Raw genomic sequence first — 115,343 nt, 5'->3', positions numbered from 1 at the left:
TGCTGAAGATATACTTCGAGATCAACGTCTCCTTGTGGTGACCGTGATCAGCGTGGTCGTGATTGTGTTCGTCGTGTAATGCTATTGTTGACATAATTCTTTTCGCTCCTGCTTAATATTATTTATTTAAAGCCATTTGGTTACCTTTCACAGCTGCCGAATCGGTTGCTGATGAATCTCCTTCTGCTGCTGGTTTAGCAGGCGCAGGTGCCACAGGCAAATTAAATTGTTTTCTTAAATCGTCGTTTAAGTATGTTTTCTGTTCTGCAATCCAGGTTTTGTACTCAGCCTCTGAAACTACACGCACATCTTTCTGCATGTTCCAGTGACCTGACCCACAAATTTTAGCACAGAAGAAAAGGAACTTAAAGTTAGGATCGTTTGTTTCCTCCTGCATCTGACGGGTAGTCTTAGTCGGAGTGAATTCGAAAATCGTTTGCATACCCGGTACAGTATTCAACTGCACTCTGAAGTGAGGCATGTAAAAACTGTGGATAACATCTTTACTGTTTAAGATTAACTTAACTGGTTTACCAACTGGAATAACCATTTCATCAGCCATCTCATCATCACGAGAGTTTAGGTCTTTGAAATCGATACCTAAGGTATTCGAAGAAGTAGTTAATTTATAGTTTTTCTTACCTACAATACCATCGGCACCTGGATAACGGATAGACCATTTGAACTGTTCAGAAGTTACCTCGATTTGAAGTGGCTTGTTATTCGGATCTTCAACTTTGAAGAAAATCGATCTCCAGGTTAAAAAACCCATCAAAACCAAAACGGTTAATACTAAAGCCGGAACAATTGTCCAGATTTTTTCGATTGTATTATTGTGTGGGTAATAGTATGCTTTTCTTTTTGCAGAATATTTGTAGATATAAGCAAATCCAAATAATAAAATGTGGGTTAAAATGAATACGATTGTAGTAATGATCAATGTTAAATTAAACATTTCATCAATTTTCTTTCCATGTTCAGATGCAGCATCAGGTAACAACATCGAACCATGAACCGTATACTCCCAATACACACCGTACAAACCCAGGACAAGAAACAACGCAAATAAACTTGCATGAACTCTGTTCCAGTTAATACCAACTGGCTTGCCTTGTGCTTCGCGGCTTAATTCATATACTTTTATTGATTTACCAATAATTGCGATGAATAAACATACGGCAAGAAAGATCAGAATATAAAATATTACTGATTTATAAACCTCGCCCATATCAACTTTCGGTGCCGCTGCAGCTCCTGCTGCTGCCTCTTGCGCAAATGCGCTGGTGTTTGCAAAAACAGTAAGTAATACTGCTAAAGCCGCGGTCGTTTTATTCGTGATAAACTTTCTTAAACTCATTTTCTTAAAAGTAGTACGCTGTACTTCTATTATAATAATAATTAAATATTTGCCCTATATATCATCTACTAAAGTTGATGATGCAAACTTTCTTGTAATAATGGGTGATTCTTTGCAATTAAAGGTTTCTTGCTTAAGTTGCCTAAAACCGTAAAGGTAAACAATCCTACAAATCCTAATGCAGTACCGATCTCAACAATACCAAAACCGTTGTGGCCATCTTCAACAGCTCCTGGCATAATCATTTGATAATAATCTACCCAGTGACCTAGCAGAACTACAATAGAAACGAATAACAATTTAACATCTGTTCTTTTATTATCTCTATCCATTAACAATAGAACCGGAGCTAAGAAATTCATTGCAAGGTTTAAGAAAAACCAGAATTTGTAATACTCAAAGCGTTTGTAGAAATAAACCGTTTCCTCTGGCATGTTTGCATAGTAAATTAATAAGAACTGTGCGAACCATACATAAGTCCAGAAGATAGAGAAACCAAAGATAAACTGACCTAAGTTATGTAAGTGGCTATTGTTAACCCATTGCATATAACCAGCTCTTCTTAATAAGATGATGATGATGGCAATGGTTGCTAAACTACTTACCCACATTGCAGCGAAGTTATACCAACCGAACATAGTTGAAAACCAGTGTGCTTCTAATGACATGATCGTATCGAAAGCGAATATCGGCGTAGTAAAACCGTAGATCACTAAGAAGATACAAGCATTTTTAAAGCTCTTTCTGTAAGAAACCAATCCACCAGCTAAATCTTCATTGTATGATAGTTTAGTAAAACTGATTGCAAATGCACTGTAAACACCCAAAAACACTACCATACGACCTAAGAAGAAAGGTACGTTCAGGAATACTGATTTACCTGCGATTAAAGAATCGTAGTTAGGGCTGTTCGGATCAGTTAATCCCTCAGCATGCCAGTGGTGATATAAGTTGTGTGTATATAAACCAGCAGAAATAATCACGATTAGGATTATAGAAGCGATAGGCAATGTTTTAGCCAGTGCCTGTGGTACACGTAAAATTGATGCAGACCATCCTGCCTGCGCAACAAATTGAACAGCAAGGAAAAACATACCTGACATACAAACGCATGCAAAGTAGTATCCCATAAGTAACAGGTTGGCAAAAGTACGCTCATGCATTACTTTATCTCCAGTAAAACCGTAACCAATAGCAATAGCACCTAATATGATACCAACAATGCTTAAGGTTTTTACTTTACCTGTAAACTCAAACTGTTCACTAAAATTAATATTGTGAGTTCCCATTTATATTCTGCTTTACTATTGTCCTTTTTGTAATTGTTGAACATACATCACTACTTTCCAACGATCTGTTGGCGTAATTTGTGAAGCATGCGAGCCCATGTTATTTACACCGTAAGTGATGGTGTGATAAATTTTACCAGGTGTAAGATCTACCATATTTCCACCACGTGATGAAGCGCCTGTTTGATAAGCCGGTACACCACTAAATTTCTCAATTTTAACTAAGTGACCTTGACCATCACCTTTTTCACCGTGGCAAGGGCTACAGAAAACACCAAATAAATGTTTTCCTTCTGCTAAATTTAAAGTATCAACAGGTAATGGATTTACCATGCTTACACCTGCAGCTTCATATCCTTCTTTTGTATTAGGATATTCATCATACTCTGTAAAACCAACCGGCTTTGTATTTGCTGGTGGCACCTGTGCGGTATGACCTTTGAAACTAGCCAATAACTTATTAGTAGTATCAACCGGCTGATCCGGATTTAATGCTAATGCATCATACATGTTTCTGGCATACTCTAAACCAGTACTGCGTTTATCTCTACAAGCGGATACTGTAGCTGCGAAAGCGATAGCTAAAAACGCCGTATAAACAAATTTATTCTTATTCATAGCTAATGTACTTCCTTTCATTATACTTTACTTCTAAAGCACCTGCATCTTTTAATAAACCATCAATAACAGTGTGCGCTGCATTTTCCCTTGCATCAACTGCAATCACAAAACGATCGTCAGTTGCACGAAGATCCATTACTCTTGGTGCTCTTCCTGGAAATAAATGCGTAGAGGCATAATAAGTTAAAACCATACCGAAAGCACAAAACAATACGGTAAGCTCGAACATTATCGGAATAAAATCCGGTAATGCAAATGATGGTTTACCACCAATGTTTACTTTCCAATCGATTACTGCGCAAAAATAAATTAAAGCAAAAGCTGCGCAAGTTCCGGTAATACCAAAGCAAAATGCTGCGATATCGATTCTCGATCTTTTAATTCCTAATTTGGCTTCTATTCCGTGTATAGGCATTGGCGTATAAACATCATAAATGCTTACACCATTTTCCTGAAGCTTTTCGATGCCATGCATCATTTCATCAGGATCACCAAAACTGCCTAAAATATATTTGATATCACTCATTGTTATATTTTTGCGTAATCTTCTTGTTTAACACTATCAAATTTCTGTAATGACTCTACGTATTCTGCAACGTACTCTTTATTCTCATGTCCTTCTTTAATCTGTTTCATTTTAGATTGCTCACTTGCAGTTTTCAATAATAATTTAACCTCTGCGATAGCAATTGATGGCAATACTCTTAAGAATAATAAGAATAAAGTAAAGAATAATCCAATTGAACCAACGAATACACTTACGTCAACCCAGGTTGGATAAAACATCGCCCAGCTTGAAGGAATATAATCACGGTGTAGTGAAGTCACGATAATTACGAAACGTTCGAACCACATACCTACGTTTACCACGATTGATAAAATCCAGGTAGCTTTAATGCTTAAACGGATTTTTTTGAACCACAGTAATTGTGGAGAGATTACGTTACAAGTCATCATCATCCAGTATGACCACCAGTAAGGACCAGTAGAACGGTTGATAAATGCATATTGCTCATACTCAGAACCTGAATACCATGCGATGAAGAACTCAGTTAAATAAGCCACACCTACAATTGATCCTGTTAAGATGATGATTTTGTTCATCGACTCAATGTGGAACATGGTGATATAGTTTTCAAGACCTAATACTTTACGTGCTACCAATAATAAGGTTAACACCATCGCAAAACCTGAGAAGATCGCCCCTGCTACGAAATATGGAGGAAAGATGGTGGTGTGCCATCCAGGAATTACTGATGTTGCAAAGTCCATTGATACAATCGTGTGTACAGAAAGTACCAGAGGAGTTGAAATACCAGCCAAGATTAATGATACTGCTTCGAAACGTTGCCATGTTTTAACACCGCCTGTCCAACCAAAAGAAAAGATGGTATAGATTTTTCTGCGTGTTCCAACTGCACGGTCGCGAATGGTTGCAATATCTGGCAATAAACCTGTGTACCAGAATAATAATGATACAGAGAAATAAGTAGAGATGGCAAACATATCCCAAACCAATGGCGAGTTAAAGTTAACCCAAAGTGATCCGAACTGATTTGGTAATGGTAATACCCAATAAGCTAACCAAGGACGGCCCATGTGTGATACAACGTAAGTTGCCGCACAGATAACGGCGAAAATAGTCATCGCCTCTGCCGAACGGTTGATTGAATTACGCCAGTTTTGACGGAAGAGTAATAGTACCGCTGAAATTAGCGTTCCGGCGTGACCGATACCTACCCACCATACGAAACCGGTGATATCCCATGCCCATCCAACTGTTTTATTTAAGCCCCAAGATCCGATACCGTTCCAAAAGGTGTAACTCACAGCTACAACCCAAAGTAAAGCACCTAATGCTGAAACGATGAAACCAATCCACCAAGCCTTGTTCGGCTTGTTTTCTACCGGTCCTAAAATATCGTCCGTAATTTTTGCATACGTGATATTATCGCCGGTAATTAATGGTTCTCTAAGTATTGATTCGTTATGTCCTGACATAATTTGTATTTTCTTTATACTAAAGCTTACGCTTGTACTGTTGTATCTGTGTTTCTAATTTTTGTCATGTATCCGATACCCGGTTTCACGTTGATCTCTTCCAATACGTAGTAGATACGCTCAGAACGTAATGCTTTTGAAACCTCTGAGTTAGGATCGTTTGAATCACCAAATATGATCGCATTTGCTGAACAAGCTTCCTGACAAGCCATTTTGATATCGCCATCTTTTAATGGACGTTTCTCTAATTTAGCTTGTAACTTACCACCTTGAATACGTTGGATACACATTGAGCATTTTTCCATTACCCCACGAGAACGTGTAGTAACATCAGGATTTAATACCAATTGAGTAAACTCATTATTTAAGTAGTTATCGAAACGAGAATCATTCCAGTAGTTGAACCAATTGAAACGACGAACTTTGTATGGACAGTTATTCGCACAGTAACGTGTACCTACGCAACGGTTGTAAGCCATGTGGTTTAAACCATCTGATGAGTGTACAGTTGCCAATACCGGACAAACTGTTTCGCAAGGTGCGTGATCACAGTGTTGACATAACATCGGCTGGTGAACAACAGAAACATGATCTAAGTCTTCCAACTTAGCGATTTCTTTTTCTTTAGTTACATCACCATCTTTAGTTTCGTAGCTATAGTAACGATCGATACGGATCCAGTGCATCTCACGACGACGGCGAACCTCATCACGTCCTACAACAGGAATGTTATTTTCAACGTTACATGCAACGATACAAGAACCACAACCTGTACAAGCATTCAAATCGATTGCCATTACCCAGTTGTTACCTGGTTTCTCATATTGATCCCAAAGATCATAATCTTTGTGTTCGCCTTTGTGGTTCCCCGCAGAAGCATCTTTCAAATATTCTTTGAATGTAGCTTCTTTAATTACTGCACGGCCTTCGAAAGAGTGGTGTGTTTGTGTTTGAGCCAACTCATAGTAACCCCCTGTTGGAGTAATGGTTATATTAGAGGCATATTGCATGGTTCCATTCACGAACGTTACAAAAGGGAAAGCATTTTTACCTACATCGTTACCCGCTTTACCAACTTTGGTACGGCCATAACCTAATGCGATAGAAGCAGTTCCTTGTGCTTGTCCTGGCTGGATCAATACAGGAAGATCAACTGAATATCCGTTGCTACCTTTTACAGTAACCACATCAAATTCTTTAATTTTTAATTTTTCAGCATGTTTTGGTGCTAAGGCAACATAGTTATCCCAGGTTACTTTAGAAACCGGATCAGGTAACTCTTGCAAAAATGCGTTGTTTGCATTTTTACCATCACGCATTGGGATGTTTTCGTAAACCTGTAATTCAATTTGATCACCACCTTTGGCTAAAGCTTTGCTTGCAGAAACAATTTTGCTAGCTACCTCAACAACAGATTGTGTGAAAGAATAAGCTGCTGCAGTTTTTGGAGTTACTGCAACTACACCTTTTTCTAAAACGTCATTCCATTTTAAACCAAGTGCAGGCAACATTTTGGTTTCCCAGTTGCTGCGAACAAACTGATAGTAATCTTTAACCGGAGCATCAGCCCAAACCAATAAACTCTCTTCAGCCTGACGGCTGTTGAAAACCGGATTGATGGTAGGTTGAACGATTGAATAATATCCCTCGTAAGCATTTGCATCACCCCATGATTCTAAATAGTTATGGTTGATGGCAATGGCATCACAAAGTGAAGCCGTTTCATCAGCACGATCTGAAAATGAAACTTTTGCAGGAACTTTAGCTAAAGCATCAGTAAAAGCCTTAACATTCATGAAATCGTAAGCAGGGTTGCTGTTTAAGAAAAACACCGCACCAACTTCGCCACGATTCATTTCAGCAACCAAGCCATTAAATTCGGCATCGTTACCAGCGTATAAATAGCAAGGATTATCTAAATCGATCGTAGTACCATAACTGCCGATAGCGGAGTTAATGGCATTAACCAAAATCTGCGTAGAAACATCATTAGAACCACAAACAACAAGGCCTTTACCTTTATTTTGTAGTAATTCTTTAGCTACTAATTTGATTACCTTATCAGCAGTTGCGTTGTTTCCTAAAGTACCACCAGCTAAAGACTGACCAGTAATGGCGTTATATAAAGCAATTAACGCAGGACCTTCTTCAGATAATTTCACAGGAACACGTGTATCTGCATTAGTACCTGTTAAGCTCATTCCACTTTCGAACTGAATGTGGCGGCTCATTTTTTTATTTTCTAAAGATTTATAGTTACGGTTAGCTGTATATTGAGCTGTAAACTCTTCACCACTAATCCAGGTACCTAAGAAATCTGCACTGAAACTTACAATTAAATCAGCTTTATCGAAATTGTATTTTGGTAATACCGCTTTACCAAAACTGTTTTGGTTGGCTTGAATAATACCTGTATAAGAAACAGCATCATACTGAACCAATTTAGCAGCAGGATATTTAGTAATAAATTGTGCTAAAACTGCATTTGTTGAAGGACTATTAACTGTAGAAGCCACAACACGGATTTTTTTGCCACCCGCTTGTGCCTTTGCCAGTTCGCCTTTCACAAAACTATCTAGCTTAGCCCAGGTTGTTTCTTCGTTTTTAAGAACCGGTGCTTTTAATTTAGATACATCATATAAATCTAACACTGAAGCTTGCGCTCTTGCATCTGTACCGCAATTGAACTCACCTGCATTAGGATTTGGTTCAATTTTGATCGGACGACCTTCTCTTGTTTTAACTAAAATACTCTGGCCGTTAAAGCTCGAAGTATAATAGTTAGGAATACCTGGGGTAACTTCTTCAGGTTTTACCAGGTAAGGAATAGATTTATGAACAGGGGCACTTTGACATGCAGCTAAAGTAACTGCACCTAAACCAAAACCTAACGCCTTTAAAAAGTCGCGGCGTGGGGTAACGGTACTTAACCCTGCTTCATTTAAAACATCTTCTATTGGAAGTGGCTCGGCAAATTCGTTTTTGTTATTCTTAACAAAATCGGGTGTATTGTTATACTCCTCTAAGCCTTTCCAGTATTTTTTGTTGCTTTCCATTTAAGCTATATTACTGTTTATTCGAACGTTCTTACTAAACTCTATCTATTAATAGTGGCACTTACCACACTCTAAACCACCCAATAACGCTGGTGTAACTTTCTCGCCTTTTTTAATTTTCTCATGCGCTTCGATAACCTTAGCGTAGAAAGCATTATTTTTCTGACCAGAAATATCTGTTTCCTTGTGGCAGTTGATACACCATTTCATGGTTAATGGAGAATATTGATAAATTTCTTCCATGGTATTAACCGGACCGTGACATGCGAAACATACAGGCTCTGTTGGTTGTAAACCTTTTGCTTTACGAATTGCATCTTCTGCAACCACTACGTGTTGAGAGTGATTGAAGTAAGCAAAATCTGGCAAGTTGTGTACACGTACCCACTCCATCGGTTTCTCCTTGCTCTTATCATATTGCTGAGTTTCCGGATCGTAACCTAACGCATTGTAGATTTTTTTGATCTCTGGAGAAATCTCACCATCATAATTATCTCTCGCCTGAACAGCTTTGTGGCAGTTCATACAAACATTTAATGATGGAATTGTAGCATTTTTAGATTTAAACGCACCGTTGTGGCAGTATTGACAATCGATTTGATTAATACCTGCGTGTAACTCGTGTGAGAATTTAATTGGCTGTACTGGTTGATAACCGGTGTGAACACCTGTATCCCACATACCCATCCAACCAAACGATCCTAAGCAAATGATCAAACATAAGATGAAGAACATCACGAACTTCTTGTTTTTGAACATTTTACGAACGCCTACCGTTAAAGGCACATCTTCTTCAATTTCAATACCTTGTTTTTGTAGAATTAAACGCTCTAATAATTTAGATGCACGACCTAAGATTACTAAAATGACAATACCTACTAATACAATAGCAATGATACCAGCGATAGATAAACCTGAAGTAGTGTCATCTTTCGGAGCGACAGCGCCTGCAGCACCAGCAGCTGGTTTTGGTTCACCTTCCTTGATATAAGCTAAGATGCTTTTTACTTTTTCTTCATCTAACTCAGGGAAAGAAGTCATTGCTACTTTTCCATTTTCGTTAAACAATTTCACAGCTTCCGGATTACCGGCAGCAATCATACCTTGTGAATTAGGAATCCATTTTAAAAGGAACTCTTCCGAGTGGCGATCGCTCACCCCTGTTAAAGCAGGACCTATTAATTTGGCATCTAACGCATGGCATGATGAACATTTAGCCCTGAAAAGCGTTCTCCCCTCTTTAGCATCTTGCGCATTTACGGTTGAAACCGCTATTACGGAAATTGCTGAAAATACGAATAACGACTTCCAAACGCTTTTTAAAATCATCGAGATATCTCTCATAATGAACACTTTATACTTATTTAATTTACTTTTTGTTGTGAAATTGATGCCTGAACTGATATAGCCCCATCAAAACTTGAACAAAAGTATAACTTATTAATAAATCCCATGACATAATACTGACGTGAAATACAATTTATAATCATTCTAAACAAATGCCCATTCGGGCTCGCCAGCTAAGAAAAATGCCCATTTTTGAATTTATCTCCAATGGGCATTAAGAAAACCAATTTGGTTTTACTAAGATTTATAATTATTGTTTTAATATCCACGCAAACATTAGCGGCGCTACAATTGTTGCATCGCTTTCTACAATAAATTTAGGTGTGTGAATATCTAATTTACCCCAGGTAATTTTCTCGTTTGGTACTGCACCTGAATACGATCCATAAGAGGTTGTAGAATCCGAAATCTGGCAGAAGTAGCTCCAAAACGGAATATTTTCCATTTCCATATCCTGATACAACATTGGCACTACACAAATAGGAAAATCACCGGCAATACCACCACCAATCTGGAAGAAACCGATACCTTTACCGCCACTGTTAGCAATATACCAATCGGCTAACCAACCCATATATTCAATACCGCTTTTCATCGTTGTTGCTTTTAACTCCTGTTTCATAACATAAGAGGCAAAAATGTTACCCATTGTTGAATCTTCCCATCCTGGAACAACAATAGGCAAATTCTTTTCAGCAGCTGCCAACATCCATGAATTTTTTGGATCAATTTCATAGTATTGCTCTAAATCGCCACTCAACAACATTTTATACATAAACTCATGCGGGAAGTATCTTTCGTCTGCGGTATCTGCATCTTTCCAGATTTTATGAACGTGCTTTTGCAAACGACGAAAAGCTTCCTCTTCAGGAATACAGGTATCCGTAACACGGTTGTAATGATTTTCTAACAAATCCCACTCATCCTGCGGGCTTAAATCGCGATAGTTAGGCACACGTTTGTAATGTGAGTGCGCTACCAGATTCATAATATCTTCTTCAAGGTTGGCACCTGTACACGAAATAATCGCCACTTTATCTTGACGGATCATTTCTGCAAGTGAAATTCCCAATTCAGCAGTACTCATTGCACCAGCAAGTGTGATCATCATTTTACCACCTTCATCTAAATGCGTTTCGTAACCTTTAGCCGCATCCATCATTGCCGCAGCATTAAAATGGAGGTAATTACGCTCCATGAACTGAGATATTGGTCCTCTTGTATTGCTCATTTTGTTTTGTATTGTTTTGCGCAAAAGTAGGCATTTAGCCCGAAAGGATAAAACATTAATAGTGTTTGGAGTTTGGGGCTTAGCGTTGTGAACTGATTAAGTAATTTTAATAATTGATAAATTCTCTACGCTATTTTCATCCTGAGTATAGTTGAAGGATCTTTTTTTGGGAAAGCAGTTGTTCTAAAATTATTAAAGTTAGTCCGGCTTTTTGATTCAAGGCCCAATGAAAAATTGGGCGCTTTCCCCGTCAATCCGGTTTAGGTGGCGTGGACACTGCCGCTGTTAGTGATTTCCAATCTACCGTCATAAAACACACGACCAACTTGCAGGAAATAAATCTTCAATAAAAATTCAGTTAATTTGCGGCAATGAAAAAATTTTGCTTGCTCCTGTTATTTATTGTACTATCTGGAAGCTCATTTGCTCAAATGAAGTTGATTAAAAAACTGCTTTCTAACGAAAAAGACACTTTGCGTAAGGCCAGCTTTTTACCCATTCCATCATTTGGTTATGCTCAGGAAACAGGTTTTCAATTCGGAGTTGGCGCAATTGTAGGTTTTTATGCAGATCGGCTGGATACCACCAACCGACCTTCATCATTAACACTTAACCTGAATTATTCTACATTGAAAGCCTATAACATGAGCTCGCTGATTGACATCTGGGGTAAAGGGAATAAGCTTCATTACATTGGCGAACTGCGTTTCAAACGCATGCCTTTTAACTTTTACGGAATTGGTAACAGTACAGATGAAGGCAATGAAGACAAGCTGATCCAGCAACAGATTAAAGTTTTGTTACAAGCCGAAAAACAGTTATTGCCAAAAGCTTATACCGGAGTATCACTAGGTTTCGAAAACTATGAATATAAAGATGTGGTTGCAGATGGGATTTTTAGTAAAGATCCATATTACAACAACAGAACCGGAAGCGTTTTATACCTCGGCGTTTCGCAAAGCTATGATGCAAGAAATAATAATAATTATACAACGAAAGGTTTCTTTATCAGGGGAACCTACCAATATGCGCCAAATATTTTTTCAGCAGGCAATTTTACCGGCAGTCAGATAAAAATTGATGCCCGAAATTTCTGGAGATTAAACAGAAGCTTCGCTGTCGGTGTGCAAGGACTCTACAATACTGTAATTGGCAACAGCACCCCAATTTATTTGTTGCCACAAATGGGCAATGACGAAATGATGCGAGGTTATTATGGCGGACGTTACCGCGATAAAAATTTACTGGCCTTTCAAGCTGAGCTGCGTTATCGTTATAGCAGCCGCTTTGGCGCCACTGTTTTTGGCGGTACAGGAACAGTCTGGGGAGTTGATGATTTCTCTAAAGAGGCTTTCAAACCCAACTATGGGGCAGGTTTTCGGTATTTCTTCGATCCTGAGAAAGGAATCAGCGTCCGCTTAGATTATGGAATTGGTGAAAAAAGACCAAATGAAAAACGACAAAGCGGATTTTATATCAGCATTGCTGAAGCGTTTTAAATGATGGAAGATCTTTGATGGAAGAGTCTAATCATCCCAAAAGATAATCTATAGATATCAGTGTATTTTTAGAGCGGTCGTCATTGCGAGGCACGAAGCAATCTCCCCTCAAAAAAATAGTTTTCACGATGAGATTGCTTCAATCAATGATCAAATTGATTTCGAAATGACGGGCAAATTGTCCATTTTCTATCATCCATCTTACCTCTCACATCAATTACTTCTCCTTCGCTCCTCTTCATTTCCGCCCTTTCTTTCCAGCTGTTTTATTTTTTCATTTCCAAAATTAAACCGGGCGGTAAAACGGATTTGTCTCGCATCGTAATAGTTATTGTATTCCTGCCTGATGTTATTGATCAAACTACTATACCGATATTTATTTGTCTTTAGAACATCATTGGCATTCAGCGATAACTGAAGTTTTTTATTCAGCAGCAAAGTTTTCACGCCAAAATCGAGGTTAGATTGGCTTTCGTTTTCATTCAGGCCATCAACTGTTGGAAATTGATACCAGAAATTAATATCGGCCAAAATAGTTTTCGATTTATTAAAGGTGAATTGATTTGATGTGGAAAAATACGCTCCAGCGCCTTTTAAGTTTGATAAGGTTTGGACAATACTTGAATTTGAAACACTGTAAAAAACATTAAACTGATTCGTTGTTTGCCAGTTTTTAAACGGAATTAATACAGCCGAATTGCTGAACTGATATTGATAACGTGTGATGAAATTAACAGGCTTCGATGCTTGTGTATTCGAACTCGCATCAATAAAATTCACATCATTAAATCCATCCTGCGTATTGCTAAAGGAGAAAGTACTGATGAATAAACTTTTGTAGGTATGTGAAATTTCGACATTGTTATTGTATGATGGCTGTAAAAACGGATTGCCTTCAGCATACACAAACGGGTTGCTGTACCAACGAAAAGGGTTTAATTTCCGGTAAGCAGGTCTGTTAATTCTTCTTCCATAGTTTATATTCCATGCACTTTGATCTGTTGCCCGATACACCACATATAGCGTTGGAAACAATTGAAAGTAGCTGTTTTCATTTCGCTGGTTAACAGACACACCATCAATTTGAGTATACTCTCCTCTTAGCCCAATCTGGAAATCCCATTTTCGAATGGTTTTATTGAGATTGACATATAAGGCCTGTGTGTTTTCGCGATAACTAAACAAATTACTTTGGTTTACATCGAGTTCGTAAATAGTATTTCGTCTTTTATAAAAAGCAACGTCACTTTCATTATTAATGAAACTCAATTTGGCTCCAACAGCAAACTTGAACGTTTTAAAAGGTAAATCAACATCTGCCTTAAGGGTATACAAGTTTATATTCTGCTTACTGGTTGATAAATATTCTGCAAATGAGTTTGGAATAAGCCCCCCATCCGTTAGATAACTTTGATTATTAAAAAATCGGTTTTTATCATCGGCAAATCTGAACCAATCGGCATTGATGATGAGTTGCTTTCCTGTTGAATCCAGCGACTGCTTTAGGTACAAATTTGTCGCATGAAAATTCGATCTGATTTTTGCATTCGCATCAGAATTTAAAAGGGAATCTAAACTGCTTTGATGATTAAAGACTTTCGTTTTAATATTTTCTTCAGAATGGAAATTAGTTAAACCCCCGTTGTAAGATAAGCCAAGCAACGCTTTCTTCGAGATCTGATAATCCAATCCAACTTGTGCACTTGGTACAGTTCTGAAATTCCGGTCCTTGTTAACCACATTCCAGGTTTGGTTGGGATAAAAAATAGTACTTTGCTCAAAGGGCACAATTGAACCTTTACGAACATTTAGGGTAGAATTTACAGTAATTTTATCTTTTCGATAACTGATATTTCCTCCTGCAAAAGCTGTGGGGTGCGTAGCTTGCGTAAATACCGTGTTTACCGATCCTTTAATCCCTTCAGCAGTAACCTTTTTCAGGACAATATTGATCAATCCATTGTTTCCCTGGGCATCATATTTAGCAGGGGGATTTGTAATCACTTCAATTTTTGAAATCTGATCACTGGAAATTGATTTCAGGTAATTTGATAAATCATCCTGACTAAGCTGAATGAGTTTATCGTTCATCATCACATTTACAGCACCTTTCCCCACTAATGAAACCTGATCATTCATCACGCGAACACCAGGAACTTTGGTGAGCAACTCAATTGCATCAGTACCAATTGCCGAAATGCTGTTTTCTACGTTAAAAATTGTACGATCAATTCTTTTTTCCACCAAAGGCTTTTTTGAGTTGATTTGAACATCAACAAGCTTTTGTGCATTTTCCATTAATTGGATGTTAATAGAAGTATCGCTTCGCAATTGAAAATTGCGTTGCTGACTGACGTAATTGATCGCCGAAAAAAAGATATTGTAACTACCAGATGGTAAGTTTAAGAAAATGTAATTCCCTAGACTATCTGATTGGGTGTAAACTGATTTGTTACTTGCGTTAGTTAATTTAATAGAAATCAAAGCCTGACCAATATTATTTTCGCCAAGTGATTTTCCGACGATTTTGAATTGAGCCTGAACGCCTGAAAAAGTTAGGATGAACAATAATGTGATTGCGAATAATAATTTATGCATTAGCGATCTAAGTCAGCGCCGAATAGTTTGGCTTTAGAAGTTCGTACATCGTAGTAAATACTATCTGCCTTAACATTTTTGCTATGATGATAAATGATGGCGTTCGTTGCCTTGAATAACCCCCTGCCAGCATCATAAATAATTTTAGATCCGGAAAGATTAACATCATCATAAGCAACCTTCGCATTTCCGAACATGTAAATGATTGATTTACTTTTATTAAATTTCACAGAATCTGCCCTGTATTCAACTTTTGGAGTTTTAGTTTTGTCGTAATTTATCATATCCAAATTATCTACCCTAAAATTTCCATTCTCTGAATATGCTTTAAAGTTTCCTTTATTTAAATTAAACACCACTAAACTAGCTACCATTTTTGTTCCGTCGAAAGTGGTCAGGGTTGCCTCTTTTGCAGTAAGGATATTTTTGTTTGTATCCCACTCAACCTTTTCCGCACTTAATACGTCTGATTTAATTTTAATCACAGCATCCTCCATTTTAGAAATATTGTTTCTTTTATCGACATTAAGTTTCGTAAAAGACATAATCTTTGGAACCACAGTCTTTTTTGAAGTATCGGCTTTTAAACCTGCCACCTTTTGATGACCATCTTCTTTGTAGAATTTGTAGAATAACCTTTTATTTTGAACACCAAATGTTTTCACATTTTTAGAAATGGAAATCCAATCCTTAACCAAATAAGATTTAGCTCCTGTTTTTACTTCATGTACAAATCTCAATCTGATACTGTCACCCTTTTTAAAATTATTTAAATAGGCTAACGCCGTCTGCGATTCATCGACTATCAATTTAAAATTGTAGCCATTCGAAATTACATTAAAAATCTTTTTAGCACCTGAAGGTGTTATACTTGAGATTAGTCCATCATTAAACCTCACGCTATTCACTTCGTACAAAAATGGATAGACTTTAGGTTCTGGCATTTGATAAATAAGTTTATCGCCGGAAAAAACCTGTTTTGGATTGAGATAAACAAATTTCTCTCCTCTGGTAAAACCGGTTGAAGCAACAACAATTTTCAATTCATCACCTGTTTTTAAAAGGTTTAGCGTTTGCTGCCCTAAATACATTTTTGGCAGAATATAAGTTGTGCCTTGCGATTTAAATAATTTACCATCATCGTAACCAATTGTAGACTTCGACTTATAATCTTTATTTATGATACCATTTAAGGTTTTTCCAATTGCGAGTTCAGAGATTTCCTTCAATTCCAAATATTCTTTGGAAGTAAAATAAGAATCGGTTTGTTTCACATTTGGCAAAGGCAATTCATGATATTTTGGTGCTTTATTTTGCAACGCATCTGGAGTAAAAACATCTTTCTTTGTTTCTGATTGTGCATAAACTACCTCAACTGCAAATAGCCAAACCAATCCAAATACTACTGGTAATGCCAACAAATACGTTAATTTCTTCATGTTTTTAGATTTTGAGTTAAACAACATTTTAATTCGATCTTTAATCGGGCTTTTCACAAAATTGTGAATCAACGGCATATCACTTTTAGCAACAGCCAGCTTTAAAAGTAAATTAGCATAAGTCTCACTACCACAACCTGAAGAGGTAATTTCATCCGCTTCATATTCATGGTTTTGCTCCACTGCTTTATCAAAAAGATAGATTACAGGATTGAACCAAAACAATACTTTAAATAGCATCAGTAGCATCTTATCTATTGAATGAAACTGTTGCACGTGAACCCTTTCATGCCTTAATAAAACTTGCAATTCGCTTTCGTTCAACTGATCATCGATAAAAACGTAATTAAAGAATGAGCAATTGGTAAAACCTTCAGTTTTCGAGATCAACTTTAACCCATCAATTTGTTTAAAACCTTTCGCATATTTCAACAGAGCAAACAAACGCCAGAAACAAACCAGCAACAGCATTGCAGTAATACTCAGGTAGGCGTAAAAGCCCATCATATTCCAGTCTATTTCAGTTGCCTGTTTCGGCTCGTATTCAACTGCCAAAGGCTGCATCATATTGAAAGGTTCGTCACTTAGTTTCTCAAGTTGAGGCTTCTCACTCCATTCCCTAGTTTCTATTACCATTATTTCGCGTTTAATCTCGAACTGCAAAGCCGGAATAATTAAACTACAAACCAAGGATCCCAGTAGGTAAAACCGGTTGAATTTGAAGAATGTAAGTTTCTTCAATACCAGTAGATAAACCGCAAAGAAAAAAACCGTGCAGACACTAACTTTAAGCAAATAGGTTAACCATTCCATCTTTTATATTTTAGCAGCCACGTTTAGAAAAACTTACAAAACCATCCAAAATCAAATTGCTGATTTTACGCAGGTTAGCCTCTTGTTTTAAAAAATCCAAACTCTTCTGATCAGTAATATTTCCCAGTTCAATTAAAACCGCAGGTGTTTTAGATTCTCGTAAAAGAAGCAGGCTGGCATTTTTTAACGAATCCTGAACAGCAATTCCATTCGCTTGTTTAAGCTTACTCAGGATACCCGCTCCCAGTTCTTCTGCATTTTTAATGTTCCTGTTCAGTTTAGAAACATAAACTTCTATCCCACGGAAAACCACCGGGGCACCTTTAGCTGTGGCATTATGATGGATGGAAATAAAAGCCGTGGCTGCCTGAAGTGGCAAACGATCACGAAGCGATACAAATTCATCACTGCTTCGGGTCAGGCGTACTTTGATACCTCTTTTAATGGCTTCCTGTTGCAGAATTTTTACCGCTCTCAGGTTCATATCTTTTTCCAGTTGGCCGTCTAACGCTACCGATGCGGCATCTTTACCGCCGTGTCCGGCATCTAAAACTAAAACCATATCGGCAGCTTTAAATGCGGGTTTAGCATTTGGATCCAGTACAATGCTGGTTTTATAGAATTTATCCTGGAAACCCGTAAGAGTTAAAACAGATTGACGTGCTTCATCCACATTTCGCTGCACAATAATTTCCTTGCGGTTAACAAAGGCTAAAGAACAAAGCAAAACAACAGGAACCACTAAGAAATAAAGTAACCTGCTCAAATTGGAATTCGGCTTTTTGTACATCATGGTAATTCTATTTTTAAGTGGGAGTTTGCTAAAACTATTTACGATTAGGTGAGTTGCTGGCGTGGCTAAATTCAGCAGAAGAGATGCATACAAACTTCGATCTGCTGATTTCAAAACAGCTTCATCTGCTAAAAATTCGTGGTTATGTGCTATCGCATTTCTCCAGAAATATATGATTGGATTAAACCATAAAATGCAGACAATAAAATTGATCAATAATTTATCAATGGCATGGGCTTGATCCACATGGGCCGTTTCGTGGCTAATGACTAATTGCTTTTCACGCTCCTCCAGAGATTCATCTACAATAATTTTGTTTAAAAATGAGCAGTTTTTAATGGCTGAATCCGCTGGAACATACAACAAAGGTCCGACCTTCGAAGAAATATTTCTCCGGATGGAAAAGCTAACATGGCCGATACTCCATAATGTCCGTACCATTAAGCCTGCCGCAATAAAAGAATAGAGAATGGTAAAAGTTTGATTCCAATCTATCGGATGATTTAGAGTAGTACTGGTGCCGTCAAAATCCTTCTCGGAAATTTCGCCTTCAGCATAAGCCACTTGGGTAATTAACGCTTGTTTTTGCACCACTACCTCTTTCTTGTTTTCTATAGTTAAAGCAGGAATCAAAAAACTAAAGAAAAGTGCCGACAGCAGGTATAAGCGATTGAGCTTAAAAAATGTAAGTTTTGATAGCAGAAACTGGTACGTTGCGAAGAAAACAAGTGTACAGGCTGAAACTTTTAATAAATAGATTAAAATCATGATTTAGCATTTTTACTGATGAGCTTTTTAATTTCTTCTATATCTTTTTCACTTAACTTTTCTTCTTTCACCATAAACGACAAAAGATTTGCCGGCGAGCTGTCGAAGTAGCCTGAAAACATTTTCGAAAAGGTAGTTTTGGTATATTCATCTTTCGTTATTGTTGGAAAATATTCGTAAGTTTTTCCGTAAGCCTTATAATTAATGTAGCCCTTTTTTTCCAACAACCTCACAATTGATGAAATGGTATTATAAGGTGGTTTTGGGTTTTCATCCAACTCATCGATTATGTCTTTCACAAAAGCCTTTTGCAGTTTCCATAAGACTTGCATAATGCGCTCTTCTGTTTTGGTTAATTCTTCCATACTCAAACTTATAACTTATTTTTCAGTTACACAACTAATTAAGCAGTTATATAACTTATTTTTCAGTTTTAAAATTCAATAACTTGATTTACAGAGTATTAATTTTATTTAGAAAATGAAAGCTTGTAGCTTTTGGCTACGAAAGCCCCGCCATTTGCTATAGCCCTCGTGAAAACTCGGGGCTGCCGCGGCTGTCGGGTTTAAAAATTGAGTAGGGAATTCTTAGGATTGTTTGCCCACCCCTTGTTTCACCAATTAACTTATGGCGAAGACGAAAATATTTATCCTTCGGCAAGCTCAGGATGACAAATTTGTTGTTTGTGAATGTTAAAAGAAGGTCTTCGACAGGCTCAGACTGACAATGGCTTCATAAGTAGCACTTAACTTCTGTCCGATGTCGAGAAACATCATAACCTCATTCCGGAATTTCGAGTCAGGCAGTAACTGCTATAAACCATGAAAAATCGTTTTTGTAATGACGAGCAGGCGATAAGCACCCCCCGCTGTACCTAAACCCGATCGAAGTGAATGCCACAATTTTTCATTGTGGCAGAAACGGGAGCGGGACGGCAGACCGCCATTCACTCAGAACCGTTAATTTCCAAAAACGATCGTAGACTTCAATTTAGTAGAAAGTATTACTTGCTCAAACCAGCCAGAGCGTTTATCGTTAATGCGACGATCACGGTGTTGAAAATAAAAGCAATGAGGCTATGCAAAAGGGAAAGCCGCCGGATTTTTCGAGAGGAAATTTCGACATCAGAAACCTGAAACGTCATGCCCAACACAAAAGAGAAGTAAGCAAAATCAATGAAATCAGGTTCATCATCCCCTGGAAAATCTAAACCTGAACCTTTATTGGTTTCACTATCACCATAATAAAGATGAGCGTAACGCATGCCAAAAGTGGTATGCACCAAAAACCACGACAGAAACATTCCAGAAATAGCTACAATGAGGTCAACAGGCTCGATATCTTTATTTATCAGCAATAAAACTACAGCCAATAATCCGGCAAAGGTTGATACCAGAACGATCGCGAAAATTTCCCCACGGGTTTCGTCCTGCATCCTTGCCTTAAGGTAAGTTTCGGATGCTGAGGTAGTAAAAAACATGTACCAATGCAAGGAAATGAGTAACAAGCAGAAAATATCCCAGCTAAACATCACATGTGTCAGTACATCCATGTTTATTGTTAAGGAAATAATATAGGCTAAAATCCCGGCGAAAAGACTAATTAGCAGAATGTATAAGGCAGATAGCTTTTGAATGCCATCAAGTTTAGGTTCAATTTTCATCCTGCATATTTCATAAAAGTTTATTGATTAAATTTCAACTTAAAATGTTCTTTGGCCTGGCCTTTCTTAAAGTACACCAGTCCGATCCAAAATAAATCAATAGTAACTGTAACATCGGGATGGTTTTTGATTTCTTCCCAGGCTTCTTTCATTCCCTGGCTCCAATAAATATCATCAAAAATCAGCAAAGAATTTTCCGTAACTTTTGGCAGGCACAACTTGAAATAATTTAAAGTAGCCTCTTTTCGGTGGTTTCCATCAATATAAACAAAATCCAGCGTCGGTTGCTTTGCGATGATATCAGGCAAAATCAAATCAAAATTGCCTACATGAAGCTCAATGTTGGTTAAATCTAAATCCTGAAAGTTGTGTTTGGCTACTTCAGCCGTTTGCGGACACCCTTCAATGGTAATAACTTCGCCATCAGGACAAGCTTTTGCCAGGTAAGATGAAGTAATGCCCAAGCAGGTACCCAATTCAATGACCGTTTTTGGCTGAGTATTTTGAGCTAAGCGGTAAATTAACTTCGCCAACCGCGGACTTTTCAATGCGTTTTTTGCAATTTGACTTACCTTTTTATTGCGGTTTTTATTGAGATGAGAACCTGCCCCCAGATCGGTAACAGTGATAGTAGAATCGTCAGAAAAAAGTTTTTTTCGTTGTTGTTCGATGCTTTGGTATGGAGATTTATCAGTAAAATCGTAAATTACCTCATCAGCTAGCTTGTACACAAATGGTGAGTGCGTCCCATGACGCGTTTTCGCTGTTAAACGGTGTTTAAGATAGTCGGTAATAAATTGAAATAGCATAATATTGCAAAAGTAATTAAACGCGGCAAACGTGTGTATGTTTTATGGAAAATATCGCTGAGATAAGTGCTTTGGTAAAATTGTTGGATGATCCTGATGAGGAAGTTTATCAACACGTGGAACAAAAACTGCTTGAATATGGTGGCGAGGTAATCCATTACCTTGAAAACGCATGGGAACAATCTTTTGATGGTCTTTTGCAAGAGCGAATTGAAAATATCGTTCATCAAATTCAATTTAATACCGTTAAGGAAGATTTACATCTTTGGTATTTAAGTGGTGCTTTCGATTTGCTTCAGGGTGCCTTAATCATCAACCGCTATCAGTATCCGGATTTGGATGAACAAAAAGTCATCAACCAAATAGAGGAAATTAAACGCGATATCTGGTTGGGCCTACAATATGAAATGAGTTCAGTTGAAAAAGTGAAACTGATTAACCACATTTTATATCAGCAATACGGTTTTGGCGGGAATACGAAAAACCACCATGATCCTCAAAACTCCTATCTAAACCAGGTTTTAGAAAGTAAAAAGGGTAATCAAATTTCATTGGCGATTATTTATTCTACACTGGCGCAGAAACTTGACTTGCCTATTTATGGCATTAACCTTCCGCAACACTTCATTTTAGGTTTTATTGATGAGAGCAAACAGGAGGGCACCGAATATGGTGTACTGTTTTACATCAATGCCTTCAACAGAGGAAATATATTTGGCAAACACGATGTAGATCAATTTTTACGTCAGCTAAACCTCGAATCATTACCAGAATATTATCGTCCCTGCAGCAATACAGATATTATCCGCCGTGTAATTAGAAATTTAATTTCTGCTTATGAAAATGCCGGCGCTACTGAAAAGGTTGCAGAGCTCACCGAATTACAAAAAATAATTGCTGAACCATAAAAAACAAATCAACCTTGAACCACCAAACAAACTCCCTATCCCAACTTTCTTCGCGAATTTTAATCTTAACAGCAGCGTTACTTCTATTTGGATTTAACCTCAAGGCGCAAAAAACCACAAAGCCTAATGTAATTGCATACTATACAGGTGGCGGCGGCACAGAAATTGAAAGTTATCCCATTGAAAAGTTAAGCCATTTGATTTATAGTTTCGGCCACCTGAAGGGCGATAGTTTGAATATCAATAGCGCAAAAGATTCTGCCTTAATTGCAAAAATGGTGGCTTTGAAAAGCCGCAACAAAGATTTAAAGGTAATGATTGCCATGGGCGGCTGGAGCGCCTGCGGCCCTTGCTCGGAAGTATTCAGCAGAAAAAACGGCCGAGAAACCTTTGCAAAAACCACTAAAGAGTTACTTGATTATTTCCATGCTGATGGAATAGACATCGATTGGGAATATCCTGCGGTGGCAGGTTATCCCGGGCACCGATACACGGAAGATGATAAACAAAACTTCACCTTGTTAATTCAGGAACTCCGCAAGAAACTGGGTAAAAAAGCAGAAATCAGCTTTGCTGCAGGCGGAACGAAAAACTGCATTGATTCTTGTTTCGAATGGAAAAAAGTAATGCCGCTTGTTGACCGGGTAAATTTAATGAGCTATGATTTGGTAAGTGGTTATGCTACCCAAAGCGGACATCATACGGCCTTATTCTCCACGCCTCAACTTATGTTATCAGCTGATTATGGCATTAAAGAAATGATCAAAAAGGGCGTTCCGGCAAATAAAATAGCTTTAGGTGCTGCATTTTATGCCCGAATTTTTCAAAATACCACCGATGCAAACCAAGGTTTATATCAGCCTACAAAATTCTTAAGTGGCGTTTCTTATAAGCACTTTTCTGATCAATTTACGGAAGAGAAAGGATTTAAATATTACTGGGATGATTCGGCTAAAGCGCCCTATTACTATAATGCTGCAACTAAGCAATTGGCCACTTTTGATGACCCTAAATCAATAGCGCTAAAAACCAAATATGTAGTTGATCATCAGTTGAACGGCATTATGTTTTGGGAATTAACAGATGACGCTTATTCAAATGGATTGCTTAGTGTTATCCACGAAACTTTGGCAAAATAAAAAAGAAGCCACAATGAGAATTGTGGCTTCTAAATATTTTGTGATTTAATTTTAAAAATCGCCCTTTACTTTAAACTTTTGAACTTTCATCCAGCCAGCCATCAAGTTAAACCAATCTGTATCAGAGGTTTTATTGATCAGGCCGAAACCATGCCCCCCTTTTTCATAATACATTAAATTGCTTGGGATTTTAGCTGCCAGTAAAGCTTGATGCATTAATTCACTATTAGCAACTGGCACCGTTTTATCATCTTTAGCATGAACAAAATACATTGGCGGCGTTTTCTTGTTTACATTTTCATTTGCAGAAAAGTATTTCTTTAATGAATCCGACGGATTTGGTCCTAAAAGATTTTTCATAGTCCCGGTATGCACAGATTCTTCAAAACTGATTACCGGATAAACCAATACCGCAAAACTCGGGCGAAGATCAATCTTTTCAGGATTCGCAATTTTTAAATCACTGTAATGTGAAGCCAGGGTGGAAGCAAAATGACCACCTGCAGAAAAACCCATAATACCAACCTTATTACTTTTGATGCCATATTTTTTCGCATCCTTTCTCACCAGATAAATAGCTTTTTGCGCATCCTGTAATAATGCATAAGTCTTATCCACCATAATCTGATCATTCGGCAAGCGGTATTTTAAAACGAAAGCTGTTACCCCAATGGCATTGAATCGCTTGGCTACATCGGTTCCTTCATGACTGAATGCCAAAGCTCCGTACCCACCACCCGGGCAGATAATTATAGCAGTACCTGTAGCAATGTTTTTAGGCGCTTCAAAAACGGTTAATGTGGGTATAGAAACCTTCGTTATACTTAAAGTTCCGTTTGTTCGCGTATCTGTATTTTCAACATACGATGATGGTGTTGGTTTAGCACCAGGAATGCTATCGGAATAGAGCGGTATAACTTCTTGCGCTTTTGAAAATTGAACCGTCATAAATATCAACACGAAAAGGATGCATGATTTTGCCATGATTTATTTTTAAAATTCCATTAAATATGCTTTTAAAAAGTCGTTAATATCGCCATTTAAAACCGCATCAGGGTTTGAAGTTTGATAATTTGTACGATGATCTTTTACCCTTCGATCATCCAGCACATAACTTCTGATTTGCGATCCCCATTCAATTTTCTTCTTCGATCCTTCCACTGCAGCGATGGCTTCGTTACGTTTACGTTCTTCAATTTCATACAATTGAGATTTAAGCAAACGAATAGCGTTTTCCTTGTTCTGAAGTTGAGATCTTGATTCCTGGTTTTTAATAATAATCCCTGATGGCTTGTGGTATAAACGCACTGCCGTTTCAACTTTGTTTACATTTTGTCCGCCGGCACCCCCTGCCCTGAAAGTTTCGAACTCAATATCAGCTGGGTTGATGTCAATCTGAATGGTATCATCCACTAAAGGATAAACATAAACAGATGCAAATGAAGTATGGCGGCGAGCATTGGAGTCGAAAGGTGAAATACGCACCAATCGGTGAACGCCATTTTCGCCTTTCAAATAACCATAAGAAAAATCGCCATCGAACTGAAGTGTTACCGATTTAATACCGGCAATTTCCCCTTCCTGACTATCCTGTTCGGTAATTTTGTAGCCGTTTTTATCGCCCCACATCATGTACATACGCATGAGCATGTAAGCCCAATCGCAGCTTTCTGTACCGCCGGCGCCAGCGGTAATTTGCACCACTGCCGAAAGCTGGTCTTCTTTATTTCGAAGCATGTTTTTCAGTTCCAGCTCTTCAACTGAAGTTTTACTCAACTCAAACTGTTCTTGTAGTTCGGCTTCTGATGCATCGCCAGATTGAAAAAATTCAAACATCACTGCCGCATCTTCCACCGCATTATGGGTTTGGTTGAAACCGTCTGTCCATTTTTTCTTCGAACTGATTTCAGCAAGAATTTTCTCTGCTTTTTTTGGATCATCCCAGAAATCGGGCGCCATCGTTAATTTTTCTTCTTCACGGATGGCGTATAGTAGCTCATCGACGTCAAAGATGCCTCCTCAGGGACGTTACTCTGTCCCTTAAATCCTGAATTTGTTCTTTGGTCATAATGGCAAATATATAAAATTGGGTTGATCAACCGGTATAAGCACTTCAATTAATGTAATGCGGTTCATGGCTAAGATCTATTTCTTCAGCCCCATATAATCCAGGGTTAAATTTGAAAGTAATTTTACCCCTAGTGTAAATCCACTTTCATCCAGGTAAAAATCCGGCGTATGATGCGAAGCAGTTTTAAGCGGATCTTTTCCCTTCGGCATGCCGCCTAAAAACACAAATAAACCAGGCACTTTCTCTTGAAAGAAAGAAAAATCTTCTGCACCGGTTACAGGGGGTTTCAGCATCACGTGATCAGCACCAGCTGTTGCCCGCATACTTGGAAGCATCTTTTCTGTTAAAGCGATATCATTGAAAGTTACGGGATAATGATTGCTGTAAGGAATTTTAACTTCGGCAGTACCACCACCAGCTTCAGCAGTTTTTGTAGCAATGGTTTTAATCCGTTCGATAAACATGGCTTCATCTTCTTTGCTGAAATTGCGGACAGTGCCCAGCATTTCGACTTTTTCAGGGATGATGTTCGAACGTACGCCACCGTTAATGGCCCCAATGGTTACCACGCCAGGATTTTCAGTTACATTTAAGTTTCTACTTACGATGGTTTGAAGGTTATTGATGATCTGGGCAGAAATTACCACCGGATCAATACTGCTCCAGGGATAAGCACCGTGTGCCTGCCTGCCTGTAACCGTAATTTTCATATCGTTTACCGCAGCCATGGTTCCACCCGGGCGATAGGTAACATTTCCAACTTCCGTTTGCGCATTAATGTGTAAACCAAATATAGCTTCTACCTTCGGGTTTTCTAAAACGCCTTCCTTAATCATTAATGCCGCTCCACCCTCTTCTCCTGCCGGAACGCCTTCTTCAGCAGGTTGAAAAATAAACTTTACTGTTCCGGGAATATCTTTTTGCATGGAGGCCAGCACTTCTGCAACGCCCATTAAAATGGCCATATGGCTATCATGCCCACAAGCATGCATTACACCAACTTCCTGCCCGTTATATTGAGTTTTTACTTTTGAAGCAAAAGGAATGTTCACTCGCTCGACAACAGGCAAACCATCCATATCGGCCCTTAACGCTACAACCGGACCAGGTTTGCCACCTTTCAAAATCCCAACCACGCCTGTTTTAGCTACACCAGTGGTTACTTTAATGCCTAATGATTCTAAATGTTTGGCAATTATCCCCGCTGTTCTTACTTCAGTATTTCCAAGCTCAGGATGTTCATGAAAATCTCTCCTCCATTCGATTACTTTCTTTTCTATTGCATCAGCTTTTTTTGTAACCGCTGAGCGTAAATCAGACTTTTGTGCAAAGGCATTAATCGATAATAAAGAAAATGCAGCGAGGTAAATTTTTTTCATGATTTCTGTTTGGATTTAAGGATGTACTAATCTAAGGATTTTCAGGCTCTACTCACACAAAAAAGCCATGCAATAAATTACACGGCTTATTTATCTCTTAAGTTAGTCAAATTTTAAGTCAACTCTACCTCTGTTGTTTCAGCTTCCAAAATCCTGCCATCGGTTAAGGTTATTGCAATTTTAAACTTATGTTTTTTGGCAATAGTTGGTGCAACTTGTAAAAAGATACCTTTTTGAAAAGGATAATTACTCTGATATTCAAGTTTTAAGGTTTTTAAATAATCATTTATAGAACTTAATTCATCATTATAATATCGTTTTACCATAAAAATCGAACTCAAATCACTGCCTTTCGGATAATTGGTGTCAAAATCATTATTGGAAATTATTTTTACCGACACAATTTCTTCTTTAGATTTTAAATAATCACTTTGACAGCTACAAGCATAAGCAGATTGTATTAAACCCCAATAAATTTGTGGCTTTCTTAGCGCTACTTCTTCTGTTAAATGCTGGACTTGAATACCATATTTTGCACTAGGAATTATTCCAGCACTTGTAACAGCGGGTTGTGGCAAATTACTATCTAAATTTTTGATTGATAAACCTTTATTTGTAAATAATATAGTTCTATAAGGTCCGCACTTACAATCAACACATGCTGTAATCAATTGCACCATTAGCGATAAAACAGAAATTAAAATGATTTTTTTTATCATGAGGTAGATATATTTAGAAGCTTGAAATTAATAAAAAGCCATCCGTTTGGATGGCTTTGCATATTGTTTTATTAATTGAACATGCCCTTAAGTTTGTCTAAAATGCCATTCTCAGCTGGAGCAGCACCTGCTTGGTTTGATTGCTGACCACCGCCATTGAACATGCCGATAACATCGCTCACATCGAATTTGCCATCGCTTCCGCCAGCCAAACTTCCCAAAACGTCTTTGATATTGAAAGAGCTGTCATTTGGATCAGCTGTTTTTTGCGTGAGCTTACCGATAATTACAGGAATTACAGTGGCAGCTAATTTCTTAGCGGTTTCTGCGTTAATACCTAAGCCAGCTAGTTTATCCGTAAAATTACCTGCGGCCTGTTGTGTTACGGCCGAACCTTCCGCATTGCCCGAATTGAAAATCTCGGCTAAACCGCCTACGTTTCCTGATGCAAGTTGGTCTTTTAAGCTATCGAAAATTGAGCCCGAAGCTGCTTGAATAACCTCTTCATTTTGTTCGTTTGGAACTTCGCTGTTGTTTACAACGGTATCCTGTACGTTTTCACGCACCAATTGATTTAAATTTTCTAACATAATTGTTTATGATTAATAATGTTGAATGCTCAGCATCAATAGGGACTTGCCTCAAAGTTACGCTCTAAATTCAAGAATAAAAATTCTTAATGATTTTGAACATTAAAAAGACAGTTTTAAAAGTTTGCTTTATTACTTTTACAAAAAACAAAGGATATGTTACCTAAAATAAATTTTACTGAAACAGCGGCATATAAATATTTGGCCGATCATTTTATCGATATTAATCAGAAAAGCATTAAAGATCTTTTTGCTGAAGATGCAGATCGTTTCAACAAGTTTTCTGTTTTTTTTGAAGACATTTTGCTTGATTACAGCAAGAACAGAATAAGCGATGAAACACTGGCGCTTTTAATGCAACTGGCTCGCGAATGCAAACTGGATGAAGCGATAAAATCGATGTATGCAGGTGATAAAATCAATGAAACCGAAGATCGTTCGGTACTTCATATTGCTTTACGTAATTTGAGCAACACACCTGTTTTAGTGGATGGAAAAGATGTGATGCCTGAAGTTAATGCTGTTTTAGCCAAAATGGAAAAGTTTAGCAACAGTATTATCAGCGGCGAATGGAAAGGTTACACCGGTAAAGCCATAACCGATGTGGTAAATATTGGTATTGGCGGATCTGACTTGGGTCCGGTAATGGTAACGGAAGCACTGAAACATTATAAAAACCACTTAAATATTCATTTCGTTTCGAATATTGATGGTACACACATAGCTGAAACCTTATCAGCACTAAATGCTGAAACCACTTTATTTTTAGTGGCGTCGAAAACGTTTACCACTCAAGAAACGATGACGAATGCCCATTTTGCCCGTTCATGGTTTTTAGAGAAAGGTGGTAAAGAGGATGATATTGCGAAACATTTCGCTGCTTTATCAACCAACGCAAAAGATGTTTCGGCTTTTGGAATTGATACTGAAAACATGTTTGAATTCTGGGATTGGGTTGGCGGTCGTTACTCTTTATGGAGTGCAATTGGCTTATCAATTTCATTAAGTATTGGTTTCGATAACTTTAAAGAGCTTTTAGCGGGCGCACATGCTACCGACAATCATTTTGCCACAGCAGAGTTTGAAAGCAACATCCCTGTTATTTTAGGTTTACTTGGAGTTTGGTATATCAATTTTTACAATGCCGAAACACAGGTTATTTTACCTTACGATCAATACATGCATCGCTTTGCGGCGTATTTTCAACAAGGTGATATGGAAAGTAACGGTAAACATGTAGATAGAAACGGTAACGAAGTTGATTACGAAACCGGACCCATTATTTGGGGTGAGCCAGGTACCAACGGCCAGCATGCTTTCTACCAACTGATTCATCAGGGAACCAGAATTATTCCTGCCGATTTTATTGCACCAGCACAAAGTTTAAATCCGCTAGGCGATCATCATCCGATTTTATTATCTAACTTCTTTGCTCAAACAGAGGCCTTAATGAATGGCAAAACGGAAGAAGAGGTAACTGAAGAACTGAAAAAAGATGGTAAATCAGCAGATGAAATTGCCAAAATAGCGCCGTTTAAGGTTTTTGAAGGGAACAGACCAACCAATTCTATTCTCTTAAAAAAAGTTACACCTTACACGCTAGGTAGCTTAGTTGCCATGTATGAGCATAAAATATTTGTTCAGGGTGTAATTTGGAATATATTTAGCTTCGATCAGTGGGGCGTTGAACTGGGCAAACAACTGGCAAAAAAGATTCTTCCTGAATTGGAAGGTGATCAAAAGGTGGAAAGCCACGATGGCTCAACCAACGGATTGATCAATCAATATAAAGCCTGGAGATAATCTTCGCAATTGTTACAATCTATTAATCAGATCCGTAACCAAATGAACTTAGTAATTGTTATATTGTTGTACACATAAATGAAACAAGAATGAAACAATTACTAATGTTTTGCCTAATTGCATACGCAGGCGTTGCAATGGCACAGAAAGAGATGTCTGAGGATATCCAACAAGTTTTGAAAAGTCAAAAATTCGCCTTTTTAGCGACGAAAGTTGAGAAAAAACCAGGCACAAACGGGAGTAGTGGTTACAACTTTGATGTTCCGAATTATTCAAATGTGAATCCTAGTACAGCGAGCATACAAACTAGCTTGTCTATAACGTCTCAGGATGGAAGATTCCCTGTAGCAGAAACAGATCGTTACTATCGATTAGCAAGTGGAGATGGAAGTTACTTCACAGCTTATAATATCAATAATAAAATCTCAAGAGATAAAAAGCTAGCGCTTGATGGGAAAGTTTTTCTGGCCCAAAATGAATCGACCTTGCAACTGGGTAAAATAAACAACAAGGAGATCGATTATCAATTGCTCACTACTCCGGAGTTCAAAGTGAAGTCGATTAAACAAAAAAGAACAAGACCATCATTACCTATAAAATTAAAAATGGAGACTTCTTTAAAACCGTTTTTTAGAAGTTGATCAGGACGGTAATGCGATTTTTCAAGACGAAGCGACTGCAGATTCAAGGTTGTATGTTTACGGACATGTAGTAGGATTAAAATAATAACTCACTCAATTTTGATCTGCTGATCATGCATTGAAGCATCGAATAAGGAATAATTAAAATTTTATTTATAAAGGCGCAATGTCATCTTGCGCCTTTCCCATTGAAACACATAGCTTTTATTAGTATTTGTTTATGGAATCAATGAAACTTGCACATCTTTAAATTGTTATACAATTAAAACACACATTATGAAACAATTAAAAGTATTATTAAGCATGGTTTTGATGGCATCGGCTTTGCCATTGTTTGCCCAGACAGATAAGGAAACAACAGATAAAATTATAAAAGATAAGAATTATGTCTTCATCGCAAATACTGCCATTCCAATGTCCAATATGGATATTTCAAGAATTTTGGAAAGAATACCTGGCAATGTTGGCGGTGGCGGATCAATAAATCTGACTGGTTCTAATTACGATTTTAGGGTGACTAAAGATAGCGTTGTTGCTTATCTGCCTTTCTACGGCAGAGCCTTTACTGCGCCCTACAATCCTAATGAAGGAGGCATAAAATTCACGTCTAAAGATTTTACTTACAATCAAACCATTAGCAAAAAAGGCAATTACACTGTACAAATTAACACTAAAGATGTTAAAAGGGAAAACTATCGCTTCACTTTAAGTGTATCGAAAAACGGCTATGCCACATTAATTGCAAGTGGAAATAATAAACAGCCCATTACATTTAATGGGGTTTTAGAGGAACCAAAGAAAAAGGAAGAGTAATTCTTTTAAGCCTTCTCTACTACAGTCGAAAACGTAGGGAATGATATGCTGCTCTTCATTTTGTCAGGTTGAGCTTGTCGAAACGATTAATAATTTCTTTCGACAAGCTCAGAATGACAATTGAATGAATTAGTTATTTCTTGCTGATCTGTATCTGGTAAATATGTGGCCATTTTTTCCCTGTTACAAAAAGTCGTTTGGTTGCCTGATCATAAGCAATTCCATTTAACACATTATTTGCTCTTTGATCTTCAGTTATGAAATAATCTGAAGGAAATATGCCAGTTAGATTTATTCTACCTTCTACGGCACCATTTTCAGGGTTGATGATTAGAATTTCATTGGTGGTATAAACGTTTGCATAAATTTTCCCATCAATCACTTCCAGTTCATTTAAATTCTGAATCGGCCCTTTGTTATCATAAACATCAATTGAACCAATCCGGTTGTATTTATCCTTATCCAGAAAAAATATGGTATTCGAACCATCTGTATTTAAAACTTTCTCACCGTCAAAAGCTAAACCCCATCCTTCTCTTCCGGTAGTATAAGAAAACTCAGAAAGTTTTTTTAACGTTGCTTTATCATAAACAAAGCCCACTTTTTCACGATAGGTAAGCTGAATAATTTTATCACCAATTATTGTAATACCTTCTGCAAAATATTGCTTATCAACAGGTGTAGATTGCACTATTTTTCCTGTTGAAGGCTCTACCTTACGTAAGCTAGAATGCCCGTAATCACCAGCACTTTCATAGAAAAATCCATCGTGGTACTCCAAGCCTTCTACATATGAAGAGGTATCGTGAGGTAAAGTTTTGATGACCTTGTAAGTGTACTCAACAGGTGCCTGAGCCGCTAAGACATTAATGTTAGTGGTTAAATCCTCGGCATATGTACCTTCATAAATTTTCGCCGTGATGATATGGCTTCCTAACTTAAGGCCTTCCGTTTTTAATTTAATCGCCGAAGTATCGGTTTTTGTAGCAACCTTTGTGCTATCAATTAAATAGATAACTGAATCTACCTTTTTCTCTTTGCCAAATTGAATTTTTGTTTCAAACTCATTCCCTACCGGAACATTTAATCCAATCATCGGCGATAAGAAGTTTCGGTAAACATTTGGTTTATCATCCTTACAGGCGCTTACAAAAGCAACAATAATTCCAACAAATAGTAGTTTTTTGATTTGATTAATCTTCAGGCCAAAAAGCATCTTCAATATGATTTAAGTTATAATTTTTATTTTTTTCAAAGGTAATGGCTATGATGTCAAAACGAATGTCATTCTGATGATTCATCAGCGCAATATATTCAGCTGAGGCCAACTCCATCTGTTTCTGTTTGGCTTTATGCACAAATTCTTCCGGCTGACCGAAAGCAACTGATGTTCGGGTTTTCACTTCCACAAAAACCATAATTCCGTTTTTATAAACAATTAAATCAACTTCAGCTTTACCAAATGTCCAGTTTTCATCCAGCACTTCATAACCACTGGCTTCCAGATATTGTTTGGCAATATCTTCTCCTGTTTTACCTAATTCGTTATGAGAAGCCATTTTATCAGTTTTTCAATTTACAGTTTTCTGTTTCCGGTTAACTGTTTAAATTCGAGTTTCAATTTCCGATTTCTTATTTTACTTTTTCCAAATATCAATTCAGGCAACTTCAAGTGCCTGAAACGCTACAATACTTATTTCACAATTACCGATCCCAAAAATTTAGAAATTTCGCGTTCTACTCCTTTAATCACTCCGTAACGTTGCATTAAAATCATCTGATTATCCGTATCTTTTTCTTCTTTGATCTCCTTTAGCAAATTGGTCAGAATCTTATCTACTTTACGTTTTTTCAGATGGAAAATCCCACCCAAAATTGTGGCTTTGAGATTCATACTCTCGTCCTTCACATAAATCAAATGTTTATTTAACCAATTCTCACTTAGAGCATATTCTGATGTGGAAAGGGTGATGGCTAAATCAGCGATGTCTCTATCTTCATGTTTGATAAAATGGTTTGCAGTAGGCAATCGCCCATTATCAATTTCCGTTTTATAGTGATCAATAATTTTTTTACAGAGAATGTTTTCGAACTCTACATCGGCCAGGTTTTGCATAATGAAAGAGCCAATGTACATGTCATCAATTTTATCCCAGTTCACAAATTCATGGCCATAGGCCAACAATAAACGCACAATTTCCTTTTCCTGATTTTCATCTGTTTCTGCTGGTGTATGTACATGGCCAGGTCCGGCGTTATCGTCCCATAAATCATCTGGCGGAACAAGCGGCTCAGGCGGACCGGAAGAAAAGGAATTGGCTTTATTATTCGAAAAATTGCTTTGTGTTCTCTGATTGCTCTCGAAGTTTTTCTTCACCTTACCGGAGCGCATTTTGTTGAGTTCGCTCATTAGGATCTTTTCTTCAATTTCCAATAAACTACTCGATTCACGAACAAATACTGACGCTTTTATTGGATCAGGAATTTTAGCAATACTTTCTACAATATCCCGAATAATGCCTGCCCGTTTGATGGGATCATCGCCGGCATCTTTTAATAAAACATTGGCTTTGTAAAGGATAAAATCTTTACGGTTATTTTCTAAATAGGTTTTGAAAGCACCTGCACCCACATGATGCATATAGGAATCAGGATCGTGACCATCGGGAAAAGATACAATTTTCACATTCAGTCCTTCTTCCAAAATCATGTCCAAACCACGCAGTGAGGCTTTTATGCCCGCTGCATCGCCATCAAATAAAATGGTAATATTTTGTGTAAAACGACCAATGAGCTTAATCTGCTCTACTGTTAATGAAGTTCCGGAAGAAGCTACCACGTTTTCAATGCCTGCCTGATGTACAGAAAGCACATCTGCGTAACCTTCTGCGAGATAACAATTATCTAAATCGCGGATGGCTTTTTTTGCATGAAACAAGCCATACAATACATTCGACTTATGGTAGATCTCACTTTCTGGCGAGTTTACATATTTGGGAACATTTTTATCAGTCTTAAGCGTTCTCCCCCCGAAACCAATTACCCGACCTGTAAAGCCATGAATGGGAAACATGACGCGACCGCGGAAGCGATCGTAAATTTTGCCATTATCATTTTTAATAGATAAACCCGTCGACTCCAAAAATTCAAGATTGTGCCCTGCATTTGTAGCACTTTGGGTCAAGGCATCCCAAACATCAGGAGAATAACCAACCTCGAATTTTTTAAGAATATCTTCCCTAAAACCACGCTCTTTAAAATAACTTAAGCCAATACTTTTGCCTTCATCGGTTTCCCAAAGTTGTTTTACAAAAAATGTGGCTGCAAACTGAGAAACAATGTATAAGCTTTCCTTAGCACTTTGGGCTTCGGCATCTTGTGGGGTGAGCTCGGTTTCTTCAACCTCAATATTATATTTATTGGCTAAAAACTTAAGCGCTTCAGGATACGAATATTTTTCGTGATCCATAATAAAACGCACTGAATCGCCGCCTTTACCACAACCGAAGCATTTGTAAATCCCTTTGGTTACAGATACGTGAAAGGATGGTGTTTTTTCTCCATGAAAAGGACAGTTGCCAATTAAACTGGTTCCGCGTTTTTTTAAATGCACAAAATCCCCTACTACCTCCTCAATTCGGGCGGTATCCATTATCTTATCTATCGTTTCGCGGTTTATCATTTTTGGGTTACATGTTGATTGTTATAAGTTACGGGTGAATTTTATAAACGATAAGCATTCAGACTTACAATTTATAACCGATAACTTTTAACATCATTTAACCAATGGCAGTAATTGTTCAGCCACCAATTTGTTTCCTGTTTCGTTTAAGTGCACACGGTCGGTGGTTAAAATATCTTTTTCTTTATCTTCCGGATTATTTTTGGCTTCATATTCGGCAAATATTTTTCGCAGATCGCACAGCGGAAGATTATTCTTCTTTGCCAGTTCTCTGATACCTGCAGCATATTTATTTAAGTCAGCATCTAGTTCATTGGTACCATCCTTTTTTTCCCCTACCACAGATGGCGTAACTAAAATCACCTTACTTCCAACCCCCTGAATTTTATTGATTAGCGCCTGATAAAACTTCAGGTATTTATCATAATCTGTTCCGGTGTGAGAAGACTGCTTATGCCACACATCGTTAATGCCTACATAAATCACCACTAAATCGGGCTTTTTATTTAATACATCATCTTCTAAACGCAGGTACAAATCATAAACTTTGTTGCCGCCAATTCCTGCCCCTAGAACTTCATATTTGGTAGAGTCCAGTGATTTTTTGATTAAAGTAACGTAACCGTTCTTCGAAACACCTTGTTGCGTGATGGAATCGCCGAAAAATATGATTCGTTTTGGTTTTAATGTCATTGAAGTAAATGCAATTAAGCAAAAGCTCAGTAAAATACTTGTTCTAATTAATGTTTTCATAATGGATTTGGTTAGCTATTTTAATCAACCTTTTTGAGGTCGAGGTCTTGAAAATCAAAACTAAAATCGGTTAAAGGAGAAATGGCTTCCATTTTGATGGCAGTGGGTTTCCCTTCAAAATCAAGCGAAAAATTAACAAATGCATCCGCATCCATACTCCTATCATACCATTTTACAATGAAAGTATTGCCTTTATAATATACCATATCACCCTTTAATTTCGGAGAATTCTTAGCCTCAAAATGCATTTTGCCATTCAACTCGCTGATGGTAACCACCCCGAACCATTCATCCTGATAGGTACCCAGATAATTTCTAACAGCTGGTTTATTGTTAACGTTTTTTTGAGCGGTAGCGATATCAGCCCAGACTTTGTCGGTTACTTGTTTACCGTAACTCCTTTCTTGCTTTTCATTATCAGATGCACCCTTAATCCGGTTCTTTCCGGTAATACCGAAATAACCATCTTTGATAGATTCGGTGATTGCCGTGAAAGCACCTCCAGCCTGTTGATTGGTCAATACGATAATGCCCAATTTTAAATCAGGAATTAATGTTACTTCACTCACCATTCCGGCAAGTCCGCCAGTATGTTCGGCAACCATATAACCTTTTTCATCACTTAAAAACCAGCCTAAGCCATACCCAAAAAAGTGCCTGTTATAAGATCCTTTTCCAGCAGGAATGATGCTATGCAATGTCCACATTTGATTTTGGGCCGCTTTGCTGAACAACGTCTTGTCGAGTTTTTCACCGTACTTCCCTCCATTGAGTTGTACCAACGCCCATTTACTTAATTCACTCACACTGGCATTCATACCGCCTGCAGCGTTGCTGTTTTCCGTAAAGTCTTTTGGAATCACGGCTATTTTTCCATTTACAGGAGCATGCGCATCAATAATATTGGTTTTATCTTTTAAACGATTGTATGATAAAGCACTTTTGGTCATCCCTAGAGGCTGCATGATTCGTGTTTCGATAAAATCTTCATATTTAAGACCAGAAATTCTTTCAATAACTTCGCCGGCGACAATATAAAGCAAGTTGTCGTAATCCCACTGGGTACGAAAACTGGAAACAGGTTTAAGATATCTTAGATTGTGAATAATTTGTTTTTTAGTAACTGTTGAAGAATCTGGCCAAATCATTAAATCGCCGGCACCAAGACCTAATCCGCTTCTGTGCGACAATAAATCGCGAATGGTGAATTGCGAGGTAACGTAAGCATCATATAATTTAAATTCGGGAATAATGTCTGTAACCTTCGAATCCCAGGTGATTTTCTTTTCGTCGACCAACATACCCACTGCGGCAGCGGTAAAGGCTTTTGTATTTGATGCAATACCAAAAAGTGTATGTTCATCAACCTTTAAATTATTTTTCAGGGAGCGAACACCATATCCTTTGGAGTGAATCACCTTGCCATCTTTTACCACAGCAACTGCAAGCCCAGGAACATCAAAAGCTGCTAAAGTTTTCTCGGCAACACTGTCAATTTGCTTGGTGGTTAGTACCTGTGCCTGTAGATTTATACTACAGAAAATTAAGGAGCAGGCAGTTATCCTTAACAAAAAATTGGAAATTGATGGCATTGAGGTTGGTTTAATAATCGTTTAAAGATAATAAATCTTTCAAAAGCGTTTTTAAACTTATTTACCCTTTTCCAGCTTGTAATCTTTGTGAACGATTAAGAAGCTGGCTCGTTCTTCCTTTTTAAACGGATAATCCCAATTGCCTTGATAGGTGATTTTGGTAGGCAATTTGTCGTCACCAAAATAGCCCATTTCGATGTTCATTTTTACATCGAAATCGAAAAGCATATTGCCGTATTTCATGTCTACATAGCGACCCAGAATATTAAAGTTTCGCTTATCGAAAATGGTAACCAATTCTTTAATCATGATACCATCTTTTGTCCAGCTTGATAAATCTGGCTTTACAGAAACTTTAAAGCGATAAACAGGAATGGAATCAAGGTAAGTGCCACTGGTAAAAGCGTAATCATAATACTGCCGCATATTGGCAGAAAATATTTCAGTTTTGCTCCCAATAAAAGGAACTTTTACCGGTCTTCCGGGATTAAAAATCAGCGTTTTCAATTTACTTTTATAACCTTCGTTTGTTCCTCCTTTACCATCTCCTGCAGGAGCATTTGGAACAAAATCGGTGTTATATGCATTCATGAAAATATAATCGAACATTTCGACGGTATAAAGCTGGTACTTGCCATTTCTTTTGTAAAGGTTGCCACTTTCTTCCTTTACCAGATATTCCATTTTATATTTACCCGAATTGTTATGTTTGATTTTGCGGTATATTTTACCATCAACTTTGTTTTTTTTATCGTAGCTAAAAATTCGGTTTTCAGCAATAAAACTATAACGTTTCATATCTCTGAAAGATTCATAAAATGAGGTGTCGTTCACTACCTTATTGATGAATGTTTCAATATTTAAACGCTCTGCTTTAATATTTACAACAGAATCCAAAGTAATCGTTTTGATGGTATCGGGATTGAAACGTGGAATCTCCTGGGCAAAACCACTAAAGATGAAAGCGGATGATATGAATAGCAAAAGTATTTTTTTCATGTAAAATGGGATATATAAAAATGGTATTGGGAAAATGTAAGATGGCCACGCACTAATTAATCCTGAAATTCAAATTCCATCTTGCGTCATACCTCTTCAAATCTATCTTTAGTTTCCGAGTTGCTTTAAGGCAATGTAAGCCATTAAACCAGTCGAAATTTTCAGTGCATCTTCATCAATATCAAACTTTGGAGTATGCACAGAATACTGCGTATCCTTTGCTGCGTTTCCAGTACCTAAACGATAAAAACACGCATCTGTTACCTGCGAGTAAAAAGAAAAGTCTTCTGCAGCCATCCAGATATCCAGATCAACTACATTTTCTTTGCCTAAAAACTCCTCAGCAAACGATCTAGCATTGGCAGTCAATTGCTCTTCGTTGATCAGAAAAGGATAGCCTTTGTGAATATCAAAATCGCAGCTTCCACCCATGGCTTCTGCAATACCCTCGGCCATTTTTTTCATGCGTTTATGCGCTTCTGCCCGCCAGTCTTCATCTAAAGTTCTAAAGGTGCCTTCAATTTTAACTTCGTTAGGAATAATGTTCGTAGCGCCATTTGCGGTTACTTTTCCAAAGGATAACACTGAGGGCAAACGAGGATCGGCATTACGCGATACGATTTGCTGCAAAGCGATAATAATGTGCGAAGCGATCAAAACCGGATCGATATTTTGATGGGGTTGTGCGCCATGACCACCTTTTCCGGTAACCGTAACGTACAATTCATCGGTTGAAGCCATATAAATACCAGAACGGAAACCCACTTTACCTGATTCGATTAAAGGCATCACATGCTGCCCTACAATATAATTTGGCTTTGGATTTTCGAGTACACCTTCTTTGATCATGATACTTGCTCCACCTGGAAGCAACTCTTCTGCCGGCTGAAAAATTAGTTTAACTGTGCCGCCGAATTCATCCTTTAATTGATTGATGATGTAAGCTGTCCCTAGCAGAGAAGAAGTATGAACATCGTGGCCGCAGGCATGCATTACCCCCTGATTTTTACTGGCATAAGGCTTAGTGCTATCCTCTAAAATTGGTAAGGCATCCATATCAGCACGCAAAGCGATTACTTTATCAGATGGTAAATTTCCTTTAATTAAGCCAACTACGCCTGTGTTTGCACAGTCGGTAAACTCTATTCCCCAACTTGTTAATTTCTCTTTTACAAATTTTGAAGTTTCAAATTCTTTGAAGGATAATTCAGGATTAGCATGAATATGTTGACGGTAGCCTACTACATCGTTGAAAATAGTAGCAGCCAGTTTTTGAATTTTATCTTTGGTCATCAGTAGTGGTCGTATCTAATTGTGGGGCATTAATTTTTTCCCTAAAAATGAATAATGTTGGAAAGGCCGGACGGATTTCGCTCATTAAACGCTGCGCCTCCAAACGGGTTCTGAAATCGCCTACGCGGATATAATAGTTCGGCTCCTTGTAAACCAGGTAGGTATTATATTTCGGATAAAGACTTTTAAAGCGAGCTTGCTGATTAAATACTTCCCGGCGATCTGAACCGTAGAAAACCTGAACCCTGTAACCATAAGCAGAAACAATGGGCTTGCCAATTTTCACTTCGCCAGGAGTCTTGTAAACAGCAGAACGTTTAGCGATCAAACTATCAATTAACGGGTCTTTTATAACAGTTACTTCTCCTCTTTGCGCAAAAGATGCAGTAAATAGTAATAAGCTAAATATAAAAGTTATTGTTATTTTCATTTGTAAGTAACCAAGAGCATTCTGAAATTGTTTAAAAAGAAGAATGCCGAATTCATTGCAAAAATCGGCATTCTTTATGGGTTGTGCAAATGGTAGTTTGGCTCTGTTAGTATTCAAATCCCGACTCCAAGTTGAAATGGAATGAAAAAGGCCACATTTTCATGTGACCTTGTATATGATTTTAAACTTCAGTAATCAAATTACAGATTTGCGCCGTGGCAGTTTTTGTATTTTTTGCCGCTTCCGCAAGGGCAAGGCTCATTACGGCCAATAGCTGCTTCTTTGCGAATTGGTTGTTGTGGTACTGCTTCACGGGTATCTCCAAACTCAACACCTGGTTGCTCTGCACCAAACTCCTGTTTAGTGGTTTGCAATTTTGGTTGTTTTACCGGGGCTGGTGCTTCCCTAACTTCTTCAGCTTCCTGCTGAACAGGAATACCACCTTTATATAAGAAACTTACTACCTCTTTATTTACCGCATTAAGCATGTTTTTAAATAAGTTGAAAGCTTCCATTTTGTAAATTACCAATGGATCTTTTTGCTCATAAACTGCATTTTGAACAGACTGTTTTAAATCGTCCATTTCACGTAAATGCTCTTTCCAGCTATCGTCAATTAAGGCTAAAACAATTGTTTTTTCGAATGAGCGAACCACCTCTTTTCCGTTATTTTCAATCGCTTTCTTCAAATCAACAGCTACTTGAATACCCCGAATTCCATCGGTAAATGGAACTACAATTTGTTCGATATGTTGCCCACGCTCTTCGTAAACCTGAGTTAAAACAGGTAACGACTGTTGAATAATCGCATCTGATTTGCGGGCATAAAATGCTTCAGCTTCTTCAAATAATCTTTCGGTTAACTGAGCTGCATTCGTAGAAGCAAAATCCTTTTCAGTAATGGCGGTATCTAAAGAGAAGTTTTTAATTACTTCTAATTTGAATCCATCATAATTTGCCTCTTGTTTGTACTCACTCACAATATCTTCAGCAACATCGTAAACCATGTTGTTCATGTCTACATCCAAACGTTCGCCAAACAAGGCGTTTTTACGTTTAGCATAAATTACCGTACGTTGTGAGTTCATTACATCATCGTACTCCAACAAACGTTTACGGATACCAAAGTTGTTTTCTTCTACTTTTTTCTGAGCACGTTCTATAGATTTGGTAATCATTGAGTGTTGAATCACTTCACCATCTTCAATTCCCATACGCACCATGATGCTTGAAATTCTTTCAGAACCGAATAAACGCATCAAGTTATCTTCTAGTGAAACGAAGAACTGAGATGACCCAGGATCTCCCTGACGACCAGCACGACCACGTAACTGTCTGTCTACACGACGAGACTCATGGCGCTCCGTACCCACGATGGCTAAACCTCCAGCGTCTTTAACTCCGGCGCCTAACTTAATATCCGTACCACGACCAGCCATGTTGGTAGCAATGGTTACAGTACCTGCCTGACCAGCTTCAGCAACAATATCAGCCTCTTTTTGGTGCATTTTAGCATTTAACACGTTGTGTTTAATTCCACGAAGTTTAAGCATACGGCTTAACAATTCTGAAATTTCAACAGAAGTGGTACCCACCAATACCGGACGACCTGCTTCGGTTAATTTTACGATCTCATCAGCCACAGCATTATATTTTTCACGTACTGTACGGTAAACATAATCTTGCTGATCAGCTCTTGAAATATTTCTGTTGGTTGGAATTTCAACCACATCTAATTTATAAATCGACCAAAACTCTCCTGCCTCTGTAGTCGCTGTACCCGTCATACCGCAAAGTTTGTGGTACATCCGGAAATAGTTCTGCAAGGTTACCGTTGCATAAGTTTGAGTGGCATCTTCAACTTTTACGTTTTCTTTTGCCTCAATCGCCTGGTGTAACCCGTCAGAATAACGACGGCCATCCATAATACGACCCGTTTGCTCATCAACAATTTTAATCTTTCCTTCATCAATGATGTACTCTACATCAATTTCAAACAAAGTATAAGCTTTTAATAATTGGTTAACAGAGTGAATGCGTTCAGCTTTTACAGAATAATCACGCATCAAAGCATCTTTTTGCACCACCTTATCTTCTAAAGGCAGCGCCGATTTTTCTAAATCAGCAACTTCAGTACCTACATCAGGCAATACAAAGAAATTAGGATCTTCTCCAGATTGCGTAATCAATTCAATACCTTTTTCTGTTAATTCAACCTGATTGTTTTTCTCATCGATGTAGAAATACAACTCAGAATCAACTTTAGGCATATTCTTAGATTGATCGGCCATGTAGTAGTTTTCTGTTTTTAACAGCAAGCCACGAACGCCACTTTCACTTAAGAATTTGATTAAAGCTTTGTTTTTAGGCAAACCACGGTAAGCACGTAATAATGCTAAACCACCTTCGCCTTCTTCAGTTCCTGTATTACCAGCGTTGATTAATTTTTTAGCTTCATTTAAAGCTTGAGAAACATAAGCTTTTTGTGCATTCACCAAACGTTCGATACGTGGTTTCAACTCATAAAATTCATGTTCATCGCCGCGAGGAATCGGACCCGAAATAATTAATGGCGTACGGGCATCATCAATTAACACTGAATCGACCTCATCAACCATGGCGAAGTGTAATTTACGCTGAACCAACTGGTCAGGCGTTTGCGACATATTGTCACGCAGGTAATCGAAACCAAATTCGTTATTGGTTCCGTAAGTAATATCTGCGGCATAAGCTCTTCTTCTCTCTTCTGAGTTCGGCTCGTGTTTATCAATACAATCTACACTAATACCATGGAATTCGAATAAAGGTCCGTTCCATTCACTATCACGACGGGCAAGATAATCATTCACGGTAACGATGTGAACACCTTGTCCGGCAAGTGCATTTAAGTACGCAGGCAAGGTAGAAACCAAAGTTTTACCCTCACCTGTAGCCATTTCGGCAATTTTACCACTGTGTAAAACGATACCACCAATTAATTGTACATCGTAGTGAACCATGTTCCAAACCACTTCTGTACCGGCAGCATCCCAACGGTTAGCCCATTGTGCTTTATCGCCTACAATTTTCACATTGCTTTTGCGGGCTGCATAATCCCTGTCGAACTGTGTGGCAGTAACTTCTAAATAATCGTTTTCACTTAAACGACGGGAAGTTTCTTTAACCACAGCAAATGCTTCAGGAAGAATTTCCAAAAGGACTTTTTCCAATTCTGTATCACGGTCTTTGCCTAAGGCATCTACCTGATCATAAATAGCTGTTTTCTGATGAAGGTCTAATTCCTCACTTTCTGCTTCGGTTTTTAAGGCCGAAATTTTTCCATCAATTTCAGTCAAAAATGCAGAAATGCGCTCTTTGAATTCAATTGTTTTCCCACGCAACTCATCATTGCTTAAAGCTGAAAGTTTACTGTAGTGTTCATTTATGGCAATAACCAATGGCTGAATCGCCTTTATATCTCTCTCTGATTTACTTCCGAAAATCTTCGCTAAAAATCCTAACATTATGTTTTAAATCGTATTTGTATTAATAAAAAGTGTATTACAACAACCAATCCATTGGCTTATCTAAGTCAATTTGGCTGCTTATAGTATAATTGAGGGGTTGAAATCTATAATAAGATTTGTCAAAAAGAAACCTAAGGGCTATTGTTTTTCGGTTTTTTCCGAATGGTTAAATCAGAGATTAGCTGATTAACGCATACATACTTAACAACTTTTGATGGAACCTGGGTGCCGCTTAAAGCAAGTGCAGTGTAGGATAATAAATAAGGATTATGCTCGTCGTTAAGCTGAACAGTTGGTTTCCCTACATTATTAACGCTGATTTTATGCTCATTACAATATTCACTTAACAGTTTTAGCCCTTCAACGCGTTCGGCTTTCGCCAAATGTGTTAAGCTAAAAAATACGAGTGATATGGTAACGAGGTGTTTCATTAATTTGCGGCAAAGCTAGTTTTAATCTTTTACAAAATGAAATTACGCATGCTCAAAAACCATACCTCTATTCCCAATTGTACTAATTGATATCTTTTTAACCTAAACAGCTCTTTAAATTCAATCAATTTTAACATTTAACGATACAAAATCGTCGTACATCGTCACATCGCTGTTACTCAGCAGTAGGTTTGCTACTTTTATTTTAACGAAGCAAAACAGTGTAGCCATGGAAAGAAAAAATTTCATCAGGAGTTTAATGATTGGGGCAATCTCCACTCCGGTAATTATCGAAGCCTGCAAAAAAGCCGGCAATACAGAAAGTAATACTACCTCAGGTTCGGGGACAGCAAATACCTCAGCAGGAACAAATGGAACTTGTACCGTTGCGCCAACGGAAACCGAAGGTCCATTTCCTACAAAAGTACCGGCATCATATGTACGCAGCGACATAACCGATGGCAGAAGCGGTTATAAAATGACAGCGAAGATTTCCATTGGTAATATCAATAATAGTTGTGCTGCTTTGGCAGGTGCCATTGTAGATATCTGGCATTGCGATGCCGAAGGTAATTATTCTGAATACGGGGGCACGGGCATGCAATCAACCAACTATCAATCTGTTCACTTTTTACGTGGCCGCCAAACCACTGATGCAAATGGCCTGGTAACCTTTACTTCTATTTTTCCTGGTTGGTACAGTGGGCGTGCAACTCATATTCACGTACATGTTTATAGTGCCAGTGGAACATCATTAAGTGTAACACAAATTGCTTTTCCTGAAGGTGCCGGAAGTGCTGTTGCATTAGTTAACGGCTATTCAAAAGGCCTTAATGGTTATACCTATAATAATGCCGATAATGTTTTTAGTGATGACAAAACGGGCATTGAAATTGCAAAAGTTAGCGGAACTTTAGCTGCTGGCTTCGATTTAACTTTTAAACTTAATGTAAGAGCATAATATTCGTCCTATTTTTTTTATTTTACACAGACGTTAGGATATCCTGACGTCTTTTTTAATTTTATGCCATGTCCCAAAAAATAATTACGCTTTGTTATCGGAAAATCATTGATGATTCTAATTCCAGTCATTGGGATAAGTTTGTTCATGAAGATAGCTTTTTAGAGTTTAAAATGCAGTCTCAATTTTACAATCAAGATGGAAAATATGGCACATTTGCAGAATTACTGATGCATGTTCCGGGGGCAGATAAACTTCATTTTTTGGTAAGCGCTGCCATTACCGGTTACTTGCGGCAGCTTAATGGCATTATACCCGATATTTTAGATAACCTGGGCAGGCGTTTTCTTACTTTTGAAAATTTTAAGTTCGAAATCATTAATTCGGATTTTAATGACATTGAAAAGCATAAGGTGGCGATCAATTTTTTTTTCGAAACCATTGGTGTGGCATGAGCGTATCGATAATCATTTGCTAGTTTCCCAGTTCACTGGAGCTGAAACGGATGAAACATTCACTAATCTCTTCCAAATTCAACCTTTTGTAAGCATCCATTCCATTAAAACAATAAGTTAGCATGAGCCCAACACCTGGAAAGATTTTTTTAGCCGATCAACGGGGATTAACGGAAAGCAATACTTTAAGGAGATACAGTACCTTTAACTTTGAAAAATATCACGATGAACATAGGGCGCCATCAGGAACGCTGTTTGTTTGCAATGATGAATCGATAGCTGCAGGAAAGTTAATTTTTTTCCTATCAAAGGAAGATTCCTACCAAATATTTTTTCCCATTACAGGTGGGTTAGATATTGTTCAGGGCGGAAAGGAATTTGCTGTTGATACCGGACAAGTACAAATACTTAATTTGGGTAAAGGTGAGGTTTTGGAAATTAGTAACCCCTACCCTAATGATGTAATTAACTATATTCAAATTGGGCTGACCACAGATCTGTTTTTACTTCGAGCGAGCGAGATGCTTTTTAAATTCGATTTTGATCAAAACAAGAATCAGCTGATTGAAATCGTTTCTACACCTAAATTATCATTCAAATTAAGTGCAGGTATTTTTGATGCTCGCGTGGAAGCAACTTATACGTTAAATAACCCTGATCAAAAGCTCTTTTGTTTGGTGATTGATGGTGCTTTTGAAATTGAAGGCAGGTTGATGCATGCCAGAGATGGACTGGCACTTTGGGATGTTGAAAAGGTTGAGCTGGAAGCGTTAAGCAATAATGCTATTGTTCTGGTATTGGAACATTTTTAATTTTTCAAAGTTACTTTTCGATTTAAGAATTATGTTTTCACCTATTACGACAAAGTCGTATTACTATTAATGCGCTCGTTAGAAACGAGCGCAAGCGTAAAAATTTCATTGCCGTTGACTTCAGTCAACGGACGAATAAACAGTTTTGATGCAATGGGTTTTGCGTTAGGGATTGTAAGGGTTCAGCACCAATTTTTCATTGGTACCGCAGCGAAGCGGAGCCCTGAAAAGCCCGCCCCTTGCGCAGCTTGGGGAACGCCCAAATTACTGGGTAATTTTCAGTTGGCAGTTTGCCTTTTGCCTTTCGCCTTTCCACTTTTGACTTTTGACTTTTGACTTTTGACTTTTGACTTTCCACTTTCAACTTTTAACTTTCCACTTTTAACTTCTTCCCCTCACCAAATATGACACCCTGCTTAAATTAATCCAAATCGAAACTTTTATCTTCGATAAATCGTTAATACAAGCACATGAGAGGTTTTCGTTTTTCTGATTATAAGCCTGGCGATACGCCAAAAGGTGGGTTTGATGAGTTGCTGAAATTATTTAGCGAATTGCTAAATTATACAGCAGGAGATGCGGCAGAGGCATTGAGTTGGTTAAACGAGCTCGACAAACAATATAAATTAACAAATAATGATTATGGCATTGGTAATTTTATTGATGATTTAAAGGATAAGGGTTACCTCACCGAAGATAATCAATCTGGCGAATTTAAGATTACAGCCAAAACAGAGCAAACTATCCGAAAATCAGCGTTAGATGAAATTTTTGGCAAGCTCAAAAAATCGGGAAGGGGAAATCATAACATCAATCAATCGGGTATTGGAGAAGAGAAAAATGCCGATCGCAGGGAATATAATTTCGGAGATAGTCTGGATCAGATCGACATGACTGCATCTATTCAGAATGCTCAGATCAATCATGGAATTAATAATTTCACCCTGACCGACCGCGATTTAGAGGTGGAAGAAAAGGATTTCAAAACGCTCACTTCAACCGTGTTGATGATCGATATTTCTCACTCGATGATTTTGTACGGTGAGGACCGGATTACGCCGGCTAAAAAAGTGGCTATGGCTTTAGCCGAATTAATTAAAACCAAATATCCAAAAGACACATTGGACATTGTTGTTTTTGGAAATGATGCCTGGCCAATTACCGTGAAAGATCTACCATATTTACAGGTTGGGCCTTACCATACCAATACTTTTGCAGGCCTGGAACTCGCCACCGATTTACTTCGCCGCAGAAAAACCCATAACAAGCAAATTTTTATGATTACCGATGGTAAACCAACCTGCTTGAAAGAAAATGGAAAATACTATAAAAACAGTATGGGCCTGGATAGAAAGGTAATTAATAAAACCTTAAATATGGCCGCTCAATGCAAACGGTTGAAGATTCCCATTACCACCTTCATGATTGCTAAAGATCCATACCTGCAACAGTTTGTGCGCCAATTTACTGAAATTAACGGCGGCAGGGCATTCTATAGCTCTTTGAACGGCTTGGGTGAATACATTTTTGAAGATTACATTAAGAATAGAAGAAAAACAGTTAAATAGTCGGAAGTTTTTGGCTGAAGTTGAATATATAGGGCCCTAAGACAATAGTTAAGTGATTGAAATCACGAGAGATATTATTAATGGCAAAACGCACAAATAAATACAAGTTAACATTAGAAGAAATATCTTTAGCAAGCGAAGATGAGGTAAAAAATGCTCCACTAAAACTGGAATTTGACAATCATGATAATCTTTTCAATATTATAAATGTTGTAAAAAGCAAAGCTATTTTTGAAGATGAAAATCAGAGTACCGAATTTGCCATCGGCTTGAAAATGTTTACTGAGGTGATTCTAAAAAACAGAGATAATGAACTTTTCAAAGAATTGCAACCAGCCATTGCTGAGTTTATGAAGAAATTGAAAAGTAAATAAGTTAAAGGTTGGAGGTAAAAGTTTTAGGTTTAAATATCCAAACTTGCAACCTACAATTGGCAACTCATAACACAGATATATGCAAAACACAACTCTAGGCCAGTTAAAGGCCACAAATTATAAATCAAGATCAGTTAAAGAAGAACTTCGCGAAAACCTCATCAAAGTTTTACGTGATAAAAAAACGGAGTTTGAAGGAATTATTGGATACGATGAAACCGTTATTCCAGAACTGCAAACTGCAATTCTTTCCCGACATAACATTTTACTTTTAGGATTGCGTGGCCAGGCGAAAACGCGTATTGCCCGTTTAATGGTCAACTTATTAGATGAATATGTTCCTTATGTTGCCGGAAGCGAGATTTTTGATGATCCTTTAAATCCTATTTCGTGGTATGCCAAGCATGAGATTGAAACTAAAGGAGATGAAACTGAAATCGCCTGGTTGCATCGCAGCGAACGCTATACAGAAAAGCTGGCTACGCCAGATGTTACTGTTGCCGATTTAATTGGCGATGTTGATCCGATTAAAGCGGCAACATTAAAGTTAACGTATAATGATGAAAGGGTAATTCATTTTGGATTAATCCCCAGGGCGCACCGAAGTATTTTCGTGATCAATGAGTTGCCAGATTTACAGGCCCGTATCCAGGTAGCATTATTTAACATGCTTCAGGAAAAGGATATTCAAATTCGTGGTTTCAAGTTACGTTTACCTTTAGATATACAGTTTGTGTTTACAGCAAACCCTGAAGATTACACCAATCGGGGCAGCATTGTTACCCCACTGAAAGATAGAATTGAAAGCCAGATTTTAACGCATTACCCAAAAAGCATAGAAGTTTCGCGTAAAATTACTTTCCAGGAAGCGAAACTTACCGCAGCCCAAAGAGAAAATATCGAAGCTGACGGACTGGTAAAAGATTTAGTTGAGCAAATCGCTTTTGAAGCCCGTAAAAGTGAATATATTGATCAAAAATCAGGAGTTTCGGCTCGATTAACCATTTCGGCCTTCGAGAATTTAATCAGCACCGCTGAACGCAGAATGTTAATTTCTGGGGAGAAAAACACTTTCGTTAGGTTATCTGATTTGGCTGGAATTATCCCTGCCATTACTGGTAAAATAGAGTTGGTTTACGAAGGTGAACTGGAAGGCCCGGCTCATGTAGCCACTACCTTAATCGGCAAAGCGGTAAAAACTTTGTTTGCCCGTTATTTTCCTGATCCGGAAAAAGCAAAAAAATCTAAAACGGCCAATCCCTATACTGAAATTACAGAGTGGTTTACAGAGGGAAACAATGTTGATGTAACAGATACCTTAACCAATTCGCAGTACAAAAAAGCGTTGATGCTGGTGCCAAGTTTGTATGATACCGTTAAAAAATTCCACCCGAAGTTAAGCGAAAATCAAACTTTATTACTGATGGAGTTTGTACTGCATGGCCTGGCAGAATATTCTCAATTGAGTAAAAATTATTTGAATGGCGGTTTCGGATTTTCTGATATGTTTGGCAGTTTATTTAATGCCGAATTTGACGAGGAAGAAGATGAAGACGATTTCAGATAGCAATTAAATTATACATTTTACTAGCTTTGATATTTCTTTCTAATAAGAGAGAAATATTAAAGCTTTTTTATTTTAATAACATTTAAATGGGAAGATTACCCTTCATTATTGCTGCTTGCATACTTATTACCGCCTTCGATATTTATTGCTTCAATGCCTTGATGGCAGTATTTAAGAACTGGAAACCAAAAACAAAGCAAATCTTCGGGATTTTCTATTGGACCTTCAGCGTTTTATTAATTGTAGGTGTTTTTGCTGGGATATTTCTAAATCTGTTTTTAACTCTTCGGGCTATTATACTTGTGGCTTTCTTTTTAACCGTAGCCTGCAAAATGGCCATGTTGCCTTTTTTATTAATTGATGATTTACGCAGGCTTTTCATTAAGTTATTCAGAAGACCATCCAAAGCTCAACCTGACAGTGCAACATCTCCACAACCAAACAATTTAAAAACCGAAGAATCAATATCACGTTCAGAATTTTTGGTTAAAGCTGGTTTAGTGGCGGCGGCAGTTCCTTTAACTTCTTTGAGCTGGGGAATTATTTCAGGCGCATATGATTACCAGATTAGAAAGGTAAATCTCATTCTTCCAAATCTCCCAAAAGCCTTTGACGGAATTACCATGGCACAAATTTCTGACATCCATTCCGGCAGTTTCTATAACAAAACAGCGGTGAAAGGTGGCGTAGAAATGCTGCTTGCAGAGAAACCTGATTTTGTTTTCTTCACCGGTGATTTGGTGAATAATCTAACCAATGAGGTGAAAGATTATCAGGATATTTTCTCGAAAGTTAAAGCTCCGTTAGGCGTTTATTCTTCTTTAGGCAACCACGATTATGGTGATTATTATTTTGGTAAAGAATCATCGCCTGCAAAGGTTAAAAACCTGAAAGACATGGTTGATGTACATAAGATTATGGGTTACGATTTATTAATGAACGAAAACCGCAGGCTTAAGGTTGATGGAGAGGAAATTGGCATTTTAGGTATCGAAAATTGGGGTATGGGTCGTTTTCCAAAATATGGCAAAATGGAATTGGCTGTACAAAATACCGATGATTTGCCTGTTAAACTTTTATTGAGTCACGATCCCTCGCACTGGCGTGGAGAGGTGCTGGAAAAATACCCACAGATAGACGCCATGTTTAGCGGGCATACACACGGCATGCAGTTTGGTGTTCGCTTAAAAGAGTACCAATGGAGCCCGGTTCAGTATATTTACAAAGAATGGGCTGGCTTATACCAGGAACAGAAACAACAACTGTATGTTAATGTTGGCTATGGTTTCTTAGGCTACCCGGGCAGAGTTGGGGTTTTGCCGGAAATCACAGTTTTCACTTTGAAGAGAGCTTAAAAAATTATTGAGTTTTGAATGATTGAATGAGTGAGAATTGTCTGCCCAATGCAAGAAACATTCACTTATTCAATCACTCACTCATTCAATAATTCAATAATTTATTAACCTGCATTAAAGCGATATCCCACGCCTCTTACGGTTTGCAGCAATTGAGGATTATCTGGATTCAATTCGATTTTCTTACGCAAACGAACAATGTGCATATCTAATGTACGGGTGTTCACATCAGAGTTATAACCCCAAACCACCAACATTAATTCATCACGGTTGATCACTTTACCTGGATTACGTAAGAAATAGAGTAAAATACGGTTCTCTAAGATCGTCAACTCAATTTTCTTCCCATCTCTAAACAAAGTATGAATATTCGGGTGGTGTTCCATGTTACCAAAACGGTGAATTTCAGCAGTATCTTTATTTACAATAAACTTCACCTTACTTTCAAGCATCGCCACCAAAACATCCATATTAAATGGTTTTGTGATATAATCTGATGCACCGAAATTATACGCATCAATTTTATCTACATCCTGCGCTTTCGCGGTCATCATGATAATCAGATTTTCAAAACCCTGCTTACGCACATTTTCGCAAACTTCTGCGCCCTGCTTGCCTGGCATCATCCAGTCCAGCAATACAATATCCGGCTGGTCGGCAATAATCATTCGCTCGCCTGATTCACCATCGTTGGCCTCCAATACATTATAGCCTTCAGTCTTCAATCGATGGGCCACTAAAAAGCGAAGATTTTCATCATCCTCAACAATTAATATTTTTACTTCTTTAGACATTTGTGTGTTGTTATATTTTGAATCGTTTTAAGGTTTAATATTTCAAGTTGCCAGGTAATATTATCACACTTAAACTTTACGACATTTTAAATTATTTCAATTTTACTTGTTATAAGGCAGCACAATTTTAAATTCTGTACCATTGCCCACTTTACTTTTTACAGAGATTTCTCCCTGCATAAAGTTAACCAGTTCTTTGCAGAAAGCCAAACCCAAGCCCACACTTCCCATCTGGTTGTATTCATTCTGTATTCTAAAAAACTTTTTAAAGATATTGTTTAATTCTGAAGATGGAATGCCAATTCCCTTATCAGTAAAACGAAAGACCAAAACACCTTTAATTAATTTAGCACTGATATGCAGCTTTTTGTTTGCAGGTTTTGAATATTTATAAGCGTTTTCAGCCAGGTTATCAAACAAACTGCCTAACAATACCGGATCGGTGATAAAACTTTTAAAGCCAAGTACCTCGTAGGTGATTTTGAAATCAGGATGTTTCAAGGTGTGCGATTCAATTGTACTTTCAATAAAATCCTCAATATTAACCTGCTCCTGATTTAACTTAATTGCCTTGTTCTCAATCTGTGTAAAGGCTAGCAGCTTATTCATCAAACCATTCAGTTTGTCGGCCTCCTCATCCAGAATCTTACCATAAAGCTGCTGTTCTTTCTGGCTTAACGCTGTGGCACTTTTAATGTTGTTTCCTGCAATCTTAATCACACTCACGGGTGTTTTAAACTCATGGGTAAGGTTATTCACAAAATCGTACTGGAGCTTAAACATTTTGCTATTGATGTTCAAATTGCGGTAAATCAAAAAAGCAACCAATAGCAACACACCGTAAACCAGCAACAGGACCAACGCAATTGGCATGAAATAAATGAATATTTCTTTTTTGATGTATGATTTAGATGAAGTGAAATAAAGTTTAAAATCGGAAAATGCACCCGGAAGTGCTATTTCGGTGGTCATGTTCTCGTCCGAAGTATCAATCGGATCATAAGTTAAAGGTTCTACCTCTATCTTTTGATACAATAAAGGTCTCGTATTGGTTACTTTAATTTTGTTCGGATCAAGCTGAAAAACCAGCATGTCTTGCTGATAAACCGGCAAAGGATCGAGCTTACGGCGCATCATATCCTTATAAATCTTCAAATCTTCCCGTCTCGGAATATTGAGATAGGTAATCTTATTTGATTTAACTACTGAAAAGTTGGTGAACAATTCTTCCTGAGTGGGAACTGCAGCGGTATCTAACTGATCTACAAAAGTAACCAGCTTGTAGGCCATGGCATTAAAATCATCGCCAACTTTAAATGAACGCGTATCGTACTCTGAAAACAGCTTAACCGAATCGGGTGAAACGGTTTTACCAAACTGAAATATCGATTTAGGACCAATGGACAAACTTCCAACGTTCATTCCATCCTTCACCGGAATATTTTTCACTTCGGTATCGTAAAAAGTAACCTTTGCAATAAATGGATATTTAATGGTTACCGTATCAACAAACTTTGCAGCAGTTGCCGAATCTAAAAACCCGTTGTAGTAAGATATTTCGGGCATTTTATTCTGAAAGAAATCGTTATAGGCTTTGATGCTTTGCTCTAAAACATTTACCTTTTCAGATACAAACTCATTCTCAATAGATTTTTTACTGTAGTTAAACGCTAAAAATAAAGAGAGGATGAAAAGAATGGAGATGAGTATAATGAAGGTAACGCCAAGCGAGGAATTTTTCCGGTAACCACTTTTCTTATCCAGGGCCATAACCTATTTCTTACTCAAGTTTGTTTTTAAAAATTCTTCCAAAGCTTTGTACAAAGCCGTTCTACCTTGCTGGCGTAATACCGGATTGGGTCCTTCCTCTTTTTCGATATACGTAACAGGTACATTTCGCTTTTTCAATTCTTTAATAAACTGAACTCCTTCTGCTACGTTAACCCTCGGATCTTTTGGGTTTTGTGCAATAAATAAGGGCGACTTGAAACGATCAGCATGAAAAACAGGCGAAGCGAAACGCATATAATCAGTATCTGTAACAGGGTTTCCTAAAATTTCATAGTACATCTGCAGGTTCGACTTCAAGAACGGAGGAATCGTTTTCAGGTAACTGAACAAATTGATTACGCCTGAATTTGATCCGCCACAACTATAAAGATCAGGATTTTTATACAAACAATTTAGTGCAATATAACCACCAAAACCATTTCCGTAAATGGCTACTTTTTTCGGATTCGCGATTTGCTTATTTATTAACCAACGTACGCCATCATTTACATCTTCCTGTATCTTATCACTCCACTCCTTAAAACCGGCTGCATAAAAAGATTTGCCATAGCCTGTTGATCCTCTGTAGTTAACCTGCAAAACAGCATAACCACGGCTTGCCAGAAATTGCACTTCAGCATTGTATCCCCAACTGTTTCTCCCACCGGGGCCATTATGAGGTAAAACCACAACCGGTAAGTTAGTTGCTTTTTTATTTCGTGGTAAGGTGAGATAGCCATTGATATGTAAACTATCGCTACTTCTGAAACTAATGGGCTTCATATCGCTCATCATTTCTTCATTGATAGCAGAATTAATATCCGTTAGTTTTCTGAGTTTATTTTGGCTGGCGGTGTACAGATAATATGAACCTGGGTTTTTATCTGTAAATGTTCTAATAACAAAAACATTTTCCATTTTATCCTTCTCCATGATGCGCCACTCAGAGCCTGGCAAAAGCTGATCGATCTTACTGTAAGTGTTTCTAGATTGATCATCGAGATAATATTTTTTCTTCTTCCAGGTTTCGCAGGTTACGAACAACATCTTTTTTTGCGTACGCGAATACCTTGCATCAACAACATTTAGTGTATCATTTGCGAACAATACCTTTTTTTCTTTCCCATTCTTTAAATCCAAAGCTACCAAAGCATTTTTATCACGATTGACGTTTGAAATGGCATAAAGTACGTTCGGTTCTTCTTCTGAGAAGGCAATTGGCTGAAAAGTAGTTTCAAAGTTATTGGTTAAAACCGGCTTAAAAGTTTGCGTCTCATTTTCGCGGTATAAAAGGGTTTCATTCACGCCATCACTGGCTACAGCAATTTTCAATACGCCTTTGTGATCAGTCATCCACTCTGTGATATTACCTGGATTTTTTGCAGCAATATCCATTTGTCCGTTACGTACATTCAGGCGGTATACGTCAAAAACCGTAGAATCTCTTTTATTTGAAGCAACTACGATGTATTTATCATCTATCAGCTGATCTTCAATTACCCGCAACCGCGTCTTCTCGTTCGCACTTAGCTGCACTTGTTTACCGCCATCTTTATTGATAACGAAAATGTCTGACCGGCGGTCCTTGGATTCATCTTCTGTATAATAAATCAGTTCGTTATTGCTGGTCCAGAAATGAAAACTTATTGTTTTTCGGTTAAGTGCGTAAGCTGCACACTGTTTCCGGTGGCCAGATCCTCTACAAAGAGATCTAGTTTCCGGTCTTGCAATTTCAGGTACGATAAACTTTTACCATCTGGAGAAATGTGATAGTAAGCCTTATCAAAGGTTTTAAAAAAATCATCTACAGGTATAGTTTGCTCATTCCGGGAACTTTTACACCCCCAAATTGAAGCCACTAATACGAATAAAATAATTCTTCTCAACATAAACAATTTTCTCACGGGATGACAAAAATAAATATCCCGGTTAGTTAACCACGCATTACACCAACAATGTTACTTACTGATTGAAATCAGCTTGCGGCTCAATTTAGTATTTATAAAATGGAGACAAAATAAAATGCAGGTAACATTATTATTGGAATTAAAATGGCACCACTCTGCTCTAAACTAAATCCATTTAGGCAACGTTAGTTGTTCAAAGTTTTCGCTTTCATCCTTTTTAGTTACATTTAAAGCTTATAATGAGGATAATGAATAGATTGATCATCCTAGTCTTTTTTGCATTTACTTTAAGCGTACAGGCACAGGTTTTACGTTCCAACTCCTCAATCGCTGCAGATGATACGCCATTGATTTTTCAGTACTACCGTGACGGGGAATATGAAAAAGCCGTTGTTTTGCTGGAGAAGATGTTTTCTGGCGCCAATAACGAAGGATATTTCGATATTTATTTTAATTCATTGCTCAAATTAAAACGTTATGATGTTGCTGAAAAAACAGTTAAAAAACTAATAAGGCAGCATCCGGAAAACGATGCTTATCCTATTGCCTTAGGAAAACTATACCAGGAAAAGGGAGACGTTCAAAATGGAAATAAGATTTTCAGTGATATTATTAATAAACTGCCCAAAGATGAATTTAAAATCCGAAACCTGGCCAATAACTTTTATCGGTTTGAAAACTACGATTTTGCAGTGCAAACGTTTAAACAGGGGAGAAAAATTCTGGGAAACAATGAATTATTTACCTATGAATTATTAAATATCTATCGCTTTAAAAAAGATAAGCCCATGCTAATGCAGGAATACCTGGATGCATTAGCCACTATCCCTCAGCTGCTACCACAAGCTCAGGTTGTTTTGCCAATGATTTTTGATGACAAAGCGGATTATCAAACCTTTCAGGTTGGAATTCTTAAAAAAATACAAAAAGATCCTGATGCCGAAATCTATATACAGCTGCTAACCTGGAATTATATTCAACAGCAGCAATACGATATGGCGTTGCGCCAGCTAATTGCCTTCGATAAAAGAACAAAAGCTGATGGAGGCACACTTTTTAATGCCATATATACTTTTGTAGATAACAGTGCTTATGAAACCGCAATTAAAGCTTACGAATACCTGTTAACAAAGGGTAAAGAGAATCAATATTATCTTCCATCGAAAATAGAGCTGTTAAATACCAAGTATAATATCCAAACTGCTGGAAAATACAACACAGCAGCACTCGATCTGTTGGCAAAAGATTTTCAGATTTTACTGGATGAAAATGGTAAAAATAAAAACACGCTATTTGCCATTAAAAGGTTGGCAAACCTACAAGCATACTATCTAAATCAAGCGGCACAGGCAGAGAAAGGCCTTGAAGAGGCGTTACAAATGCCCGGATTGAATGGACAAGATATCGGACAGTTAAAGCTTGAGTTAGGAGATATTTACATTTTAACCAACCAACCCTGGGAAGCATTTTTAGTTTATGAGCAAGTAAGCAAACAATTTGAAGGCCAGCCAATAGGCAACGAAGCCCGTTTTCGTAGCGCCAAACTTTCATTTTATCAAGGTAATTTTGATTACAGCAGTGCTCAGTGCCTAGTGTTAAAAGCGGCTACATCACAACTAATTGCAAACGACGCGTTGAATTTAAGCTTATTGATTTCAGACAATATTCAAACACCAACCGACAGCAACGCTTTGAAGATGTATGCCGATGCAGAAATGCTGGTTTTTAGAAATTTACCTGCACAAGCCATTCGTAAATTAGATAGCATTGCCATTGTTTTTCCTGAAAACGGATTAACAGATGCCGTATTGATGACAAAAGCGAGAATATTAATAAAATCAAATGATTTTCAAAGTGCTGCAGACATCCTTAAAAAGTTAACAGAAAATTTTAAAGACGGGATCTGGACGGACGATGCCCTTTTTACGCTGGGCGATTTGTATGAGAAAAAATTAAATGACATCGTTCAGGCAAAGCTTTATTTTCAAAAACTGATTACGGATTATCCTGGCAGTATGTTTAGTGCAGAAGCAAGAAAAAGATTTAGAAATTTAAGAGGTGATGGAGTTTGACAAATAAACTATATCCAGTCCCAAATTACCACATTCCACTCTGTATCTGAAGCATCCGTATAACTATAAATAGTTTTGAAACCGATACGTTCATGGGCTTTCATTGAACGTAAGTTAATGCTGGCAATCTCTGTTATTGCGAATTCATAATTTTTGTTAAAATATGCTCTATAGGCCTCATAGCATCTGTCAAATAGCCCTTGTCCACGATAATTCTTATCCACGCAAACTTGTCCAACAACGATGTATTGATAGTTAGCAACAGATTTACCTTTGTATTCAATGTGGTCAAAACTTTCATACATTTCTACCAATCGAGGAATATCGCTTTTCGATTGCTCCGTCATTCCTAATATGTAGGACACAACCTGATTTCCATCTTTAGCAATCACGTTCGGCTCATGCTGGTGCATCTTTTCCAAATCATCAAGCGAATGCGAAACGGTCACAAAACCCTGTTCCTTAATTTCTTCCGAAGATAAATCAGTTCTTAAATTTTGTTTCTGAAGCGCAATAATCCCTTCCAGATCTTTAGTACTGCTTGAGGTTAAAATTTCAATCATTTGTATGCTAAAAGTAGTAAATGCCGAATATAAGAAATCCGTTTGCGAACCTCCATTTTACTTAGACACATTTATTATCTTTGCAGCATGTTTTTATACAATGTTACTTTGATTTTAGATGATGCTGCTGCTGAAGAATGGTTGCAGTGGATGCAGGAAATTCACATTCCCGAAGTATTGGCAACTGGCATGTTTGTTTCTAACCGTTTGTTAAAAGTTGTGGATTCGCCAAATGAAGGGGTTACCTATTGTGCCCAATATATCGCAGAAACCTTAGAAAACTACAATGAATACCAAAAAACTTATGCCCCGGTTTTACAAGAAAAGTTAAACGAGAAGTTTAAAAACCGATTTGTGGCATACCGAACGTTAATGGAATATGTAGACTAAATTACTTATTTCAATTTCTCGTTATTCTTATGCCTGTCCGCATCGCGGATAGTTTTCTTTTCGAGATTTTTTTCCAGCGCCTCGGTCAAGTTAATCCCGGTTTGATTGGCCAGGCAAATCAACACAAACATTACGTCAGCCATTTCATCGGCAAGGTTTACATCCTCATCACTTTTTTTAAAAGATTGTTCGCCGTATTTTCGGGCCATGATTCGGGCAACTTCTCCAACCTCTTCCATTAATATAGCGGTGTTGGTTAGCTCGTTAAAATATCTAATACCAGTGGTTTTAATCCACCGATCTACGGTTTCCTGTGCTTCGTTAATGGTCATCTTCTATTCCTTATTTTTTGTATCAATCAAAATGGTTGTTGGCCCATCATTTACCAGGGCAATTTTCATATCAGCGCCAAAAATCCCGGTTTGAATTTTCTTACCTGTTAATGAAGCTAACTTTTCTATCATTTTTTCATAAAGTGGAATGGCTACGTCAGGCCTTGCCGCTCTGGTAAAACCTGGTCTATTTCCCTTTTTTGTAGATGCAAACAACGTAAATTGACTAATCAATAAAATATCGCCATCAACATCTGCTAATGCTTTATTCATTAAATCATTTTCATCACTAAAAACACGCATATTTACAATTTTTTGAGCAAGCCAATCCAGGTCTTCAATGTTATCGGCATCTTCGATACCTAACAAAACTAAAAACCCAGCTTCAATTTGGCCGGTAATGTTTCCATTAACGGTGCAACTTGCTTGTGTAACTCTTTGTAAAACCGCTCGCATTTTATATTATTTTTGATTGATAAATTTGATATGCGCAAGATAAGTATTTTAGTGATTTTCGTGTTTTTCTTATTCGGCTGTAAGCAAAAATCTGTTGTTCATCCAACTTTTTATTTCTGGAAAACAGATTACCATAACCATAAAGCAGAAACCGCAGCACTCAGCAAATTCAAATCGAAGTCGCTTTATGTCCGCATTATGGATGTAGATTTTAATCCAGATTTTCAACAAGACGTTCCTGTTTCTCCTATAAAATTTTCCGATCCTTTACCTCCACAAGTCGATATCATTCCTGTGGTATTTTTGGTTAACCGTATTTTTAATGAGATAGATTCAAACAGAATAAAGTTGCTTGCCGATCACATCGCGGTTTTTGTGGAAGCTAAAGTGAAACAATCCGGAAAATCAAGTTATAGCGAACTTCAAATCGACTGTGACTGGACTAAAACAAGCAGAGATCGATACTTTGAATTTTTAAATCATTTGAAAAAACATCCTCTTCTAAAAAACAAAACCATCTCCGTTACATTGCGTTTGCATCAGGTAAAAAACATTGCCACAAGCGGAATTCCTCCGGTTGAAAAAGCAATGCTGATGTGTTATAACATGGGAAACCTACGGAAATATGGAAATCAAAATTCTATTCTCGATCAACACGAAATGGATCTTTATTTAAAAGATTATTTGGAAAATTACCCCTTGAAACTTGATGTTGCATTACCAACATTTGAGTGGGCGGTAGTATTTAGGAATAAGAAATATGCTGGAATTTCTAAACGGATCAACAAAGGACAAATTCAAGATAAAAAATTATTCAAGCAGAGAGAAAACTCCATTTTGTATGATCTGTTAATGGATTATCCTGCTGCAGGATTAAAACGTGGCGATGTAATTCGGTGGGAAGAAATTACTACGGAAGATTTACTTGCAACATCCAGTTTTTTATCCCGATATTTAAAACCGGAAGAACGAAATCTCGTTTTCTATCATCTCGACACCGACCTTTTAAAACATTTTACTGATGAAGATTTTCGAAAAGTTATCGCTAATTTCTAGCATTTTCTTAATTACATTTTTCGGCGAAATTGCCGTAAATATTGCCTGCGGTGGCGAAGTTGATCCTTACGATTATTACATTTCCTATTTTCACAATAACGTTCAGGGCGATGAATACACCTCATTTGCATTTAATCAAATGGCGTATTTAAATAGTGAGGAGAATACGGAAAGCGAATCAGAGATCAACAGTCGGGAATGGGGAAAATATTTAGATGTTAAGCCGCAAGATGTGCATCAGATTATGTATGAGGCTGACAGTGCCATGAAAGCTAAACTTCAGCTTTATGATGGAAAAATATCAGAATTACCGGATAGCTTGCAAAAAAACACTTTTTTACAAGGCTTGAACAAGCATAAAAGTGCGCTGAAATATTACATTTTCGCCAAAAGTTGTGAGCCTTTTGCCAATGTAGATTTCGACCTTTGGAATCCGAAACCAAGAGATACAGCAGGCATGAGTTTGCTTGCAACAGAGGCATTGACTATAACAAAATCTGAGAAAGACGCTTTTTTAAAATTACGGTATGCCTATCAGGCGGAAAGAATGTTTCATTATGCCGGACAGCATGATGATAGCAAAAATGTTTTTGAGAAATTTATCAAAACAGATCAATCAAATAGCGCTGTGAAAGGCTGGGCACTTGCCCTTTATGCCGGATCGGTTAGAAGATTGGGCAATCCTGAAGAATCTGCATTTTTATTTTCGAAAGTGTTTGCTTCCAATCCAGAAAGAAGAGTGCAAGCCTACAAAAACTATTATTATAACAGCGCTCCAGTAAGCGGTGCGCTAAAATACGCTAAAACAGATGAAGAAAAAGCCAATATCTGGGCAATAAATGGTTTCGGAAATTCAGATTTCGATATCGAAAGCTTAAACAAAGTTTATCAATACGATCCAAAAAGCCAGTTAACCGGCACTTTGCTGGTTAGGGAAGTTAATAAATTGGAGCAGGCGCTAATCGAAGCGAATGATATCGCTAAAATATCATTTGATTATTATTTCTCCTACAACGACCGGTCAAAATCCAAAGACAGTGTTAGGAATGTAAATCTGAAACAATTAAATGAGATCAGAAATTTTGCGGTAAAACTGGCGGCAGAAAAAAAATAATCCGCAATCAGAGCTTGGCATTTTAACGGCAGCTTATTTATCGTGGATGGAGAACAAAGATGCAGTAGCCTGCAGTTATTTAAACAGGTTAAACCCTGAAAAACTTCCGGAAAAATTGCGTGATCAGTACCGAATTACTGATTTATTGATTAAGGCTAAAAATATCAAAAAAGGAAATCCATTTAACGAAAACGATTTATTGCCAACCCTGAAGTGGCTGGATGAAAAAAGGTTTGCCGAGAACAAATCACATCCGGGAGACAAATATTATGATTGGGCAGATCAGGAAGATAAACGATTCAGCAGAACCACCAGAAACTTCTACCAACAACTATTGGCACCTGCATATTTAAAATTAGGCGATACTGCAAAGGCCGCTCTGGCAATGGTTAAAGGAGATTTGGAATACAAAATTGTAAAAGACAACTCGCTTTTCAAAAATATGAGCTATCAAACGACTGCTTTTTGGCAACAATATTTAAGTCCGAAAAGCATGCAAGGTTTGTTAAATTACAAAAAGAAAGCAGCTGGAAACGATGTTATGGCTATGTTGTCTAAAGCTTTAAATCAACTTAAAAATGATGGTTTTTATGAACTTTTTGGAACAACATTATTGAGGACACATCAATATGGAAAAGCGGTGCAAATGTTTGCAAAAGTATCGCCAGATTATCACTATTTCAATCCAGAAAACTGGTATGCTGATGATGCGAATTCAAAGCTTTATGCAAATCCATTTATCCAAACCATTAATGATTTCCCTAAAAAATATGTAAATGCCAAGGCATCGATAACTAAGAAAGATTTTGCAGCTGAGATGTTTCGATTACAAAAACTAACCACCAGCGATAAGAAAAATGCTGCCCTTTATTATTACAAAATGGCTAATGCTGTTTATCAAACAGGTTATTATGGAAATAGTTGGTTTTTGATTAGCTATGATTGGTCTACTTATGCTAATGCTAGTCCGGCAAGATATGGTTACGATGTAGATTATAAAAAAGCACAAACTGCCAAAAACTGGTATTTGAAAGCCAGATCGCTAAGCACAAATGCAGATTTTAAGGCAAAGTGCACATTTATGCTTGCAAAATGTGCTCAAAAGCAAATTATTCTGAATTCGAAATTAAACTCATTCAGTTACTGGAATAAAGATGATGTGAAGTATCAAAATTTCATCAATGCGAATTACAACAATCCGTATTTCAAGGAATTGAAATTGAAATACGGTAAGACGCCGTTTTATCAGGTGGCAGCTGGAGAATGCAGTTATTTGGGAGATTTTATCGCGAAAAAATAAAGTTTAAAGTGGTAAGCGCTTGAGAAAAATGAAATGGCAATAATCCGAACTTTTGGAATAATATTAATTTTACTTGGAGGTTTTTTAGCATACGGTATGATTGGTTCTGCCTTACCGATGATATTTGGAGAAAAAACTGAAGCAACAATTGTAGCTACCAAACGTGTTGCCAATAAAAGGTTCACTTACGTATATTACCCCGTATTTAAATTTATTTATAAAAATAAAACCGTTGAAGTTGTAGATGATAGCGGTGATGTTATGGAAAGTAGCGTGGGTTTAAAGAAGTTGGTATATTACGATGAAAATTATGGCGTCAGCCGTGGATTCACATCATCTTTTATCATTTTTTCATTCATGAGTGCCTCTTTCCTATCTTTTGGCCTGATTTCTTTATTGAGCAAAGAAAAATATTTAAGGTTCCGCAGATGATAAATTAATCATCTCAGGCAAAAAAACCAAGGATGTAAAGTGTTAGGCTAAACATCCTTAATTCATTATTTCCTTACCACCTGATTAATGCACTTGCCCAGGTAAAGCCTGAACCGAAAGCGGCGAGGCAAACCAAGTCACCATCTTTGATTTTTCCGGCTTCCCATGCTTCGCATAAAGCGATAGGGACGGATGCTGCAGTAGTATTTCCGTATTTTTGAATGTTATTAAAAACCTGATCATCACTTAAACCCAATAGGTTTTGAACATATTGACTGATCCTCAAATTTGCCTGGTGTGGCACCAGCATATCAATATCTTTTTCGGTTAAGTTATTCGCAGCCAAAGCTTCTTTAATTACTTCCGGAAATTTTACCACCGCTTTTTTGAAAACCGAGGGACCATCCATATAAGGTAATGCGGCTCCACTCTCAAGGATTTCTGGCGTCATGAACAAACCGCCCAATTCCTGGTCAGGAAAATCGGGTTTATCTTTCATCCATTTATTAGCATGAGAACCCGGATAATACATGGCCAGGATTTCCGCATCTGCACCATCACTATGCAAATGGGTACTTAAAATACCTTTACCTTTTTCATCAGTAGGCTGAAGTACAACTGCTCCTGCCCCATCTCCAAAAATTACCGAAACATTGCGACTGCGGGTTTCAAAATCCATTGCGAAAGAATGTTTCTCACTGCCTACCACCAAAACATTTTTGTACATGCCCGTTTTCACGAATTGATCCGCCACAGAAAGTGCATAAACAAATCCAGAACATTGGTTTCGAATATCCAAAGCGCCTATCTCACCCATGCCCATTTCACGCTGTAACAAAACACCACAACCAGGGAAATAATAATCCGGACTTAAGGTCGCAAATATGATGAAATCAACATCTTTTGCAGTAATGCCAGCTCGCTCGATGGCAATTTTAGCAGCTTCAATCCCCATCGTGGTGGTAGTTTCTTCGTTCCGATCGGCAAAGCGACGTTCCTGAATCCCTGTTCGTTCCTGAATCCACTCATCATTGGTATCCATAAAACGACTTAAATCTGTATTGGTATATACATTTTTAGGAACGTAGTAACCTATTCCTGCTATTTTAGATTGATGCATGCTCATATTATTTGGTTAACAAATGTATTAAAACAGATGGAACATGTGCGGGGTAAGCGGGAAAATGTAATGTGAACACCAAAATATTATTTCACGCCCCAATAATCACAACCATCTTCCATTTAACCTATTACATCTTCCATAAAATTAGTTATTTTTGCAACATGTCTACAGAAACCAAAGAAGAGACCTTCACGCTCGAAGAAATTCTAACTTCCTTAAAAACCGTACACCGCCTTATTTTGTGGAATGATGATGTAAATACTTTCGATCATGTAATTTATTGTATGATGAAATATCTAGATTATAACGAATCTCAAGCAGAAAAAATTGCATGGAAAGTGCATAATGACGGCAAATGCCCAGTTCTTGAAGGATCTTTTACCGAGATGGAAGTTTACCGCAAGATTTTACAGCAAGAAGGATTAACGGTTTCGGTTGATTAAATTGTTTTTTGAAAGTTCGTCATGCTGATTATGATTCAATATTTTTAAGCTTAATCATGCCTATAATACACTGAATCGAACTTAGGATGACGATTTCGAATTATTAAAATTAATTTCCCAATCCTTTCAAAACCTCATTTAATTCCGCTTGTGTACTCAACGTTTTATCTTTGGCGTACCAGCCGTGTAGCTTTTCTGCCAGAATGGTCATTTCTGTAGTTTCTTGCCTCCACTCTTTTAACAATTCTTGTAATACCTGAGGTCGTGGTGCCCAGGTTGCCAAAACCTGATCAGCTTCTTCATTCAAAATGATTAAAACAGGTATCGCTCTACCACCGTTGGTTAAATGCGCATCAATTAAGGGCAGATTTTTATCTCTGAGTACAAATTTCAAATCAATTTTACCTAAAGATGCTGTAGCAATTTTATTGAATACCGGAACAATCTGTGCGGCATCGCCACACCAACCTTCCGTTATGACCAAGAATTTATAGCTAGTTTTAAGCTGATCTATTGTAGCAGTTAGTTCCTCCGTTAGGCTAGCGGTTTTATCAACACGACTCATACGTTGCACATTCATTTTGGTGTAGTGCAAATCATAAGTCACATCTCCTGTAGCTTTTCCTTCCAACAAAAGTTGATCTACCAAGGCACGATAGGTTTGATAATCCATGCCTTGCTCACTGAAAATTTCGCTGTAATTAACCATAATACTGCTGTAAAATATAGCGCAAAGGAAAGCAGAATTTCAGCGAAATTAATCACGGTTTTGCAAGAAAAAGTCTAGCTCTTAAATTCGCTCGTTTTATGGAAATCAATATCAGGATAATCCTGTTTGGTTAAGTTAATCATGTATTCACTATCTGATAAATAAACCGGATTTGCCTCTTTATCGAAACCAATATGCTGTTGTTTACGCTTCACAAACTCATCTAATTTTTTTCTATCAGCTGATGTTACCCAGCTCGAACGGGTGTAACTTAAGGTACGGAAACGACATTTAGCACCATATTCATGCTCTAAACGGAAGTTAATTACCTCAAACTGAAGTTCACCAACGGCACCGATTACTTTTCGGTTTCCAGGCTGCATCACAAATAATTGCGCCACACCTTCGTCAGTTAACTGCTCAATACCTTTTTCCAGCTGTTTGGTCCGCATTGGGTCCATGTTTTCTACCTCCTTAAAGATAGATGGAGAGAAACTTGGAATACCTTTAAACTGCAATTTCTCACCTTCGGTTAACGTGTCGCCAATCTTAAAGTTGCCACTATCATACAAACCAACCACATCACCCGGCCAAGCCTCTTCCACAATACTTTTCTCATTGGCCATAAAATCCATCGGATTCGAAAATTTCAGTTTCTTATCCTGGCGGGTATGGTAGTAAAATTTATTACGCTCAAATCTGCCAGAGCAGATACGCAAGAAAGCAATCCGATCGCGGTGTTTTGGGTCTAAATTGGCATGGATTTTAAACACGAAACCACTAAAGTTTTTCTCTTCAACCAACACATCACGTTCTTCAGCTTCACGGTGGCGTGGACTTGGCGCAATATCAATAAAAGTATCTAAAAGCTCTTTTATACCGAAGTTGTTAATCGCACTGCCAAAAAATACTGGTGCTACCAATCCATCGGTATACAAATCTTTATCAATTTTGCCGTAAATACCATCAACCAATTCAACATCATCTTTCAGGGTACTGATTTCGTTTTCCTTTAGGTAATCCAGTAACGAGGGGTCATTCAAATCGTTAGCCGCCACAACCGAATCGGTTACTTTGGTTTTATCAGAATTGAATAAATTTAAGTGTTTGTTATAAATGCTGTAAACACCTTTAAATGTATGTCCTTGCCCAATTGGCCATGAAAGCGGGCACAAACTGATGTTCAGTTTCTCTTCAATCTCATCTAACAAATCGTAAGCTTCCTTACCCTCACGGTCCATTTTATTAACGAAAATAATTACCGGTGTATTACGCATGCGGCAAACCGACATCAGTTTTTCGGTTTGTTCCTCCACACCTTTTACACAATCTACCACCAAAATCACACTATCCACTGCCGACAAAGTACGGTAAGTATCTTCCGCGAAATCCTTGTGACCAGGCGTATCTAAAATGTTGATTCGCTTGCCGCTGTACTCAAAACCCATTACCGAAGTTGCCACCGAGATACCACGTTGTTTCTCAATTTCCATGAAATCGGACGTATTGCTCTGGTTTGCTTTATTACGTTTTACTGCACCAGCTGTGTTAATCGCACCACCAAAAAGCAGAAATTTTTCTGTTAATGTGGTTTTGCCCGCATCGGGGTGACTAATAATGGCAAAGGTTTTACGTTTTTCTATTTCGGGGTTAAGCATAATAAAATTTTGGGTAAAAAATGGCGATGAAACCTGGTTAAAGGAATTTAACTGCGATTAGATTTGAATAATTTTGTTTCATCAGGCTGCAAAGATAAGAAATTTGATGAACTGTTTTTACCGCTTAACTGTTTAATTGAAAACCAAATGGTTAAGCGTTTTTGAAAAGCAATAGCAGTAGTTCTTCGGTTCGAGTTATTCCCGCCATTCATTTATAGGTTTAAATCCGAAGACCAACAAACATTGTTAAGTAAACCTGATGGCAGCGGACACGGAGTGCAAAGGAGTAAAGCGAACAGCAGGACTACACTTCCCTATGAAAAACGGAATACCCATTTCCAAAAATAAATCCTCAATTTCTATTAACTAGCGCCATTATCTTATAAATCATACTTATTTTTGTGCTAAAATTGTTAGCTTTAATCATCCCTTCCGAATTAAGCAAACTAAAATCTTATTAGCCAATGCCAGAATTAGATGAAACTTCTATGCCCGCAGAAATTGCGGCGAAGTTTGTTAATTATACCTCTAAACATGTTTTCTTAACCGGGAAAGCGGGAACAGGTAAAACTACTTTTTTACGCAAACTCATTCAGCTTACGCATAAAAAAGCGATGATTTGTGCCCCAACCGGCATTGCAGCAATTAATGCTTCTGGCGTTACCATTCATTCACTTTTTCAATTGCCGTTTGGTGCATTTTTTCCGGATGCGGCAGGAAGTTTAATCAACCAAAATATCAATTTTAACTTCAATACGCCACGCACCATTGTGAAGCATTTAAACATGCAGGGCAACAAAAGGCGTATGATTCAGGAACTAGAATTACTGGTTATTGATGAGGTGAGTATGCTTCGGGCAGATATGCTCGATGCCATTGATTTTTCCTTGCGTTATATCAGAAGAAATAGAAATGTACCCTTTGGTGGTGTTCAGTTATTATTTATTGGCGATTTACATCAGCTGCCTCCCGTGGTCAAAAACGATGAATGGCGGATAATGGCCGGTTTTTATAAAAGCATTTATTTCTTTGATGCTTTAGCACTGCAGAATAATCCACCGGTGTATATTGAGTTGGATAAGATTTACCGCCAGGATGATGCCGTGTTTATTAACTTATTGAATAATTTAAGGAACAATAAAATTACACCTGAAGATACCGCTTTATTACGACAACACTTTAAGCAAGATTTTAAGCCTGCAGCGGATGAAAACTACATCACTTTAACCACTCACAATAACAAAGCTGACGCCATTAATCGTGAGCGATTAACACAACTCAAAACCAAATCTTACTTTTTTGAAGCCAAGGTTACCGGTGAATTTAATGAATATGCTTACCCGAATGAAAAAAGTTTAGAACTTAAAGTTGGGGCACAAGTCATGTTCATTAAAAATGATATGACTGCCGAAAAACGTTATTATAATGGAAAAATAGGTGTGGTACATCATATCGAAAAGGATATGATTGAAATTGAACTTCCTGAGGAACGAACCGTAATTTCTGTTTCACCCTATACATGGGAAAATGTGAAGTATAAATTGAATGAGGCCACAAACGAAATTGCTGAAAATGTTGCAGGTTCATTTGTACAATATCCGATAAAATTGGCCTGGGCAATTACGGTGCATAAAAGTCAGGGGTTAACTTTTGATAAAGCAATTATTGATATTGGCGATGCTTTTGCCCCTGGGCAAGCTTATGTTGCGCTTTCGCGTTTACGCTCCCTAAAAGGCTTGGTTTTAACTTCGCATCTGCGTGAAAATGGTTTGCAGCAAGACCAAAACATCCATTATTTTTCGAGTACAAAACAACCCTCTGAAGTTTTAACAGAGCAGATTAGTTTGGAAAGCTACGATTTCATTAGAACTTACCTGTTGGCCGCTTTCGATTTGAACGTCGTTCGCTATTACGTGAAAGAGCATGTAGAAACTTTCGATAAGAGCGAGGCAAAATCTACAAAACAGCGTTACGATAGCTGGACAATGGATTTATACAAGGATTTTCAAAAAATCACAGTAACGGCAGATACTTTTATTAACCAGCTTAAAAACCTTTTTGCACATCAAACGGAGCATACTTTATTTAATGTTTCTAAAAGGGTTGAAGCGGCATTGAAATATTTTAATCCGCTGGTTAAAGCGGTTTCGGATAAGTTTCTAGCCCAAATTGAAGCAGTGAAGGAAGAAAAGGGAATAAAGACATATTTGACCGAATTGCTTGAATTGGAGATACTGGTTTATGAGCAGCTAAAAAAGATGCACAAAGGCAAGGCCTTACTGCTGGCCATTATTGATGGAAAGGAGTTTAGCAAAGCAGATACTGATGCATTGTTAAACATTTCTGAACGGAACCAACAATTACAAAAAGCTATTCAGCTAAAAGGTCAGGTTTTGAAAGTGAAATCGGCTGTAGAGAAAAAGAAAAAGAGCCAAAAATAGATACCAAACTGGTAAGTTTTGAACTTTATGAGCAAGGTAAGACTTTAGCGGAGATTGCAAAAGAACGAGGTTTGTCAGTTACAACTATCGAAGGTCATTTGGCTTATTATGTATCTACGCAACAAATTGATGTAGCTAAACTGGTGAAACCAAATAAAATCAGAAACATTAGCGAAGCTGTTGAAAGCCAAAAAACAAAATCAATGGCAACGATTCGGGATTTTTTGGGTAAGGATTATTCTTTTGGTGAGATTAAGCTGGTGCTGGCGTCGTTATTTCCATCGGAGGAGTAGAGTATTAGTTTAACCGCAAAGAACGCTAAGAAAAAAGGCGCAAAGAACACTAAGCTAAATTAAAATTATGGGTGAGAATGAATTATCAAGAGTTGTAATCGGTTTAGCAATTGAAGTACATAATGCATTAGGGCCAGGCTTGTTAGAAAGTGCTTACAAAGAATGCTTATTTTACAAAATTGCTAAAGCTGGATTATTTGTAGAAAAGGAAAAGATAATGCCTTTGATATTTGAAGAGGTGAGGTTGGAATGTGGCTATAGAATTGATATTTTAGTAGAAAGGAAATTAGTCCTTGAGCTGAAAAGCGTTGAAGCTTTAAATGATGTGCACTTGGCTCAAACATTAACTTATATGAAACTAGGAAATTATAAGTTGGGTTTGTTAATGAATTTCAATGTTATTCTTTTAAAGGATGGTTTAAAACGTATCGCTAATGGCCTGTAACTTTTCTTTGTTTCTTTGCGAAAAACTTTGCGAACTTTGCGGTTAAATGGAGAAAGTTGATTTATTAGCGCAATATATGCCGGCTCAGGCGGCGCCGCTAATTGCAAAATGGATAGATTATTTTCAGTGCGAATTTAAAATCGCTAAAACCCGTTCTACCAAACTTGGAGATTACCGCCATCCTTACCGCGATAAAGGACATCGGATTTCAGTAAATTTTAATTTGAATCATTATGCTTTTCTGGTGACTACAGTTCATGAATTTGCACATCTTTTAACCTGGAACGATTTCAAGAACAAAGTAAAACCACATGGTGGAGAATGGAAGAAAAACTTTCAGCGGATGATGGTTCCGTTTTTTGAAATGAACATTTTTCCTGACGATATTCATAAAGCTATTGATAACTATATGTCTAATCCAGCAGCTTCAAGCTGTTCTGATTTGCATTTGTCTAGAGCGTTAAAGAAGTATGATTCTGATCAAACTGAAACGTTGCATTTAGAACAACTTCCTGTAAATACCATTTTCAAAATCAAGGATGGCCGCCGTTTCACCAAAGGCGAACGTATTAGAAAACGTTACCGCTGTGTTTGCCTGGATGATAAACGAATATATCTTTTTAATCCACTGGCGGAGGTTTTTGTAATAAATTAAATCACAACAGCGTAGTAAAGCAAAAAAAAGCTTCGATTTTCATCGAAGCTTTTTTTTCTAATATTCCCAAAGTCCCTGTTCATAATCAAGAACAGATTTTTTAATCCGTTCTGATTCGTACAATCGCTGTCTAGGGTCCGTAATAATGTCTCTAAGTTTGTTATCTCCTGGATTAGATTCTTTTACAATGTAGCTACTAAATAGGCGACGAATAAAGAAATCGTCAAAACTCAAAGAAGAAGCATCGTTATTGGTGTTAATTAAACGTTTTTTAGTTAATATTTCGCGGGCTTCAGGATAGTATACCCAGAAAACCGGTTGCCATTGTTTCGAAACTTCGTTATATTTCATTGGAGCAATACCAACAATACGTGGTTCGAAGATGGAACGTTTCACATCAAAAATCCAATCTTCTTTAATTCTGAATTTTAAAAATGATTCTGGATTGAGATCATTCGCTACGGTTTTTACTGTACCTGCTTTAGCATCTGTAACCTCAACAGTTCCTGCGGCAGCCATTCTTGCAGAATCAGCTGTCATAGGCGTATTAAATGCATCATCCTCATTTAAAACACTGTCAATCGGGGCATACGCAGTTAGTTCTTCCGACTTGATTGCCGATAATAATACATCAATCAATCTCGATTTCGGAGATTTCAACGCAGAATTAACTGTATCTCTTAAATCAATTTCTCTCCAGATACGTTTTGCGTAAAATACATCCTCGTCACGCACCTCGGCCAGTGGCACCATCTCTGTGCTATCAATATCTCTACGAGCATAAAAACCATCTTTAGGCGGTACTTTTAGCTTTTTCTTAGCAACTTTAACAGGAGCTGCTACGGTATCTGCAACAGGTGCCGAAGTAACAGCAGCTTTTTTAGGTGCCAGCTTCGTCGGCTTTTTTTGAGCGAAAGCCAGTGATGTACATAAACCTAAAACAATGATGCTTACAATCCTTTTCATCTTCTTCTTATTTAACATTGAATGCTAATGAAGGTAAAACATTCTGGCGGCCATCAGGACCCACAGAAACGATATCTTCAAAAAATACTCTGGTGCCCGGCGTTACAGAATTGATTGCAGCTTTTACAGCACCTGCAAAACTTCCTCCACTACCAGAAATAGTCACCGCGTCTGAACGTGGTTTAATTACCGTTAACTTGTAACGCTGAATTTTAAATTTAACATCAAAAGGAAAATCATCTAAATCTGCTTCGATTTCTGATTCGCTTTTTAACTGAACTGACGCAATATCGCCGCCCGCTCTTCCACCAACTTTTGCAACCGGCTTAGGAATAGCTTTTACCCTGAATTTCTGAGCACCTAGGCTAACCGTTTTACCTGCATTTGTTGCGCTTACGTTAATAGACACTTCACTTCCAACCTGACCACCTGAAACGTTAACGTTGTAATTTCCATTTGAGCCAGACATTGATCCAGCTGAAATAGTAGCACGAACACTTTCTAACGGAAATCCTGCTGCCGAAACTGTAAATGGATTCGGAATACCTGCATAAATTACATTCATTTTTGTTGATGAAACCGTAGCAGATGGTTTTGCTACCTGATATTTTTGTGGCTGGGTTTTGTATTCTTTAACCTGCCCGTCAGTTTGACGAACACGAATTGTACCCACCCATGTAAATTCACCAACACTGCTTGTTCCACCTGTGTAAGTTCCTTTACCTTCTTTGATAGATAGTTTATTTCCGTTAACCGAGATATCAGGAGTAGATCTTGAATCGCTTGCCGTTAAAAACACCTCTGCTGTATACGGCTGACCCTGGATTACATAAGATGTAGGTGCCACAGCTACCGCTGCAAACTGATCTAAATTTACCTGTGCCTTATCCATATTTCCAAACAACTTTTTAACCACTTCCGCCTCTGCATTTTTTTGTATCAGCTTGTAGTTTTGTTAAAATTGTCATTGCAGCCGTTAAAGGCGTTCCCTCTCCAAAATAAGTTTCCTGCCAATTACCTTTTCTTTTTCTAACCGGATCTTTAGCTTCTAGAGAGAAAGCAACGTTTGCACGATCCGCAGGATCTAACAATGAAATTAATTTCTCTCTTGTCGCGTTAATTTTGTCCTTAAGCTGCGTAGCCTTTTTCTGGTTAATCATGATATTCTGAGCAATATCCTGATTAGATCTGTTTACTAAATCATCCGTTTCTGGATCAATTCCATCGCCAGCTGTTGTAAACTTCTTTTTTGATGTTTTCAATGTAGTTGTTTAACTCATCAGCAGCAGCCTGTGCTTGCTTAGCCCTTTCGTAAATAGGCTGTGCTCGAGCAGGCTCTTCTTTCAACTTCGAATTTTCGAATGCAGAAAAAAGCTGATTTATACTGGTGTTTACATTGTTTTTAGAAGTATCCAAACTATCATTGATATTTTTGAATGCATCTAAAATTGTATCTGATACGTTTAAGGCAAGCATAGCTAACAATACCAAATACATGATATTGATCATCCGCTGCCTTGTTGTTTCTTTTCCGCCTGCCATGTTTTATGTAGCTTTTTTTCTAAAAATTAAAAACTAGATAAATTATACACGTGGGCCGTTCATGGCCGATAACATATTGCCATAAATCGAGTTAAGTGAAGCTAAGTTTTTAGCCAACTTATTCACCTCTTCTTTAAACTGTTTAGAATCTTCCATCGATTCATTGAAGTTCTGCATGGTTAAAGATAGGTTAGAATAGAATTTATTCATCGATTTTAAGTGTGCGCTAGAATCTTGTAACTCTAATTCATACACTGCATTTAGCGCTGACAAATTCTTTGCTAAATTATTTACCTGATCGTGATAAGCCTGAGAATCTACGTTGCTTTCACCCATTGCTTTTAAGTTAGCTGTTGCCTTTTCAAAAGAAGCACTTAAGTTATCAAAACCAGCAGAAGCCGTTTTTACTTTGCTTGTAAATTCATTTGTAGCAGTTGATGCATCAGCAACATTTGAAATAGTAGCTACTTTATCACCAAATGTACGCAAACCTGATCCTAAACTTTCGATTAATTCCGGTCCAATTTTAGCATCAGTTAATAACTTATCTAATGCTGCAGTATTTCCTGCTGAAACAGGTGCTGCAACTGGTCTAGCAGATACGGTCGGCAATTCGCCCTTGTAATCTTCTTTTAACTCTGGGTACACTCTTTCCCATGCTGGTTCTGGTTCTGGCGGAAAAAATCCTGTTAAGAAGAATAATATCGCTTCTACACCAAGACCGATACCAATCATGTAGTTACCTACAATTCCTCCAATATGAAGGATTTTGAATAAAGCCCCTACAATTACAATACTTGCTCCCCATGAAATCGCTACGTGTAACCAGCTTGGTTGTTTCTTTGCTGCCATAAAATTTTGATGTTTTTCTTTAGTTTTAGTTTTTCTTTGGTTTAATTTCTTAAATCGGTACCTGGGTAAGATGAAACGCATCTAAAACCAATGTATGATCTTTGGGTGTCCTGATATTCGTAGGTAGAAACGGCGTTCTGTAAGAAATAACCTGTATCCTTCCAAGAGCCCCCTTTAACTATTTTACGTTTTTTGTATTTACTGTCTCCAGCACTGGCATCGTAAGTAAAGTTCGGACTTAAATCATGAAGTAACGGAGCAGCACCTTTATTGTAAGCAGTAATCGTCCATTCTGAAACATTTCCAGCCATGTTATATAAACCGTAATCGTTTGGAAAATATGATCTTACTCCTACCGTGTAAATTCCACCATCGCTAGAATAATCTCCACGACCCGGTTTAAAGTTTGCCTGTAAACATCCTTTGGTATTTCTGATGTAAGGTCCGCCCCATGGATATTTTGTTTTAGTGTTACCACCTCTTGCTGCATATTCAAATTCCGTTTCAGCTGGCAATCTGTAATCAGATCTAGAGCCTACCGGCATTTTTCTCGCTTGCGCTACGCCATCATACAATCTTGTTCTCCACTGAGAAAATGCTTTTGCCTGCTCCCAACTTACACCCACAACAGGATAATCATCATAAGATGGGTGACTATAGTAAGCACGTACCATCGGATCATTCATTGAATAAGAATAATCTGTTTTCCAAACCATTGTATCAGGGTAAATGGCAACAGTATACCTGTCAATATAATCCTGGCGTTTGCTGTTCGGATTTTTATGTCCTAAAGCAGCTTTATCCATATTTAATTCTGCATATGAATACTCCAACTTACGTACATCGATTTCCTTTTTGCCAGGTAATGCATCTAAACCAGAATAATACATGCCGTCTAACTGGCTTGCCTGAGCACCGTTAGCTCCTCTACCTCTATTACGCCAGATATTGGCGCCGTTTTGACCAACCCTCCTCCAATCAATGTATTTCTCTCCACCAACCTGAGCCGCTGCATTACCTCTCGGTGTCATCATAAACTGCTGAGGATTTCCCATCATGGCAATTGCAATTGAATCACGAACCCAATTGGTAAATTGACGATACTCTGCGTTTGAGATCTCAGTTTGATCCATGAAAAAAGCTGGGATGGTAGTCATCCTACTCGGACCATTTTGCGAAAAAGTAATATCTTCATCAGATCCACCGAGCGGAGTGTGGCCTGGCGGAATATAAACCATGCCTAAAGGAATTCTGTTGTTTTTGAATTTTCGGTTGTATGCACCAACTAACTCGCCCTGGCCACCATGACCACAACTTGCTAGCAATACAGTTATACCCACAATAGCTAGAAGGTAGATTTTCTTCATATTAAATATAGTGTGCAAAGCACGTTAGGAGCAATTTTATCAAAAATCATTGAAATTATCAACAATTGCAAATATTTTAAGTTAAATCGTTTGTTTAAAGCAAATAGCTGTAGTTACCAGCACTAATTCGCCTAATATTTCTGTTACAATAAAAGCGTAACCTTCTTATAACAGCAAAGTTACGCTTTTATTGTGTTGACTGAAAATAAATTATTGAATGTATTATTTATTAGATGTTTTGATATAGTTTTCAATAGCCATGGTCATAGAAGGTACGCCGGGGGTTGGCGCTGCTATATCAACAATCAAATCCATATCTGTACAGGCTTTACTTGTGTTTACTCCGAAAGCTGCAATACGTGTATTATTCTGTTTAAAGTCAGGGAAATTTTTAAACAACGATTGAATACTTGAAGGACTAAAGAAGGCAATTACATCATAAAAAACCTCCGCTAAATCCGATAAATCACTCACTACGGTCCTGAAAAGCACAGCCGGAGTAAAATCATAACCACTTTTTTCAAGGAACTTCATAGTATCCTCTGTTGCGACATCAGAGCAAGGATATAAAAACTTCTCATTTGCATGCTTCTTCAATACTTCTGCTAAGTCAGCAGCCGTTTGTTTTCCAAAGAAGATCTTGCGCTTTCTATACTGAATATATTTCTGCAAATACAAAGCTATAGTTTCAGACAGACAAAAATATTTTAATTCAGCCGGAACATCATAACGCATTTCTTCACAAATTCTGAAAAAATGATCTGCAGCATTGCGACTTGTAAAAATAACAGCCGTAAAGTCGGCAAGATTAATTTTATCCTTCCTGAAGTCCCTTGCAGGCACACCTTCAACGTGGATAAAAGACCTAAAGTCAACTTTTAAATTGTGCTTCTTGGCCAAGTCGTAATAAGGAGATTTTTCTGTTTCAGGTTTTGGTAAAGTAACCAAAATACTTTTCACTTTGCGAATTCTAGAGTCGTTCTTTTCTTGCATTTTCCTTTTTCCAGCTACAATCCTATCGTTTTAATTAGTATTAAAATAGGACATATTTCGAGGGCGCAAAAGTACAAAATTAAATGCATTCTAGAAAACTTATTATTAGAAAGTATAGTAACTCCAGCCCGGAGAAGTTGAAAGGCAAAAATAACCCCTAACAATAAGACCGCCAATACAATATATACCTCGCCATATTTAAGGGGTGATAACGCAAATGCCACTACTAAAGGAATAAAAAGTAAAGATGCATTGAAATAACTGAGGTACAATATCGAAATGTATTCTCCAACTGGTTTTTGTACATTAAACAGAAAACCTAGAAACCTTAAAACGACAAGTTTCAACGCATAAAAACCAATAATCGTGAGTGAAATCGTAAAGAAAAACCGAAATCCTTCTTTTGCCTGGTACATATCCCGCCATTGTGCCACCAAAAAGAAAAACATTCCGAATACAAACCCGAACTGAACAAACAGCAACAAGAATGGCCAGGAACTGAATAGGTTATCCTCTTTGTTTATATTATTTAAAATACGGTTACTGAAGAATGACTGTACAATTGCCGACAATTGCTTTGAAAATGCATTTTTTAAAATGGCAAAAATCACAAGCATGGCAAAAATAAAGCCCAGCAAACCTACATTGCCTTTAGGAATTTGAGAACCTAACTGGTAAGGATTTGCCTTTTTCTTTAGGTATTGATATTTTTTATGCCAGGCTATTAAATCGAGTGAAGGAAAAAGATATTCTTTCTCAACACTATCCAGTAAAATAGTTTTCTTAATTAAACTGTCTGGCAGTGCCCAGGTGTGTTTTACAATAGAATCTGTTACAAATTTTTGCCGGGCAATTGCTGCCGAATCCAGCCGATATCTTCGATATTGATACTTCACTACCGATGTAGAATCAATATTCACGGGAGTTTGTTGTGCAGCTGTTATATTTCCCCACAATAAAAACGTAAATAAAATGAAAGCGAATTTCGGCATGCTTTGAATCAAAACTTTAAGCTTGCAAAAGTAGTTGAATAATCATTGTTTACCTAAAGAAAATAAATGGATTTAGAATATGCTGTATCTTTGCAGCAATGTCCGGTATCTACATCCATATTCCTTTTTGCAAAAAGGCTTGCCATTATTGCGATTTCCATTTCAGTACATCTTTAAAATATGCTGATGAGATGGTTGAAGCCATTTGTAAAGAAATTAAAATGAAGAAAAACCGAATACCGGGGCAGGTTGGTAGTATCTATTTTGGAGGAGGAACCCCATCTATTTTATCGCAGGCTGCACTACAAAAGATTTTTGATACCATTACTCAAAATTATCAGATAGATTCGAATGCCGAAATTACCATGGAGGCCAATCCTGATGATTTGACCGCACAAAAATTAAAAGAACTAAAGCAGTTACCCGTGAATCGGTTCAGTGTTGGCATCCAATCTTTTTTTGATGAGGATTTGACCTGGATGAACCGGGCACATCATGCCAGTGAAGGGGAAAATGCTATAAAGAGAAGTCAAGATGCCGGTTTTGAAAATTTGACGCTCGATCTGATTTATGGCTACCCATTGTTAACGGACACGAAGTGGCTCAGTAATATCGACAAAGCGATTGAGTTAAATGTTCCACATATTTCCGCTTACGCGTTGACTGTTGAACCCAGAACAGCTCTGGCTCATGCCATTAAAACTAAAAAGCAAATACCGGTTAACGATCATCAAAGTGCCGAGCAGTTTGTAATCTTAATGAACAAATTAACGGCATCAGGATTTGATCATTATGAAATTTCAAATTTTGCTAAGCCAAACTGCTATGCTATTCATAACACCAACTATTGGCGAGGCATTAATTACATCGGCATTGGCCCATCAGCACATGGTTTTGATGGGCAAAACAGATATATGAACCCGGCAAACAACGCCATGTACATAGATGCCCTGGAAAGAAATAAGTTGCCGGAAGTTATTGAAACGCTTAGCATAGAAGATCGTTTCAATGAATATATGATGACTTCCTTGAGAACAATGTGGGGTATAGATTTAAAGAAAATCGCCAACGACTTTGGGAAAGATTTTTTTGAGGAAACCATTCAAAACCTTCGAGGTTTTGAAGATAAAGACTGGTTGATCCTCGAGAAGGATACCATTAAATTAAGCCAAAATGGAAAGCTCTTTGCTGACCATATCGCCGCTGAATTGTTTATCATTAAGGAATGAGTTCGGATAACTCAATGATGAGGAACAAAGTTGAAGCATAATTGAGATCAATATTTAAGTATTCAGAATTTAATAATTAAAGTATATGTCGAAAATTGTTTGGATAACAGGTGCCTCCTCAGGAATTGGCGAAGCCCTGGTTTATGAATATTTCAAAGCCGGAGACAAGTTAATCCTCTCGGGCCGCAACCGCGATGAGTTGTTTAGGGTAAAGGGAAATTGCCAAAACTCGTTTAATGTACACGTGCTGCCGTTCGATTTAAGTGAAACAGAAATTTTGGAAAGCAAGGCTCAGGACGCCATTAAAATCTTCGGCAAAATCGATTTGTTAATTAATAGCGGAGGCGTTAGCCAGCGAGGCTTGGCGCTTGAAACTGATTTGAAGACCGAACAACAAATTATGAGCACTAATTTTTGGGGAACAGTTACTTTAAGCAAAGCTGTTATACCAAATATGATCAAAAATGGGGGCGGTCAAATCGTGATCATCAGCAGTCTGGTAGGCAAATTCGGAACGAAATTAAGATCGGCTTATGCAGCCTCAAAACATGCGTTGCATGGCTATTTCGACTCAGTGCGGTCAGAAGTTTTTGATAAAAATATTGATATAACAATTATTTGCCCTGGATTTATCAAAACAAATGTTACCTATAATGCCCTTACCGGGGATGGAAAACCACTTAACGTAATGGGCGAAGCCCATGAAACAGCCATGTCGGCAAAAGATTGTGCTTCGGAAATTGTAACAGCAGTAAAAGCCAAAAAAGAAGAAGTCTACATCGGTGGAAAAGAGACTAGAGCCGTTTTGCTCAAACGCTTTTTCCCAAAAATCTTCTCGAAAAAGGTGCGTGAGGCTAAAGTTATTTAGATGTTTTTAAAAAAAATGCAGCACTTAAAAACCAGCTGTTTTTTTTATTCGTAAATATAGGTGTTGGTTGAAAAATCATCCATATTTAAAGAAACATATCACGTCCCCGTATAATTAATTAACGTTCCAGCTGGTAGCTGGAGCGTTTTTTTTTGTTAATCAATGGCTACGTTATTTGTCAGTAGTATTTCAAGTTTTCACCTATTATCGGCATTGCAGTTTTAACTCCTTAGTTTTGATGCATTAACAGTTTAATTAACATGAAGTTCGATTTATCTCCAATTGATGTGGTGGATGATATTTCTAAAGTAGATTTCGAAAAGAATTATCTTAATCCACGCAAACCGCTGGTTATAAAAAACATGGCAAAAGAATGGCCTGCGTACGAAAAATGGTCAATGGATTACATGAAGAAAGTAGTTGGAGAGAAAATTATTCCATTGTACGACAGTTCAAAAGCCGATCCATCCAAACCTATAAATGCCGCAGCAGCGGAAATGACATTCACTGAGTATATTGATTTAATTAAAGAAACACCGACAGATTTACGGATTTTTCTTTTTGATCCTATAAAATTTGCGCCCAACCTACTCGATGATTATATCGCTCCGAAAAAGCTTATGGGTGGTTTTTTAGACCGATATCCTAATATGTTTTTTGGAGGAAAAGGATCAATAACTTTTCTACACTACGACATTGATTTGGCGCACATTTTCCATACACATTTTAATGGTCGAAAACATGTAATTTTATTTGATTACAAGTGGAAAGAGCGTCTTTATCAGATTCCCTATGCCACCTATGCTTTAGAAGATTATGATGTCGAAAACCCAGATTTTGAGAAATTCCCGGCGTTGAAAGGTGTTAAAGGTGTGGAAGCGTTTCTTGAACATGGCGATACACTTTTTATGCCTACAGGTTATTGGCATTGGATGAAATACCTCGATGGTTCATTCTCTATCAGTTTACGGGCCTGGGATAATAGCTGGAAGGTGAAAGCAAAAAGCTTATACAATTTAACACTACAGCGCAATTTTGACGACTTTATGAAAGCAAATTACAGAGAGAAATATATGAGTTGGAAAGAGAATTTAGCCATCAAACGAGCAAAGAAATCACTGCTACATAATTTACCAAAATAACAAAAGATTGAATGATTTCTAGAACGAAGATCAGCACTATAAAACATTCACTCATTAATCTTCAATCCACAATTAGAATATGCATCCCAACATTTTAAAAATTCAAGAGAACATTGAGCCGCTTAGGCAGCAAATTATAAATCATAAAGTTTATTCAGCGATCAGTGAATTGGAAGATCTTCAGGTTTTTATGGAACACCATATTTATGCCGTATGGGATTTCATGTCGCTACTTAAGGCTTTACAAATAAATTTAACCTGCACCACATTGCCCTGGTTTCCGGTTGGTGATGCGGTTACCAGGCAGCTCATTAATGAAATCGTCGCCGGCGAAGAAAGTGATGTAGATGCAGATGGTAAGATTAAAAGTCATTTCGAGCTCTACCTGGATGCCATGGCACAATGTGGTGCAAATGTTTTACCAGTTAAAAACTTTTTAAGCTCCTTGCAAAAAGGCAGAGATTTTGACATGGCTTTTGAACTGGCACAAGTACCTCAAGCTGCCCGAGATTTTGTAAAAGCTACCTTCGACACGATTAACAGTGGCAAAACACATCTACAGGCGGCAAGTTTTACTTTTGGTAGAGAAGATTTAATTCCGAACATGTTTTTTAGCATGGTGAACGATTTAAACAGCACACAACCCGACCGTGTTTCGATATTTAAATACTACCTGGAACGCCATATCGAGGTAGATGGCGACCATCACAGTCATTTGGCTTTGGCCATGACCGAAAAGCTATGCGAAAAAGATGAAAGTTATTGGGCTGAAGCTGAAGAAACGACCAGGCAAGCGCTGCAAAAACGTATTGATTTGTGGGATGCTGCTTATGCAGAAATCGTAGGAAGAAAGATCCCTGCTTAACATTACGGAAATGTTAAGGGAACGATACTTTAGAATTAAGTAATTTTCGTCACATTTCTTTTGAGATATATTATTTGTAAAATAAAATTTACACATTTGTTGTTCGGCAACAAAAACCAAAATAAAACGCATGAGTTTCATCTTAAAACCAGTAGACATCGTCGAGAATATCACTCCTGAGGATTTCAAGAAAAACTACCTGAAAACAAAAAAACCATTAGTGATTCGGGGCTTAACAAAAGATTGGCCAGCGAGAGAAAAATGGACTACTGAATATCTGAAAGAAATTGGTGGCGATTTAGAAGTTCCTTTGTACGACAACTCTAAAGCAGATCCTTCAAAGCCAATTAATGCTGCTACGGCACACATGAAATTCGGCGATTACCTAGATCTAATTAAACGTGAGCCTACTGAATTGAGGATCTTCTTTTTCAATTTATTCAAAAAAGTTCCGAGTTTAATTAACGACGTTAAAATTCCCAAAGATTTAATGGGCGGTTTTATCGAAAGTATGCCAGCGATGTTTTTTGGTGGTTCGAACTCGGTTACCTTTTTGCACTACGACATCGATTTACCTCATATTTTTCACACTCATTTTGGTGGAAGAAAGCATATTGTTCTTTTTGACAACAAGTGGAAAGACCGGTTATATTGCCTTCCAAATGCGACCTATGCCTTGGAAGATTACGATGTTGCAAATCCGGATTTCGAAAAATTCCCTGCCTTAAAAGGTGTAGAAGGTTACGAAGTTTTCCTAGAGCATGGAGATACTTTATTTATGCCGACAGGAATGTGGCATTGGATGAAATATTTAGATGGTTCATTCTCATTAAGCTTGCGAGCCTGGGATCAATCGATCTCGCGTAAAGTTGCAAGTGTATGGAGTTTGTTTACTCACGGTGCTGTGGATAGTTTAATTAAAATGACTTTCAAAGAAAAGTACGCCCACTGGAGAGAGAAAAAAGCAATTAAAATTGCTGAAAAAGCGTTAGCGAAAGGCAAGCCTTAAAATAAATGATAACAAAATCCGTTTTAAGGATTTTGGGGAAAGCAATTTCAACGGGGAATCGATGTATCGATAGCCCCGTTTTTTTTGAAACAAAACGCAATTTTAATTTGCTGATTGGTGCTTGTACATATATGAAATGCTTCGCACCTCGCCATGTTAACATCGTTGATAAATTATTCTGGTAATTCTTCACATTAAAAAGATTTTATTTTATAACTTTTCCGGATCAGCTAAGAACAAAATCATTTTATGGAAATTAATTTACTTACCGAAAAAGAAAAGATGCTAGCCGGCAAAGCGTATCAAGCTGGAGATGCCGAATTATCAAAAGAAAGATTAAAAGCCCGCGAAATTGTTTTCGAATTTAACAACCTTGCGCCCAAATTTATCAAGCAACGAAAAGAGTTGTTAAAAAGACTTTTCGGCAAAACCGAAAAGATGTTTTACATCGAGCCGCCTTTCCGTTGTGATTATGGTTACAACATCGAAATAGGCGACAACTTTTATGCAAACTTTAACCTGGTTATTTTAGATTGCGCAAAGGTGAGTATCGGAAACAGCGTTTTCATTGCTCCAAATGTAGCCATTTATACCGCAGGTCATCCTATTCATGCACATCTACGCGATCAGGAATGGGAATGGGCACAAGAAATTACCATTGGCAACAGTGTTTGGATTGGTGGAAATGTAGTGATTAATCCTGGCGTTAAAATTGGCTCAAATGTGGTTATTGGCTCAGGAAGTATTGTTACCAGAGATATTCCTGATAATGTGTTCGCGGCAGGAAATCCTTGCAGGGTAATCCGACAGCTTACTGATGCTGACAAAGATTTCTATTATAAAGATTTTAAGCTCGGAGAATAATATTTACGATAGCCTGGTAATACTAAAACAAATTCATAATCGTTATCTGGATAAACGAGATGAGAAACTTAATTAATATTTTTGTTTTACTCTTCTTATTCAGCTGCTCAAAGCATACTGAACCGGCTATAGCTACGCCTGAAACGATCAGTACAACCTTTGTTATTCCAATTTTTCCTGATACACAGGAAGCCGTTACCCGAAACAATGCGATGTTTACCACGCAATGCGATTGGATAGCAAGAGTAAAGGATTCATTAAATATCCCGTTGGCGCTCCATGTTGGAGATTTGGTAAACTTCGATACGATTCCGCAATACCAAACGGCCAGTAATATTATGAAACGTTTGGACGATCGCAATGTACCATATGTTATCGCCATCGGAAATCATGATACCGGAGCTGTTTTACCTAATAGCGGAAGTGCGGCACCCGGAAATGTAAATGCTAACCTCAGGAATACCACAAAATTCAATTCCTTTTTCCCAACAAGTCGATTCAAACTTCAAAAAGGCGTTTTCGAAGCAAATAAAAGCGATAATGCCTTTCATCAATTTACAGCCGCCAATAAAAAATGGATGGTAATTAACCTTGAATTTTGTGCCAGAGAAAGTGCTGTAAAATGGGCTGACAGTATTATATCAGTATACCCGGATTTTAATACAATCGTACTGACCCATTATCATTTAACCCCTACCGGCGAAATAAATACAACTAATGCTGGCTATGGAAACATGAAATGCTCAGATATTTTTAATAAGTATTTAAAAAATCATAAAAACCTGTTGATGGTTTTAAGCGGTCATGTATGTTATGCTGCGCAACGGTCAGATCTTGGAACAAATGGAAATACCATTTACTCCATGCTACAAAATTATCAATGCGAAGATAGCGGAGGTGGCTACTTAAGGTTGCTGCAAATTGATACGAAGCAGGGCACCATTTCTGGTAAAATGTTTTCTCCATTTTACAACACTACCAAATCGGATATTTCAACGCAGTTTACCTTCAGCAATGTTAAGTTCGTAGGAACTTAAAAACATATCTTAACTTTTATTTATATTTCCAAAACCAAACATTTGGAAATACTGATGCCTAAAACCTTCAAGTTCAATAACCACCTCAAAACAGGACTATATACTTCAATAGTGGTTTTCTTAGCATATACAATGATTTTTGGTTTTAGAAAATCATTCACGGTTGCCACATTCGATGGGCTCACTATTGGAGGTTACAGCTATAAAACCGTGCTGGTCATTTGCCAGATGCTGGGTTATCTATTGGCAAAATTTTACGGTATAAAATTTATCTCCGAATTAAAACGCAACGGTAGAGGAAAAATAATTATCTTTCTAACTGCAATTTCCTGGCTAAGCTGGCTGTTTTTTGCCATTGTGCCCTTGCCGTACAATATTGTTTTTCTTTTCATTAATGGTTTTCCACTTGGCATGCTTTGGGGAGTGGTTTTCTCTTATGTTGAAGGCAGGCGAAGCACCGATTTCATCGGGGCAACATTAGCGGTAAGTTTTATTTTCGCTTCAGGATTTGTAAAATCTGTTGGCTCGTGGTTGGCCATTACTTTTCATCTTTCAGAATTTTGGATTCCTTTTAGCACCGGTTTAGTTTTTGCATTGCCCCTATTGCTGTTTATCTTTTTGATGGAAAAAATTCCACTACCAGATACTGAAGATATTCAATATCGATCAGAGCGAACACCAATGATCGATCTAGATCGGAAATTATTTGTTAAAGAATTTTTTGGCGGACTGATCGCCTGTGTGATCATTTATTGCTTTGCAACTATTTTCAGAGATATCCGAGACAACTTTGGCGCAGAAATGTGGAAGGAAATGGGTTTTTTAAATCAACCTGCCATATTCGCGAAAACAGAAACGCCAATTACATTAATCGTGCTCGTGCTCATTGGCAGTATGGTTCTCATCAAAAATAATTTTACTGCCTTAAAAACGGCACATTATTTTATCCTTGTGGGATTTCTATTAGCCGGTGCATGTACACTAATGTTTAAGGCAAGCCTCATTCCTCCTGTTTGGTGGATGACCTTGGTAGGCTTAGGACTTTATATGGTTTACATTCCCTTTAATGCGGTGTTTTTTGATCGGCTAATAGCTACTTTCAAACAAGCAGGCAATGTGGGTTTCCTCATTTATATTGCTGATTCATTCGGTTATGTGGGGAGTATAGGTGTTTTGCTGAGCAAAGAGATATTTAAGGTACAATTAAACTGGGTAAATTTTTTCTCCAACAGCGTAATCTTATTGTCGATAATTGGCTGCTTGCTGACTATTTATTCACTGTATTACTTTAACAGGAAGTTTATTTCACACGCAAAGATTTAATTACCGAATCGGCTACGCTAAAGTTTTCCTTTTTATCCTTAATATCAACACTGCTAACGAAAGAATAGGTTTTTCCTTTGTGATGCATCACAGCTAAACTTCCTTTATTGCGGTTGGCAATAATCCTGGTTTCAAAATCAGCCTTTAAAACCTCATATTTTCCTATCTTAACTGATCTTGGCTCATTTAACATCCCGAACTCCACTTTGCGTTTTCCATAACTCGCTCTGGATTGTGTAATCAAATTTTGTAAAGTCTTATCTAGATTTACAGAATCTATCGAGGTGATAATTAGATAAGCATCTTTTGAAAAAGGTTCTTCGTCACTTATTGAAATAAAACGGCTATTCGCAACACCATCAATGGGGCGATCCTTTTTAACTTTCCAGTATTTTGGTAAGCTAAAACTCAATCCATCCTTACTATAAATTAAGTTCTGTTGCTTTTCAGCTGAAGGATTACAAGCCGAAATCACAATGATTAAAGTGCAAATGCTAAAAAGATATCTTTTCATCTACTAGGAACTGTGGTCAACAATTATCTTCCAGATTCCATTAATCTTCCTGAACAATAAAGTATAATACCCCTGCGGTTCATCTTTATCGCGTTTCAAATGCCAGCTACCCAAAACGAAAGCCACGTCATTGTTCAAAAACTCCACCTTTTTTATTCCAAAAGTTAAAATGCCCATTCCTGCTTTTCCCTGATAAGTTTTCTTATAATTATTAAGTGTTTGTTGCCATCCATAGGTTGGTCCGCTTTTACCCACAAAAAGTAAACTATCGCTTTTAATATATCCTTCCATGAACGTTTCTACATCACCTTTGTTCCAGGCTTGTCTTTGTGTTTCAAGCACATTTAAGATTGCTCTTTTATCACTTGCCATTTGTGCTGAAGCAAATGAAACAATACAGCAGAAAAATAAGGTAAAAATTGATTTAGTCATGTTGCGCTTATTAAATGAGAAAAATGAATTACTTCTATACTCAAATGTAGAAATACATCCGCAACTAAATGAATAAAACCTTTGAAAAATAAGATTCTCTTCAATTGATTAAATGGATTAAGATTTGCAGTGAATTTAAACGCAACAATAATTTAGTTTTCTTTTTAATTTAGAAATATGAATGAATTCTACGAGAAGTTTCGCAACCGAACCTATTTTGACCATCATCCAGAAGCCATTGCCGATCATTTAGATCAGTTTTATGAATCAAACGAAATCACAGTATTTCATGAAATGGTTTCACCTGATATTCATTTAGATGTTTATTTCATCAACTCTAAAAGACACGCTTTTAATATTTTACTAACTTCAGGCATGAGCTTGCTGGAAATGACTGTTCCGGAATCAGTTGAAGAGCCTGAACTGTATAAATTTGCAGAGCTGATGATCTTACTACCTAAGTCAATCGAATTTGGAAAAACCTTTCCAGGTAAGAATGAAAACGACTGGATATTAGAAATGATTAAAGATACTGCTCGCTTTCCACATCATTATGATACCTGGTTAAGCATTGGGCACACCTTACAAAGTACTGCTGATATGGAAACGTATAGCACAGAAACCGATTTTGTGGGGTTAGTGGTACTGCCTTCAGTAACGTTTGATGAAGAATTTACGGAAATTAAAGCTGGAGAGAATTTAATTAATATTTACAGTTTATTTCCACTTTATAAAAATGAACTCGAGTTCAAAATCGCCAACAATTACAATGCACTTTTAGATCGTTTGATTGAGAAAGATGCACAGGAAATTTTAGATAATAGCAGAGAAAATTTACTAGCGTAATCATGGATGACAGGATTGAAAAATTGAAGGAGATTAACATTTTAATTTCGAGTGCAATTTCTAAAAGCAACAAATTCTGGTTTGAGCATGTGTTGCCTTCGCAAATGTCTTTGCCTTTATTTGAAAAAGCCGAAGCACAGTTAAATGCCATCTTAAAAGATTATCCGACCGATACTAATTTCTGGCGAATGCTTTGCAACGTTAAAACCTATACCATGGATTATGCGGAAGCAATCACAGCATTAGAAAAAGTAATTGTTTTGGAAAATAAACAAAAAGATAAAACCCAGTTACTAGAATTAATGGAACATAAAGATGTTCCGAAACCAAAGGCAAAGGTAAAAATAACCAAAAGTGATTCGCTTCAAAGAGCGCTTCCTTATTTTAAATATCACCCGGAACCAACAGTTACCGGTGCTTTTGAAACAGGTACGGTAGTGACTTGCGATTGCTGTAAAAAGCCCACTGATATTTACTATACTAATCCATTTTTCGCTGTTGATGAGATTGAAGCGCTTTGTCCATGGTGCATAGCCGATGGTAAAGCAGCCAGGAAATTTGAAGGTAGTTTTCAGGATGATATCAATGTTGATGATATAAATGACCCAGAAAAATTGAAGGAATTAGTGGAACGCACTCCGGGTTACAATGGATGGCAGCAAGAGTATTGGTTAGCGCATTGCAATGATTACTGTGCTTTTAAAGGTTATGTCGGCTGGCAGGAAATTGAACCTTTGCTCGATCAGTTCGCAGATATAGAAAGTGATTTAGCAAAAGCCGGAGGACTCAAACTAACAGATTTACCAAATTATTTAAGGGACAATGGCTCTTGTCAAGGCTATCTCTTTCAATGTATTTGTTGCAACAAATACAGAATCTATTACGATTTCGACTAAAAAAATGAAAAATGGTATTAAAATCTTATTGGGTGGAGTTTTATTATTTGGCATAATTACACTAGCTACCACGAGCTTAGATTATGATGCCGATGGTGCCGATCAATATGGTTTTCCGCTTAACTTTTACACTAAAGTAACTGGCTACAATGAGATAACCTTGGAAGGCGGTACCAGCATCGAATTTGATACACTAAACTTTATATGTGATCTAGCAGTTGCATCACTATTGAGCTGGTTAATGCTGTTAACTTATAGAAAGTTACGCCGGAGAAAAACATTAAAAAGTGAAAATCAGGTGAGATCTTGATCTTTTTAAAGTTTTTTTCTCAAAATTGCTACCTTGCGAAACTTAAAATCTACTATGAAAAAATCAGTTGTGGCCATTGGTGAAATATTATGGGATGTTTTTCCTGAAGGTAAAAAAGCAGGCGGATCATCAATGAATGTGGCTTTAAATCTTCATAAACAAAATATCAACAGCCAATTTATCAGCGCAATTGGAGATGATGACAATGGAAAGGAACTCCTGGATTTCCTTAGTTCAAAAAATTATCCGATCGATTTAATTCAAAAAGGCAACAACTTGCCAACAAGTACCGTTGAGGTAAAATTAGATGACCAACACCAAGCGACATATACCATTGTAGAGCCTGTGGCTTGGGATGCTATTGAATTATCGGAAGAAGCTTTATTAGCTGTAACCCATGCAGATGCCTTTGTATATTGCAGCTTAACATGTAGAAATGAAAAAAGTAAAAACACCATTCTAGCGTTATTAAAGCAGGCAAAGCTTAAAATATTCGACATCAACCTTCGTCCGCCGTTCTATAATATTGATACCTTAAAGGCATTGCTTATCGAAGCTGATATTCTGAAAGTGAACGAACATGAGCTGGTATATTTAAAAGACGAACTTTCGCTAACCGGAAATACCGATGAACAGCTGCTTAAGCAATTGAGCCAGTTGTTTACAATAAAAATTATTTGCCTTACTGTTGGCGAAAAAGGTGCCTATGTATTGGAAAATGGCAAATTACATCATCACAAAGGTTATCAGGTTAAAGTGGCAGACACCGTAGGCGCAGGAGATTCTTTCCTGGCTACTTTTACCTCCAGTTATTTACAAGGTTTTCCTATAGATACTATTTTAGATAGGGCCTGCAAAGTTGGTGCTTTTGTCGCGTCTCAACCGGGCGCCAATCCAGATTATAGTAATGAAGTTTTTGATTAACAGCTAGCAGTTAACCGATTAAACAGCTAAAAACATTACGCCATTATTTAAAAACTACTTCGGTTGCCCCATAACCAAACTTTTCCTTACGTGCATCCATATAGGTTTTAATATGCGGATTTTTACTAATTAACTTATGGATTTTATCTCTAAGTGTTCCATTTCCAGAACCATGAATAAAAACCATTTTATCAAAATGGTGCACCACTGCAGCATCTAATGCATTTTGAAAATGATTCAGTTGTATTTGTAAAATCTCATCAGCTTCTAAAAAATGATGGTCATCTCTCAATTTTTCAATGTGAAGATCAATTTCCTTTGATGGTGCTTCAACAGTTCGTTTCTCGGCAGGTGACTTAAAGAAGCTTTCTTTCAGTTTTTGTGCATCAATGGTAATCGGCACAAGATCATCCAAACGAATTAACCAACCTTTGTTTTTCGATTGTGGCAACTCCTTCTGCTCTGTTGAGAAATCTTTTGCCCTGAATTTTTTCCGAATCACCAAAGGATCAACGGGTTTTACATCAGCTTTGCTAAAAACTAAAATCTGAAAGGTAAATTCTGGCCAGATATCTAAATCAGCCAATGATGCAGAATAGATTAAACTCGATTGGTAAGATTCAACTATACCGTGAAACAAACCTGAATATTTTTCCTTCTTCTCTGCTGTTAAACTAATCAAAAGCACATTGGGCGATTGATTTTGAAGATGGAAATGAACAACATTACCCGCTTTCTGATCAGTAGCAACGGCAACATAAATTCCATTTTCAATTTTACTGATAGAAGGAACGTTAACCTCAATTGGTTTGGGCGCATCAACTTCTTTGGCAGATACACCATGTCCATAAACTGAAGTTAAATTGCCAATTGCAACAGGAATCTCGAAACCATCTTCATCGGTAACGCCCAAAGTTTGGCTATCGATAATCTTGGTCACATATCCTTCACGTTTTTCATCAACAAAACGAACAAAATCTCCTAGTTTAAATTTCATAATTTATTTTTAACCGCAAAGGCACAAAGTACACAAAGATTTAAAGTTATAATGATTTAATTCTGCTTTAAGCTTAATGTCGCGTATCGTTATTGTGATAAATACTCAGATAGCTTTCATAACGCGAAACGGCAATATCTCCTTCATTCACCGCCTCAATTACGGCACAGCCAGGCTCATTTACATGTCTGCAATTATTAAAACGGCAGTGGTGAGAAGTTTCGAAAATTTCCCTGAAAAAATGTCCTAATTCTTCTTTTTCGATGTCAATTACCCCCAATTCCCTGATTCCAGGTGTATCTACAATAAAACCGCCTTGCGGCAATTCAAACATTTCTGCAAAAGTGGTAGTGTGCTGCCCTTTGTCGCTCCAGTCAGAAACTTCACCGGTACGCAAATCACGATCAGGCAACAAAGCATTAATTAAGCTCGATTTCCCAACACCTGAATGCCCTGAAATTAAAGTAATTTTATCGGTTATTAACTCTTGAATCACGGGAATATTAATGCCTTTTAGAGCCGAAACTTCATAACACGGATAACCGATTTTCTCATAAATTTCTTTAAAATCCTGCAGGATTTCCAAACCTTCCTTACTAAACAAATCCAGCTTATTGAATACCAAAACTGCCGGCACATCGTAAGCTTCGGCCGTAACTAAAAAACGATCTATAAAACCTAATGAAGTTCTTGGCGAAGCCAGTGTGACCAGCAAAATCGCCATATCCAGATTAGCAGCAAGGATCTGCGCCTGCTTACTCAGGTTAATTGATTTGCGGATAATGTAATTTTTACGGGGCAACAGCTCGTTTATCAAACCCTGGTTACTGTCCTTTTCCAGATCAAATTTAACACGGTCGCCAACTGCAATCGGGTTGGTCGTTTTAATTCCTTTAATCCTGAATTTGCCAACAATCCGGCAGTCGTAACGTTTGCCATTATCGGCCAAAACGCTATACCAGCTTCCGGTAGATTTAATAATTAAGCCCTGCATATTTGAAAACAAAGGTATGAAAAGGATGGAAGATGTAGGCGGTAAAAGTAGAAGATGATTTAGAATGATTTGGAAAGCAAAACCTATGTTTCATTTTAACGTTAGTCCTGCTTTTCGCTTTACTCCGCTGCGCTCCGTGTTCGCTACAATCAGGTTTAGAAACAAAAGATTTTGTAACAAGTCTCAGCCATTTGATTATCGTGATCTGTCGAAGGGTAATAATATAAAAAGTTCTTCGACAAGCTCAGACTGACAACATCATTGAAAACGTTATCTTCGCTAAAAACCTATCCCATGGAAAACTTCAAAATTATTGGCATCTCTACTGAAACAACAAACCAGAATAATCAGGCATCAACAGATCTAGGTATGCTTTGGCAACGATTCTACACTGAAGGAATCTCAAATAAAATTCCAAATAAAGAAAGCGACGATGTTTACGCTATCTACACTGATTACGAAAGTAATTACACAGGAAAGTACAGCACCATTTTAGGGCATCGGGTAACTACTTTGGCTGATATTCCTGATGGTTTGGTTGGCAGAGAAATTAAAAATGATAGACTTATAAAATATACGGCGAAAGGTGAAATGCCTCAAGCAGTTGTAGAAACCTGGCAGGAAATCTGGGCAAACGACATTGCTTTATACAGAACTTATAATGCAGATTTTGAAGTTTATGGAGCGAAATCTCAACAAGGAGCAGCATCTGAAGTGGAGATTTATATTGGGGTAAGAAGTTAAGCCTAAGCTTTTTCGAAATAAGTTTTTAACCGCTTATATTCTTCTCTGGATTTAGATTTCTTAATGGTTACAACCACAACGCCATTAACCGCCCGGACTCCATATAGCGCCGTTGCTTCCGCATTTTTTAAAATTTTTATGTTTTCGACTGTTTCAGGTCTAATCAATCTTTCTGGTGAATGATTTAAAATATAGCTCTTCTTTTTTAATACAACGATCCAAAGTGCTTGATTTTCTGAGATTGTTGCATAACACCTCATTCTTATTACTGGTGCGGATTGAGGGTAAGTATGGATACTAAAAGTCAAAAGGAATAAGAGAAAGGAAATGAATTTCATGTAATTTTTTTTATTAATGATTCTCAATTGCTGGCTATTCCATAACGACCGACTTAACCTTTCTGTCTTACTCAGGAAAATCTAAATTTCTAACCCATTGGAACGATAAACTCAAATAGTTCCACAAACCAGATTTAACTAAACCTGACAGACGCGAAAATACTTTTTTTTAGCAGCGGCCCTTAATAAACTGTTATGCTGAGGCACGAAGCATTGCAGCCGATGAAATGGTTCCCCCCCTGCCTCGGCATGATGGAAGTTAAAAAAAGATTGTAGCAAATGGCAGGACTGCTCCAGCCGAAGAATTACTGATTCAGCTTTTCTAAAAATAGCTCTATTGAATTAACCGCTCCGCCTGCGGGCACACCTCCTTGAAAAAAGGGTGGAAGTTCGATCCAGCATATGAAAACCCATATTAGTTTTCGGTTCAAAACATGCTGTCATTTCATCTGGTTAATCGTTTTATTAAAATATTTTTAAATAATTTTCAAAAACATTTGCATTTTAAAAAAATAATCTTCTACTTTACGGTGTACAAAGTACACCAAGAACATGAATTTTAACACATCAATTATTACAACGATTATTATTACCACCGGAGAAAATCAGGGAGGCTAATTTGTTGTAAATTGAAAAAAGATAAACACAGAAAGCGTCCCGACACAAATCGGGGCGCTTTTTTTTTAAACCAAAAACCATTGAAACTGCACAAAATAATTAACAAGCAAAAGTGTAAGATTCATTAAAACTAAAAACTGATGAAAGTATTAAAATTCGGCGGCACATCCGTAGGTTCGGCCGAGAACATTAAAACGCTGTTAAACATAGTAGCAAAAGAAAAATTACAAAGCAATCCGGTAGTTGTATTATCGGCAATGAGTGGGGTGACCAACTTGCTAACCGACATGGCAGAAAAAGCCGAACGCGGTGAAAGTTACGATGCCGGCCTAAAAGAGATTGAGGCAAAACATTTTGCAGTAATCCGTTCGCTTTTACCAGCAGCAGCGCAAAACCCGGTTTTTACCCGCTTAAAAATATTTTTTAATGAGCTAGAAGATCTGTTGCAGGCAGTAACCAACCTTAAAGAGCTGAGTCTGCAAACGAAAGATCAGATTTTAAGTTATGGCGAACGCTGCTCATCTTTCATGATTGCACACATCGCCTCGCAACAATTGCCAGAAGCTTTATATGTTAACGGTTCAGAATTTATAAAAACCGACAGCAATTTCGGGCAGGCAAAGGTTGATACCGAATTGACAGAAATGTTGATTAATGATTTTTACCAGGCTCATAAAGAAAATGTGCTTTTCGTAACTGGTTTTATTGCCAGCAATGCAGCCGGCAGAGTAACAACCCTCGGGCGTGGTGGTTCTGATTATACGGCTGCAGTTTGGGGTGCGGCTTTAAATGCAGAAGAAATCGAAATCTGGACCGATGTAAACGGCATGATGACGGCCGACCCTCGAATTGTAAAAAAAGCATTTTCTTTACCCGAATTGAGTTATACCGAAGCAATGGAGTTGAGTTATTTCGGAGCGAAAGTAATTTATCCGCCAACGATGATTCCGGCTTTCATGAAGAAGATTCCGCTTGTTATTAAGAATACTTTTCAGCCTGATTTTGCAGGAACCTATATTAAAAGCGACGTAAAAACATCTAGCTTACCCATAAAAGGTATTTCTTCCATCGACCACATTAGCATCATTAATTTAACTGGCAGTGGTATGGTTGGCAAAGCTGGTTTTAGTGGGAGATTATTCTCTTTACTCTCTCGGGAGCAAATTAATGTAGTGCTGATTACACAATCTTCATCAGAGCATAGTATTACTTTTGCAGTTAAACCAACTGATGCCGGGCAGGCAATTGCTTTAATTAAAAAAGAATTCGAGTTGGAACTGGATGCCAACAAACTGGCCTTACCAGAGGTTGAAAATAATCTTGCTGTTTTAGCCATAGTTGGCGAAAATATGAAACGCACACCAGGTATGAGCGGACGATTATTCAGTGCTTTAGGCAGAAACGGCATCAACGTTCGGGCTATTGCACAAGGTTCTTCCGAGTACAACATCTCGGTGATTATCAGTAAAGATGATTTATCAAAAGCCGTTAATGCTGTTCACGATGCCTTCTTTACTGATTTGAAACGTACCCTGAATATTTTCTGTTTGGGAACCGGAAATATCGGCAAAACGTTATTCAACCAATTGAAAGAGCAAATGCCATTTCTTGCGGCAAATAATGATTTACAAGTTAAAGTTGCGGGAATTAGCAATACCCGTAAAATGATTTTCAAAGCAGAAGGATTATCGCTTGAAGATTGGGAGAACAATTTAGATAGCAATGGTGAAACAGCTGATTTATCACTTTTTGTAGAGCGAATGAAATCGATGAATTTGCCAAACTGTGTTTTCGTTGATAATACTGCAGCAGAATCGCCAATTGAATATTACCAAAGCATTTTCGAAAGCAGCATTTCCGTTGTTACCTGTAACAAAAAAGGAAATTCGGCCGACTTTGCCCAGTATAAATCTTTTAAAGATACCGCCCGCAAATTTGGTGTAGATTTTTATTATGAAACCAATGTTGGTGCAGGTTTACCAATCATCCGCACTTTAAGAGAATTGATGATGAGTGGTGATAAAGTTGCCCGCATTGAGGCGATTTTATCTGGAACGATTTCTTACATCTTTAACAACTTTAAAGGTGATGCAGGATTTTATGAAACGGTTAAGGAAGCGCAGGAATTGGGCTATACCGAACCAGACCCACGTGATGATTTGAATGGAAAGGATTTCATGCGTAAAATGTTAATTCTGGCTCGTGACGCCGGTTATCCTTTGGAAGCTGCCGATGTTAAAATCGATAATATTTTACCCGAGGCTTGTTTAAATGCCACTTCGGTAGAGGATTTTTACACTGAACTGCAGAAAAACGCCGCTTATTTTGAAGACCTAAAAAACCAAGCTGCAAATGGCGGAAAAGTGCTCCGGTACATTGGAAAGCTCGAAGATGGTAATGTAGAAATCAGTCTGCAAATGGTTGATGACAGCCACCCGTTTTATATGCTTTCAGGAAGTGATAACATTATATCATTTACAACAGACAGGTACAAATCTCGTCCATTGGTAGTAAAAGGTCCGGGTGCAGGTGCAGAAGTTACCGCCGCCGGCGTTTTCGCTGACATTATAAATGTTGGGCAAAATCCATAAACAATCACCTACCCTCTAAAGGGGGAATTACAGGCGATATGGAAATGAGCAATGATAAAGGAACCTAGAAAATTAACAAAATAGCCCAAGACCTCAGTTTTGGAAAAAAATAAATAATCATGTCAAATAATAATACAAACCCTGTTGAAACATTGGATATGAACAATGGAAAGGCAAAAGCCCCCTTTAGGGGCTTGGGGGTTAGAGTTTTCGCTCCGGCAACTGTTGCCAACGTTGTGTGCGGTTTCGATGTCTTAGGTTTCGCTGTAAATGAACCTGGCGATGAAGTCGAGATGCGTTTAACGGAAACACCAGGAGTAGTTATTAAAAAAATCACTGGCGATGACGGTCGCTTGCCTTTAGATGCAGCGAAAAATACAGTTAGCGCAAGCGTTCAGCACTATTTACAACACATTAACCGCTTGGATGTAGGCGTTGAAATCGAGCTACACAAAAAGATGCCAATCGGTAGCGGATTGGGCTCAAGCTCTGCAAGTACCGTTGCGGGTTTATTTGCCATCAACAAACTAATGGGCGATTTATTAACACCAAAAGAGCTTGTTCCTTTTGCTATGAAAGGTGAAGAATTAGCCTGTGGTTATGGCCATGCAGATAATGTTGCACCTGCCATTTTAGGTGGATTTGTTTTGGTTAGAAGTTACGAACCACTCGATGTAATTTCTTTACCAACACCAGCTGGAATGTATGCAGCAATTGTTTATCCCGAAGTTGATGTACCGACTAAAGATGCCCGCCAGATGATTCGCAGCAAAGTATTTTTAAAAGATGCAGTTACCCAATGGGGAAATGTTGCAGGCCTGGTTAGCGGACTATTCATGAATGATTTCGATTTAATCGGCCGGAGTATGAAAGATGTTTTGGTAGAACCAACCCGCTCCATCCTCATTCCAGGTTTTGAAGAAATGAGAAACATTGCCATGGAAAATGGTGCAATTGGCTTCGGTATTTCAGGTTCAGGGCCATCCGTTTTTGCCTTAACCAAAGATGAAGAAACAGCCAAGAAAATAACTAAAGCACAACAACAACATCTTCACAAGATTAATATTAACAGCAAAGCTTACGTTTCATCGGTTAACGCCGAAGGACCAAGAGTAATTTAAATGAGTAAAAGCTTAAAGTAAAGGGCAAGGTTTAAAACACCGAAGCCCTAAACCTTAAGTTCTAAACCTTGAACCAGCAATGAAACTATATTCAACTAATAATAAAAATTTACGTGTTTCTTTTAAAGAAGCCGTTTTTAACAGTATGCCCCAGGATAAAGGCTTGTATATGCCTGTAGAAATTCCTCACCTTGATGCAGATTTTATTAAGAACATTGAAAACTTTTCTCTACCAGAAATTGCCTATAAGGTTGCCTCAACTTTGTTGAAGGATGAAATTCCAGCGGATGATTTAAAGGCATTAATTGATGATGCGATTAATTTTGAGGCGCCAGCCGTAAAGCTTGATGATAAAACTTTTGTGCTTGAACTGTTCCACGGACCGTCTTTAGCTTTTAAGGATTTTGGTGCTCGTTTTATGAGTCGTGTAATGTCTTATTTCCTTAAAGATGGTGAGCAGCTACTGGACGTATTGGTGGCCACATCTGGCGATACCGGTGGCGCAGTTGCTTTGGGTTTCTTAGGGGTGCCAAACACAAGAGTAACTATTCTTTATCCAGAGGGAAAAGTAAGTCCGATACAGGAGTTGCAATTGACTACAAACGGACAAAACATTAGGGCGATTGAAGTTAAAGGAACATTTGATGATTGCCAGGCATTAGTGAAACAAGCTTTTGCAGATGATGAACTGAACGCGAACTTCCGTTTAACTTCTGCAAACTCAATTAATATTTCAAGGTTAATTCCGCAGACTTTTTATTATTTCAACACCTATGCACAACTAAAAAGACAGGGTTTGAATGATGTGATTTTTTCCGTTCCAAGTGGAAATTTTGGAAACATTGGCGCAGGTTTATTGGCTTACAAACTTGGCTTACCAGTGAAACAATTTATTGCTGCCACCAACATTAATGATACCGTTCCTCGTTTTCTGGAAACCGGTGTTTATGAAACCAAACCATCAACCCAAACCTATTCAAATGCAATGGATGTTGGCGCACCCAGCAACTGGATTCGCATTATGGATTTGTTTGATGAAGATGTTGAATCGTTAAAAAAAGTGGTTACATCTTATCGCTTCAACGACGAAGAAACACTAGCCGGCATCAAAGAAATCGATGAGCAATTTGATTACGTTGCCTGTCCGCATACCGCCATTGCTTATTTAGCCATTGAAAAATTCAGGCAAGAAAACCCTGAAGATGAAAGTGCCGCGGTGTTTTTATCAACGGCTCATGCTTGCAAATTCCCAGATATTTTTCCGGTGGATATTGCCGCCAAAATCGAAATTCCAGAGCAGGTTACCGCGTTAGAGAGCAAGCCACAACATGCTGATCAATTGGGTATCGATTTTGAAGGATTTAAAAATTACCTATTGAACAAAGCTTAGCTCTGAAAATTCAAGGAAATTAGTCGAGATTGCAGATCTCGGCCAACAAAGCCAGATGCTAGTCGGGATGACAAATCCTGACTAGCATCTGGCTTTTAATCCTTTATAAAACTTGCTCAATTTTAATTTCACTCTCATTGCCAGTCCTGTCAATTGCTGTAACAGCTATACTTTGTAACTCCTGTTTGATTAATTTAGCAGCATCGGCAAATAAAACCTTTGGAATTTGTAGAAACCTGCTTTTATAATTTAAAATCGTGTAACTCCATTTGCCACCATAATTGGTGTAAACAATATATTTGAAGTCATCTTTCTTATTAGCAGGCTTCCATTTGATGTATAAGTCAGCCTCTCTATTTTCGGTTTCCACTTTCGGCGACAAGGGCTTATCATCATCTAACCAAGGAGAAGCAGGCACCAATGCTTCGTTTTTGTAAGGGCCTTTCAATAAGTCTCTACGCAAACTTTCATGTGTTACCAACGCGGCAATACTCCAATGGGCAGCACCAGGTGATTTTGGTAAAATGCCTCTTGTAATCATAATCTGGTTGATAATTTCGTCGCTATTTTTGTCTCCTCCGCCAATGCCACTGTTCATTCCGGGCCAAAGATGGCGCTGTTTGGTGTTTTCTGATTGCCACCAGCCCAACAACACCGGGAAACTTTGAGGAATATTATTTACCTGCCAGTATAACTGAGGCATAAAGTAATCTATCCAGCCTTCATTTAACCAGAGCTTAGCATCAGCATATAACTTGTCATATTGATCAAAACCTTTGATAGATTCTGGAAATCCTGGCCTCCAGATACCAAATGGACTAATACCAAATTTGACATGTTTTTTTTCGTCTTTAATAATTTTATAAACCCTTTGGATGAAGATATTTACCTGCGCTCTCCTCCAATCTCCAACAGCCAGCTTGCCTCCCTCTTGCTGGTATTGAGCGTAGCTTGCTGAATCCGGAAAATCTGCTCCACCATTATATTCCGCATACGGATAAAAGTAATCGTCGAAGTGTACGCCATCTATATCGTATCGTTTCACAATATCTTTCACCACATTCGCAGATAAATCCTGAGTGCCTTTTTTTGATGGATCAAGCCACCAATAACCTTGCTTCAGTTTATAAACCAGCTCTGGATGTTTTTTAATAATCGATGATTCTGAAGGTTGCCCACCAGAAATATGGTGAGCCCGATACGGATTCAACCAAACATGCAATTCCAATCCACGTTCATGTGCTGCATCTATCCAAAATTCCAACGGGTCGTAATATGGTTTTGGCGCCTGACCTTGAACGCCTGTCAGAAAATAAGACCAAGGTTCTATATTACTTTTATATAAGGCATCAGCCTGTGGCCGAACCTGAAAGATAACCGCATTGAAATTATTTTTCTTCAATAGATCCAATAAAGCAATAGCTTCATCTTGTTGTTGCTGCGTAGATAAACCAGGCTTGCTAGGCCAGTTTATATTTGCAACCGAAGCCACCCATGCTGCCCTAAATTCTCGTTCTGGAGTTGGAATTTGTGGAACTGAAACCTGAGCTTTTGTGCAAAAAAAACCAACTAATAAAGTCAGCAATAGAAGTAAATGTTTATTGAACATAAATTAAAATTGAGTGATAAACATACTGGATTTATATCTGTCAGCCTAAAATTATTTTGAATTTTCATCTTTTTTAGGTTTGGCTAAATAAAAAAAGGCTGGAATTATTAAACTCCAACCTTTCAACTATAAAACTAAACCTAATTATTTTGAAGCTTGAGATTTTAATGATCTCAGTTCACTTTTCAACTCCTCAATCTGCTGTTGTTGTTCTTTAATACTCCCCACCAACAAAGGGATTAAACTTTCATAATCAACTTTGGTAAGCGTTGCCGAATTATAAGCGTTTTTACCTGCCGGATATTGTTTTGCCTGTACCGCTACAACAGATGGAACTGCTGCTTTTGCATCAGCACCCACAAATCCATATTGTGAGGTGGAAGGTAGTTTGAGTTTTTCTGCCCATGCCTTATCATAATTAAAGCTTACGGGTTGTAATTTAGAAACCATCTCCAAAGAATTATTTACAGGTTTCACGTTTTTTTGTGCCACTTCTTGTGCACTGATTTTTAAGGATGCAGCTATTAAAAATACTGCAAAACCGAATGAAATTGCTCGTTTCATATGATTATATATTTAGATTAAAAATGGATTACCCAATAATTAGGGATGATTTTAGAAAGTAATTTCTAAACGGAAGGAGGAGGTGTTAAAACCTCAGGAAAATAGCTTAATTTATTAAAGTGATTGGGAATAACCACTTTAGCAGGCATTTCGAATACCGAAACAGCATTATCAATCATCAGAAAATCCTGAGCAAAATACTCTGTTTCAACTTTCTTTTCTTCTTTTTCTGTAGCATCATCATTTGATGATACGTTTTCGATATCAACAGAAGCATAACTTAAATACGATAAAACGCTGCCTAGCTTCAAAAATAAAGCGATTGCCAGGCAAAGAATTAAGACATATTTAAAACCAATAAACTTCATTGTTACAAATATAAGTTGTACGATTTAAATAACAAACATTGAGTGTTAATGTTCTGTAACAAAATGAAAAAACCCATTTGTTTCATACACAAACAGGTTTAAAAATTTTCATGTTTTAAGATTAAAATATCGCTCTGGCAATTTGACGTGTTTGTTCTGGCCTGCCCATAGTGTAGAAATGCAAAACTGGAGCACCAAAATCTATTAATTCTTTACACTGTTTAATCATGGCCTCGGTTCCTATTTCCTTTGCTTCAGCGTTACTTTTTGCATGAGCTAATGCATCAGTTAATTCATCTGGCAAATCAATATGAAATATTTTAGGCAAAACATTTAATTGTGTAAGTGTACTAATTGGTTTTAATCCTGGAATAATAGGCACATTAATGTCGTTCTCACGGCACTTTTTAACAAAGTCGAAATACTTCTGATTATCGAAAAACATCTGGGTTACAATAAATTCAGCACCCATGTCCACCTTTTTTTTCAAATATTTGAAATCGGCATTCAAATTAGGTGCCTCAAAGTGCTTCTCCGGATAACCTGCCACGCCGATACAGAAATCACTTTTAAATGTTTCGATATCTTCATGAAGAAACTTTCCCTCATTATGGTTTTTAATGTGCTCAATTAAATCAGTAGCATAACAATGTCCGCCTTTAGTTGGAATAAAGGCCGTATCTGCAGCTCTGGCATCGCCACGCAGCGCCAAAACATTATCGATTCCCAGAAACTGTAAATCGATTAGTGCATTTTCAGTTTCTTCTTTGGTGAAACCACCACAAATTAAATGCGGAACGGCATCGATTTTATATTTATGAATGATTGCTGCACAAATGGCAATGGTTCCCGGACGCTTGCGGTAAGAAACTTTTTGCAGCAAACCATTTTCCTGCTCTTTATAAATGTAATCTTCTCTTAGCGAAGTGACATCGATAAATGGCGGATTAAATTCTAATAACGGATCAATGGCATCGTAAATCCACTGAATACTTTGCCCTTTAATCGGCGGCAATAGTTCAAAAGAGAATAGCGCTTTACCATTTGCGTTTTTTATATGATCTGTAATCTTCATTTGAGTTAAATGTTGTGAGTTAAAAGTTAAAGGCCTGAATGCCTATTTAACCAGCGTTTGATAATATTTTATAAATCCATTAAGCAATTTCCTTGTTGTTTCAAGTTTCTCTAATAGTACGCTCAAGTAGGTTTCAGAAATAAAATCTAAATCAAAAGCAAGGTATAATTGTGTTTCAACCTCATAAATAGATCCTCTCGGAATGTAAAAAAATTGGATGCTGTCTTTTGGATAATTTCTACCGCATCCTTCAGCAATATTTGATGGAATTGATACAACAGCTCTTCTTATTTGGCTTGTTAAACCAAATTTTTCTTCACTAGGAAATTGCGAAGATGCTAAGTATACTTCCTTTGAGAGTACTCTTGCTCCTTTCCAAACATCTAAATCAATATAATTTCTCTTATCTCTATCCATATAAGCGTTATGAATGGCCTATGCTAATTATACTCCCAAACCTATAACTTTAAACTTATAACCTACAACTTTAATAAGCCAAATTCGGGCTCAGCCATCTTTCCACTTCTTCAACAGACATACCTTTACGAACCGCATAATCTTCAATCTGATCTTTGGTAATTTTCCCTAAGCCAAAATACCTCGATTCTGGATGTGCAAAATAGAATCCGCTAACCGCAGCTGTTGGATACATGGCATAACTTTCTGTTAAATGTAAACCGATTTGATTTTCAGCATCGAGCAGTTGAAACAAAGTTCCCTTCTCCGTATGTTCCGGACAAGCTGGATAACCGGGAGCCGGGCGGATACCTGCATACTCTTCTTTGATCAACTCCTGATTGCTTAAATTTTCATCTTTAGCATATCCCCAATATTCTTTGCGAACACGCTCGTGCATCCGTTCTGCAAATGCCTCGGCCAAACGATCGGCCAATGCTTTGGCCATGATACTATTATAATCGTCATGATTAGCCTCAAATTCAGCCACCAATTCATCTATTCCGATGCCTGCAGTTACTGCGAAGCCGCCAAAATAATCCTGAATGCCGCTCTCTTTTGGAGCGATAAAATCAGATAAGGCGTAATATGGCTGTCCATCTACTTTCTCAGCCTGTTGACGAAGGGTGTGGATAGTTACTAGTTTGGATTCTGGAGTCGCGAGTACTGAGTTGCTGCTCAAACTTCCGCCTCCTGACTTCTGACTTCTGACTTCTAACTCAATATCATCTCCAACCGCATTCGCTGGCCAGAAGCCAATTACAGCCCTGGCAGTAAGCAGTTTTTCATCCAAAATTCGTTTCAATAAAGCCTGTGCATCATCGAACAACTTTTTAGCTTCATCGCCAACATTTTTATCATCAAATATTTTAGGATAACTGCCACGAAGTTCCCAGGTATGGAAAAATGGGGTCCAGTCAATATAAGGAACCAATTCTTCTAAAGGATAATTATCAAATACTCTTGTTCCGGTAAATTCAGGAACTGGAAGATCTGATCTAAAATCTATTTTAAATTTGTGATTACGAGCTTCTTCAATGGTTTTGAAACGTTTGTCAGAACGTTTATTTAAATGCGCTTCACGGGCTTTATCATATTCCGCTCTAATTCCTGCAACGTAATCATCTTTGGTTTCCGGGTTCATTAACGTACTGCAAACGGTAACACTTCGAGAGGCATCTAAAACATGAATCGCAGGCCCTGAGTAATTTGGTGCGACCTTAACCGCGGCGTGAATACGAGAGGTTGTTGCACCCCCAATAATCAGTGGAATGGTAAAACCTTCACGCTCCATTTCTTTGGCAAAATGAACCATTTCATCCAATGAAGGTGTAATTAAGCCACTTAAACCAATGATATCTGCATTGATTTCTTTGGCTTTTTTGATGATTTCCTGTGCAGGAACCATCACGCCCATATCTACAATTTCGAAGTTGTTACAAGCCAACACTACTCCGACAATGTTTTTTCCAATATCATGCACATCGCCTTTTACGGTAGCCATCAGCACTCTTCCTGCAGAAGAATTTTGATCCTGGTCAGGATTGTCTAATTTCTCCTGTTCAATGAAAGGAAGTAGATAAGCCACGGCCTTTTTCATCACCCTTGCTGATTTTACTACCTGAGGCAGGAACATTTTTCCTGCACCAAACAAATCACCCACGATATTCATTCCATCCATCAACGGACCTTCAATCACCTGAATCGGACGGGCATATTTTTGTCGTGCTTCTTCAACATCATCATCAAGGTATTCAACAATACCTTTTACCAGCGAATGCGATAGTCTGTCCTCAACAGTTCCCTTTCTCCACTCTTCATCTTTAACAACCTCTTTTCCTTTTGATTTAACCGTATCAGCATATTCTACCAATCGCTCTGTAGCGTCATCCCTTCGGTTTAGCAACACATCTTCTACCCTTTCTAAAAGCTCAGGTGGAATTTCCTGGTAAACTTCGAGCATTCCGGCGTTTACAATTCCCATATCTAAACCAGCCTGGATGGCATGATAAAGAAATGCGGAGTGCATTGCTTCCCGAACAACGTTGTTTCCTCTAAAGGAGAATGAAATATTGGAAACACCACCACTTACTTTTGCGTATGGCAGATTCTCTTTAATCCACCTTGTGGCATTGATAAAATCTACAGCATAATTATTATGTTCTTCTAAACCTGTTGCAACTGTTAAAATATTTGGATCGAAAATGATATCCTCAGGAGGAAAACCGATTTCGTGTACCAGAATATCATAACTTCTTTTGCAAATTTCTTTTCTTCGCTCGTAATTATCGGCCTGGCCTTGTTCATCAAAAGCCATAACCACAACTGCAGCGCCATATTGCATAATTTTACGGGCGCTTTCGCGGAATTTTTCTTCTCCTTCTTTAAGCGAAATTGAATTTACGATTCCCTTGCCCTGTAAACATTTTAAACCATTTTCAATAACCGACCATTTCGATGAATCGACCATGATCGGCAACTTGGCAATATCCGGTTCGGAAGCAATAAGGTTTAAGAATTTGGTCATGGCTGCTTCTGAATCAAGCATACCTTCATCCATATTCACATCGATAACCTGCGCCCCGCCTTCTACCTGTTGCAAAGCAACGGCCAAAGCGGCTTCGTAATCGCCGCCCAATATTAATTTAGAAAACTTTGGAGAACCTGTGATATTCGTTCTTTCTCCAACATTTACAAATATGCTATCTGGTTTTATCGTAACTGGCTCTAAACCACTTAAACGCATAAAAGGTTCGATAACAGGCAATTTTCTGGGGAATGCTTTTTTAGCATTTTTAGCAATACAACCGATATGATCGGGTGTGGTTCCACAACAACCGCCAACAATATTTACAAAACCGGATTGAATAAAATCATCTACCAAATGTGCTGTTTCATGCGGTTGCTCATCATAAGCACCAAACTCATTTGGCAAACCTGCATTTGGATAGGCTGAAACATAACAACCAGCTTTATTTGCCAGTTCTTCAATGTGCGGACGCATTTCTTTTGCTCCCAAAGCACAGTTAAAACCAATACTTAAAGGTTTGGCATGCATCACGGAGTTTAAAAAAGCTTCAGCAGTTTGTCCGGACAAAGTTCTTCCAGAAGCATCGGTAATGGTTCCGGAAATCATGATTTCCAGTTTACGCCCAATAACTTCTTCGTATTTTTTTATCGCTACAATGGCCACCTTGGCATTTAGCGTATCAAAAATAGTTTCAATTAAAAGAACATCCGAACCACCATCTACCAAGCCGCGAACTTGCTCATAATAGGCAGATTCCAATTCATCAAAATAAACCGCCCTAAAACCTGGATCGTTTACATTTGGAGACATGGAGAGCGTACGGTTGGTTGGGCCAATTGCACCTGCTACGAAACATTTACGATCAGGATTAGCGGCCATAAATTCATTGGCAGCCTCTTTTGCCACACGGGCACCTTCATAACTCATTTCATACGAAAGATCTTCCATCTGGTAGTCAGCCATCGAGATCCTTTGTGTACTGAAGGTGTTGGTTTCTATAATATCGGCACCTGCCGTTAAATATTCAAGATGTATGGCTTTAATAATATCAGGCCGTGTAATGTTAAGCAAGTCATTATTGCCTTTTACATCACAAGGATGATTTTTAAATCTTTCCCCTCTAAAATCTTCTTCGGTTAAAGTATAACGCTGAATCATGGTACCCATCGCACCATCGATTACTAAAATACGTTTTTCTAATTCTTCTCTTATACCCATTTGTTGTTTATAGTAGCATTAGTTAGTATCGAGTATAAAGATTCTTAACATCGACCCAACTGCAGGTAATGGGCAAAAAACATCAGACAACCATGTCATGATATTTGATACTTAATACCTGATACTTAAAAAGGCTTATCTTAAAAGTTGGCGTGTAAATTACCACTAAAACTTATCTGCTCTCGCCACTGCTGAGATTAGAATGTAGCACCTTGTTGGCACAGGTTGCTAAGACTTCGTTGGGTCTAATCCCTCCGTCTTTCTTAATAAGCATACAAAAATGCAACAAAGCAACATCAATTCCAAAAATTATCAGCCCGTAGCCAAATAAAATTACAAAGGCCATGCAAAACTGCACGGCCTTAAGAATATTGTTTTGTATTGAATTAAAAATTGTAATCTGATGGATCAGATTTTTACCAGATTATTTTCTGCTTCCGAAGATACGTAGTAGGAAAAGGAAGATATTAATAAAATCTAAATAAAGATTTAAAGCAGCCATGATCGCCAACTTTTTGGTATCAGCTGATGGAATTGCTTCGCCACTTTCTTCTAAACCTTGACCAATTCTTTTGATTTTTTGAACATCATAAGCGGTTAAAGCCGTGAAAACAGCAATACCTATGAAAGCCATTACCAAACTAAATTGTTCACTTTTAATAAACATATTAGCAATACTTGCTATGAATAATCCAGCAACACCTACCATTAAAATTGGCCCGAATTTACTTAAATCAATGTTAGTGGTATAACCCATTACGGCCATAATACCAAAAATACCAGCTGCTGCAGCAAAACAGGTTATAATTGACGTACCAGTATAAATTAGTAAGATAAAACTTAAGCTTACGCCAAGCAGAACTGAAAAAAGTGCAAAAACACCTAGCAATGCAGCATAAGACAATCTTGAAAAACCAGCGCCCATAACCAATACTAAACCAAGTGGCGCAAACATGGCTACATAACCTAAACCTGTTCTTTGACCAGTTTCGAAGTTGATTAATGCCCTAAGTGCCGATTCAGTATTTGAAATATAAAAGGCCGATAAGGTAGATAATGTTAAAGCCACAAACATCCACAAAAAGACGTTCGCAAAAAATTTCTTCGACACAGAACTTTCCTGTACGAAAACACTATTGGTTTGATAATTATAATTTTGTTGTTCCATTTTTTAATTTGTGTATTTAAATGATTTTAAAAATAACAATTTAGTTCAATCTTTTTGTCAGCAGTTCTTCAACTTTCTTAAAGAACTGTAAGGGTTTTAAGGTTCGCCAGGGTAAATTATCAAATGCGCCACCAAAATTGATATAGTAATCAATATTATTATCCCTGAATTCAGCAATTACATGTTCCTGAAAGTTAACGCCCACGATCCAGCCATCTTCAACTTCCTGAAACCATTCCTCATAGTAGCTATCATCAGAAGCATGAAAATTCAATACATTTTCTCCAATCAGAATGAATTTATTAATGCCCTCATCCATCATCAGCTCCAGGATATCACGTTTCAACAACATGATGTCGTTGTTGATCGCATCATTCCACTCCCCTATGAACTCAATTATTGCATAACTTCGATCGTAATCTGCATATAACACTTTCATGTAAAGCGTATTCGACCCAAACTCATCCCATTGGGGATGTAGCAAAAAATTGTAGATCTGCTTATCGAAATAAATTTCTGAATATTCGGTATTGTAAAAAGGTGAGCGCTCATCTTCTGCCGAAACATAATCATCTCTCCACTGGTAATAAGGCTCGATTTCGTGCATTTTAAGTTTAAAGTTGCAGGTTAAAAGTTAAATGTGTATTTATCCAAACTTTAGTATTGCGAAGGTTTTTATCAGCACCCAGACTTAAACGTATAACCTTTAGCTTTTAACGCCATGCTGTCTAGCCTCAACAGCTTTACGAACACTTCCGTGTTGAGTAAGCAAATCGGCTGCTTCGTCATAACCAATGTTTAATTCGTCGGCTACCATTTGTGTTCCACGATCAACCAGTTTATTATTAGTTAACTGCATATCAACCATTTTGTTTCCGACAACACGCCCTAATTGCACCATTACCGTGGTGCTCAGCATGTTTAAAACTAATTTCTGGGCCGTTCCCGATTTCATACGTGTAGAACCGGTAATGAACTCAGGGCCTACTACCACCTCAACCGGAAAATCAGATTCCGCAGCAATTGGACCACCAGTATTACAAACAATGCAACCAGTTAAAACACCATGTTTACGTGCGGTATTTAAACCTCCAATTACATATGGTGTGGTTCCTGAAGCGGCTAAACCAACCAAACAATCTTTTTCATTGATGTTAAATTCTTCGAGGTCTTTCCAGGCTTGAATAGCATCATCTTCTGCAAATTCCACAGCTTTTCTAATCGCTGTATCTCCACCTGCAATAATACCTACTACCCAATCAAAAGGCACGCCATACGTTGGTGGACATTCAGATGCATCAACCACGCCTAAGCGGCCACTGGTACCTGCGCCAATGTAAAACAAACGACCTCCCTTTTTCATTCTTTCGGCAACGGCCGAAGTTAGTTTTTCTATTTGAGGCAAAGATTTTTCAACTGCGTAAGCAACAGTTTTATCTTCATTATTAATGCCCTGCAAAACCTCCAATACCGACATTTGATCGATATTATTATAGTTAGATTCCTGCTCGGTAACTCTGTTCATAAATTTAATTTTGATAAAATTCGGTAAATTCTTTTTAAAAAGTATCCTAAAAACTTAAAAATATGTCTGCTAAAATTCTAGTTGCCTATTTACACCGTTAATTTATGTTAAATATTAGAAACAAAAGACAGGAAAATGCAGTTAAAAAATATAGTAAACCGCTAAATTTCATAAATTTGCATAACGCTAATGAAAAAGAATACCCGAAATAACATACTTATTGCAATAAGCTATTCTGTGATTTTAATAGTGGGTATGATTTTGGGTATAAAGTTCATCAAAGATCAGGGCTTTGGCGTAAAACGAAGTTCGCAATTAGCGGTTAACAGCGATGGAAAACTGGAGGAAATTCTACATATCATTAACAAAAATTATGTTGATGACATTAACACAGATTCATTTCAAAACCTTCCAATAGATAGTGTTCTTCATCAGTTGGATCCACATAGTGTTTATTTACCTCCAACAGATGCTCAAGACATGAGCGATAACCTCGAAGGAAACTTTGAAGGTGTTGGGATTGAATACTACATGCTCAACGACACCATGATGGTGACCGGCGTTGTTAAAGATGGTCCGGCTTACCAGGCAGGAATAAAATTGGGCGACAAAATATTAACGATTGATACTGCAACAGTAAGCGGAAGAAATTTACCTAAAGAACAACTCACGGGTCGATTTAGGGGTAAAGCTGGTAGTGGCGTTAGTGTTACACTATTGCACAGTGGCACACAGGTGCAAAGCCGCTTGATGGTGACCAGAGGCAAAGTAAACATCAGCAGCATAGATGCGGCGTATATGATTAATGCTGAAACGGGATATGTGAGGATCAGTAAATTCGGCGCCAATACTGACAATGATTTCGCTAGTGCTGCTAATAACCTCAAAGCAAAGGGAATGAAAAAGCTGATTCTCGACCTGCGTGATAATGGTGGTGGATATTTTTCTGCAGCCACAGGCCTGGCCGATCAGTTTTTACCTGAAAACAAACTGATTGTATACACGCAAGGTAAACATGAACCCCGAACAGATTACTTCTCTACAGGCTCAGGTTCATTTCAAAACGGGAAGCTTGCTATTTTGATCAACGAAAATACGGCTTCTGCAAGTGAGATTGTCGCCGGGGCAATTCAGGATTTAGGCCGCGGAATTATCATTGGTCGCCGTTCTTTTGGCAAAGGACTGGTACAGGAACAATTTTCTTTTGGTGATGGCTCTGCGTTGAACTTAACGATTGCTCGATATTACACCCCATCAGGACGAAGCATCCAAAAATCTTACAAAAAGGGTTATGATGCCTATAAACACGAGCTCGATGAGCGAATGATGGATGGTGAATTAACTGGCGACCGTACATCTTTTCAGGATTCAATTGAAAAAGCTGAAGGTGTAGCCATTCAAAACAATAGAAAGCAAAAGCCAAGCGGGGGAATCCAACCGGATGTTTTCGTTAAGCTTGATACCGCTGGATATAACAGGTTCTATGCCACATTGGTTAGCAAAAAAATCCTTTCAGACTATGTTTTTAACGTATTGACCAATAAGTATAATGCCGGCTTTGTAGAACAAAACATCAATTCTTTTACGCTTGGCGACAACGACTTTAAAGATTTTATCGGCTATTTGCAACGTAAAAATGTTCAGATTGATCGTTTTCAGTTATACAATTCCAGATCAGTCATTCTTAACGACTTAAAAGCGTTGCTCTGCCGCTATTACCTTGGCGATGTGGGCTATTACCGTTCGGCAAATCAAAATGATAATGCGGTGAAGCAAGCTTTGGTGAATTTGCAATAGCCTTACCAAATGCATTTCTGAGAAATTTTATCTCGTAATTTAGCTACATCAAACAAATTGATTACCACTAGTGCCCTCATATGTTAGAAACCGATCGCCTTATTTTAAAGCCTCTTACACACAATCAACTGCTAAAATATATTAAGGATGATCATTCGCTTGAAAAGGAATTAAATCTTTTACCTACAAAGAAAAATATATCCACATCATTACATGATGCATTAGCGCAAACGATTTTACCAAATGTTTCTGATCGGGATAAGGATTATTTATACCATACCCTTTGGGCAATAGTTTCTAAGCCAGACAACAGGATGGTAGGAGATATTTGTTTCGTAGGCGAACCTGATGCAGAAGGAGAAATTGAGATAGGATATGGAACTTACGAAGAGTTTAGGGGTAAAGGCTTTATGACTGAAGCTGTAGGCAGAATTGTTGAATGGGCCAAATTGCAACCTAAAGTAAAATCAATTTTTGCGACCACAGAGAAGCAAAATGTGGCTTCATATTCCATATTAGAGAAAAACCATTTCCTTCATATTGGAGAAGTAGATGACATGCTCAGCTGGAAAATCACTTTCTAAACCTACACAATAATTTCAAACAGACTTAAACTGATGCCTTCATAATGTTTCGGCAAACCTTCTGATTTTTGGAGGATAACCACTCCAACGTAAGTGAAACCACAACCGTTGTAATATTTTAAAAGCTTTTCATTATCTGCCCAGGTATCCATCCGGATATATTTTATTTGAAGTTCAGCCGCATACTTCTTTGCCCATTTGATAATTTCTTTAACGAAAGAATAACCTCTGAAATCAGGATGCGTTACAATCCGGTGGATGTAAATGGAATCAAAATCGCGATCGCCCCAAATAAGTTGATCGGTAAAGGTAACGGCAAAACACATGCATTTTTTCCATCCACTAAAATTTTATATTGACGGTCTTCCTCAATCTCGGTTTGCACCAAATCTCTGCTAAAGCCTTGCCAATGTTTGTTAAATACCTTTTTTTGATGCGCAATAGCAATGTCGTAAAAATCAAAAATGGCATCTATATCACTTGGCTGGCTGTTTTTTACTTCAATTTGCATAAAACGAAGATATGGAATTAGATATTGAGTTAACCAAATCTCTTGACCTGGAAATATCCAGATTTTTCATCGGGACTTGAAACGAAAACAGGGCTGTACTTCTGATGAAATACAAGCCCTGTTTTATAAATATTATTATTGAAATGCCGAATGCTATTTCTGCCTGAAGAAGATTTGAATTGGCGAACCTGAAAAATCAAAATTCTCTCTAAGCTTATTTTCAATGAAACGTTTGTACGGATCTTTTATATACTGTGGTAAATTACAGAAGAATGCAAACATTGGCGAAGTACCGTTAATTTGCGTAATGTATTTGATTTTAATGTGCTTTCCTTTTAATGCTGGTGGTGGAAATTTCTCAATCAATGGCAACATTACATCATTTAATTTCGATGTAGGAATTTTCTTTCCACGATTTTTATAAACTTCTAAAGCAGCCTCAATTGCTTTGAAAATACGTTGTTTATTCAATACCGAGGTAAATATGATAGGCACATCGGTAAACGGGCGAATGCGTTCGTGAATTTGCTCCTCGAAAGCTTTCATGGTTTGAGTATTTTTCTCAATCAAATCCCATTTGTTAATTAAAATAACAATACCTTTTTTATTTTTCTCCGCAAGATGGAAAATATTGATATCCTGACTTTCGATACCTTCAACAGCATCAATCATTAATACTACAACATCTGCTTCTTCTAAAGCTTTGATGGTACGCATTACGGAATAAAATTCCAGGTTTTCTTTAACCTTTGTTTTTTTTACGCAATCCAGCGGTATCAATCAGCATAAATTCATGTCCAAACTGGTTGTAGTGAATTTTAATCGAATCGCGGGTGGTACCGGCATTTGCCGTTACAATGTTACGTTCTTTACCAATTAAAGCATTTACCAAGGATGATTTACCTACATTTGGCCGACCAGCGATGGTAATTTTTGGCAATTGATTTTCCTCTTCCGGAATATCTTCAAAGTTTTTAACGATCTCATCCAATAACTCGCCTGTACCCGACCCAGTCATGGATGATAAAGGATAAACCTCACCTAAACCAAAACCATAGAAAGTATGAATTTCATTGTACAATGCGGTATTATCTACTTTATTAGCACAAACAAAAACGGGTTTGTTACTTCTGCGTAGCACCTGTGCAATATCATCGTCCAGATCAGTAATGCCGGTAGTTACATCAACCATAAAAACCAAAACACTGGCTTCTTCAATGGCAATCATTACCTGTTCACGGATGGCAGCTTCATAAACATCTTCCGAGTTAGCCACGTAACCTCCAGTATCAATTACACTAAATTGTCTGTCGGTCCACTCACCTACGCCATAATGCCTGTCGCGGGTAACGCCGCTCATATCATCTACAATAGCCTTACGACTTTCGGTTAATCTATTAAAAAGGGTGCTCTTGCCTACGTTTGGCCTGCCTACGATGGCGATAATATTACTCATTTCGTGTATTATTGATAGTTAATGGCTTATAGTTAACGGTCTGGATGTTCAGCAAGCTGCTTAAACTATTTGGCTATCAGCCATTGACTATCAACTACTAACCGATTTATTTCGGGCTGCAAAGGTATGGTTAATTTTTGGAACCTGTATTAATATTAATTTTTATACTTACTTAGAAGTCCTTTGATCACATCTTCTGTAAGCTGATTATTTTGAAGCAACGGGAAACCTTCCCACCTCACTATTCCTTTCGGATCGATTAGAATAGCATGCGGAATACCGGTTATACCAAGTGCATTTTTCACCTGTGCCTTAGTATCAATTGCCTCAAAGTATTCAATTTTTGGATTAGCAAAAGCTTTTACCTTATCTGCTGTTTCATCAGACATCCCAATAACTACCAGTTGATCGGCATATTTTTTCTGAATTTCATTTAGTGTTGGAATGTATGCCCTGCATGGTCCACACCAGGTTGCCCAGAAATCGACCAAAACAAATTTACCTTTCATATTCGGTTGTTCGGAAATCCATTGTTCGACAATAAGCTTTGGCGCCTGTTCATTTAAAACTGACTTTGCCCAAAGCTTTTTACCGTTGTTTGATTCCTGCGCTAAAGCAGTAAAGCCGGAAAACAATAAGAGCGTTATTAAAATTTTCTTCATACCTAAATTTCGAAATTAATTATCGTATCCGAAGCTCTTCAGGTAATTCTTTTTACTTCTCCAATCTGGAATTACTTTTACAAACAGTTCTAAAAATACTTTTGTATCCAAAAACTTCTCAACTTCTAAACGTGCTTCTGTACCTACTTTCTTGAGCATACTTCCGCCTGTTCCAATCAGAATGTTTTTTTGAGAATCACGCTCCACCACAATTTCTGCCATAATGCGAACCATGGCACCTTTACCATTTTTAAGCGCCTCTTCTTTAAAACTTTTAACAATTACCTCCGTACTGTAAGGAATCTCTTTCTGGTAATTCAGAAAAATTTTCTCACGGATAATTTCAGAAACGAAGAAACGTTCCGAGCGATCAGTTAAATCTTCTTTATCATAATATGGTGGATGCTCTGGTAATAAATCTAAAACATGTGCCATTATTCCATCAACATTATGTTTACGCAAAGCAGAAATAGCATAAATAGAAACCGGATTAAGCTTTTCCTGCCAATAGGCAATCTTCTCATCAACCTGTTCTTGTAAAGCTTTATCAATTTTGTTGATGAGTACAATTGTTGGAATGTCTCTATCTAAAATCTTATCCAGCACATCATCTTCATCATGCGTTTCATTGATATCGGTAACGAACAAAAGTACATCGGCATCAGTTAAAGATCCGTTTACAAAGCTCATCATACTCTCCTGCAAAGAATATTTAGGTTTGATTATGCCTGGTGTATCAGAAAAAACAATCTGATATTCTTCTTCATTTACAATACCTAAAATGCGATGCCTTGTAGTTTGCGCCTTTGGTGTGATAATGCTAAGTCGCTCGCCTACAAGCACATTCATTAGGGTGGATTTACCTACATTTGGTTTACCTATTATACTAACAAAACCTGCTTTATGCGCCATTGAAATATTTTTTAAAAAAAATTTGCAGTACAAAGAAACGAATTATATCTTTGCATTCCAATTCGG

107 protein-coding genes, 1 pseudogene and 1 riboswitch (1 of these 109 running past the window's edge) are annotated in these 115,343 nt (G+C 37.7%); of the genes and pseudogenes, 42 read left to right on the top strand and 66 right to left on the bottom strand.

Annotated features, from left to right (window positions below; all coding sequences use genetic code 11):
- From ON09_RS00525 to ON09_RS00485, 9 genes are all read right to left on the bottom strand, one after another.
- A protein-coding gene (locus ON09_RS00525) for a cytochrome c oxidase subunit I (protein ID WP_029204013.1) crosses the window boundary here: on the bottom strand, nt 1-94 show its 5' portion. It extends 1,781 nt beyond the left edge of the window; only the first 94 of its 1,875 coding nucleotides appear in the window; it begins with the start codon at nt 92-94; its stop codon lies off the left edge, out of view.
- Between the two features lie 24 nt (nt 95-118).
- Nucleotides 119-1,357, bottom strand: coding sequence for a cytochrome c oxidase subunit II (locus ON09_RS00520; RefSeq protein WP_010599107.1), 1,239 nt, complete (start codon nt 1,355-1,357; stop codon nt 119-121).
- Between the two features lie 68 nt (nt 1,358-1,425).
- Nucleotides 1,426-2,646: a hypothetical protein gene (locus ON09_RS00515; protein ID WP_010599106.1), complete on the bottom strand. Its 1,221-nt coding sequence runs from the start codon at nt 2,644-2,646 to the stop codon at nt 1,426-1,428.
- A gap of 15 nt (nt 2,647-2,661) precedes the next feature.
- On the bottom strand, nt 2,662-3,285 hold the full coding sequence (locus ON09_RS00510; RefSeq protein WP_010599105.1) for a c-type cytochrome: 624 nt from the start codon (nt 3,283-3,285) through the stop codon (nt 2,662-2,664).
- The gene (locus tag ON09_RS00505) at nt 3,257-3,793 is read right to left on the bottom strand and encodes a DUF3341 domain-containing protein (RefSeq protein ID WP_010599104.1); all 537 of its coding nucleotides are present in this window, start codon (nt 3,791-3,793) and stop codon (nt 3,257-3,259) included. The genes ON09_RS00510 and ON09_RS00505 overlap by 29 nt, the downstream gene beginning before the upstream one ends.
- Before the next feature lie 2 nt (nt 3,794-3,795).
- Nucleotides 3,796-5,268 carry an NrfD/PsrC family molybdoenzyme membrane anchor subunit gene (gene nrfD, locus ON09_RS00500; protein WP_010599103.1) on the bottom strand — a complete coding sequence of 491 codons (1,473 nt, stop codon included), beginning with the start codon at nt 5,266-5,268 and terminating at the stop codon, nt 3,796-3,798.
- Nucleotides 5,269-5,294: 26 nt separating this feature from the next.
- Nucleotides 5,295-8,324: a TAT-variant-translocated molybdopterin oxidoreductase gene (locus ON09_RS00495; RefSeq protein WP_010599102.1), complete on the bottom strand. Its 3,030-nt coding sequence runs from the start codon at nt 8,322-8,324 to the stop codon at nt 5,295-5,297.
- A 48-nt stretch (nt 8,325-8,372) separates the two neighbouring features.
- Nucleotides 8,373-9,668, bottom strand: coding sequence for a c-type cytochrome (locus tag ON09_RS00490; RefSeq protein ID WP_010599101.1), 1,296 nt, complete (start codon nt 9,666-9,668; stop codon nt 8,373-8,375).
- A gap of 253 nt (nt 9,669-9,921) precedes the next feature.
- Nucleotides 9,922-10,902 (bottom strand): deoxyhypusine synthase family protein, encoded by a 981-nt coding sequence (locus ON09_RS00485; RefSeq protein WP_010599100.1) that lies wholly within the window; start codon nt 10,900-10,902, stop codon nt 9,922-9,924.
- A 371-nt stretch (nt 10,903-11,273) separates the two neighbouring features.
- Here ON09_RS00485 and ON09_RS00480 point away from each other — a divergent pair, with 371 nt between their 5' ends.
- A complete protein-coding gene (locus ON09_RS00480) occupies nt 11,274-12,401 on the top strand; it encodes a BamA/TamA family outer membrane protein (RefSeq protein ID WP_010599099.1) in 1,128 nt (375 codons plus the stop codon).
- A 213-nt stretch (nt 12,402-12,614) separates the two neighbouring features.
- Here ON09_RS00480 and ON09_RS00475 read toward each other — a convergent pair whose 3' ends face one another.
- The 6 genes from ON09_RS00475 to ON09_RS00450 form a co-directional block, all read right to left on the bottom strand.
- Nucleotides 12,615-14,999, bottom strand: a complete 2,385-nt coding sequence (locus ON09_RS00475; protein WP_010599098.1) for an outer membrane beta-barrel family protein — start codon at nt 14,997-14,999, stop codon at nt 12,615-12,617.
- Nucleotides 14,999-17,074 (bottom strand): M56 family metallopeptidase, encoded by a 2,076-nt coding sequence (locus tag ON09_RS00470; RefSeq protein ID WP_162097927.1) that lies wholly within the window; start codon nt 17,072-17,074, stop codon nt 14,999-15,001. The genes ON09_RS00475 and ON09_RS00470 overlap by 1 nt, the downstream gene beginning before the upstream one ends.
- Before the next feature lie 187 nt (nt 17,075-17,261).
- Entirely contained in the window at nt 17,262-18,812 is a 1,551-nt protein-coding gene (locus ON09_RS00465; protein WP_010599096.1) for an N-acetylmuramoyl-L-alanine amidase, read from the bottom strand.
- Nucleotides 18,809-19,177: a BlaI/MecI/CopY family transcriptional regulator gene (locus ON09_RS00460; RefSeq protein WP_010599095.1), complete on the bottom strand. Its 369-nt coding sequence runs from the start codon at nt 19,175-19,177 to the stop codon at nt 18,809-18,811. The genes ON09_RS00465 and ON09_RS00460 overlap by 4 nt, the downstream gene beginning before the upstream one ends.
- Nucleotides 19,178-19,815: 638 nt before the next feature.
- Nucleotides 19,816-20,475, bottom strand: coding sequence for a DUF1345 domain-containing protein (locus ON09_RS00455; protein WP_010599094.1), 660 nt, complete (start codon nt 20,473-20,475; stop codon nt 19,816-19,818).
- 20 nt (nt 20,476-20,495) lie between these two features.
- On the bottom strand, nt 20,496-21,284 hold the full coding sequence (locus ON09_RS00450) for an O-methyltransferase (protein ID WP_010599093.1): 789 nt from the start codon (nt 21,282-21,284) through the stop codon (nt 20,496-20,498).
- Nucleotides 21,285-21,328: 44 nt separating this feature from the next.
- Between ON09_RS00450 and ON09_RS00445 the strand changes: the two genes are divergently transcribed.
- Nucleotides 21,329-22,192 (top strand): transglutaminase-like domain-containing protein, encoded by an 864-nt coding sequence (locus ON09_RS00445; protein ID WP_010599092.1) that lies wholly within the window; start codon nt 21,329-21,331, stop codon nt 22,190-22,192.
- Between the two features lie 14 nt (nt 22,193-22,206).
- A complete protein-coding gene (locus tag ON09_RS00440; protein WP_010599091.1) occupies nt 22,207-23,331 on the top strand; it encodes a glycoside hydrolase family 18 protein in 1,125 nt (374 codons plus the stop codon).
- 51 nt (nt 23,332-23,382) lie between these two features.
- Here ON09_RS00440 and ON09_RS00435 read toward each other — a convergent pair whose 3' ends face one another.
- The 5 genes from ON09_RS00435 to ON09_RS00415 all read right to left on the bottom strand — a co-directional run bounded on the left by ON09_RS00435 (nt 23,383) and on the right by ON09_RS00415 (nt 28,090).
- The gene (locus tag ON09_RS00435) at nt 23,383-24,315 is read right to left on the bottom strand and encodes an alpha/beta hydrolase (protein WP_010599090.1); all 933 of its coding nucleotides are present in this window, start codon (nt 24,313-24,315) and stop codon (nt 23,383-23,385) included.
- A gap of 9 nt (nt 24,316-24,324) precedes the next feature.
- Nucleotides 24,325-25,399, bottom strand: a protein-coding gene (gene prfB, locus ON09_RS00430; RefSeq protein WP_157258788.1) for a peptide chain release factor 2 whose coding sequence is annotated in 2 segments (ribosomal slippage) — nt 24,325-25,338 and nt 25,340-25,399 — 1,074 coding nt in all. Because the reading frame shifts where the segments join, the coding sequence is not laid out codon by codon here.
- Nucleotides 25,400-25,476: 77 nt separating this feature from the next.
- Nucleotides 25,477-26,781 (bottom strand): amidohydrolase, encoded by a 1,305-nt coding sequence (locus ON09_RS00425; protein ID WP_010599088.1) that lies wholly within the window; start codon nt 26,779-26,781, stop codon nt 25,477-25,479.
- 113 nt (nt 26,782-26,894) lie between these two features.
- The gene (locus ON09_RS00420; RefSeq protein WP_010599087.1) at nt 26,895-27,500 is read right to left on the bottom strand and encodes a DUF5034 domain-containing protein; all 606 of its coding nucleotides are present in this window, start codon (nt 27,498-27,500) and stop codon (nt 26,895-26,897) included.
- A gap of 71 nt (nt 27,501-27,571) precedes the next feature.
- Nucleotides 27,572-28,090: a hypothetical protein gene (locus ON09_RS00415; RefSeq protein WP_010599086.1), complete on the bottom strand. Its 519-nt coding sequence runs from the start codon at nt 28,088-28,090 to the stop codon at nt 27,572-27,574.
- Nucleotides 28,091-28,246: 156 nt separating this feature from the next.
- Here ON09_RS00415 and pgi point away from each other — a divergent pair, with 156 nt between their 5' ends.
- From pgi to ON09_RS00400, 3 genes are all read left to right on the top strand, one after another.
- Nucleotides 28,247-29,893, top strand: a complete 1,647-nt coding sequence (pgi, locus tag ON09_RS00410) for a glucose-6-phosphate isomerase (RefSeq protein WP_010599085.1) — start codon at nt 28,247-28,249, stop codon at nt 29,891-29,893.
- 89 nt (nt 29,894-29,982) lie between these two features.
- Nucleotides 29,983-30,534 (top strand): hypothetical protein, encoded by a 552-nt coding sequence (locus ON09_RS00405; protein WP_010599084.1) that lies wholly within the window; start codon nt 29,983-29,985, stop codon nt 30,532-30,534.
- A gap of 276 nt (nt 30,535-30,810) precedes the next feature.
- On the top strand, nt 30,811-31,347 hold the full coding sequence (locus tag ON09_RS00400; protein ID WP_010599083.1) for a DUF4251 domain-containing protein: 537 nt from the start codon (nt 30,811-30,813) through the stop codon (nt 31,345-31,347).
- A 133-nt stretch (nt 31,348-31,480) separates the two neighbouring features.
- Here ON09_RS00400 and ON09_RS00395 read toward each other — a convergent pair whose 3' ends face one another.
- From ON09_RS00395 to ON09_RS00350, 10 genes are all read right to left on the bottom strand, one after another.
- On the bottom strand, nt 31,481-32,563 hold the full coding sequence (locus ON09_RS00395) for a glutaminyl-peptide cyclotransferase (RefSeq protein WP_010599082.1): 1,083 nt from the start codon (nt 32,561-32,563) through the stop codon (nt 31,481-31,483).
- Nucleotides 32,541-32,906 (bottom strand): YraN family protein, encoded by a 366-nt coding sequence (locus ON09_RS00390; RefSeq protein WP_010599081.1) that lies wholly within the window; start codon nt 32,904-32,906, stop codon nt 32,541-32,543. Before ON09_RS00390 ends, ON09_RS00395 begins: the two co-directional genes overlap by 23 nt.
- A gap of 134 nt (nt 32,907-33,040) precedes the next feature.
- Nucleotides 33,041-35,029 (bottom strand): DNA primase, encoded by a 1,989-nt coding sequence (gene dnaG, locus ON09_RS00385; protein WP_029204010.1) that lies wholly within the window; start codon nt 35,027-35,029, stop codon nt 33,041-33,043.
- 93 nt (nt 35,030-35,122) lie between these two features.
- Nucleotides 35,123-35,782 (bottom strand): SGNH/GDSL hydrolase family protein, encoded by a 660-nt coding sequence (locus ON09_RS00380; protein ID WP_010599079.1) that lies wholly within the window; start codon nt 35,780-35,782, stop codon nt 35,123-35,125.
- Between the two features lie 20 nt (nt 35,783-35,802).
- Nucleotides 35,803-37,374 (bottom strand): serine hydrolase, encoded by a 1,572-nt coding sequence (locus tag ON09_RS00375; RefSeq protein ID WP_010599078.1) that lies wholly within the window; start codon nt 37,372-37,374, stop codon nt 35,803-35,805.
- 57 nt (nt 37,375-37,431) lie between these two features.
- Nucleotides 37,432-38,373 (bottom strand): hypothetical protein, encoded by a 942-nt coding sequence (locus ON09_RS00370; RefSeq protein WP_010599077.1) that lies wholly within the window; start codon nt 38,371-38,373, stop codon nt 37,432-37,434.
- A gap of 108 nt (nt 38,374-38,481) precedes the next feature.
- Nucleotides 38,482-39,666 (bottom strand): M20 metallopeptidase family protein, encoded by a 1,185-nt coding sequence (locus ON09_RS00365; protein WP_010599076.1) that lies wholly within the window; start codon nt 39,664-39,666, stop codon nt 38,482-38,484.
- Entirely contained in the window at nt 39,653-40,096 is a 444-nt protein-coding gene (locus tag ON09_RS00360; protein ID WP_157258787.1) for an SPOR domain-containing protein, read from the bottom strand. Before ON09_RS00360 ends, ON09_RS00365 begins: the two co-directional genes overlap by 14 nt.
- Nucleotides 40,097-40,296: 200 nt before the next feature.
- Nucleotides 40,297-43,599, bottom strand: a complete 3,303-nt coding sequence (secA, locus tag ON09_RS00355; protein ID WP_010599074.1) for a preprotein translocase subunit SecA — start codon at nt 43,597-43,599, stop codon at nt 40,297-40,299.
- 134 nt (nt 43,600-43,733) lie between these two features.
- On the bottom strand, nt 43,734-44,033 hold the full coding sequence (locus tag ON09_RS00350) for a hypothetical protein (RefSeq protein WP_010599073.1): 300 nt from the start codon (nt 44,031-44,033) through the stop codon (nt 43,734-43,736).
- 229 nt (nt 44,034-44,262) lie between these two features.
- Between ON09_RS00350 and ON09_RS00345 the strand changes: the two genes are divergently transcribed.
- The 7 genes from ON09_RS00345 to ON09_RS00310 all read left to right on the top strand — a co-directional run bounded on the left by ON09_RS00345 (nt 44,263) and on the right by ON09_RS00310 (nt 51,125).
- The gene (locus ON09_RS00345; RefSeq protein ID WP_010599072.1) at nt 44,263-44,994 is read left to right on the top strand and encodes a dioxygenase family protein; all 732 of its coding nucleotides are present in this window, start codon (nt 44,263-44,265) and stop codon (nt 44,992-44,994) included.
- Between the two features lie 68 nt (nt 44,995-45,062).
- Nucleotides 45,063-45,449: a hypothetical protein gene (locus ON09_RS00340; protein WP_010599071.1), complete on the top strand. Its 387-nt coding sequence runs from the start codon at nt 45,063-45,065 to the stop codon at nt 45,447-45,449.
- 122 nt (nt 45,450-45,571) lie between these two features.
- Nucleotides 45,572-46,261: a pirin family protein gene (locus tag ON09_RS00335; RefSeq protein ID WP_010599070.1), complete on the top strand. Its 690-nt coding sequence runs from the start codon at nt 45,572-45,574 to the stop codon at nt 46,259-46,261.
- Between the two features lie 470 nt (nt 46,262-46,731).
- Nucleotides 46,732-47,829 (top strand): vWA domain-containing protein, encoded by a 1,098-nt coding sequence (locus ON09_RS00325; protein ID WP_010599068.1) that lies wholly within the window; start codon nt 46,732-46,734, stop codon nt 47,827-47,829.
- An 80-nt stretch (nt 47,830-47,909) separates the two neighbouring features.
- Nucleotides 47,910-48,203, top strand: coding sequence for a DUF3861 domain-containing protein (locus ON09_RS00320; RefSeq protein WP_010599067.1), 294 nt, complete (start codon nt 47,910-47,912; stop codon nt 48,201-48,203).
- A gap of 79 nt (nt 48,204-48,282) precedes the next feature.
- Nucleotides 48,283-49,770: a MoxR family ATPase gene (locus ON09_RS00315; protein WP_010599066.1), complete on the top strand. Its 1,488-nt coding sequence runs from the start codon at nt 48,283-48,285 to the stop codon at nt 49,768-49,770.
- 86 nt (nt 49,771-49,856) lie between these two features.
- Nucleotides 49,857-51,125 carry a metallophosphoesterase gene (locus ON09_RS00310; RefSeq protein WP_010599065.1) on the top strand — a complete coding sequence of 423 codons (1,269 nt, stop codon included), beginning with the start codon at nt 49,857-49,859 and terminating at the stop codon, nt 51,123-51,125.
- 104 nt (nt 51,126-51,229) lie between these two features.
- Here the strand turns inward: ON09_RS00310 and ON09_RS00305 are convergent, their stop codons facing one another.
- From ON09_RS00305 to ON09_RS25785, 4 genes are all read right to left on the bottom strand, one after another.
- Nucleotides 51,230-51,919 carry a response regulator transcription factor gene (locus tag ON09_RS00305; protein ID WP_010599064.1) on the bottom strand — a complete coding sequence of 230 codons (690 nt, stop codon included), beginning with the start codon at nt 51,917-51,919 and terminating at the stop codon, nt 51,230-51,232.
- Between the two features lie 102 nt (nt 51,920-52,021).
- Complete coding sequence (locus ON09_RS00300) at nt 52,022-53,689, bottom strand: sensor histidine kinase (RefSeq protein WP_010599063.1); 1,668 nt, start codon at nt 53,687-53,689, stop codon at nt 52,022-52,024.
- A 3-nt stretch (nt 53,690-53,692) separates the two neighbouring features.
- Nucleotides 53,693-55,225 carry an alpha/beta hydrolase family protein gene (locus ON09_RS00295; RefSeq protein ID WP_238533571.1) on the bottom strand — a complete coding sequence of 511 codons (1,533 nt, stop codon included), beginning with the start codon at nt 55,223-55,225 and terminating at the stop codon, nt 53,693-53,695.
- Between the two features lie 107 nt (nt 55,226-55,332).
- Nucleotides 55,333-55,578, bottom strand: a complete 246-nt coding sequence (locus ON09_RS25785; RefSeq protein ID WP_238533570.1) for a TolB-like translocation protein — start codon at nt 55,576-55,578, stop codon at nt 55,333-55,335.
- 266 nt (nt 55,579-55,844) lie between these two features.
- Here ON09_RS25785 and ON09_RS00290 point away from each other — a divergent pair, with 266 nt between their 5' ends.
- On the top strand, nt 55,845-57,668 hold the full coding sequence (locus ON09_RS00290) for a tetratricopeptide repeat protein (protein ID WP_010599062.1): 1,824 nt from the start codon (nt 55,845-55,847) through the stop codon (nt 57,666-57,668).
- 8 nt (nt 57,669-57,676) lie between these two features.
- On the opposite strand, the gene ON09_RS00285 is transcribed toward ON09_RS00290, so the two are convergent.
- Nucleotides 57,677-58,231: a GNAT family N-acetyltransferase gene (locus tag ON09_RS00285; protein WP_010599061.1), complete on the bottom strand. Its 555-nt coding sequence runs from the start codon at nt 58,229-58,231 to the stop codon at nt 57,677-57,679.
- A gap of 87 nt (nt 58,232-58,318) precedes the next feature.
- Here ON09_RS00285 and ON09_RS00280 point away from each other — a divergent pair, with 87 nt between their 5' ends.
- Nucleotides 58,319-58,621: a DUF4286 family protein gene (locus ON09_RS00280; RefSeq protein WP_010599060.1), complete on the top strand. Its 303-nt coding sequence runs from the start codon at nt 58,319-58,321 to the stop codon at nt 58,619-58,621.
- A gap of 5 nt (nt 58,622-58,626) precedes the next feature.
- Here ON09_RS00280 and ON09_RS00275 read toward each other — a convergent pair whose 3' ends face one another.
- Together ON09_RS00275 and dtd are read right to left on the bottom strand one after the other, a co-directional pair.
- Nucleotides 58,627-58,953 (bottom strand): nucleotide pyrophosphohydrolase, encoded by a 327-nt coding sequence (locus ON09_RS00275; RefSeq protein WP_010599059.1) that lies wholly within the window; start codon nt 58,951-58,953, stop codon nt 58,627-58,629.
- A 3-nt stretch (nt 58,954-58,956) separates the two neighbouring features.
- The gene (gene dtd, locus ON09_RS00270; RefSeq protein ID WP_010599058.1) at nt 58,957-59,409 is read right to left on the bottom strand and encodes a D-aminoacyl-tRNA deacylase; all 453 of its coding nucleotides are present in this window, start codon (nt 59,407-59,409) and stop codon (nt 58,957-58,959) included.
- Between the two features lie 30 nt (nt 59,410-59,439).
- Here dtd and ON09_RS00265 point away from each other — a divergent pair, with 30 nt between their 5' ends.
- The 4 genes from ON09_RS00265 to ON09_RS00250 are packed head-to-tail and all read left to right on the top strand — an operon-like array spanning nt 59,440 to nt 63,311.
- On the top strand, nt 59,440-60,465 hold the full coding sequence (locus ON09_RS00265; protein ID WP_157258786.1) for a hypothetical protein: 1,026 nt from the start codon (nt 59,440-59,442) through the stop codon (nt 60,463-60,465).
- A complete protein-coding gene (locus tag ON09_RS00260; protein WP_029204008.1) occupies nt 60,431-61,579 on the top strand; it encodes a hypothetical protein in 1,149 nt (382 codons plus the stop codon). The genes ON09_RS00265 and ON09_RS00260 overlap by 35 nt, the downstream gene beginning before the upstream one ends.
- 46 nt (nt 61,580-61,625) lie before the next feature.
- Complete coding sequence (locus ON09_RS00255) at nt 61,626-62,879, top strand: hypothetical protein (RefSeq protein ID WP_029204007.1); 1,254 nt, start codon at nt 61,626-61,628, stop codon at nt 62,877-62,879.
- 33 nt (nt 62,880-62,912) lie between these two features.
- A complete protein-coding gene (locus ON09_RS00250; protein ID WP_010599056.1) occupies nt 62,913-63,311 on the top strand; it encodes a hypothetical protein in 399 nt (132 codons plus the stop codon).
- Nucleotides 63,312-63,384: 73 nt separating this feature from the next.
- Here ON09_RS00250 and ON09_RS00245 read toward each other — a convergent pair whose 3' ends face one another.
- Nucleotides 63,385-64,431 carry a 3-oxoacyl-ACP synthase III family protein gene (locus ON09_RS00245; RefSeq protein ID WP_010599055.1) on the bottom strand — a complete coding sequence of 349 codons (1,047 nt, stop codon included), beginning with the start codon at nt 64,429-64,431 and terminating at the stop codon, nt 63,385-63,387.
- Nucleotides 64,432-64,595: 164 nt separating this feature from the next.
- Here ON09_RS00245 and ON09_RS00240 point away from each other — a divergent pair, with 164 nt between their 5' ends.
- Nucleotides 64,596-64,877: an ATP-dependent Clp protease adaptor ClpS gene (locus tag ON09_RS00240; protein WP_010599054.1), complete on the top strand. Its 282-nt coding sequence runs from the start codon at nt 64,596-64,598 to the stop codon at nt 64,875-64,877.
- A 109-nt stretch (nt 64,878-64,986) separates the two neighbouring features.
- Here ON09_RS00240 and ON09_RS00235 read toward each other — a convergent pair whose 3' ends face one another.
- Both ON09_RS00235 and ON09_RS00230 read right to left on the bottom strand, forming a co-directional pair.
- The gene (locus ON09_RS00235; RefSeq protein ID WP_010599053.1) at nt 64,987-65,586 is read right to left on the bottom strand and encodes a thioredoxin family protein; all 600 of its coding nucleotides are present in this window, start codon (nt 65,584-65,586) and stop codon (nt 64,987-64,989) included.
- A 74-nt stretch (nt 65,587-65,660) separates the two neighbouring features.
- Nucleotides 65,661-67,244 (bottom strand): peptide chain release factor 3, encoded by a 1,584-nt coding sequence (locus ON09_RS00230; protein WP_010599052.1) that lies wholly within the window; start codon nt 67,242-67,244, stop codon nt 65,661-65,663.
- Between the two features lie 464 nt (nt 67,245-67,708).
- Here ON09_RS00230 and ON09_RS00225 point away from each other — a divergent pair, with 464 nt between their 5' ends.
- The 4 genes from ON09_RS00225 (at nt 67,709) to ON09_RS00215 (ending at nt 71,078) form a co-directional block, all read left to right on the top strand.
- Nucleotides 67,709-69,685, top strand: a complete 1,977-nt coding sequence (locus tag ON09_RS00225; protein ID WP_051010140.1) for an ATP-dependent DNA helicase — start codon at nt 67,709-67,711, stop codon at nt 69,683-69,685.
- Entirely contained in the window at nt 69,604-69,978 is a 375-nt protein-coding gene (locus ON09_RS26545) for a helix-turn-helix domain-containing protein (RefSeq protein ID WP_316927759.1), read from the top strand. The genes ON09_RS00225 and ON09_RS26545 overlap by 82 nt, the downstream gene beginning before the upstream one ends.
- A 67-nt stretch (nt 69,979-70,045) precedes the next feature.
- Entirely contained in the window at nt 70,046-70,423 is a 378-nt protein-coding gene (locus tag ON09_RS00220; protein ID WP_010599051.1) for a GxxExxY protein, read from the top strand.
- Between the two features lie 46 nt (nt 70,424-70,469).
- On the top strand, nt 70,470-71,078 hold the full coding sequence (locus ON09_RS00215; RefSeq protein ID WP_010599050.1) for a SprT-like domain-containing protein: 609 nt from the start codon (nt 70,470-70,472) through the stop codon (nt 71,076-71,078).
- A 57-nt stretch (nt 71,079-71,135) separates the two neighbouring features.
- Here the strand turns inward: ON09_RS00215 and porN are convergent, their stop codons facing one another.
- The 8 genes from porN to ON09_RS00185 form a co-directional block, all read right to left on the bottom strand.
- A complete protein-coding gene (gene porN, locus ON09_RS00210) occupies nt 71,136-72,044 on the bottom strand; it encodes a type IX secretion system ring subunit PorN/GldN (RefSeq protein ID WP_029204006.1) in 909 nt (302 codons plus the stop codon).
- A gap of 7 nt (nt 72,045-72,051) precedes the next feature.
- Nucleotides 72,052-72,936, bottom strand: a complete 885-nt coding sequence (locus ON09_RS26540) for a GldM family protein (RefSeq protein ID WP_238533569.1) — start codon at nt 72,934-72,936, stop codon at nt 72,052-72,054.
- Nucleotides 72,937-72,952: 16 nt separating this feature from the next.
- Nucleotides 72,953-73,306, bottom strand: coding sequence for a hypothetical protein (locus ON09_RS26535; protein WP_316927758.1), 354 nt, complete (start codon nt 73,304-73,306; stop codon nt 72,953-72,955).
- Nucleotides 73,260-73,586 carry a hypothetical protein gene (locus ON09_RS26530; RefSeq protein WP_316927757.1) on the bottom strand — a complete coding sequence of 109 codons (327 nt, stop codon included), beginning with the start codon at nt 73,584-73,586 and terminating at the stop codon, nt 73,260-73,262. Before ON09_RS26530 ends, ON09_RS26535 begins: the two co-directional genes overlap by 47 nt.
- 42 nt (nt 73,587-73,628) lie before the next feature.
- Complete coding sequence (gene porL / locus ON09_RS00200; RefSeq protein ID WP_010599048.1) at nt 73,629-74,438, bottom strand: type IX secretion system motor protein PorL/GldL; 810 nt, start codon at nt 74,436-74,438, stop codon at nt 73,629-73,631.
- A gap of 41 nt (nt 74,439-74,479) precedes the next feature.
- Nucleotides 74,480-75,805, bottom strand: coding sequence for a gliding motility-associated lipoprotein (locus ON09_RS00195; protein ID WP_010599047.1), 1,326 nt, complete (start codon nt 75,803-75,805; stop codon nt 74,480-74,482).
- Nucleotides 75,806-76,027: 222 nt separating this feature from the next.
- Nucleotides 76,028-76,798, bottom strand: a complete 771-nt coding sequence (locus ON09_RS00190) for a uroporphyrinogen-III synthase (RefSeq protein WP_010599046.1) — start codon at nt 76,796-76,798, stop codon at nt 76,028-76,030.
- 14 nt (nt 76,799-76,812) lie between these two features.
- On the bottom strand, nt 76,813-77,790 hold the full coding sequence (locus ON09_RS00185) for a DUF4271 domain-containing protein (protein WP_010599045.1): 978 nt from the start codon (nt 77,788-77,790) through the stop codon (nt 76,813-76,815).
- Nucleotides 77,791-77,888: 98 nt separating this feature from the next.
- Between ON09_RS00185 and hemW the strand changes: the two genes are divergently transcribed.
- The 8 genes from hemW (at nt 77,889) to ON09_RS00145 (ending at nt 86,127) form a co-directional block, all read left to right on the top strand.
- Entirely contained in the window at nt 77,889-79,019 is a 1,131-nt protein-coding gene (hemW, locus tag ON09_RS00180; protein ID WP_010599044.1) for a radical SAM family heme chaperone HemW, read from the top strand.
- 85 nt (nt 79,020-79,104) lie between these two features.
- Entirely contained in the window at nt 79,105-79,887 is a 783-nt protein-coding gene (locus ON09_RS00175) for an SDR family oxidoreductase (RefSeq protein WP_010599043.1), read from the top strand.
- A 260-nt stretch (nt 79,888-80,147) separates the two neighbouring features.
- The gene (locus ON09_RS00170; RefSeq protein WP_010599042.1) at nt 80,148-81,029 is read left to right on the top strand and encodes a cupin-like domain-containing protein; all 882 of its coding nucleotides are present in this window, start codon (nt 80,148-80,150) and stop codon (nt 81,027-81,029) included.
- Between the two features lie 79 nt (nt 81,030-81,108).
- A complete protein-coding gene (locus tag ON09_RS00165) occupies nt 81,109-81,894 on the top strand; it encodes a DUF3050 domain-containing protein (protein WP_010599041.1) in 786 nt (261 codons plus the stop codon).
- A 130-nt stretch (nt 81,895-82,024) separates the two neighbouring features.
- Entirely contained in the window at nt 82,025-82,903 is an 879-nt protein-coding gene (locus tag ON09_RS00160; RefSeq protein WP_010599040.1) for a cupin-like domain-containing protein, read from the top strand.
- A gap of 249 nt (nt 82,904-83,152) precedes the next feature.
- Nucleotides 83,153-83,767 (top strand): sugar O-acetyltransferase, encoded by a 615-nt coding sequence (locus tag ON09_RS00155; RefSeq protein WP_010599039.1) that lies wholly within the window; start codon nt 83,153-83,155, stop codon nt 83,765-83,767.
- A gap of 59 nt (nt 83,768-83,826) precedes the next feature.
- A complete protein-coding gene (locus tag ON09_RS00150) occupies nt 83,827-84,804 on the top strand; it encodes a metallophosphoesterase (protein WP_010599038.1) in 978 nt (325 codons plus the stop codon).
- Nucleotides 84,805-84,858: 54 nt separating this feature from the next.
- Entirely contained in the window at nt 84,859-86,127 is a 1,269-nt protein-coding gene (locus ON09_RS00145) for a DUF5690 family protein (RefSeq protein ID WP_010599037.1), read from the top strand.
- On the opposite strand, the gene ON09_RS00140 is transcribed toward ON09_RS00145, so the two are convergent.
- A complete protein-coding gene (locus ON09_RS00140; protein WP_010599036.1) occupies nt 86,105-86,641 on the bottom strand; it encodes a hypothetical protein in 537 nt (178 codons plus the stop codon). The genes ON09_RS00145 and ON09_RS00140 overlap by 23 nt on opposite strands.
- A gap of 3 nt (nt 86,642-86,644) precedes the next feature.
- A complete protein-coding gene (locus tag ON09_RS00135) occupies nt 86,645-87,073 on the bottom strand; it encodes a YybH family protein (protein WP_010599035.1) in 429 nt (142 codons plus the stop codon).
- 177 nt (nt 87,074-87,250) lie between these two features.
- Between ON09_RS00135 and ON09_RS00130 the strand changes: the two genes are divergently transcribed.
- From ON09_RS00130 to ON09_RS00115, 4 genes are read left to right on the top strand one after another with little or no spacing between them, the layout of a single operon-like run.
- Nucleotides 87,251-87,919: a suppressor of fused domain protein gene (locus ON09_RS00130; protein WP_010599034.1), complete on the top strand. Its 669-nt coding sequence runs from the start codon at nt 87,251-87,253 to the stop codon at nt 87,917-87,919.
- 2 nt (nt 87,920-87,921) lie between these two features.
- On the top strand, nt 87,922-88,815 hold the full coding sequence (locus ON09_RS00125) for a CbrC family protein (protein ID WP_010599033.1): 894 nt from the start codon (nt 87,922-87,924) through the stop codon (nt 88,813-88,815).
- 4 nt (nt 88,816-88,819) lie between these two features.
- Complete coding sequence (locus tag ON09_RS00120) at nt 88,820-89,125, top strand: hypothetical protein (protein WP_010599032.1); 306 nt, start codon at nt 88,820-88,822, stop codon at nt 89,123-89,125.
- A 54-nt stretch (nt 89,126-89,179) separates the two neighbouring features.
- The gene (locus ON09_RS00115) at nt 89,180-90,049 is read left to right on the top strand and encodes a carbohydrate kinase family protein (RefSeq protein WP_010599031.1); all 870 of its coding nucleotides are present in this window, start codon (nt 89,180-89,182) and stop codon (nt 90,047-90,049) included.
- Nucleotides 90,050-90,092: 43 nt separating this feature from the next.
- On the opposite strand, the gene ON09_RS00110 is transcribed toward ON09_RS00115, so the two are convergent.
- Together ON09_RS00110 and rsgA are read right to left on the bottom strand one after the other, a co-directional pair.
- Complete coding sequence (locus tag ON09_RS00110; protein WP_010599030.1) at nt 90,093-91,046, bottom strand: Smr/MutS family protein; 954 nt, start codon at nt 91,044-91,046, stop codon at nt 90,093-90,095.
- A 73-nt stretch (nt 91,047-91,119) separates the two neighbouring features.
- Nucleotides 91,120-92,040, bottom strand: coding sequence for a ribosome small subunit-dependent GTPase A (gene rsgA, locus ON09_RS00105; protein ID WP_010599029.1), 921 nt, complete (start codon nt 92,038-92,040; stop codon nt 91,120-91,122).
- Between the two features lie 294 nt (nt 92,041-92,334).
- Between rsgA and ON09_RS00100 the strand changes: the two genes are divergently transcribed.
- On the top strand, nt 92,335-92,784 hold the full coding sequence (locus ON09_RS00100; RefSeq protein WP_010599028.1) for a GyrI-like domain-containing protein: 450 nt from the start codon (nt 92,335-92,337) through the stop codon (nt 92,782-92,784).
- A 2-nt stretch (nt 92,785-92,786) separates the two neighbouring features.
- On the opposite strand, the gene ON09_RS00095 is transcribed toward ON09_RS00100, so the two are convergent.
- Nucleotides 92,787-93,122 carry a hypothetical protein gene (locus tag ON09_RS00095; RefSeq protein WP_157258785.1) on the bottom strand — a complete coding sequence of 112 codons (336 nt, stop codon included), beginning with the start codon at nt 93,120-93,122 and terminating at the stop codon, nt 92,787-92,789.
- Between the two features lie 758 nt (nt 93,123-93,880).
- On the opposite strand from ON09_RS00095, the gene thrA reads away from it, so the two are divergent.
- From thrA to thrC, 3 genes are all read left to right on the top strand, one after another.
- Nucleotides 93,881-96,331: a bifunctional aspartate kinase/homoserine dehydrogenase I gene (thrA, locus tag ON09_RS00090; protein ID WP_010599026.1), complete on the top strand. Its 2,451-nt coding sequence runs from the start codon at nt 93,881-93,883 to the stop codon at nt 96,329-96,331.
- Between the two features lie 158 nt (nt 96,332-96,489).
- Nucleotides 96,490-97,452: a homoserine kinase gene (locus ON09_RS00085; RefSeq protein WP_051010141.1), complete on the top strand. Its 963-nt coding sequence runs from the start codon at nt 96,490-96,492 to the stop codon at nt 97,450-97,452.
- Between the two features lie 79 nt (nt 97,453-97,531).
- The gene (thrC, locus tag ON09_RS00080; RefSeq protein ID WP_010599024.1) at nt 97,532-98,842 is read left to right on the top strand and encodes a threonine synthase; all 1,311 of its coding nucleotides are present in this window, start codon (nt 97,532-97,534) and stop codon (nt 98,840-98,842) included.
- 103 nt (nt 98,843-98,945) lie between these two features.
- On the opposite strand, the gene ON09_RS00075 is transcribed toward thrC, so the two are convergent.
- The 9 genes from ON09_RS00075 to murQ all read right to left on the bottom strand — a co-directional run bounded on the left by ON09_RS00075 (nt 98,946) and on the right by murQ (nt 109,355).
- Entirely contained in the window at nt 98,946-100,451 is a 1,506-nt protein-coding gene (locus ON09_RS00075) for a glycoside hydrolase family 10 protein (RefSeq protein WP_010599023.1), read from the bottom strand.
- A gap of 144 nt (nt 100,452-100,595) precedes the next feature.
- The gene (locus ON09_RS00070; RefSeq protein WP_010599022.1) at nt 100,596-101,015 is read right to left on the bottom strand and encodes a tail fiber domain-containing protein; all 420 of its coding nucleotides are present in this window, start codon (nt 101,013-101,015) and stop codon (nt 100,596-100,598) included.
- Nucleotides 101,016-101,080: 65 nt separating this feature from the next.
- Nucleotides 101,081-101,383 carry a hypothetical protein gene (locus ON09_RS00065; protein ID WP_010599021.1) on the bottom strand — a complete coding sequence of 101 codons (303 nt, stop codon included), beginning with the start codon at nt 101,381-101,383 and terminating at the stop codon, nt 101,081-101,083.
- Between the two features lie 121 nt (nt 101,384-101,504).
- Nucleotides 101,505-102,458: a methylenetetrahydrofolate reductase gene (locus ON09_RS00060; RefSeq protein WP_010599020.1), complete on the bottom strand. Its 954-nt coding sequence runs from the start codon at nt 102,456-102,458 to the stop codon at nt 101,505-101,507.
- Nucleotides 102,459-102,500: 42 nt separating this feature from the next.
- A complete protein-coding gene (locus ON09_RS00055; RefSeq protein WP_010599019.1) occupies nt 102,501-102,875 on the bottom strand; it encodes a four helix bundle protein in 375 nt (124 codons plus the stop codon).
- A 70-nt stretch (nt 102,876-102,945) separates the two neighbouring features.
- Nucleotides 102,946-106,662, bottom strand: coding sequence for a methionine synthase (gene metH / locus ON09_RS00050; RefSeq protein ID WP_010599018.1), 3,717 nt, complete (start codon nt 106,660-106,662; stop codon nt 102,946-102,948).
- A gap of 169 nt (nt 106,663-106,831) precedes the next feature.
- Nucleotides 106,832-106,935, bottom strand: a riboswitch (SAM riboswitch).
- Nucleotides 106,936-107,086: 151 nt separating this feature from the next.
- Nucleotides 107,087-107,830, bottom strand: a complete 744-nt coding sequence (locus ON09_RS00045) for a Bax inhibitor-1/YccA family protein (protein WP_010599017.1) — start codon at nt 107,828-107,830, stop codon at nt 107,087-107,089.
- A gap of 40 nt (nt 107,831-107,870) precedes the next feature.
- Entirely contained in the window at nt 107,871-108,437 is a 567-nt protein-coding gene (locus tag ON09_RS00040; RefSeq protein ID WP_010599016.1) for a hypothetical protein, read from the bottom strand.
- Nucleotides 108,438-108,536: 99 nt separating this feature from the next.
- Nucleotides 108,537-109,355: an N-acetylmuramic acid 6-phosphate etherase gene (murQ, locus tag ON09_RS00035; RefSeq protein WP_010599015.1), complete on the bottom strand. Its 819-nt coding sequence runs from the start codon at nt 109,353-109,355 to the stop codon at nt 108,537-108,539.
- Between the two features lie 189 nt (nt 109,356-109,544).
- On the opposite strand from murQ, the gene ON09_RS00030 reads away from it, so the two are divergent.
- Both ON09_RS00030 and ON09_RS00025 read left to right on the top strand, forming a co-directional pair.
- Complete coding sequence (locus ON09_RS00030) at nt 109,545-111,152, top strand: S41 family peptidase (protein ID WP_010599014.1); 1,608 nt, start codon at nt 109,545-109,547, stop codon at nt 111,150-111,152.
- 80 nt (nt 111,153-111,232) lie between these two features.
- Nucleotides 111,233-111,736: a GNAT family N-acetyltransferase gene (locus ON09_RS00025; protein ID WP_010599013.1), complete on the top strand. Its 504-nt coding sequence runs from the start codon at nt 111,233-111,235 to the stop codon at nt 111,734-111,736.
- 2 nt (nt 111,737-111,738) lie between these two features.
- Here ON09_RS00025 and ON09_RS25510 read toward each other — a convergent pair whose 3' ends face one another.
- The 4 genes and pseudogenes from ON09_RS25510 to era all read right to left on the bottom strand — a co-directional run bounded on the left by ON09_RS25510 (nt 111,739) and on the right by era (nt 115,277).
- Entirely contained in the window at nt 111,739-112,062 is a 324-nt protein-coding gene (locus ON09_RS25510; protein ID WP_202947090.1) for a GNAT family N-acetyltransferase, read from the bottom strand.
- Between the two features lie 338 nt (nt 112,063-112,400).
- Nucleotides 112,401-113,703 (bottom strand): annotated as a pseudogene (der, locus tag ON09_RS00015) (ribosome biogenesis GTPase Der).
- Between the two features lie 155 nt (nt 113,704-113,858).
- Entirely contained in the window at nt 113,859-114,365 is a 507-nt protein-coding gene (locus tag ON09_RS00010) for a TlpA family protein disulfide reductase (RefSeq protein WP_010599012.1), read from the bottom strand.
- 15 nt (nt 114,366-114,380) lie between these two features.
- Nucleotides 114,381-115,277, bottom strand: coding sequence for a GTPase Era (era, locus tag ON09_RS00005; RefSeq protein ID WP_010599011.1), 897 nt, complete (start codon nt 115,275-115,277; stop codon nt 114,381-114,383).
- Nucleotides 115,278-115,343 lie beyond the last annotated feature (66 nt).

The organism is Pedobacter agri PB92 (assembly GCF_000258495.1).
GTDB lineage: Bacteria > Bacteroidota > Bacteroidia > Sphingobacteriales > Sphingobacteriaceae > Pedobacter > Pedobacter agri.
Note: the sequence above shows the minus strand (reverse complement) of the source record. Positions and strands in the feature narration are given on the sequence as shown.

Coding starts and splice junctions, on each gene's coding strand:
- ON09_RS00520 (WP_010599107.1), bottom strand. CDS start 1,357: ATGAGTTTAAGAAAGTTTATCACGAATAAAACGACCGCGGCTTTAGCA.
- ON09_RS00515 (WP_010599106.1), bottom strand. CDS start 2,646: ATGGGAACTCACAATATTAATTTTAGTGAACAGTTTGAGTTTACAGGT.
- ON09_RS00510 (WP_010599105.1), bottom strand. CDS start 3,285: ATGAAAGGAAGTACATTAGCTATGAATAAGAATAAATTTGTTTATACG.
- ON09_RS00505 (WP_010599104.1), bottom strand. CDS start 3,793: ATGAGTGATATCAAATATATTTTAGGCAGTTTTGGTGATCCTGATGAA.
- nrfD (WP_010599103.1), bottom strand. CDS start 5,268: ATGTCAGGACATAACGAATCAATACTTAGAGAACCATTAATTACCGGC.
- ON09_RS00495 (WP_010599102.1), bottom strand. CDS start 8,324: ATGGAAAGCAACAAAAAATACTGGAAAGGCTTAGAGGAGTATAACAAT.
- ON09_RS00490 (WP_010599101.1), bottom strand. CDS start 9,668: ATGAGAGATATCTCGATGATTTTAAAAAGCGTTTGGAAGTCGTTATTC.
- ON09_RS00485 (WP_010599100.1), bottom strand. CDS start 10,902: ATGAGCAATACAAGAGGACCAATATCTCAGTTCATGGAGCGTAATTAC.
- ON09_RS00480 (WP_010599099.1), top strand. CDS start 11,274: ATGAAAAAATTTTGCTTGCTCCTGTTATTTATTGTACTATCTGGAAGC.
- ON09_RS00475 (WP_010599098.1), bottom strand. CDS start 14,999: ATGCATAAATTATTATTCGCAATCACATTATTGTTCATCCTAACTTTT.
- ON09_RS00470 (WP_162097927.1), bottom strand. CDS start 17,074: ATGGTAATAGAAACTAGGGAATGGAGTGAGAAGCCTCAACTTGAGAAA.
- ON09_RS00465 (WP_010599096.1), bottom strand. CDS start 18,812: ATGATTTTAATCTATTTATTAAAAGTTTCAGCCTGTACACTTGTTTTC.
- ON09_RS00460 (WP_010599095.1), bottom strand. CDS start 19,177: ATGGAAGAATTAACCAAAACAGAAGAGCGCATTATGCAAGTCTTATGG.
- ON09_RS00455 (WP_010599094.1), bottom strand. CDS start 20,475: ATGAAAATTGAACCTAAACTTGATGGCATTCAAAAGCTATCTGCCTTA.
- ON09_RS00450 (WP_010599093.1), bottom strand. CDS start 21,284: ATGCTATTTCAATTTATTACCGACTATCTTAAACACCGTTTAACAGCG.
- ON09_RS00445 (WP_010599092.1), top strand. CDS start 21,329: ATGGAAAATATCGCTGAGATAAGTGCTTTGGTAAAATTGTTGGATGAT.
- ON09_RS00435 (WP_010599090.1), bottom strand. CDS start 24,315: ATGGCAAAATCATGCATCCTTTTCGTGTTGATATTTATGACGGTTCAA.
- ON09_RS00425 (WP_010599088.1), bottom strand. CDS start 26,781: ATGAAAAAAATTTACCTCGCTGCATTTTCTTTATTATCGATTAATGCC.
- ON09_RS00420 (WP_010599087.1), bottom strand. CDS start 27,500: ATGATAAAAAAAATCATTTTAATTTCTGTTTTATCGCTAATGGTGCAA.
- ON09_RS00415 (WP_010599086.1), bottom strand. CDS start 28,090: ATGTTAGAAAATTTAAATCAATTGGTGCGTGAAAACGTACAGGATACC.
- pgi (WP_010599085.1), top strand. CDS start 28,247: ATGTTACCTAAAATAAATTTTACTGAAACAGCGGCATATAAATATTTG.
- ON09_RS00405 (WP_010599084.1), top strand. CDS start 29,983: ATGAAACAATTACTAATGTTTTGCCTAATTGCATACGCAGGCGTTGCA.
- ON09_RS00400 (WP_010599083.1), top strand. CDS start 30,811: ATGAAACAATTAAAAGTATTATTAAGCATGGTTTTGATGGCATCGGCT.
- ON09_RS00395 (WP_010599082.1), bottom strand. CDS start 32,563: ATGCTTTTTGGCCTGAAGATTAATCAAATCAAAAAACTACTATTTGTT.
- ON09_RS00390 (WP_010599081.1), bottom strand. CDS start 32,906: ATGGCTTCTCATAACGAATTAGGTAAAACAGGAGAAGATATTGCCAAA.
- dnaG (WP_029204010.1), bottom strand. CDS start 35,029: ATGATAAACCGCGAAACGATAGATAAGATAATGGATACCGCCCGAATT.
- ON09_RS00380 (WP_010599079.1), bottom strand. CDS start 35,782: ATGAAAACATTAATTAGAACAAGTATTTTACTGAGCTTTTGCTTAATT.
- ON09_RS00375 (WP_010599078.1), bottom strand. CDS start 37,374: ATGCCATCAATTTCCAATTTTTTGTTAAGGATAACTGCCTGCTCCTTA.
- ON09_RS00370 (WP_010599077.1), bottom strand. CDS start 38,373: ATGAAAAAAATACTTTTGCTATTCATATCATCCGCTTTCATCTTTAGT.
- ON09_RS00365 (WP_010599076.1), bottom strand. CDS start 39,666: ATGACCAAAGATAAAATTCAAAAACTGGCTGCTACTATTTTCAACGAT.
- ON09_RS00360 (WP_157258787.1), bottom strand. CDS start 40,096: ATGAAAATAACAATAACTTTTATATTTAGCTTATTACTATTTACTGCA.
- secA (WP_010599074.1), bottom strand. CDS start 43,599: ATGTTAGGATTTTTAGCGAAGATTTTCGGAAGTAAATCAGAGAGAGAT.
- ON09_RS00350 (WP_010599073.1), bottom strand. CDS start 44,033: ATGAAACACCTCGTTACCATATCACTCGTATTTTTTAGCTTAACACAT.
- ON09_RS00345 (WP_010599072.1), top strand. CDS start 44,263: ATGGAAAGAAAAAATTTCATCAGGAGTTTAATGATTGGGGCAATCTCC.
- ON09_RS00340 (WP_010599071.1), top strand. CDS start 45,063: ATGTCCCAAAAAATAATTACGCTTTGTTATCGGAAAATCATTGATGAT.
- ON09_RS00335 (WP_010599070.1), top strand. CDS start 45,572: ATGAGCCCAACACCTGGAAAGATTTTTTTAGCCGATCAACGGGGATTA.
- ON09_RS00325 (WP_010599068.1), top strand. CDS start 46,732: ATGAGAGGTTTTCGTTTTTCTGATTATAAGCCTGGCGATACGCCAAAA.
- ON09_RS00320 (WP_010599067.1), top strand. CDS start 47,910: ATGGCAAAACGCACAAATAAATACAAGTTAACATTAGAAGAAATATCT.
- ON09_RS00315 (WP_010599066.1), top strand. CDS start 48,283: ATGCAAAACACAACTCTAGGCCAGTTAAAGGCCACAAATTATAAATCA.
- ON09_RS00310 (WP_010599065.1), top strand. CDS start 49,857: ATGGGAAGATTACCCTTCATTATTGCTGCTTGCATACTTATTACCGCC.
- ON09_RS00305 (WP_010599064.1), bottom strand. CDS start 51,919: ATGTCTAAAGAAGTAAAAATATTAATTGTTGAGGATGATGAAAATCTT.
- ON09_RS00300 (WP_010599063.1), bottom strand. CDS start 53,689: ATGGCCCTGGATAAGAAAAGTGGTTACCGGAAAAATTCCTCGCTTGGC.
- ON09_RS25785 (WP_238533570.1), bottom strand. CDS start 55,578: ATGTTGAGAAGAATTATTTTATTCGTATTAGTGGCTTCAATTTGGGGG.
- ON09_RS00290 (WP_010599062.1), top strand. CDS start 55,845: ATGAATAGATTGATCATCCTAGTCTTTTTTGCATTTACTTTAAGCGTA.
- ON09_RS00285 (WP_010599061.1), bottom strand. CDS start 58,231: ATGATTGAAATTTTAACCTCAAGCAGTACTAAAGATCTGGAAGGGATT.
- ON09_RS00280 (WP_010599060.1), top strand. CDS start 58,319: ATGTTTTTATACAATGTTACTTTGATTTTAGATGATGCTGCTGCTGAA.
- ON09_RS00275 (WP_010599059.1), bottom strand. CDS start 58,953: ATGACCATTAACGAAGCACAGGAAACCGTAGATCGGTGGATTAAAACC.
- dtd (WP_010599058.1), bottom strand. CDS start 59,409: ATGCGAGCGGTTTTACAAAGAGTTACACAAGCAAGTTGCACCGTTAAT.
- ON09_RS00265 (WP_157258786.1), top strand. CDS start 59,440: ATGCGCAAGATAAGTATTTTAGTGATTTTCGTGTTTTTCTTATTCGGC.
- ON09_RS00260 (WP_029204008.1), top strand. CDS start 60,431: ATGAAGATTTTCGAAAAGTTATCGCTAATTTCTAGCATTTTCTTAATT.
- ON09_RS00255 (WP_029204007.1), top strand. CDS start 61,626: ATGGAGAACAAAGATGCAGTAGCCTGCAGTTATTTAAACAGGTTAAAC.
- ON09_RS00250 (WP_010599056.1), top strand. CDS start 62,913: ATGGCAATAATCCGAACTTTTGGAATAATATTAATTTTACTTGGAGGT.
- ON09_RS00245 (WP_010599055.1), bottom strand. CDS start 64,431: ATGCATCAATCTAAAATAGCAGGAATAGGTTACTACGTTCCTAAAAAT.
- ON09_RS00240 (WP_010599054.1), top strand. CDS start 64,596: ATGTCTACAGAAACCAAAGAAGAGACCTTCACGCTCGAAGAAATTCTA.
- ON09_RS00235 (WP_010599053.1), bottom strand. CDS start 65,586: ATGGTTAATTACAGCGAAATTTTCAGTGAGCAAGGCATGGATTATCAA.
- ON09_RS00230 (WP_010599052.1), bottom strand. CDS start 67,244: ATGCTTAACCCCGAAATAGAAAAACGTAAAACCTTTGCCATTATTAGT.
- ON09_RS00225 (WP_051010140.1), top strand. CDS start 67,709: ATGCCAGAATTAGATGAAACTTCTATGCCCGCAGAAATTGCGGCGAAG.
- ON09_RS00220 (WP_010599051.1), top strand. CDS start 70,046: ATGGGTGAGAATGAATTATCAAGAGTTGTAATCGGTTTAGCAATTGAA.
- ON09_RS00215 (WP_010599050.1), top strand. CDS start 70,470: ATGGAGAAAGTTGATTTATTAGCGCAATATATGCCGGCTCAGGCGGCG.
- porN (WP_029204006.1), bottom strand. CDS start 72,044: ATGAAAAGGATTGTAAGCATCATTGTTTTAGGTTTATGTACATCACTG.
- ON09_RS26540 (WP_238533569.1), bottom strand. CDS start 72,936: ATGGATAAGGCACAGGTAAATTTAGATCAGTTTGCAGCGGTAGCTGTG.
- ON09_RS26530 (WP_316927757.1), bottom strand. CDS start 73,586: ATGGCAGGCGGAAAAGAAACAACAAGGCAGCGGATGATCAATATCATG.
- porL (WP_010599048.1), bottom strand. CDS start 74,438: ATGGCAGCAAAGAAACAACCAAGCTGGTTACACGTAGCGATTTCATGG.
- ON09_RS00195 (WP_010599047.1), bottom strand. CDS start 75,805: ATGAAGAAAATCTACCTTCTAGCTATTGTGGGTATAACTGTATTGCTA.
- ON09_RS00190 (WP_010599046.1), bottom strand. CDS start 76,798: ATGCAAGAAAAGAACGACTCTAGAATTCGCAAAGTGAAAAGTATTTTG.
- ON09_RS00185 (WP_010599045.1), bottom strand. CDS start 77,790: ATGCCGAAATTCGCTTTCATTTTATTTACGTTTTTATTGTGGGGAAAT.
- hemW (WP_010599044.1), top strand. CDS start 77,889: ATGTCCGGTATCTACATCCATATTCCTTTTTGCAAAAAGGCTTGCCAT.
- ON09_RS00175 (WP_010599043.1), top strand. CDS start 79,105: ATGTCGAAAATTGTTTGGATAACAGGTGCCTCCTCAGGAATTGGCGAA.
- ON09_RS00170 (WP_010599042.1), top strand. CDS start 80,148: ATGAAGTTCGATTTATCTCCAATTGATGTGGTGGATGATATTTCTAAA.
- ON09_RS00165 (WP_010599041.1), top strand. CDS start 81,109: ATGCATCCCAACATTTTAAAAATTCAAGAGAACATTGAGCCGCTTAGG.
- ON09_RS00160 (WP_010599040.1), top strand. CDS start 82,025: ATGAGTTTCATCTTAAAACCAGTAGACATCGTCGAGAATATCACTCCT.
- ON09_RS00155 (WP_010599039.1), top strand. CDS start 83,153: ATGGAAATTAATTTACTTACCGAAAAAGAAAAGATGCTAGCCGGCAAA.
- ON09_RS00150 (WP_010599038.1), top strand. CDS start 83,827: ATGAGAAACTTAATTAATATTTTTGTTTTACTCTTCTTATTCAGCTGC.
- ON09_RS00145 (WP_010599037.1), top strand. CDS start 84,859: ATGCCTAAAACCTTCAAGTTCAATAACCACCTCAAAACAGGACTATAT.
- ON09_RS00140 (WP_010599036.1), bottom strand. CDS start 86,641: ATGAAAAGATATCTTTTTAGCATTTGCACTTTAATCATTGTGATTTCG.
- ON09_RS00135 (WP_010599035.1), bottom strand. CDS start 87,073: ATGACTAAATCAATTTTTACCTTATTTTTCTGCTGTATTGTTTCATTT.
- ON09_RS00130 (WP_010599034.1), top strand. CDS start 87,251: ATGAATGAATTCTACGAGAAGTTTCGCAACCGAACCTATTTTGACCAT.
- ON09_RS00125 (WP_010599033.1), top strand. CDS start 87,922: ATGGATGACAGGATTGAAAAATTGAAGGAGATTAACATTTTAATTTCG.
- ON09_RS00120 (WP_010599032.1), top strand. CDS start 88,820: ATGAAAAATGGTATTAAAATCTTATTGGGTGGAGTTTTATTATTTGGC.
- ON09_RS00115 (WP_010599031.1), top strand. CDS start 89,180: ATGAAAAAATCAGTTGTGGCCATTGGTGAAATATTATGGGATGTTTTT.
- ON09_RS00110 (WP_010599030.1), bottom strand. CDS start 91,046: ATGAAATTTAAACTAGGAGATTTTGTTCGTTTTGTTGATGAAAAACGT.
- rsgA (WP_010599029.1), bottom strand. CDS start 92,040: ATGCAGGGCTTAATTATTAAATCTACCGGAAGCTGGTATAGCGTTTTG.
- ON09_RS00100 (WP_010599028.1), top strand. CDS start 92,335: ATGGAAAACTTCAAAATTATTGGCATCTCTACTGAAACAACAAACCAG.
- ON09_RS00095 (WP_157258785.1), bottom strand. CDS start 93,122: ATGAAATTCATTTCCTTTCTCTTATTCCTTTTGACTTTTAGTATCCAT.
- thrA (WP_010599026.1), top strand. CDS start 93,881: ATGAAAGTATTAAAATTCGGCGGCACATCCGTAGGTTCGGCCGAGAAC.
- ON09_RS00085 (WP_051010141.1), top strand. CDS start 96,490: ATGAACAATGGAAAGGCAAAAGCCCCCTTTAGGGGCTTGGGGGTTAGA.
- thrC (WP_010599024.1), top strand. CDS start 97,532: ATGAAACTATATTCAACTAATAATAAAAATTTACGTGTTTCTTTTAAA.
- ON09_RS00075 (WP_010599023.1), bottom strand. CDS start 100,451: ATGTTCAATAAACATTTACTTCTATTGCTGACTTTATTAGTTGGTTTT.
- ON09_RS00070 (WP_010599022.1), bottom strand. CDS start 101,015: ATGAAACGAGCAATTTCATTCGGTTTTGCAGTATTTTTAATAGCTGCA.
- ON09_RS00065 (WP_010599021.1), bottom strand. CDS start 101,383: ATGAAGTTTATTGGTTTTAAATATGTCTTAATTCTTTGCCTGGCAATC.
- ON09_RS00060 (WP_010599020.1), bottom strand. CDS start 102,458: ATGAAGATTACAGATCATATAAAAAACGCAAATGGTAAAGCGCTATTC.
- ON09_RS00055 (WP_010599019.1), bottom strand. CDS start 102,875: ATGGATAGAGATAAGAGAAATTATATTGATTTAGATGTTTGGAAAGGA.
- metH (WP_010599018.1), bottom strand. CDS start 106,662: ATGGGTATAAGAGAAGAATTAGAAAAACGTATTTTAGTAATCGATGGT.
- ON09_RS00045 (WP_010599017.1), bottom strand. CDS start 107,830: ATGGAACAACAAAATTATAATTATCAAACCAATAGTGTTTTCGTACAG.
- ON09_RS00040 (WP_010599016.1), bottom strand. CDS start 108,437: ATGCACGAAATCGAGCCTTATTACCAGTGGAGAGATGATTATGTTTCG.
- murQ (WP_010599015.1), bottom strand. CDS start 109,355: ATGAACAGAGTTACCGAGCAGGAATCTAACTATAATAATATCGATCAA.
- ON09_RS00030 (WP_010599014.1), top strand. CDS start 109,545: ATGAAAAAGAATACCCGAAATAACATACTTATTGCAATAAGCTATTCT.
- ON09_RS00025 (WP_010599013.1), top strand. CDS start 111,233: ATGTTAGAAACCGATCGCCTTATTTTAAAGCCTCTTACACACAATCAA.
- ON09_RS25510 (WP_202947090.1), bottom strand. CDS start 112,062: ATGTGTTTTGCCGTTACCTTTACCGATCAACTTATTTGGGGCGATCGC.
- ON09_RS00010 (WP_010599012.1), bottom strand. CDS start 114,365: ATGAAGAAAATTTTAATAACGCTCTTATTGTTTTCCGGCTTTACTGCT.
- era (WP_010599011.1), bottom strand. CDS start 115,277: ATGGCGCATAAAGCAGGTTTTGTTAGTATAATAGGTAAACCAAATGTA.